Genomic DNA, 114,308 nt, shown 5'->3' with positions numbered 1-114,308 from the left:
TATGCTACAAGGAATCAATCAACAGCAGAAAACAGTGCTAGGATTAGTAATCGGAATAATTGTAAAGATAGTTTTAAATATTGTATTGCTACCGTATTTTGATTATGTGAGTTTTATCATTTCAACATATGCTGGCTATACGATTTCAGTCGGCTTTAACTTGTGGATGCTTTCTAAATATGTTATAAAGGCAACATAAGCTTTTTTAAAGGCAGAGAACACTCTGTCTTTTTCTATGTTTACAAGATTTTTCTTAAAAAAACGTTTTCAAAATAATTTTTCTATTGAAATTTAATCGTTTGTTCCATATGCTGAAAATAGCGGTTCAAAAACTGTTGTTTAAGTGAGGTAGATTCCTACATGTAAAAAGAATCGGGGTGATAGTATGTTAAATATTTATTTAACAGACCGAAACGGAAAACTACAAGAGATTGAGGAAATGCAAAAGGGCTGCTGGATTAATGTACTTCATCCAACAGAAGAAGAAATTCAGTATCTAGTACAAACTTTAAATGTAGACTTAGATTTCATTAAAGACCCTTTGGATGATGAAGAACGCTCTCGTATTGAAAAGGAAGACAATAATACTTTAATTATCGTGGATATTCCGACAGTCAGACATGATGAAGAAGGAAATTCCATTTATGACACGATTCCAATAGGTATGATTGTAATGCCAGATTGTTTTGTTACTATTTGCTTAGAAGAAAATCCAATTTTTGAAAGATTTATTAATCAACGTATTAAAGAATTTTATACGTTTAAAAAGACGCGCTTCGCACTTCAGCTCTTATATACAATTTCTACTTATTATTTAAGATACTTAAAGCAAATTAATCGAAAAACAATCGATTTAGAGCACCAATTAAATAAGTCGATGAAAAATAAAGAAATTTTCACATTGCTCGGTCTTGAAAAAAGTTTAGTTTACTTTACAACATCATTAAAGGCCAATAAGATTGTAATTCAAAAATTAATGCGAAACAGTACATTTTTGAAAATGTATGAAGATGATCAAGATTTATTAGAAGATGTATTAATTGAAAATAAGCAGGCTATTGAAATGGCAGAAATATATAGTCACATTTTAAGTGGGATGATGAATACATTTAGTTCGGTTATTTCTAACAATTTAAATAGTGTTATGAAACTGTTGACTTCAATTACAATCATTTTATCATTACCAACGATGGTTTCTAGTTTCTTTGGAATGAATGTAAAGGTTCCGTTTGAAGGGGAAGCACATGGTTTTGTAATTGTACTTATTATATGTGTAACATTATCTTTCACTTTAGCATTTGTTTTTTGGAAGAAACGTTACTTTTAATGATAGGAAAGCTGATCTAGCATAGTTATAAAACTGCGCTAGATCAGCTTTTTTTGCTATGAAATCTCAATTTTGGAACAGAATATATATTGTAAAATGTAATGTGTATGAAGGGTGTGAATTCTGTATAACCCTTGTTCAAATAATAAAATGGGGTTAAAATTACATATTGTTAATGAAAAGTTGGAGGAAATACATCATGGAATTGTTTCAATTACCGAAAGCATTCCTGCAAATGAATACAATCTTTATCTCAATATTAATCGAAGCACTTCCGTTTGTGCTAATTGGTGTATTTATTTCAGGATTCATTCAAATGTTTGTGACAGAAGATATGGTGGCAAAATGGATGCCAAAGAACCGATTTCTTTCTGTTTTATTAGCTACTTTTTTAGGCATGATGTTTCCTGGATGTGAATGTGGAATTGTTCCGATTGTAAGACGACTAATCGGAAAAGGCGTTCCACCATACGCAGGGATTGCATTTATGTTAACTGGACCGATTATTAATCCAGTTGTACTATTTGCTACATATGTTGCTTTTGGAAGTAGTATGCACATGGTATGGTATCGTTCTATTGTAGCGATTATCGTAGCAATTATTGTTGGAATTATATTATCATTTATGTTTAAAGAGCATCAATTAAGAGATGATCACTTCCCAGAAGTGAATCATAAGCGTCCATTACGTACAAAAATGTGGGATGTATGTACTCATGCTGTTGAGGAATTTTTCTCAATGGGAAAATATTTAGTGTTAGGAGCGTTAATTGCTGCTGCAGTTCAAACGTTTGTACAAACTTCAACATTGCTTGCTATTGGACAAGGTCCGTTTTCTTCATCAGCTGTAATGATGGGACTTGCTTTTATTTTATCACTTTGTTCAGAGGCAGATGCATTTATTGCTTCTTCGTTTCAAAGTACATTTTCAACAGCGTCACTTGTCGCGTTCCTCGTTTATGGACCGATGGTGGATATTAAAAATATGTTTATGATGCTTGCGACATTTAAAACAAAATTTGTAATTGTCGTGACGGTTACAGTTACACTTGTTGTTTATGCAAGCTCACTACTCATTTATGCGATGGGGTGGTAGGTTATGTTTCGAGCATATATATTATTAGGTTTTACAATATTAATTGGACAGCTTCATATTTCCGGTAATATTACGAAATATATAAATATGAAGTACGCCTATTTATCAAAAACTGCAGCTATTATTTTAGGTTTCTTAACGATTGTACAAATTATTATCGTTTTCCAGAAAGAGCACCAAAAGGAAAAAGAGAAACATGATTGTAGTTGTGATCATAGCCATTGTGGTCATGATCATTCGAAAGATGAAAATACATGGTGGAAACGAACGTTTTCTTATACTCTGTTCTGTTTTCCGATTATTTCAGGATTATTTTTTCCGATTGCAACATTAGATTCGGACATTGTTAAGGCGAAGGGGTTTCACTTTCCTGTTGCACAAGCGGAAAGCAAAGATCCATTTATGACAAGACAATTTTTAAGACCGGATACGAGTATTTATTACGGGAAAGAAGGATATCGTGGTGTAATGGAAAAAGGGAAGAAAGAGTTTGTTACAAAAGACAATATTGCATTAAAAGATGAGGATTTCCTCAAGGGTATGGAGACAATTTATAATTATCCTGGTGAGTTTACTGGTAAAACCCTGTCTTATAAAGGGTTTGTTTTTCGCGATGACTCTTCCAAGAAAGAACAATACTTCTTATTCCGTTTCGGTATTATACATTGCGTAGCGGATTCGGGTGTATATGGTATGTTAGTAAAAAAACCAGAAGGTGTAGAGTGGAAAAATGATGATTGGATTCAGGTGGAAGGAGAAATTTCAACTGAATTTTATCAGCCGTTTCATGCGAATATCCCTGTTCTAGAAGTAACGAAATGGAATAAAGTTGAACAGCCGAAAGAACAATATGTATTTAGAGGAGCCGATTGATAAAATCGGTTCTTTTTTATGGACTAAAAGTTCTAAAAATTGTTAATATTAAACGTGTAGTTCATGAGATGTAGAGTATATTGGGATATTTGGGATAAATAATTAAAGGGGTGATAACAATGACTGAAGTAAAGGGTAAAACAGCTAATGAATCAAGAGTGTTTAAAACGAGCCGAGTATTTCCAACAGATTTAAATGATCATAACACGCTATTTGGTGGAAAGATATTGGCGGAGATGGATATGGTTGCTTCAATTTCAGCAACGAGACACTCGAGAATGGAATGTGTCACAGCGTCTATGGATTGGGTAGATTTCTTACACCCAGTTCGTTCTTCAGATTGTGTTAGTTATGAATCTTTCGTAATTTGGACGGGAAGAACTTCTATGGAGATTTTTGTGAAAGTAGTAGCGGAAGATTTAATTTCAGGTGAAAAACGTGTAGCGGCAACTTCATTCGTTACTTTTGTTGCGCTTAGTAAGGAGAATAATCCAGTTCCTGTACCGCGTGTTATCCCTGAGACAGAAGAGGAGAAAGAATTGCATCGAATTGCTGTGTTACGTGCAGAACAACGCCATATTCGTAAGGCAGAGAGTAAGAAGGTAGCTACACTGTTAACTTTTTGATGAAACATACTTTTCCAGTGGTACTATTATTGGAATAGGCTAGGGGATTTTTGCAATGAAAAGCGGACACCTAAAAATAGGTGTCCGCTTTTATAGTTTTTTCATCCGCATATCGTATTACAATAACTGCTTAGCAGAAGCAAGCAGCACCGACGATAATTAAGAGGATAAATAATACGACTAGTAGCGCAAATCCATTACCATGTGCGAAGCCCATTGTTATTTCCTCCTTTTATTTTAAGATACAACATACAATATGCAGATGAGCTCCGGTTTGATATGGACGTATATCATGCAATGACATATTTTTTGAATGGTAATGTTAAAAAAAAGGAAAGATATAGGAATAACAGTGTTTAGAGAAAGGGACATATCCATGAAGCGCTTTTTAATTTTAATATTTTGTTTTATAGGTGTATTCATATGGATGAACGTCGATGTGGAAATGGGGAAGAAAATGGCTAGTGGATATGAATTAGAAAAAATTCGATTAGGGGATTTTCAATTATATACGAACGGTGATGAGTTATATAAAAGTTTATTTGAGGATATAAATCGTGCAGAAAAGAATGTGTATATTCATTTTTATATTGTAGGAAAAGATGAAGTCAGCCAAAAGTTCTTACAGTTATTAGAGAAAAAAGCATCTAGTGGAGTAGATGTGAAATTGTCAGTAGACCGTATTGGTGGATATAAACTTAAGAAAAAGATAATTAATCAATTAAAAGAAAAAGGCGTAAAGTTCACATTTAGTAAAAAACCTAAATTAAAAAACTTATTTTATTCTTTGCATCAACGTAATCATAGACGTATTGTTACGATAGACGGGAAAGTATCGTACATCGGTGGCTTTAATATTGGAAAGGAGTATCTTGGACAAGATCCTAAATTTGGTCCGTGGCGTGATTATCATGTACGCATCGAAGGGAATGGAGCTGCTGATATGGAACGGAAGTTTGCGGAAGATTGGCAAGAGGATACGGGAGAGAAATTCCCTATACATCAAGATTTACCTGAACAAGGAAATGTAAAATATCAATATATATTTTCGAATGGAAGAGGATTATGGAAGAAGTATGGAGCGCTATTAAAGAAGGCAAAACACTCTTTAATTATTGCTACACCATATTTTGTACCGAGTAAAGAGATGGTAAAAGGACTGAAAGATGCATTAAATCGTGGTGTCCGTGTGAAAATTCTCGTCCCATTTAAAAGTGATGCCGTATTGTTAAAACAAGCTGCATATCCTCATTTGAAAGATATGTTAGATGCTGGGGCGGAGATTTATCAATATCGGAATGGATTTTTTCATGGGAAAGTGACAATCATTGATGAGGAAATCGTCGATATTGGAACAGCGAATTTTGATAATAGAAGCTTTTATTTAAATAACGAATCAAATTGTGTCATATATGATAAGGCAGTCGTTGTTGACGTCTGGAATCGACTAAAAGAAGACTTTCATAAGTCAAAACGATTTTCAGAAGAAGATTTTGAAGAAATTAGTCGCTGGGATTGGTTTCTAGCAAGAATAGCGAATGTTATCGCATCATATTTATAGTATATAGGTGAAAAATAGGAAGGGAGGCGCTTTAATGGATTGTATGAAAGAATTGATGACATATAGTTACACACTTATATATAAAGTTGGAGAATACACGAGCAAGGTTCGAGATGAAGAATTAAAGGATATTTTGCAGCATCATTTGCCGTATATGTTACAAGCATATAATGAACAAGTGAATTTTCAAGAAGGAGAAAATATACAACATATAACTTGTAAACAAATGTGGCCAGAATTTACTGAAATGGATAGGGAAACAGATGATGAGTATACAGGGGATATTGGGATTGCTATTTGTTATATTACACATTTGAAACGATTAGCATTAAAGTTTGCTCAAGTGGCAGTAGAAGTTGCGAACCCGGAGTTTCGTTCTTTTCTGGAAAATTGTTTTGTGAAAATGAACCGTTACGCATATAATGTTTGGCAATATGTTATGAAGAAGGAATATAAGATTAAACATGTGTATGAAAATGAAAAATTCGCGTGAAAAGCTAAGGCGGAATGAAAGGCGCCTTAGTTTTTTTATGTTCAATTAGAGGGTAAAGATTAAAGAGTGAGTTTGTTATCGGGATATTTACAAAAATTTACTGTATCTTTACTATTTTTAAATCTTTCCTTTAAAAATAAAGAGTAATATGGGATTGTACATATTCTATCAAAGGGAGGAAACGCAAATGAACAAATGGGTTAAGTCATTAACTGCTATGGCACTTGCAAGTTCTTTATTAATGGTAGGTTGTAGTAAAGGTGAGGATAAAAAGAAAGAGGATGACACAACTTCGCAGCAAGATGAAAAGAAAGATAAAGAAACAAGTGGAACAGAAAAGTCTTCTGATTCAAAAGAAAAGAAATAAAGTGAAGCTTTAATCAGTGGGGGGTGTCCATCCCCGACTGATTATTAGCCCACACTAATCGGGCTTTTACAGACAGTTGATCCCGGTTCTACCTAACTCCCTCGTACTCGCCGAATTTTGAGGTGGGAGTCTTACTGACCGCAAATAGCGGGGAAAATGGATAATAGTGCTTCCTCACATATATGGGGAAGCTTTTTTGTTGTATATTTGTAAGTTTTGCGGAAAAATAGAGAGAAAGAATGGAAGAGGGGGATAGTATATGAAAGTATGTATATTAGGAGCGACAGGTAGAGTAGGTTCACACATTTTGAAGTTAGCATTACATGATTCATATGAAGTGACAGCATTAGTTCGTGATTTGAGTAAAGTGGAAATAGAGCATGAAAGGTTACATATTATAGAGGGAAATGTATTAAATGAAAATGAGATAAAAGAAGCAGTGAAAGGGTGCGATTTTGTAATTAGTACTCTTGGGACAGATGGGAATGGAACGTTAGCAAAGAGTTTACCAATTATTATAAAATGTATGGAAAAAGAGGGCATAAAGAAGATAGTTACAATAGGAACTGCTGGCATTTTACAAGCACGAACAAATCCAAGTATATATCGTTTCCAATCAAATGAATCGAAAAGAAAAACAACAACAGCAGCGGAAGATCATTTAGCTGCCTATGTAGCGCTGGAAAATAGTAAACTTTGCTGGACTGTTGTTTGTCCAACGCATTTAATAAATGGTGATGAAACTGGTTTATATCGAACGGAAAAAGATATGTTGCCGGCAGATGGATCCAAAATCACTGTTGGTGATACAGCTCATTTTACATGGGGATTATGTCATAAAAGTAAATATGAGAAAAGTAGAGTAGGTATTTCATATTAAAAAACCATCCCAAAATAGGGATGGCTAAAAAATGATATAGCATACAAAGAAAATAATCATAATGATTTGGAGAATTGCTTTTGCTACTGTACTACTTAAAAAACCAACTACAGTTGCAATTCCGACTAAAAAGGCGTCTTTTGGCGCCTTTTTATGCATTAATTCTGTTATAAATACCGATAAAAACGGTATTATAATAAGACCAAATGGTGGGAAGAAGAACGAGCCGACAATGATAGAAATCATGCCGACACGTTCACCCCACTTAGAACTTCCGTATTTTTTTAAGAAATATCCATTTGCAATAAAATCAGCACCGAAAATGAAAAGCGTAAAAATGACTTGAATGATCCAAAAAGATGTTGTTAACTCTCCGCCATTTATACCAAAATGATAAATGAAATAGCCAGCCCATACTGCAAGAATGCCAGGAATAATGGGGTAAATAAAGGCAAGAAATGAAACAATGAAACAAGCGATGATACTAATGGTTAATAATACAGTCACTTTATACCTCCTTAATAGAATCTAATTTATGTACAGCAATCTTTTTAATTTGATGTCCGTCTAGTTCTAATGCCTTAAATTGAAAACCATCATGTTCAACTGAATAGCCAGCTTCAATATTCAAGTCAATAGCTTGTGAGAGAAGCCATCCCCCAATTGTATCTAAATCGTTATCATCAATATGTAAACCAAACATATCATTTACTTCAGAAATAAGTACTTTTCCATCTAATACTGTAAGTTTAGGTGTGCGTTTTTCAATCATTGGTGATTCATCTGCATCAAATTCGTCTTGAATTTCACCAATAATTTCTTCAAGAATATCCTCCATCGTTAAAAGTCCAGCAGTGCCACCATATTCGTCCATTACAATCGCCATTTGAACACGGTTTTTTTGGAGATGTATTAACGTTTTACGAATAGGAACTGTTTCAAAAACAGTTAAAACTGGGTGTATGTACGATTCAAGTGGTTTATAAATTCTTTTTGTTTGATCGTGAAATACTTCTTTCGTATTTATCATCCCAATTATGTCGTCTTTGTCTTTTTCAATAATAGGATAACGTGTATACTTTTCGGTTGCGACGATATCCATATTTTCCTCTAACGTATTTTCAGTAGATAAGCAGATCATCTCAGTACGAGGAACCATGATTTCTTTCGCAACACGATCATCAAATTCAAAAATATTATTTACATACTTATATTCGGTTTGATTAATTTCGCCGCTTTTATAACTTTCCCCTAAAATAAGTCGCAGTTCTTCTTCAGAATGAGCAAGTTCATTTTCTTTCGCAGGCTCTAAACCGAGTAATTTTGTGAAAAATATAGCTGCACTATTGAGAAGCCAAATAAACGGATACATAATTTTATCAAATAAAATAAGTGGTTTTGCAAACTTTAAAGTGATTGCCTCTGCTTTTTGGATTGCAAAAGATTTAGGAACTAACTCTCCTAATACAACATGGAAAAAAGTAATCACACTAAAAGCAATAATAAATGATAGCGTGTTAGCCATTGTTCCAGTAATATTGATTCTTTCAAATAGTGGTCGTAATAAATGCTCTACAGTTGGTTCACCAAGCCAACCAAGACCTAAAGAAGTGATAGTAATCCCGAGCTGACAAGCGGATAAATAAACATCTAAGTTAGATAGGACGCTTCTTGCAGCTAATGCTTGCTTATTACCTTCATTGGCAAGTTGATCGATTCGACTTTTTCGTACTTTTACAACAGCGAATTCTGATGCAACGAAAAAACCAGAAATAAGGATAAGTATAAAGATGAGAAAAATATTTAATATGTCCAAGTGTGTTCCCTATTCCAAAGTTTGGAATAAAGATGTCACCTCCTGCAATTATGTTATACTTTTATAATAAATCCAAATGAAAAGATTAGTCAAAGGAAATGGGTAAATAATGGTAGGTTTTAATAGTAGTTTTTTAATTTGCTGTTATTTTGTCCTCTATATAATAGGAATAACCGTCTACATTTAATTTAAGTAGACGGTTATTCTATGTTATGGTTTCGAAATACTTCTAGTTAAAGTATACGTATTTTGTTTAGAGTAGTTTGTTGTCCATAAAGCTTGGAGAAACGATAAGATGCTATATGGAATATAAAGTAGTAATAAACCAATTGTAACAACTATAGGTGCTTTTCCGCCAAATTGAACGATAAATTGTAATAGTCCGTTTGTGTGAAAAATACATTCCATAAAAACGAATGAAAGAATAATGGAACTTAAAATAGATTTATGATTGGAAGTAAGTGCAATAAATAACGTATCAACAAGGAAAGATGAATTTTTTATTTCGTATTCATTAGTATTATTTAAGAACGGTAGCCATTTTTTAATTGCTTGCATAACGATAATCATGGAAGCGCTACATACGATGATAATAGAGGAGAAGAAAGGAAACTTTATGAATTTCGCGATATAGAGAAGTGATAATAGGACTGAACATTGTAATATCACAGTGCTAAAAGAATATGGTACCCAACGAAATAAAGAACTGCACTTTTTTAATGAATTGGGTGCTTTTAAAAATAGATGACCAATTCCTAGACTTATAAAGAAACCGATTACAAGAGTGAATGTGAAACGAACGATCGATAAAAAATAAATTTCCCATATGTAGGGGAACAGTGGTGACGAATGATTAGAGGTATGTATTATATTTTGTGCATGTATAAGCTGATTTGCTGAGAAAAGGATAGGTTCATGCATCCAATCAATTGTTGGAATTGAAATGGAAGAAGGATGTGCAAAATTATGAAAAATGCTTACAAATCCAGTTAAATAAGAGTAATTATGTGTAATGAATAATGTTGGAATAGGACTTATGACAAAAATAATCAAAACACCGATTATAAATTTACATATATGTGAGCGCAATAAGGACATACAATCACCTACTCTTTGAATATTCAGAAAATTCTTATTCTTATTTTAGCCTTTTTCGGATGAAGTTACAACATATTTTTCTCGAAGTAGGTTAGAGAGAATGTACTACGCTCAAGATTATCCCGCTTTAACGGGCAGTAGGAATCCACCACAAAATTCGGCGAATGTGAAGAAGTTAGGTGGGAGTCGGGCTGCCCGTAAAGGCCCGATTGGTGAGGGCTAATAATAAGTGGGTGGAAAAATCCCCACTTATTAAAGTTTCACTTGATACAAGTGTATGATTAATGAATAAATTATGACGGAAAAATGAATAATTTTCAGAAAAATAAAATAAATCATTTATTTTTTTCTGAAAATATAATATAGTTATGGCACAGAAAGTATTTTAGCATAAGGAGGCTATTTATGAGGATTAAAGGGAATTATGTGCCGAAAAGGGAAGTTTTATTTTGCTCCGGCTCAATTACAGTAGGGGAAGCGCTAGAGCACTTAAATAAAACAGGGTATCGTTGTGTACCAGTTTTAGATGAAAAAAAAGAGAAATTTTTAGGAAATGTATACAAAGTAGATATTTTAGAATATAAAGGTTCGCTTGAAGATAATGTATTACAATTATTGAACGATAAAGATGGGTACGTGAGAGAAGACTCTTCCTTCTTTAAAGTATTTTTTACAATTAAAAAGCTACCTTATTTATCAGTAGTTGATGAAAAAGGGGTCTTCCTTGGTATTTTAACTCATAAAAAAGTTTTTGAACTATTAGAAGATGCATGGGGAGTCCATTCTAGTAAATATTCTGTCATGATTGGAACACAAGATTATAATGGGGCTATTCAAAAATTATCGACAGTGCTAAAGAAATACACTGGTATTCAAAGTTTAATGACTTTTGATAATGATGCTTTATTAGTACGTAGAATTATGTTTACATTGGGAGAAGAGTTTGAAGATAGCGAATTAGAAACATTGCTAAAAGATTTAGAAGATCATGGATTTAGAGTTGTGTATGTTGAAGAGATGAAAAATCCACGTGAAGTTGAAACGATAGACTAACAAGTAAAGCCATCTTATTTTTGATGGCTTTTACTTTCTTTCACATAAAGATATCTAGATATAATAAAGTAAATGAATCTTAAATTTTTAAAAATATTTGTGTAATAGAATAAATAAAGGAAGTATATGTGGATAATTTCGATTTTCAAAAAATTCTATTTAAAAATATGTTTTTATTTTTCAACCAAATATGTTACTATATGTGTGATAAAAACAAAGAGGTCTGACAACCATATTCCAAGCAATACCACTCTAATGAGTTGAATATTCGAAAAAATCAAAAATTAATAATTAGAGTAAGAATAAGGGGAATGGAGAAATTATGGAGAAAGACATTGCTTTGTAAGGGGTATATTTTATCAGCTTGAGCAGAGAGGAGGATGCATAGCATATTGTGAAAATAGAGATAAACAATGAAAAAGTGCTATGCAAATGAAAAGCATGAAGGGACGTTTAAGGCCAGGTGATACATTAGCAATTGGTTTAATGTTATTTGCACTATTTTTAGGAGCAGGAAATTTAATTTTCCCACCAGTTTTAGGGCAACAAGCTGGAGAGAATGTTTGGGTTGCTACAATTGGATTCCTTGTAACAGGAGTCGGATTACCCCTATTAGCTGTAACAGCTGTCGCGTTTGTAGAGGGGGACTTGAAAGCGCTATCTTCTAGAGTTCACCCTATATTTGCGTTTATTTTCCCATTAATTAGTTATTTAGCGATTGGACCATTCTTCGCCATTCCGCGTACGGGAGCCGTTTCATTTGAAATGGGTATGAAGCCGTTTCTATCAGAGGCATTGGTTTCAGAGTGGTACATGCTATTTCTTTTCACTATAATTTTCTTCGGAATAACTTGGTATTTATCATTAAATCCATCTAAATTAGTGGATTGGTTCGGGAAATTTCTTACACCATTGTTAGTATTGATTGTTGCTGTAATAGTCGGAAAGGCAATTATTGATCCGATTGGAGAACCAGCTGCGCCGCTAGCGGCATACAAAGAGAATGCTTTCTTTGGTGGATTTATTCAAGGATATTTAACGATGGATGCAATTAGTGCGCTTGTATTTGGAATTGTCGTTGTACAAGTTATCCGCTCTAAAGGAATAAAAGAAAGTAGTCAAGTTGCAAAAATAACAGTAGTATCAGGTATTATTGCAGTACTTGGTTTAACGTTAATCTACTTATCACTTGCTTATCTTGGTTCAACAAGTACATCACTTGGGGTATCAGAGAATGGTGGGCTTATTTTAACGAATGTTGTAAATGAGTTATATGGAACAAGTGGTAAAATTTTATTAGGACTTGTTATTATACTTGCTTGTTTAACAACTTCAGTTGGATTAACATCAGCTTGTGCTGGCTTCTTTACAAACTTATTCCCGAAACTTTCGCATAAGACGATTGTAACAATGGTGTGTGTGTTTAGTTTAATTGTATCTAACTTAGGTTTAACACAATTAATCGCAGTTACTTTACCAGTGTTAATGATCATTTATCCAGTTGCAATCGTATTAATCGTACTTTCTTACTTCCATAAATGGATTGGAAAGCGTAATACCATTTATATAGGAGCTATTTTAGGCGCATTGTTAATTAGTTTCTTTAACGGTTTAGAAAGTGCGAATATTAAAATTGACGCGATTTCTAACGTGTTACAAATGTTACCATTATATAAAGAAGGAATAGGATGGTTAATCCCATCATGTATTGGCGGGATTCTCGGTTTCTTCTTCTATAAATCAAATGAATCAAGTGAGTTACAAAAGAAAGGTGCCTAGGCACCTTTCTTTTTTTGAAGGGGATTTTTATATTTTGTCTAAGTAGGTAAGTGGGAGGTTTGATAAAATGGCTAGTTTTGAAGATTTTTTAAATTTGGATTTGCGTATTGGGACGGTAAGGAAGGCGGAGGAATTTAAAGAAGCAAGGGTTCCTGCAATAAAGTTAGAAATTGATTTTGGAGAGCTAGGGGTTAAGCAGTCCAGTGCTCAAATTACGAAAAGGTACAGCCCAGAAGATTTAATCGGTCAACAAGTGGTTGCTGTTGTGAATTTCCCACCAAAGCGTGTGGCAGGATTTAAATCGGAAGTGCTCGTATTGGGTGGTGTTCCTAAAGCTGGCGATGTTGTTTTACTTCAGCCTAATATGGAACTACCGAATGGAACGAAAATTAGTTAGTGTGAAAGTGGGTGTTAATTTGGATATCGGACAAGAATATTTACAATGTGCAATTTCGAATTTCAAAGCAACACATAACCAAGGAGAACGAGTACTTTCTCAATTATCTTATGAACATATAATGTGGTCTTCTCATGAGGAGACGAATAGTATTGCGATTATTATTAAGCATTTACATGGTAATATGCGTTCAAGATGGACGGATTTTTTAACGTCTGATGGTGAAAAAACAGATCGTAATCGAGATGATGAATTTGAAGTCGACTACAATTCAAAACAAGAAGCTCTTGCTGCGTGGCAAGAAGGGTGGGAATATGTTTTTGAAGCTTTGGATAATTTAACGCCAGAGCAGGTTTCGCAGAAAGTGTACATTCGCGGAGAAGAACACACTGTAATGCAAGCGATCCAAAGGCAGATTTCTCATTATGCTTTACATATTGGACAGATTATTTACATTGGTAAAATGTTAAAAGAAAATGAATGGGAGTGTTTAAGCATTCCTAGAGGTCAGTCTACTAGTTATTTACAGAAAAAATGTTCAACGTAATAATATGAAAGAAATCGATATAAGATAGGAAGCAAAAAAATAAGCCAAACGATAGATGGCTCCATGAACATTAGAATGCTACCTACAATAAGTCCATATGTAATAAGAAAGAAACCAAAGAGTGTATTTATAGGAATAAAACGTGAGACAAATAATTGCTGATTTTTGAAACAAGTGTTGTGAAATAAATAAAAGCGGAAATACCGTGTAGAGGTAATAAGATCTTTCTTTTTCGTTATTCTTTTTTTACATGTATGACAGATGAATGGTGGCTGCATTTCGTTACACTCCATTTTTGGAATTCATTAGTTTCATAATAATTTGAGACAAAATTAAGTACAACGCGTATATACCTATATATGCTCCTGCGAGTAGAAAAAATGGATTTAGTAAAATTCCATGAATGCTTGTCATGAAAACTAAATTTTGTATTAAAACATCATATATAGTAATAGAAATTATAGTCCCAAGTACATACAATGCTAGGTACGCAGAAATATGGAGCACAATACGAATTTTAGGATGTAAAGCAAGTAAATAAAAAGTAATTGATAGAGCGATTGGTAATGCTCCTATTAATAGCTTCAATTCATTTCACCTCATTAACAATATAGCCGAAATTTAAGCGGTCTATTCTCTAGAGCTTGTACATAACTTGAAATAGAGAGGGTGATAGTATGAATCGAGGCTTTTTTTACGTGAAATTAACAAGTGTGCGCAAATTAATTTTATTTGTTATTACTACGGTATTAGCGACTTTTTTTCTTATTAGTGTAATGGTAACTTCCATGAAAGAGACGAAGTCAACGTATTTATATAACTGGTTGAATGAGTTATCAATGAATGGTTACATGTACGTTATTGGGAAAGAGAATCATTATTTTACACAGGAGTACAGGAATTTGAATCAAGACTTTTCTATTTCTTCATTCCTCTTTTCGATGGCTACGAATATTCGTTTTGACGATGTACGTAGTTTTGTCGGGAAAGAACTTCCGGGATTTGGGAAATATGATACAGAAATCGTTATAGCAGGTGAAGGAACAAATTACTCCAACTTACCGATAGAATCGAGTGTTCCGCTTGAAGAAGTAGTGAAGGAACGGACTGGAGAAGTTGGACATGTTCCTAAGCCTGATCCGAATAAAGAGAAGAAACAACCATCTCAAACGACGGGAAAAAGACAAGTTGCATTTATTTATCATTCACATAGCTGGGAATCTTATTTGCCGTTACTTAACTTAACGAATGATCCTAATCCAAATAAAGCAACGAGTTCTGTAACGAATATTTCAATAGTTGGCGATCGATTGCGAGAACAGTTAGAAGGTGAAGGGATCGGTGCTACTAACGATAAAACTGATGTTGGTCAAAAGTTAATAAGTAAAGGGTTAAACAGTAATAGTTCTTATAAACTGTCACGAGAAATTGTACAAGAAGCGATGGCTGGTAATAAAGAACTCCAATATTTTTTCGATCTGCACCGTGATAGTGCACGGAAAAATGTCACGACAAAAATAATTGGAGATAAATCATATGCGAAGCTTGCTTTTGTAATCGGGAAAGGTAACAAAAACTATGGAAAAAACTTACAATTAGCAACGGCTTTACATGAGACGATTAATAAGAAATATCCAGGAGTGAGCCGTGGTGTAATTCAAAAAGGATTCCAAACAGGAAATGGAGTCTATAATCAGGACTTATCAGGACAAGCCATATTAATTGAAGTTGGTGGCGTAGACAATACAGAGGAAGAATTAAATAGATCGATAGATGCTCTTGCTAAAGCATTTGGAGAATATTTTTGGCAAGCTGAAAAAGTGAATGGATAAAGTGAAACTTTAATCAGTGGGATTCTTACTGCCCGCAAATAGTGAGAAAAACGTAAGCGGAAAGCTTACGTTTTTTGTTTGGACATAAGTTATGGTTAGAAAGAAATGTCACATAATAGACATAATTAACTATTATTATAGTAATATCGAAATTTGTCTATTTATAGTAAGGAATTTAGAAAGGGTTTTTTCAGAATAGTAGAGAAAATCTTTTTATAAGGAAAATTTTTAACTAATGGAATGGGTAGGGTGATCAAGGTGATTCGGGAGATTAGAGTAGAAGATGCAGCATTATTTTTACAATTAAGTAAGCAATTAGACGAAGAAACGAAATTTATGTTATACGAACCAGGAGAACGAAAAACTACAGTAGAGCAACAAGAAAAGATGGTCCACCGTTTTATAGAAAATGAATATGCGACAATATTTGTAGCAGTTGAAGAAGAGAGAATAGTAGGATTTATTTTAGTTAATGGAAATAATATTCAAAGAAAGAGACATGTGGCAGGCATTGTAATTGGTATTTTGCAAGAGTATAGTGGCCGAGGTATTGGAACGAGTTTGTTTAAAAAAGTAGAGAAGTGGGCAAGATTACATGATGTATGGCGTTTAGAATTAACGGTAATGGCCCACAATACAAGAGCTCAGGCACTATATAGCAAAATTGGATTTGAACAAGAAGGTGTCAAAAAATCTGCTCTTATCATCGATGGAAAAGGTGTCGATGAGTATGAAATGGCCAAATTATTAAAATAAGAGGTCGTTATATGAAAAAAAGATGGGTACTACTTGGTATCGTAGCAATGATACTAATTGTTGGAGTAGCAGGAATAAATTATAAGATGTACAAGGATCAAGAGGCGCGGGAAGTAAATGTAAATAATATATTCCCAAAAGCAAAAGAAACGATTGCTAATATGGATGGGGATATCGCAGTCATTAGTAATCCAAATTCGATGCTTGTACTTGTGAATAAAAATAGGCGATTACCAGATGGGTATAGACCGCCAGATTTAGTTATTCCGAAAGTACGTTACTCTAGTGAAGGTGATCAAGAGAAGAAAAAGATGAGGAAAGAGGCAGCGTTGGCACTTGAAGAAATGTTTAAGCAAGCTAATAATGAGCGGATTTTCCTTTTTGCAGTCTCTGGATTTAGATCTTTTGATCGACAAAAAGCATTAAATACGATGTATAAAAGGCAAGATGGAGAAGCAAAGACAGCAATGTCTAGTGCAGTCCCTGGTACGAGTGAACATCAAACAGGACTAGCTATGGATATTACATCTCAATCAGCTAAGTTTCAGTTAGAAACTGTTTTTGGGGAGACGAAAGAAGGTAAGTGGCTTTCTGAAAATGCCCATAAGTTTGGTTTTGTTATTCGATATACGAAAGAGAAAGAAGGGATTACCGGTTATCGTTATGAACCGTGGCATGTACGCTATGTTGGGAATCCGCAAGCTACATATTTATATGAAAACCAACTGACGATTGAAGAAGTAACACAGTAATGAATTGAGGGGAGAAGGCTAAGATGACGATGTTATATAAGAAAAAGGTACATGCATATATTACGAGAGAAAAAGAAGGGGTTATGCAACTACTCGTTTTTAAACATCGTGATATACGAGAGGCTGGTATCCAAGTGCCAGGTGGGACAGTAGATGAAGGGGAAACGTTAGAGGCAGCAATTTTACGTGAAGTGCAAGAAGAGTCAGGACTACGCCATTTTTGTATCGAGCGCTTCCTTTCTGATTACATTATTTATATGAAAGAAAAAAAGGAATATCAAAAACGTCATTTTTTCCACATTTCATTATTAACAGATGTGAAAGATACGTGGGAACATAAAGTAAGTGCTGGTGAGGAAGACAAAGGTTTAGTATTTTGCTACGAATGGATTGATATTGCAAAATGCCCTGAATTAGCAGGAAAACAGGGAGAGTTTTTACATTTGTTAGATGAGGTATATGCACAGTAATAAAAAAGAGTTTGAAGCGAAGGATAATTCGTTTCAGACTCTTTTTATTTTTCGGGAAATTAAAGGTGTATTAAAAAGTAAGTTGAAACTTTTAAAGGGATATTAATTTGGAATAGGTTGAGGTGAAAAAATGAAAAAGTAAGAAGTATTCGTAAAAACTAAAAGGGGATATAAAGGAGAATATAAATGGAAATTCAGTTTAATACAGTATTAAAAAAAGAATTAACAATTCATGATATACAGACCGCAATGGAAGAAGGAACGTTATCTTCCAAAGAATTAGTTATGTATTATCTTCATAGAATTGCACAATATGATCAAGATGGACCGAAAATTAATTCTATTTTAGAAATAAACCCGGATGCTATTTTTATTGCAGAAGCGTTAGATTATGAAAGAAAGATAAAAGGTGTAAGGGGACGATTGCATGGTATACCTGTTTTGCTAAAGGACAATATTGGAACGAATGATTCCATGCATACAAGTGCAGGTACGATTGCCCTAGAACAAAATATAAGTAGTGAAGATGCATTTCTCGTTACAAAATTGCGAGAGGCAGGAGCGGTGATAATAGGTAAAACGAATATGACAGAGCTAGCAAATGCAATGTCTTTTGAAATGTGGGCCGGATATAGTGCAAGAGGTGGTCAAACAATTAATCCTTACGGTACAGGAGAGGATGATATGTTCGTTGGTGGCTCCAGTACAGGGTCTGCTATAGCAGTTGCCGCTAACTTTACTGTATTATCCGTTGGAACAGAGACAGATGCTTCTATTTTGAGCCCAGCTGTTCAAAACTCGGTTGTAGGTATTAAGCCAACTGTTGGGTTAATTAGTCGTAGTGGAATTATTCCTTTCACTTATTCACAAGATACAGCTGGGCCATTTGCTAGAACAGTAACAGATGCTGCTATTTTGCTAGGGAGTCTAACTGGGGTGGATGAGAAGGATGTAGCTACTCATAAAAGTGAAGGAATGGCATATCAAGATTATACAACTTACCTCGATGCTAACGGTTTAAAGGGGGCGAAGATTGGTGTGTTTAGCAATGCACCAAAGAATATTACGAATCTGGTGAGTACGATGAAAAATTGTTTAAGGAAACGATCCAAGTATTACGTAGTGAGGGAGCGACAGTAGTAGAAAATATTGATATTCCTTCTTTTCACAGAGAATGGAGCTGGGGAGTTCCGCTTTATGAACTGAAGCATAGCTTAGATAACTATCTTTCTAAATTACCTTTTACCACTCCAGTACATTCTATGTTGGAATTAATAGAGTTTAATGAAAATATAGCAGAAAGAGCTTTGAAATATGGACAAGCTAAATTAGAGAGAAGAATAGATTTTCCTAACACGTTAAGAAATCCTGAATATTTAAATGCAAGATTAGAAGATGTATATTTTTCTCAAGAACAGGGTATTGATTTTGCTTTGGAAAAATATAAACTTGATGCGATTCTGTTTCCATCCTATATAGGATCCACTATATGTGCGAAGGCAGGTTATCCATCTATAGCAATGCCTGCGGGATATATGGAAAGCGGGAGACCTTTTGGAATTACGATTGCAAGTACTGCTTTTAGTGAAGGAATATTAATTAAACTAGCATACGCGTTTGAACAAGCGACAAAACATAGAAAGATACCAAACTTATCATGAATAGAGAATACAAAAGGACAGGTGAACCCTGTCCTTTTTGCTTTATAGATTAAAATGAAATATCTTTCTTCTCTGTCTTCTGATATTTTAATAAGCTAAAAGATAAACAGGCAGAACATAAAATAAGAAAAGAAGCGATCATATAAATCGTACGAACACCGAACACATCAGTAATAATGCCGACGCTAAGCATAGAAAGGCCGGAAGCTGTCGAGAGAAGTGCACCATGGGCTGTATACATCTTTAATAATAATGAAGGAGAGACACTTGATTGAAGAACTGTTGTTTGAGAAATATCTCTAATTTGATAACATGGTCCCATTAGAATGCAAAGAAATATAGCGATAAATGCGTTGCTTGTAACACCATATAGAAACGTAAGGATACTAAACATAAGAGAGCCTAACGCCATGGAGCGTATTAAATTGTTTTGAATGTATGAACTCATTCTCCACGCTATTAGACCACCAATTAATGTACCGACATAGTAACTTGTATTAATATATCCCCACCATTCTTCACCTTTATGTAGAATAGTCGTTACATATGCCATCGTAATAGCGCCAATCCATATTGTTCCTGCGAAAGTTTCAATTAAGTCCATTAGTGTAACTGTGCGCAAAGAAGGGTGATGAAATAATAGTTTCCAGCCTTCTAATAAAGCGGTGCTTTTTGAAGAGGAAGGCTCTGTTACTCGTTCAGTATGTATGGAACGTAATGAAAAGTGTAATGCAACACATCCAAAAATCATCAAAATGTTATTAATCATGAGTGTAGAAGTAGCGCCAATGAGAAGAACTATAATACTTGTAAATGAATAAGCTGTCGCTTGTGCAATTTGTGTTGAAAAGGAAAAGATACTATTTATTTTTACCAATTTTTCTTTTGGTGTTAGGCGTGGAAGGATGCTGTATAGTAATGGAGCACTCCACCCACTACATAATGAAATGAAAAAAATGAAAGTTAATAGAGCTAAAATGTTTGTGGATAAGACCGGGAATAAAATCATTAATAATAGCAAAAGAGCTGTTTTCAGCCATTGCAGAGTATATAGCAACGTATAAGATGGAAGCCAATTCATTATAAGTGGTGCAGATATGTTAGCGATAAGATTTGTAATAACTTGTAATAATGGAAAGAGAGCGGTAATTGTAGCTGATTTAGTTGTGATATAGATGTGAGTTGTAATAATCATTACGTATACAATGTCAGCAAGGGTAATACATATTTTGGAACCTAAATAGTAAACCAGTGAACAATTCCCCAATAAAAATACCACCTTTCAAATCAATAATGCTTTTTAATTATAATTATTATAATCTGCTGGTTATATTTTTGAAAGAATTAAATTTTTTGTCATTTTTTGAAAGGAATTTTCATGTATAATGAAGAATATATTAATATAGTATTTTATTAATGCTTGTTGTAACAGCGAATATATATAATAGCTTGTAGCAAACGCCCCTCTATGAGAAAGGGCGGATAAACCATTCTTTTCTTCATATACATATAGAAAATGAGAAAGAAAGTGAGGGTTGCATATGGCCGGATGGGTGATTTGGTTCATAATAGCAGGTATTTTATTTATCGCAGAAATGTTGTCGATTACGTTTTACATGCTTTGGCTTGGGATTGGAGCTGTTGTCGGAGGTCTTATTGCTTTGTTTGCTCCTGATGCACTATTTTTACAAGTTGTTGCTGGTGCGATTGTCAGTTTAACATTGACCTTCTTTACGAAAAGAATTTCAAAAAACTTTCGAGAAGCAAAAGGTTTTATTGATACAGTAGATAAACTTGTTGGTAAAAAGGGAATTGTTATGCAAGCGATTACAAGTGAAGTGAACGGTATTGTGAAAGTGGATGGAGATACTTGGACAGCTATTTCGGATACTCCTATTGATGCTGGAGAAAAAGTCGTTGTTATAAAGAGGCATAGTACTATTTTACAAGTAAAAAAGGAGAGTGAATAAATATGGTAGTAGCAGTAACGTTAACGATTATTTTCGCATTGATTGTCGTTGTATTTGTTGCATTGACGATTAAAATTATCCCACAGCAAAAAGTTGGGGTTATTGAAAGGTTTGGTAAATTTCAGCGCATTATGCACCCAGGATTAAATATTTTAATCCCGATTGTAGATCGCGTTCGTGTATATCATGATCTACGTATTCAACAAACGAATGTACCACCGCAAAAGGTAATAACGAAAGATAATGTACAAGTAGAAATTGATACAATTATTTTCTATCAAATTGTTGAACCAGAACTTGCGACATACGGTATTTCTAATTATGAATATGGTGTTCGCAATATTACTTCTGCAACTATGCGTCAAATTATTGGTAAAATGGAGCTTGATGAAACATTATCAGGTCGTGAGAAAATTTCAACAGAAATTCGCTTAGCGCTTGACGAAGCAACAGAAAAATGGGGCGTTCGTATTGAACGTGTTGAAGTAGTAGATATTAACCCGCCAAAAGATGTGCAAGCATCGATGGAAAAACAAATGAAAGCAGAACGTAATAAACGTGCGATCATTTTAGAAGCGGAAGCTGCAAAACAAGATAAGGTTCTTCGTGCTGAAGGTGAAAAACAAAGTAAAATCTTGATGGCTGAAGGGGATAAAGAAGCACGTATTCGTGAAGCTGAAGGTATAAAAGAAGCAAAAGAATTAGAAGCGCAAGGGGAAGCAAGAGCGATTGATGAAATTGCAAAAGCAGAACAAAATCGAATTGAGTTACTTCGTGCAGCAGATTTAGATGAGCGCGTACTTGCTTATAAATCATTTGAATCATTGATTGAGGTTGCGAAAGGGCCAGCAAATAAAGTCTTTATTCCATCTAATGCAATTGAAACACTTGGTACTCTTGGTGCGATTGGGGAAATTTTTAAAGAAAAACAAGCAAAGAAATTACCTTCAAATGATACAGGTAAAGAACAATAAGAGTGAGAAGGAGAAATGGGATGCCATTTCTCTTTTTTTGTGCGTATATTACATAAAGCTTGTACATATTCATGTATAAAGAAGGTGATACAGTGAAAAAGTTTGCAACTCGTATACATGGAAAGAAACTAATTTCATTACTCTTTTTATATGCACTAGTAGTAATTATTATTGCGTCGATTGTGACGTCACTTTTACATACAATGAAATCTTATTATGCGAATCAGTGGTTTGGAAAAGTATCGATGCAAGGTTTTGTTCAAATGATAGAAAGTGAGAATCATTACTATGGATATGATTATTTTAAAAAATATAAACGGGACTCAGTTGGAAGTTTACTATTCTCTATCGCGACGGATTTAAAAATTAAAGATTTAAGAACGTTTGTTGGTAAAGAAGTACCCGGTATGTCAAAATATTATTCTAACATTATTGTAGCTGGGGAAGGGACAAACTATACGAATATTCCTAATGAATCTAGTGTACCAATTGAGGAAGTAACGAAAAATCGAGAAGTAGCAAAAGATAAAGTTACAGAAGCAGAAAAGAAAAATCCAGTGCAAAAAAAGAATGGAACGCAAAAAGGTGAAAGTGCAGTATATATTTACCATACACACAGCTGGGAATCCTTCTTTCCATTATTACCAGGGGCAACCGATCCATCTAGCCCAGATGTAAATGTATCTTTACTAGGGAAACGTATGAAAGAGCAACTTGAAGGACAAGGAATTCCAGTAATTCATGATAAAACGAATATGGGTGATTTACTAGCAAGCAAAAAATGGGTATGGTATCAGTCGTATAAAGCATCTCATGGATATGTAAAAGAAGCATTAGCACAGAATAGTAAAATTGCGTTTCCGATTGATATACATCGTGATGATCAGCGAAAGAAGGTAACAACAAAAGTCATTAACGGGAAATCGTATGCAAGATTATATTTTATTATTGGGATGGAAAACGAAGGGCGTGCTGAAAATGAAAAAATTGCAAGGGCGATCAATAGCTATTTAGATGAAAACTATTACGGAATAAGTAGAGGAATATTCCCTAAGGATAAAAAAGAAGGAAATGGTGTATATAATCAAGACTTATCTAAAAACGCAATGTTAATTGAAGTGGGTGGTGTGGATAATACGCTAGACGAACTATATAATACCATTGATGTGTTAACGGAAGCATTTAGTAAGTATTATTGGAATGATGCAGAGAAAGTGAATGGGTGAGGGACGGGAAACCGTTCCTTTTTTATGTTTTCTAAAAAAATAATAAAATTTCATAATATGAAATTAAGAGGAACTTGAACAAATTAAAATTGGTATAATAATTGAAAATTCAGTCATCTAATAGAATTTCTAAACTTTTTAGTATATTATTATGAGAAATTGGAGGGGAAAGAATGGCAATTAGAACAGGGGAACAATATATTGAAGGATTACGAAAAAGAAATCCTGAAATTTGGATTGGCGGGAGAAGAGTAACGGATGTAGTAAATGAAGATGTTTTTCGCGAACCTATTTTACAAATTGCTAACTTATATGATATGCAGCACAATCCAGAATATCAAGATAAGATTACTCATATATGCGAAGAGACGGGAGAAAGGGTATCAAATGCATTTTTAGTACCTAAAAATTATGAGGACTTAAAAGCACGCCGTGAATTATTTGAAGTGTGGGCAAAAGCTACCTTTGGTTTAATGGGAAGAACACCTGACTTTTTAAATGTAACAGTTACCTCAATGGCAAGTAATTCGTGGTTTTTTGAGAAGTTCAATTCAGATTGGGGAGCGAATATAAAAAATTATTATAAGCATATACGGGATAATGATTTGTTTTTAACACATGCGATTATTAATCCGCAAAATGATCGGAGTAAGGCTTCTCATCAACAAGAAGATGAAACGATGCATTTAGGTGTAGTAAGTGAAACAACGGAAGGGATGTATGTTAGTGGTGCTAAAATGTTAGCGACACTCGCTCCGATTACAGACGAAGTAATTATATATTCTTATCCGAGTTTTAAACCAGGTGATGAACGTCATGCAATCTCTTTTGCAGTCCCAATTGATGCACCAGGACTAAGAATTCTTTGTCGTGAGCCAATGCAAGATGGAAAACGCTCTTTATTTGATCATCCACTTGCATCAAGGTTTGAGGAAATGGATGCATTACTAGTATTTCATAATGTGTTTATCCCATGGGATAAAGTATTTATTTATCAAAATATAGAAGCTGGGAATCAATTGTATCCTAAAACGGGAATTGGTCATCAACCAGCGCATCAATCTGGAGTAAGAGGATTAGTTAAGCTTTCTTTCGCTGCTGAAGTAGCTATGAAATTAGCAGATTCGATAGGAGTAGACGGATTTTTGAATGTACAAAACCAGTTAGCAGAGCTTATGCAAGATGTAGAAACGATACGTGCACTCTTACAAGTAGCTGAGTATGAATATGAAACGAATCCATATGGAGAAGTTATTCCTGCAAGGTTGCCACTTGATACAATACGCAGTTTATTACCTAAAATGTATCCGCGTGCAATTGAGATTATTCAAACCATTGGTGCTGGTGGATTATTAATGTCACCGACAGGTGCAGATTTTATGAATCCCGAAATTCAAGACGATATGGAAAAATACTACATTGGGCGTGAAGGAGTATCTTCTGAGGAACGAGTTCGTTTATTTAAATTAGCATGGGATTTATGTGGAGAAGCTTTTGGACAACGGTTATTACAATATGAGCGTTATTATTCTGGAGATCCAGTGCGTAAAATGGGAATGTTTTATAATGCGTACAAAAAACAACAAACGTTTTCCTTAGTAAACAATGCGTTGCAATCGAGTTCATCAGAAGGTGCTTTGAGCTAAATAAAAATGTTCGCGCTTACATTTTTATTTAGAAAAGGAAGGAGCAACAGATGATAACAAGAATTTTACTGTTAGGATGTAAATCTTCTTATATTTTTAAGAACATCTAAAATTAGAGAACTGTAACTGGAATAGGGGAGGTAAATGATTTGATCGCTTCTATCAGTAAAATTTGTAAAATTCTAAATTGTTTTACAAGTGATGAGCCTGTACTAGGTAATTCTGAAATAGCGGAAAAACTAAATATGAATGCAAGTACGGTTCATCACCTTGTTCGTACGTTGTGTGCAGAAGGAATGCTCATTCAAGATGAGCAAAGAAAATATAGATTAGGTTGGAAATTGTTAGAGTGGGGAAATCAAGTCATGTTTCAGCAAGAGATTTATAGTGGTGCGATTCCGCTGGTTGAAGAACTGGTAAGAAATTTTAGTGGTACTGTACATATTGGTATGTTTGATCGAGGTGATGTTGTATTTATTTTGAAGGTTTCATCGAAGGAGTCCGTTCAAATTTCAACACATGTCGGATCAAGAGAACCTGCATATTGTACAAGTACAGGGAAAGTACTGCTTTCATTTAATTCATCTTCCTTAGAATATACTTCAGAAAAAGGGCTTTTACCGCGAGCGCCTAATACAATTACTTGCGAAAAACAATTCCAGACAGAGTTACAGAAGATTCGTAAGCAAGGCTATTCAATTAGTGATAATGAAAATGAGCATGGACTGTATGGGATTGCAGCTCCTATTCGATCTTATACCGGGAGAACTATCGCGGCGCTTAATATTGTTGGACCTATATCGTATATGCAGGGAAGTAATCGTGAAATCATAATTCATAGTGTGATGAATACGGCAAATTTGATTTCGAAGGAATTTGGCTATTTGGAAATTTAACACTAGAAGAAGAGAGATGAGAATTATTTATATACATGAGCAGTGTATACCTGAATTAACGAAATCCATTGTCTCAATAGGTGCTTTTGATGGTGTACATAAAGGACATCAATCTGTTGTTAAAAATGCGGTTGAGAAGGCAAAGGAATTAAAGATAACAAATGTTGTGTATACATTTGATCCACCACCACGCTCTTATTTTCAAGGAGCACAAATATTAACACCCGTTGAAGAGAAGGTGGAACGTCTTCAAAATCTCGGTGTTGAACATGTGGTTGTAATACGGTTTGATGAGTCATATATAACAAAAAGTGCGAGTTGTTTTGTTCAAGATTTAAAAAGGCTAAATCCTGTAGACATTTATATCGGTCAAGATTTTAGGTTCGGAAAAAATCGAGAAGGTAATATAGAGCTGCTAAGAGAACACTTCAATATTTCTATAGTGAAAGATGTTTGCTGTGAAGACGGTGAGCGAATATCTTCAACGAGAATTAGAAATTATGTATGTCATGGAGAGTTGCAAAAGTCTAGCTCTTTACTCGGTTGGTCTTTTAAAACGATATAAATAAAAGAAATAATGAGGAGGAAACAAAATGTCTAAAACATTACAATCTTTTAATTTACTAAAATGGATTGATGAAAATAAGGAGTTATTGAAGCCGCCAGTAAATAACAAAGTTATTTGGCAAGATTCGGAGTTTATCGCCATGATATTAGGTGGTCCAAATAGAAGACGTGATTTCCACGTAGATCCTTCAGATGAATTTTTCTATCAAATTAAAGGTGACTGTTATGTGGAGTGTATTACAGAGGAAGGTAAGCGAGAAGTTGTCACAGTAAAAGAAGGGGATGTATTTATGCTACCAGCTATGGTACCTCATTCACCACATCGCGTTGCTAATACGTATGGACTAGTAATTGAAAGGAAACGTAGCCAAGGAGAACTTGAGGATTTCGTTTGGTTCTGTGACGAGTGTAATCATGAAATGCATCGTGTACGTGTTCAATTAAATGATATTGAAAAACAAGTCAAAGAAGCAATTCATAGTTTTAATTCAAATAAGGAAATTCGTGCATGTAAAAACTGTGGTCACATTATGCCAGAAGAAGTGGAGGAATGGAAGTGCGAATAGATTTTCATACACATATTATTCCTGAAACTTTTCCGGATTTTGAAGAGAAGTTTGGTGGTGGTCGTTGGCCAATATTGAATCGGACTTGTACATGTGGTGCAAGTATTATGGTTGGAGGGAAAAATTTTCGTGATGTGACAGACCAAGTATGGTGCCCTAAGAAAAGAATTGAAGATATGGACCGTGAAGGTGTAGATATTCAGGTTTTATCGCCAATCCCTGTTACATTTTCGTATTGGGCAAAACCAGAGGAAGCCGAAAGTATGGCACGTATTCAAAATGATTTTATTGCAGAAACAGTTTCAGCACATCCAGATCGTTTTGTAGGGTTAGGAACGGTTCCGATGCAAGATGGAGAAACTGCAATTCGTGAAATGGAACGTTGCATAACGGAATTAAATTTACATGGTATTGAAATTGGCACAAACGTAAATGGTAAAAATTTAGATGATCCATCGTTTATTGAATTCTTTCGAATGGCTGAAAAGTGGCAAGTTCCGATTTTTATCCATCCGTGGGAAACGTTAGGACGCGATAGAATGCCACACCATAATTTTATGTATACAGTCGGTATGCCAAGTGAAACGGCGCTTGCAGCAGCTACACTTATATGTAGTGGAATAATGGAGAAGTTTCCACGGTTAAAAGTTTGTTTTGCGCATGGCGGCGGATCTTTTCCGTATATTTTGCCAAGATTGGATCAAGGCTGGAAAGTATGGCCTCATTTACGTTTGACTACACATCCTCCTAGTTATTATGCAAAGAAATTTTATTTTGATTCTTTAAATTATGATCCTATGAATTTGAAATACATGATTGAAAGATTTGGACATGAAAAGATTTTCATGGGTTCGGATTATCCGTTTTTATTGCGAGAAATTGATCCAGGTAGAGTGATTGATGAAACATCTGGTTTATCCGAGGAACAAAAAGCAGCAATGCTTGGAGGAAATGCAGCAGAATTTTTAAATATTGATATAAAAAAACGAGGTGTAGCATATGCAGAGAGTACAAACACCTGAGGATAAATTAAGAGAGTTGGGAATTACACTACCAGCTATTCGCCCAGCGGTTGGAAATTATGTTAGTTGTGTAAAAGTAGGTAACTTATTATTTACTGCTGGACAAGGTGTAGATGAGTATCACGGGAAATTAGGAAAGGATATATCGATTGATGATGGATATAAAGCAGCGAGACAATCCATGTTGAATTTATTAAGTGTTGTAAGAAATGAACTAGGTGATTTAAATAAGGTGAAACGAGTTGTAAAGCTGCTTGGCTTTGTAAATAGTACGGAGGATTTTATCAATCAGCCAAAAGTAATGAACGGGGCATCTGATGTATTAGTAGAGATTTTTGGAGAAAAGGGAAAACACGCTCGCTCTGCAGTCGGTATGGCTCAATTACCTAATAACACAACAATTGAAATTGAGATGGTTTTAGAAATTGAGGAGTAGGAGGTAAAGAAGGTGAACAAAGAATTATTAGCTGACAAAATGAAAGTAAAAGATGCGAAATTGTTTATTGATGGACAATATGTGGATTCCATATGTGGTGAAACGTTTGATACGTTCAATCCAGCGACGAATAGAAAGTTAGCTTCTGTAGCGAAGGCAAATGAAGAGGATACAAAAAGAGCAATTGATGTGGCAGAACGAACATTTAAAAGTGGGATTTGGAGTAAAATGCCTGTTGAAGAACGATCGGATATTTTATGCAAAATGTCGGATTTAATTATGGAGAGAGTGGATGAACTAGCGTATATAGAAACTCTTGATGTTGGAAAACCAATTAAGGAAAGTAAAGGATTCGATATACCACGTGCGGCTCATAACTTTCGCTTCTTTGCTGAAATGGCTAAATATTTGGTACATGAACATTATGACAAACATAATTTTATGTCATATGCAAAGTACGCTCCAGCGGGAGTGACTAGTTTAATCATTCCTTGGAATTTGCCATTTATGCAAATGACGTGGAAAGCATCAGCGGCACTTGCTTCTGGTAATACAGTTGTTGTTAAACCAGCCTCTTATACGCCTTTAAGTGCAGTTATGCTCGGCGAAATTGCAAATGATGCGGGATTACCTCCAGGTGTACTTAATATTATTACAGGTCCAGGGAGTACTGTTGGGACACAAATGACTACACATCCAGCTGTAAGAAGAATTTCATTTGTTGGAGAAAGTAATACAGGAAAAACAATTATGCGTAATGCAGCAGAGAATTTAATCCCTGTTTCATTAGAATTGGGAGGTAAATCAGCAAATATCGTATTTGAAGATGCGGATTTAGATGAAGCAGTACAAGGCTCGATTGAAGCTATATATCGGAACCAAGGAGAAATTTGTTTAGCTGGTTCGAGATTACTTGTGCAAGAAAGTGTATATGAACAGTTTTTAGAAAAATTTGTAGCAGCTGCACAAAGAATAAAAGTTGGAAACCCTCTTTCTGAAGAGACAGATATGGGAGCACTAGTATCAAAATCTCATTTAGAAACGGTTGATCGCTATGTAGAAATAGGAATTTCGGAAGGTGCAAAATTAGCCTATGGTGGAAAAAGAGTTAAGAGTTTAGTAGAAGGGAATTTTTATGAACCTACTATTCTATATGATGTTGATAATAGTATGCGTGTAGCACAAGAAGAGATATTTGGTCCAGTTCTAGTTGTTATTCCATTTAAAACGGAAGAGGATGCAATTCGCATTGCGAACGATTCCATTTATGGACTAGCTGGAGTTGTTTGGACCAATGATCTTAGAAGAGCGCAACGAGTGGTTTCACAAATTGATTCAGGCTTACTATGGATTAATTGTTGGTATGTTCGGGACTTACGTACTCCATTTGGAGGTTCGAAGGCAAGCGGGATTGGTCGAGAAGGTGGACGTCATAGTTTTGAATTTTATACGGAAGCTAAGACAGTAACGATGAAATTATAAAGGTGATGTTTAAACTTAAAGTACAAAGAACTCCCATCTAATATTTATGGAAATAAAGTAGATAGATGGGGGTTAGTTACAATGTGAATATTTAGGGATATATAAATTTAAAAATGAGGTGAGAGCAATTGTTAATTAAAGAATTAGCCGATGAACTAGTACAAGCTGAAAATTCACGTGTAGGGATACTTCCTTTTACTGAGAGATATGATAATTTATCTGTTGAGGATGCTTATAATATTCAACTTGAAGTTGTAGGGAGAAAGTTAGAGAGTGGACGTAGCATAATTGGCAAGAAAGTTGGTCTTACAAGTGTTGCAATGCAACAAATGCTTGGGGTAAATGAGCCGGATTATGGACATTTACTAGATGATATGAAGATAGAAAGTGGTAGTGAAGTTTCAATGAGTTCCTTTGTATCTCCGAAAATAGAAGCAGAAATAGGATTTGTGCTAGAGCAAGATTTAAATGGGCCTAATATTACATACATTGATGTACTGATGGCGACAAAGTATGTTGTACCTACACTTGAAATAATTGATAGTCGCATTGCTGATTGGAAAATTAAACTAGCTGATACAGTAGCGGATAATGGCTCGTCAGCGAAGGTTGTAATTGGTAATACATTCTCTAGCATCGATAAAGTAGATTTACGTACAACTGGAATGACGCTTTATAAAAATAATAGTTTAATTGCAACGGGTGCTGGCGCGGCTGCATTAGGCCATCCAGCACAAGCTATTGCTTGGTTAGCTAATAAGCTTTATGAATTTAATATTGGATTGAAAGCAGGGGAACTAATTTTACCTGGCGCATTATCTGGTGCTGTTTCAGTTCAAAGTGAAGACAACATTCGAGCTGATTTCGGTTTACTTGGATCGGTTTCTGTAACATTCATATAGATTAAAGCGTTGAAAAAAGGGGGGATAAATGTGGAGAAAGCAAAGGTGGCTATAATCGGATCGGGTAATATTGGCACGGATTTAATGTATAAATTAAGAAAAAGTGAAGTTATAGAGCTAAATGCCATGATTGGAATAGATTCAAAATCGGATGGTTTAAAGCGAGCAAAAGAAGCAGGATACGAGGTTTTTGATAATGGTATACAAGCAATAATTGATAATCCAAGTTTAGCTGATATTGTATTTGATGCAACTTCAGCTAAAGCACATAGTTATCATGCAAAAGTATTAGGAGAGCTTGGGAAAATAGTAATTGACTTAACTCCGGCTGCATGCGGACCGTTCGTTTGTCCTGCTATCCGAAATAATGATTTTGTAGATAAGCAAAACGTTAATATGATTACGTGCGGAGGACAAGCTACGATTCCGATTGTTCATGCGATTAATGAAGTGGCAAATGTTACATATGCAGAGATAGTTGCAACTATTTCAAGTTTAAGTGCAGGTCCAGGTACAAGGGCAAATATTGATGAATTTACAATTACGACGAGGCGTGGAATTGAAGAGATTGGCGGAGCAGATTATGGGAAAGCACTTATTATATTAAATCCTGCGGAGCCTCCTATTTTAATGAGAGATACAGTATATTGTGAAGTTAAGTATATGGATGAGGATTCTATTCGTGAAGCAATTCATAAGATGGTTGAAGTAGTTAGGGCATACGTTCCAGGTTATTCTCTAAAACAAGAGCCGATGTTTGATGGGAATCGTGTGACTGTATTTTTAGAGGTTGAAGGAGCTGGAGACTACTTTCCTCCTTATGCTGGCAATTTAGATATTATGACGGCAGCGGCATTAAAAGTAGGTGAAGAATTTGCAATGCGGATCATTTCAGAGAAGAAAAGAGGTGTAATGAATGAGGCGAAATAGTGAAATACCAGTGAAAATAACGGAAGTTTGTTTACGTGATGGAAGCCATGTAATGAAACATCAATTTACAGAAGAACAAGTTCGATCTGTAACTAGAGCATTAGATGAGGCCGGTATGCATTATATTGAAGTGAGTCATGGAGATGGTTTAGGAGGCTCCACATTACAATATGGAAAGTCATTAGTTAATGAAATGAAGTTGATTGAAGCAGCGGTAGATGAGTGTAAGCAAGCTAAAGTAGCTGTTTTGTTAATTCCTGGTATTGGAACGATCCATGAATTAAAGCAAGCTGCAAATATTGGTGCGAAACTTGTTCGTGTAGCGACGCATGTAACAGAAGCAGATGTTTCAGCACAGCATATTCAATTTGCGCGTGAGTTAGGTATGGAAGCGTGTGGCTTTTTAATGATGGCACACTCTGCACCGGTTGAAAAGTTAGTAGAACAAGCAAAGCTTATGGAGGACTATGGTGCTGAGGCGATTTATGTAACGGATTCAGCGGGTGCTTTATTGCCTCACGAAGTACGTGAACGTATTCAAGCATTACGTCAATCTTTAAATGTCGAAATTGGTTTCCATGGTCATAATAATCTTTCTGTTGCAGTAGCGAATACAGTGGTGGCAATTGAAGAAGGTGCGACACGTATTGATGGAAGCGTGCGGTGCCTTGGCGCTGGAGCTGGAAATGCCCAAACAGAGGTATTACTCGCTGTTTTAGATCGTATGGGATATAAGCTAGATATAGATTTATATAAGATGATGGACTTAGCTGAGGATGTTGTTGCACCTTTATTGCCAGCACCGCAAGAAATTCAAAAAGGAAGTCTTGTAATGGGATATGCTGGTGTATATTCTAGCTTTTTATTACATGCTGAAAGAGCGGCAAAGCGTTTTGGTGTAGACTCCCGTGATATTTTAATAGAACTTGGGAAAAGAAAAGTAGTTGGTGGACAAGAGGATATGATTTTAGATGTCGCAGCAGAATTAGCAAAGATAAAAATGGGGGTGTAAAAGATGGCTTTAGTAAAAGGAGCAGATATAGAAATTGTTGACTATTTACTTCAGGCTGAAAAAGATAGAAAAGAAGTAGTGAAAGTAACAGATAAGCATCCGGATTTAACGGTGGATGACGCATATAGATTGCAAAAATGTTTAATTGAACAAAAAATGAACGAAGGTTCTAAAAGAGTTGGGGTAAAACTTGGATTAACAAGTAAGGCAAAACAACAAATGATGGGTATTGATGAAGCGATATACGGATATTTGTTGGAAGATATGTTAGCGTTCGAATGGGAGCCATTACAATACGAAACATTGATTCATCCAAAAGTAGAACCAGAGATTGCCTTTTTAATGAGTGAGGATTTACAAGGGACGAATGTGACAGCTGAGGATGTATTAAAGGCAACAAAATATGTTGCGCCAGCTTTAGAGATTATTGATAGTAGGTATTTAAATTTCAAATTTACATTACCTGACGTAATAGCAGATAATTGTTCATCTTCAAAATTTTTGTTAGGAAGTAAGTGGATTGATGTTAAAGATATAGATTTAGCTAATGTAGGGATGGTTATGTCGAAAAATGGTAAGATTGCTACAACTGGAACGGGGGCAGCTGTACTGGGACATCCAGCAGAGGCGATTGCTTGGGCGGTAAACAAACTTGGTTTACAAAATGAAGGGTTAAAGAAAGGTGATATTGTATTAAGTGGAGCATTATCAGAAGCGATTGCTTTCAAAGCAGGAGATTCTATTATTGCACAATTTGATGATTTAGGAAGTATAGCGATGTTTTGTGAATAAAAAGTAAAGCGAGAGATAAAAATGCCCATTATACAAATTCAAATAATAGAAGGTAGAAAGAAGGAGCAAATTCAAAATCTAATATTTGATGTTACAGAGGCGGTTGCGAAAAACTTAGATGTAGATGTTGAAAGAGTGCGTGTTCTGGTGAATGAAATCCCGAGTTCGCATTGGGGAGTAGGAGGAAAGTCTAAAGCTAGTTTAAAAGAAAGTTAGTTAGTAATAAAAGCAATTTTCATTCTTTTATGAATGGGGATTGCTTTTACTATTTTGAAAATTTTTAATAATGTGTTAAGATTTAGTCTTGGTTTTAAGGAGATAAGGGGGAAGAAACATGCAAATACTACTAATACGACACGGAGAATCCGAAGCTGATATATTAAATGTACATGAAGGGCGAGCTGACTTTGAATTAACAGAAAAGGGAAGACAGCAAGTACAAAGACTTGTACAGAAAGTGAAAGCGGATTTCCCGCCAGATTTCATTTGGGCAAGCACATTAAAACGTGCTCGAGAAACGGCTGAAACATTAGCGGAAGAAATTGGATGCCCAATTCAACTAGAAGAAGAATTAATGGAGTTTAATAATGGAGTACAAGCCGGTTTATCCTTTGAAGAAGCGAAAAAATATCCAGAGCCAAAATTTCTCCATGATCGTTTTGAAAACGGGGAATCATTTATCGAATTTAGAATGAGAATAGAAGGAATCTTTTCTAAAATCGTGACAGAGAATACATATGACCGAATTGCAATTGTTGCACACGGTGGTGTAATAAATAGTATTTTACGAGCGTTTTTCCAAATGCCAATTAGCATGGACTATTATTTTAAAATGGGAGATACGGGAATTAGTTTGATTGAACTTACGGATAAACAGAAAACTATTCATTTTATAAATGATACAAATCATTTAGATGGAATGTAAGAGGATATGTACAAAGTTGTATTTTTTGATGTTGACGGTACTCTTTTAAGCGAGATTGATAGAAGTATGCATGAAAGCACAAAAGAAGCGATACAAAGGTTAATAGATAAAGGAATTCACGTAGTTGTTACAACAGGGAGACCATATAGTTTATGCTCACAATTTAAAGAGCTGGGCATAAATACGTTTATTTCTGCAAATGGTGCACATATAAAATGTGCTGATGAAGTTGTACATAAATCGGTACTTTCAAGTGAAATTGTTCATGATATTTCAAATTTTGCTGAATTACATGGTCATAGTGTTTCTTATTTTACAGAAGAATTTGTAATGAATGGTATTGCCTCAAAAGACGAACGTGTAATACGAGCATTAAATGAAACGTTAAATTTAGAACATTATCCTGACAAAGTTAGAAACTTATCAGAAGAGATTTATTGTGTATGTCTGTATGCTGATGAAACAGAAGCTCAAAAATTCTTTGAAAGATATCCAGCACTTACGTTTGAACGTTTTCATGGTTACGTTATGAATGTGTTGGAAGATAATAAAGTATCGAAGCTAACTGCAATTCAAAAGGTATTGGAACATCTAAAAATTTGTAAGTCAGAAGCAATTGCATTCGGAGATGGTGGGAATGATATTGAGATGTTACAGTATGTAGGATTAGGAATTGCGATGGGGAATGGCGGAGAAGAGTTAAAAACAAGAGCAGATTTCGTTACAAAGAAATCAAGTGAAGGTGGCATTTCTTTTGCTTTAAAAGAGTTTGGGATTATTTAGAGATATTAGTTAGTCAGTATGAAAAATCCTGTTTTAAAAACAGGATTTTTTTGTCTAACAATATTCTTGCAATAAAAGGAAGAAAATGAGTATAATAAAAAGTAGTTAGGTAAGCTAATTAAATGAAAGAAAGGAGAGTGAAAATGAATGGATTCAAAAAAAGATGCTCTTCCTTTAGGGATTGAGCCTTATGCAAAGTTAATAAAAAAGACAGCATCAGCGGATACGGATCCAATCGCAGCAAAACTTGGTTTGTTAATGTTATGGACGTCTGATAATGTTCTAGATGCTGTTGATGTAGATTTAGCTCCGCTTGGTATTTCAGAAAGTAAATTAGATTTTTTACTGTTGTTTATTTTGCGTGAAATGGAATCGAATGGGGGAGAGGTGAACATGAGTCCTTCGGATATTGCGAGCCGCTTAGGGATTACACGTGCTTCTGTCACTGGCTTATTAGATTGGATGGAGAAACGAGAGTTAATCGTAAGATTCAATCATTCTGAAGATCGAAGAAGATTAAAGGTGAAAATTACTCCGAAAGGAAAAGAACTAGTTACGCATTCTTTACCGACTTTTTGGTCATCTTGCGCTTCATTAATTGATGACTTTAGTCAAGAAGAGCGTCAAACTTTAGAGAAGCTATTAAATAAAATGCAAGTAACTATGCAGAAGAAATTAGGAGAAGGCAGATAAAGAAGTTGATTGTGTGAGTCAACTTTTTTATTTAAACATATAATTAGGTTGCCTTATTATATGTTTAGCTAATTTAATGAGGGGTGGTGATATGTCTTTTAACGTAAACAAATTAAGTAAGTGTTGAAGGAATGTCGTTTTGAGTAGTTTACTTTAGATGTTTTAAACCGATGGGGAAAATCATTGTAAGGGGGAGATTTTAGGATGGAAATATCAAAAGAAGTAAATAGTGAAAGGAATTACACAATAATGACAGCGGTGTTATGTTGGGCAGGGATGGTAGTTATGTCCAGCCTATATGTGACGATTCCTTTAACCTCTCTATTTTCAGACCTTTTTAAGGTATCATTAGCGCAATCTGCGGCTACAGGCAGTATATTTTCTGTAGGCTTTGCTATAGGTTGTTTGTTATTTGGGGCAATCTCTGATAAATATGGGCGAAAAAAAGTGATCTTTATTGGATTGCTTGCACTCTCGATTGTTTCTTTTTTCTTAGGGTTCGTGGATAGCTTATTCTGGCTTGTTATTCTTCGAGGATTACAGGGTATAGCAGCAGCTACATTTTCTCCAGTAGCGTTGGCTTACGTTGTAGAAATATTTCCAGTAGAGAAAAAGGTTACAACAATTGGGTTTGTCAGTACTGGCTTTTTAGTAGCTGGAATTGTAGGGCAAGTAATAAGTACGGCTGTTAGTCAGCATTTTGGATGGCATATGGTGTTCTTTCTTCTTAGTATTGTCTATATCATTACTGCTGTATGGGTTCATTATTCTCTTCCGAAAGGGGAAACGTCTCAATCCTATACTGATATTTTTGGACCAATTAAACAGATGGGTAAAGTTTTTACACATAAAAGCTTAGTATTGAGCTATATGATTGCATTTGTTTTATTAATGGCTTTTGTTAATATGTATACTGTTTTAGGAAATTATTTGAGCTCTCCTACTTACAATTTAACTCCAGAACAAATTATTTATTTTCGCTTAGCAGGGCTATTTGGTATGTTGCTGTCACCACTTGCGGGTCGTTTAACAAAGAGGTTCGGAGTAAGGCGAGTTCTTCAGGGCGGATTGTTGATCGCTATTTTTAGTCTAAGTTCAATGGGTTTTATTTCGAACCTGCCGCTACTTGTAATGATGAGCATCTGCTTTGTAATAGGTATTGCTATATCTGTTCCGTCTTTAGTTTCTCTTGTTGGCCAATTAGGAGGGGGAGCAAGGGGAATAGCAGTTTCTATTTATACTTTTATTTTATTTTTAGGAACTAGTATAGGACCTATTATTTCTATTTATCTTATGAAAATAGGAGACTACGCTCAGACGTTTGTTTTATTAGGATTGATACTCTTTATTGGTTTTGTTTCCGCTCTTTTTATTCGAATAAAGGAATGCAAGGATCTTTAATATGTTCAACTAATAAAATATGAATTTGTCCGCGATGATGATAAAAATGTGCAACGATTTCAAGCAACCATTCGAATCGAGAATAAGAAATTCCCCAATAAGCAGTCATAATTTCCGCTAACTCTTCATTGGAATAGGATAAGAAAGTTTTAGAAAGTAGTTCGTACCCTTTTATCATCATTTGTTGCATTTGAGTAATTGTTTTTGGTGTTTGTTCTATATAAAAGGTATGTAAATCTTTTTCCGTAATACCATTTAATATGAGGAAATCCGCATGGCAAATAAGTGAAAGATGTGTATACATTTCAAATAGGGAACGTTTAGCTTGAATCGGTCTTATGTTCAATTCGTTTTCAGTATAGTGGTTAAGCATATGAATAGAACTATCAATAGCAACTTTAAGTTGGTGCAACGCAGATTGTACAAACATTGTAATTCTCCTCATCTCCGTATATAATAGTTTCTTAAGGGTATTATATCATACTCAAAATTCCGAAAATTCTAGTAGTTTGACTAGCATATTGAAAAGTATTATATTGTAAAAGGTCATATGAAACGTGAAATAGAATGGAATGTAATTATTGAGTTAGGAGTTAGACCAATGAGCTTGAAATATGGAAGAGATACAATTGTTGAAGTTGACTTAAATGCTGTAAAACATAATGTAAAAGAATTTAAAAAACGCGTGAATGATGAAAATATTGCAATGATGGCTGCTGTAAAAGCAAATGGGTATGGCCACGGAGCAGTTGAAGTTGCCAAATCAGCTATCGAAGCAGGAATAAACCAACTTGCAGTTGCATTTGTAGATGAAGCAATAGAATTAAGAGAAGCTGGAATCACTGTACCGATTTTAATTTTAGGCTATACATCAGTAGCAGCTGTGGAAGAGGCAATTCAATATGACGTTATGATGACTGTTTATAGAATAGAAGATTTACAAAGTATAAATGAAATTGCAAACCGTCTTCAAAAGAAAGCACAAATTCAAGTGAAAATTGATACAGGAATGAGTCGTATCGGTTTACAAGAAGAAGAAGTGAAACCATTTTTAGAAGAATTAAACCGCATGGAGTATGTGGAAGTGGTAGGAATGTTTACACATTACTCTACCGCTGATGAAACTGATAAAGCATATACGAATATGCAAACAAGTCTATTCGAAAAAGCTGTAAATACAGCAAAAAAATTGGGAATTCATTTTCCATATATTCATAGTTCAAACAGTGCAGGATCAATGGAACTTAGCAACACATTTCAAAATATGGTTCGTGTCGGTATTGGAATCTATGGAATGTATCCTTCGAAAGAAGTTGATCATACTGTTGTAGCGTTAAAACCAGCGTTGTCTTTAAAATCAAAAGTAGCACATGTTAAACATGCGAAGAAAAATCGTGGTGTTAGTTATGGAAATACGTATGTAACAACGGGCGAAGAATGGATTGCAACTGTACCGATTGGTTATGCTGATGGTTATAATCGTCAGTTGTCTAATAAAGGGCATGCAATAATAAATGGAGTTCGAGTACCTGTTATTGGTCGTGTTTGTATGGATCAGCTCATGTTAGACGTTTCAAAAGCAATGCCAGTACAAATTGGGGACGAAGTAGTATTCTACGGTAAACAAGGTGAAGAAAACATCGCAGTAGAAGAAATAGCGGATATGTTAGGTACAATTAACTATGAAGTTACATGTATGTTAGACAGAAGAATTCCACGTGTTTATAAAGAAAATAATGAAACGACTGCTGTTGTAAATATATTAAGAAAAAACTGAATCGTTATGATTCAGTTTTTTTATTTTTGACAAATGAAAAAAGTTCTATTTGCACCATGTAATTGAATGTTTTTAAATCCTACAGATTCCAACGAAGAAATTATTTCTTCATTGGAGTAACAAGCTTCCTCAAAAGAAAAGTCACTTCTTTTCCAATTATCATTTATGTCATGCTTAAATAGTATAAAGTTCATCACTGCTTTTTTTCTTTCAATGTCATAAGTAGAGTTTATCGTACAGACATATTTTTGTTCTGAAATGTGAAAGGACGCACTCCAATTTTCAAGAAAACCTTTCTCCATATTCATATCAAATGCAAATGTACCTCCATCATATAATGCTAAATAAACATGATGAAAAGTGTTTTTTAGCTCATCTAATTTAAGTATATGATTTAAGCTATCACCGGCTGAAATGACAAAGTGGAATTGCTCATCCACTTTGAATGAGCGTGCATCATCGACGATGAAGGATGCACCTGGCGCGTTTTGACGTGCGTGTTCAATCATTTGAGCAGAACCATCTATACCAGTTACTATAAAATTATTATCAATTAGTTTCCTAGTAAGGTGCCCAGTCCCGCAGCAAAGGTCTAATATACGGGAGTGGGAAGCGGCATCTTGTAAAACGAATTTATGATAGGCTGGATAGGAGTGTTCTGCAAAATGTCCCCAATGTTTATTATAAATGTCTGCAAAAACATCATAATCAGAATAAATTAGTTCTTTAGACATATGTATTCTCTTCAAGATTCATTAAATTATAATAGTCATGCTTCGTTTTAATTTCAAAACCACATTGTGTATATAGTTTTAAAGCATTGTTATTTTTCGTTTCGACGTCTAATTCAATTGTTGAAACTCCATCTGTAATAAGTGTATGTACCATATAACTAAGAATATCTTTACCATATCCTTTACCTTGATAAGAAGGATGAACTGCGAATCCTGATAGTGTAGTAGATTGCCCTCGCTCAGAAACTGTAATCGTTCCTATCACTTTTTCATCGATAAGGGCACTGTAAACTTGATGGGAAGGTGAATTCATCATTTTCTGTAACCATGTAGCGGTATTTTCTACAGAATCTCCAAAGGCTTTACTGGAAATTTCAATAAGATTAAGAAGTGATTCTGAAGATGCAAGAGTGAGCTGTATAGTATTCTTTGTTGTTTTTTGCACTTCTTTTGCTTTGAACTCCATACTATATTCACTATATAAATAAGGTAACTTCATTTGTTTTGCAAATTCTTTCCCAGAAGCAGAATCCCCATTCATAATAAGAAGAGCTTCATCTGCCTCCCTTATTCGTATTTCTTTCATTGCGGTTTGTAAAAGAGTAGTGCCTATATGTTGTTTCCTATAGTTCGGATGGACAAACCCTATTAACTCCAGTTTTGTCGGTCTTTCAAAGTCATACATACTCAATGCACCGATTAATTGAGTATCATCATAAAATAGAAAATCATTTATCACATCTTTATTACGAGCAGTTAAAAAGTTGACATGCAACTCTGACGAGTAATCAATTTGATCGTGTTGCCCGCAAATATGAGCTAAATCTTTCATTTGCTGAATTTCGTTTGTTGTTAAAGATTTCTTTTTTTCAATATTCATTTCATAATCCCTCGCAATCGTTATTAAAAATAGGATGGATGACGTAACCACTTTTCTAACTCCACATTACCCTGAACAGATAATAAGCGATATAAATATCGATAGGGTTGTCTACATTCTTTAAAACTAGGAATGGGCATAATGGTTTCATAACCTTTTTTAAAAGTATGAGCCTTTTTTTCTGTAAATACATATTCTAAGCCGATAAAATCAAACTCTCGTGGAGCAATTGCAAAAGCCTCTGTATCTACTAAGCCGGTAATAGTTGTACCATCTGATAAAAATTGAGTAGGATCCATATCAATTAAAACGAGTGTAGCTTCCTTCGGTGCTGGCAAGGAAGAGAGTTGTGACTCAAAAGTATGAAATGCGTTATGGATGCTAACATTATCGGAATAGAACCTATTTACAAGATCTTTACTGACTTTTAATATGTGAGACTTAAATTCTTCTAGTGGAATGTGGAAAGTACTTGATGGGTTTCCTATAAACTCTGCTTGAAACGAATGAATTTCTGCTAGTCCTTTTCCAAGGCTGAATAAAATAGAATCAGGTTGTCCGATAAATGATTGCAGCGTACTTCCGGTTAGTTTTTCGACGATTACATACTCTCGCCCATTTAAAACATGTTTTTGCAAAATAGTAGGGATGGGTAAGGTAGTATGCTTTTTCAATAATGCGTGTATTGTTTCTAAATGATGTACGTTCCTTGGATTAATTCCAAAAAGGTTTTTACATCCCCACCAAAAATCATTGTTGGGCTCTTCAGTCATTTTTGAGGAACGAACAATAACTTCTTCAGCTTCTGTTTTAACAAGAAACACGTCGCTTGCATGGTCTACATAGCCTGGATGCAAAGCTTGAACAGATAAAATAGGTGAAGTGAACAATTGTTGTAGCATGAAAGAGCTCCTTTTTCTGTAAATTCTCTAAATTGATTATATAACATAATGTTATTAAGAGGTAAAAATTAGGGGGGTATTATTTTTGTATAAAGTGTATTAAATTTTGAGATTCTACATAAGAATCACCAAAAAGGTGAAAAATGTGTGTATATAAAGCAATTTCTTTGTATTTGCGAAAAAAATTAGTTATGATAATACTAAGAAAATATATAAGTTTTGGGGGTAATGAATGAAAAAATTATTTGAATACGTATTATTAACAATTGGCTCCATTATTGTAGCGGGTTCACTAGAGCTTATTTTAGCGCCTAATGGTTTAGTAGACGGTGGGGTAACCGCGATTGCTATTATGGCAAATAAAGTTGCTGGATTACCGCTTTACGGAGTGTTTTTAGGACTTAATATCCCGATTTTGCTATTTACTGCAAAAGTAATGGGGAAGAAGTTTTTCATCCGTACATCCTATGCAAATGTTGTTACAACACTCGGATTGATTTATTTAAAACCATTTCCAGCAATTACGACTTCTGAATTATTAATTGTACTTTATGGAGGGGTTCTATTTGGTGTTGGTGTTGGAATCGTTGTAAAAATGGGCGGGGCAATTGATGGATCAGAAATGTTAGCTGTTTGGATGAACAAGCATTTTAAAGTACCGATCAGTACATTTTTACTTGCTGTAAATGCGGTTATTTTTGTATTTGTTGCTATTTTATTTTCAATTGAGCAAGCGATGTTCTCATTAGCAATTTTCTATATTGTTACGAAAATGATAGATTTCATATTAGACGGTATTAATCAAGGGAAGAGCGTCATGATTATTTCGAATAAAAATAAAGAAATTGGCGAACTGCTTATGAAAGAATTACAACTGTCTGTTACGTATCTACATGGAGAAGGTGGTTTTTTAGGAGAGCACCAGAGAATTATTTATTGTATTACAAACCGTTTCATTTATCCGAAAATGAAAGATCTCGTTCTCTCTGTAGATCCAAGTGCTATAATTGAAGCTTCTTATTCAACAGAAACAACTGGTGTAAAGCGTCCAGGAAGGACAGCGAAATCAGGGCAAGTATCAGAAAAATAGTAACTAAAAAAACTCCACGTAAGTATAACTTACGTGGAGTTTTTTTTAGTTAGGGAACCAGACTATTTTCAGTAATTTGACAACCGTTTCGATACTATCTTCGGGAATACTGCCGAACCCGAGTAATACATACGATGCCTTCCTTAAATTATGAACAGAATCGTATGTGGAGAGAGGGTACAACTTAATGCGTTGTTTCGCAGCTGCATGAATAAGTTCTTGTTCGTTCATCCCATTATTAACGTGAAGTACGATATGCAGCCCGGACTGTTCACCAAGTATTTGAACACGAGATTCCATTTCATTTTTGATAGATTTAACTAGTAATGTATGCTTTCTTTTATATAACGTACGACTACGGTTTAAATGACGCTCCCAATCACCATTGTGAATAAAGGTGGCAAAAGCGAGTTGCTGTATTGTGGAAACAGTTTGTTTAAATTTACCTTCAAGTTCTTTATAGGTTTTTAAAAGATGAGGTGGTAAAACGATATATCCCATTCGTAAAGAAGGTAAAAAGGATTTTGAAAAGGTTCCCATATAAATAACACGTTCATTTGAATCCAGTCCTTGTAAAGAAGGAATAGGTTTCCCTACATAGCGGAATTCCCCGTCGTAATCATCTTCAATAATATATCCCCCGCAATCATTCGCCCATTTTAATAGTTCGAGTCTTCTAGATAAAGGCATAATTATTCCAAGTGGAAATTGGTGAGATGGAGTGACGTATGCTACATTAGCACCTGATTCACGTAAAGCTGAAATATGAATCCCTTTATCATCTAGAGGTATAGGGTGAACAGGAAGAACAGAGCTTTGAATCATAGCAGTTATACGATGAAATCCAGGGTTTTCGATTCCGTATTCTTTTTTTGAACCAAGCAGTTGAAGTAGTAACCAAAGAAGAGGTTGCGTACCGGCTCCGATAATAATTTGATCAGATGTAGAATGTACCCCGCGAGCATGATATAAATACTTTGAAATATGTTCTCGTAGAACGAATTCACCTTGTGGATCTTCTTTAGCAAATAATTCATTTTCATATTGGAATAAAGTTTCGTGTAATGCTCTTTTCCAGTTTGTAATTGGAAAAGCTTTTTGATCAATAAGCCCTTGGCTACAATCATAGTCATATTGTTCTTTTTTTATATTGTTAGCGCTGTTTGGCACAAATTTTTGTTTATTTTGAATGACATCAATATCAACTTCTGCAACAAAAATCCCACGTTTCGGTTCACTTTCTACATAACCCTCAGCTAGTAATTGTTGATAAGCAGATTCAACAGTAATACGGCTAACATTAAGTTGCATAGCTAAATTTCTGTGAGAAGGAAGGCGTGTACCGGCAGGCAGTAATCCCTGAGAGATTTCCCGTTTCATATATTCGTAAATTTGTAAGTAAATTGGTGTTTTACTTTCTAATTGCAATGGGATAGTAAGATCCATTTTATAAATTCTCCTTTAAAAACTGGCCATATAAAAAATAATCGAACTGTCACTTAAGTTAGGGGCAGTTACTTTTTATAATGATGATATAACATTTAGAAAACTTTTGAAATAGTAAGGAGAGAATCATAATGAATATTAGAGAAGTAGTAACAGAAGCTGATTTACATGATGTATTCCCTGTATTACAGCAATTACGAACAAAACTTTCAAGAGAAGAAGCAAGTTCTTTATTTCAAAAAATGAAAGACGAAAATTATAAACTACTCTCGTTACAGAATGAAGATGACGAAGTTGTTAGTCTCGCTGGTGTAGCAATTTGTACGAATTTCTATAATGAGAAACATGTTTTCGTATATGATCTTGTAACTGCAGAAGCTCACAGATCAAAAGGATATGGTAAGGTTCTGCTGTCATATGTAGAAAAATGGGGGGAAGAAAAAGGGTGCAGTTCTATCGTCCTTACATCAGCGTTTCCAAGGATTGATGCACATCGTTTTTATGAAAGAGAAGGCTATGATAAGGTAAGCTATTCTTTTTATAAAGAATTATAATATTAAGGGGGTACTATGTGTGAGAACATATGGAACCCCTTTTAATTTAGAATTGAAGAATGAGGAGGGTTAATTACTTATTTTGTCGAATAGTCTCTTTATAATTGAGACGATAATATTGAATTAGAAGAAGGTTAGGGGAGTTTATACTTGGAAAAAATTCAGAAACTATTAATCCCAAAAGGTGTAAGAGTTATCGTAATATCTGATATTCATGGCGAATTAAATCTTTTAAAGGAATTATTACATAAAGTTAATTTTAAAGATGATGATTATTTAATTATAAATGGAGACCTTTGTGAGAAGGGGAACGATAGCATTGGCGTCGTAAACTATGTGATGGATTTAGTAGTTAGCAAGCCAAATGTTTATGTAACTGAAGGGAATTGTGAAGTTGTAATTGAAGCGCTTGTAAATGAACATCCTGCGTTAATTAATTATTTATGTACGCGAAAAAATACAATTTTTAACGAATGGCTAGGGAAATTGGGCGATACAGTTCATGAAGAAAGTAATATTCGTGAAGTGAAAAATATATTGATGAGCCATTTCTCAAAAGAAATAAAGTGGCTAACAGAATTGCCAACTGCTATTGAAACTGAGGATTATATCTTTGTACATGCTGGCCTTGAAGATAGAGAAGATTGGAAAGAAACAGAACGAAAAAATGCGATAGCAATGCCGGAATTTTATAATAAATCACATAAAGCAAATAAGTATGTAATAGTTGGGCATTGGCCTGTTGTGAACTATTCTGATGAAGCCCCGTCCAACAATCCAGTTATTGATAAGGAGAAAAAGATTATTGCGATTGATGGTGGTAATGCGATTAAAGAAGCAGGGCAATTAAATGCATTTATTATTCATCGAGATATTTTAAATGATACATTTTCCTATACATATGTAGATCATTTTTCACAGTATGAAGTATTGGCCGATTTTAATGCGAATTCGGTAATGCAGGGCGGGGTTACATATCCGCATTATTACATAGAGCCTGTGGAGAGAATGAAAGAATTTACCCTATGTAAACAACTCGGAACAAATGAACTACTTCATGTGAAAAACGAGTATATAAAGCAACTTGAATCAGGTGAGTATACAGTGAAAACGGATATTTCTTGTGCGCAATTAAGCGTTAGAAACGGGGATATTGTTTCTCTCATTGATGGTAGTTGTACAGGATATGATTTAATTAAAAAAGATGGGGTAGAAGGCTGGATAGAGAAAGGGATTCTTTTTGAAAAAAATGAAAAGGAGTGAAAAATATATAGCTGAAAATAGGAGGGATTTATCCTCCTATTTTTTATTGCGGTAGGCGTTGAAATCGTATTTCTTCTAATTTGTTATATAGTTTATCTTCGGAAACGCCATTTTGCTTTAGTTTTATAAAAGTATGAATGAAATTCCTCGGCGTAATAGTATTATTAAATGATTGAAGGTTTATGTTTTGATTTTTCTGAAAAAATATTATAATAATATATAGTAAATAGTGGTGGATGTAGGAGGGAATTATGCAAAACGTTATATTAAAGGGAAACAAAGTTACAATTCGTACAATTGAAGAATCAGATATAAAAACATTATGGAATCTCATATTTAAAGAAGAAAATCCAGAATGGAAAAAATGGGATGCGCCGTATTTTCCGTTTTCAATGCAAGGATACTCGTCCTATAAAGAGAAGATGCAAACTCGTTTACGAGAAGAACCGCTGTCAAATTTAATTATAGAAAATAACGATCAAATTATAGGGACAGTCGGATTTTATTGGGAGCATAAACCGACGCGTTGGTTGGAGATGGGAATTGTTATTTATGATCCAACATACTGGAATGGTGGCTACGGTACAGAAGCATTAACATTATATAGGGACTTACTATTTGAAAATATGGAGATTGGTAGAGTGGGGCTTACAACTTGGTCTGGCAATGAAAGAATGATGAAAGTAGCAGAGAAAATAGGAATGAGCTTAGAAGGTAGAATGCGAAAATGCCGATACTATAACGGAACATACTATGATTCTATTCGAATGGGAATGATTCGTGAAGAGTGGGAAGTGTTATGTGTAACGAAGGAGTGAGGAAGCGTGTATGCTATTATTGCTACATTTGATTGTGTGTTTATTAATAAAGTTAGAGAATTGCAAAATGAATTAACGAATATAATTGGAACAAATGAACTAGCCGGAGTAGAACCGCATATAACATTGGCTGATTATAAGGAGTTAGATTTTAATTTATATACGAAGAAATTAGAGGAGTTTGTAGCTTTTCAAGAGAACATTGCTGCTGTAACTTTTTCTTCTGTTGGAACTTTTCCTACTAACGGAACGATCTTTCTAGCACCAAGCATTAATGATGAATTATTAAGACTTCATCATTCTTATCATGAGAATTTCAAAACTTTTCATGGTAATCCACAGTCCTATTACGTTCCGGGAAAATGGATTCCGCATTGCACGATTGCAAATGGGTTAAATTCAAATCAATTTGTAAATGTAATGGAATATATATATGAAAAATTTGATGTTACAATAGCTTCGATTGAGAAGTTAAAATTAATTAAGGTAAATTATGAAGATGGTTTTGCCATTTCTTCTAGTATATTAGCAGAATATAATTTAAAGAGAATGGAGACATCGAGATGACATATGTAATTAGAGAAATGAAGCAAGAAGATATTCATGCTGTACAAAACGTAGCAAAAATAGCTTGGCATGATACTTACGAAGGAATTATTCCGAGAGAGATTCAAGATAGTTTTTTAGATGAAGCCTATTCTGATGAAAAAATGAAATATCGTCTTAAAAATACACATTTATTCGTTGCAGAAGAAGAGGGAGAAGTAATTGGATTTGCGAATTTTTCACCTGTTAGACTGCAAAACGAAGCAGAATTAGGTGCGATTTATTTGTTGCCAGGTCAGCAAGGGAAAGGGATAGGAAGTGCTTTATTACAAAGAGGGGTTAAGGCATTAAAAGGGATCCGAAAACTGTACATACATGTAGAAGCAGCAAATGAAAAAGGAAAGCGCTTTTATGAAGCGAAAGGTTTTGCGGAATTAGAGCAATTTGAAGAGGATTTTGAAGGACATATGATGCAGACAGTAAGGATGGTTTTATACATATAGGGGGGAGCTGAAATGAAAATATTTGACTTTAGCGAAAAAGTGGGAAAGCACATATCAGTATTTCAATCTAATTTCATAATGTCGAAAATATTAAACCATCAAGGGAATATACATATCCGTGCCATGCATTTACAAGATAATGGAATTATCGGATATCATGAAGCAGTTGTATCTCAACTGCTTCTTATTGTGGACGGCGAAGGTTATGTATGCGGGGTAGATAAAGAAAAAGTGAAGGTGGAAGCTGGACAAGCTGTGTTTTGGGAGAAGGGTGAGTTTCATGAGACGAGTACGGAAAAGGGCTTGATGGCAATTGTAATTGAGTCGGAGGAACTTGAGAAAGGAGTTTTAATGAAAGAAGTGGGAAAGTTTGATGATTAAGGTGTGTAAGGAGGAGATTACTATGCGCAAAGTTACGCAAATAGTAATATGTGCAGCGGCAGCGCTATTAATCACACTCGCTATGATAAATGGAGAAACGTGGAAAGGAAAAATTGTTATTTCACTAGCCGTTCTTATATTTACTGGATTTTCTCTAGTATGGAACTCATTTGTTATAAATCTTATAGAGAAATTCAATAGAAAAAGGAGTAAATAAATGCGACATTTCAAGCAAATGAGAACTATATATTTAATAACAGTACCTATTATTGCATTACTTTCATTATTTTTTCCGCAGTCATTAGGAGATCGTATACTTACTTTCTTTTTTGTACTTGTTTTTGGCGGATTAGCAATTGGATTTACCTATTTAATGGACTTTATTGGAAAAACAAAAGATAAAAGGGAATGACTATGAAGCTTTTATAAGTGGGAACAGTAGTAAAGCTTAAGAGTGTAGATTTGTAAAATTTGAGAAGACGGGTAAGGAGTAGTTAGGTGATGAAGATTCCAAAAATTGTAATGATTATAGGAGTTGTAATTGCAATCATTGTTGGATTAATGGGTCCATATTCAACTAAGAAAAAGGCAATATATACAATTAGTGTGGCTTTTTGGGGGGCAATGGGGGTCGGAGCTATTACTTTAATGGAGTATATTAGCAGGAGGATAAATAAATAAATAAATAAATGAATGAAACTTGGATTGATGAGTATTTCTATAGAAGTAGAGTTACAGGAGCATTTCTTTTCTATAAATTGAAATGAAGTAAAATGGATATTTTTGACATTGTTCTAAATATAGATGAATACAAATTCTGTTAATATGGCTATAAAGGTAGTTTGGACAAAGAAAAAAGGAGTAATTGAATGTTAAAGCAAGGAAGAATTATAATTATTATTGGCACAATAGTAACACTCATCGCAAGTTTTATGGTGCCTGCAGACAACAAAACAAGATTAATAAATGTACTTGTAGTATTTTTATTTGGTGTAATAGCTGTGGGGTCTTCAGTTCTATTTGAACGAGTTTATCAAAAGATACATAAAAAGTGGAATAAATGAAACTTTTTCCGATTGGAGCAGTATTGAAACTAAACGAAATAAAACAATCTTTATAATTATTGGTAGAATGCTTGAATCGGCAGATAAATGTAATTTTGATTATGTAGAGAGCCAAACTAGCAATAGAAGTTCTGGTTAATAAGTAAGAAGTTGAATGAAATCTTTTCTTATATTAGATTTCACGCTAGTTTTAGGAGACCATGATCTGATAGCAAAAGGAGAAGTTTGACTAGGTACATCTGGCTTAAGAGTGTAATTAGATGCTGAGACAGGCAAGGTACTTTGGAGAGATTTATAAAAGTTGAAAAAACAAAGGAAGGAAGCTGAGATGGATCCAATTAAGATGGGGAAATATATTACATATGTTGCAGTCGCGATACTTCTTATATTTTCTATGTTATTGCCATATAGCCTACCTAAAAAGATTGCTCTTATTATTTTTGTTTTAATTTTAGGAGCTATTTCATTGGGAGCGAATAAAGTGGTAGGACGAATCCATAACAAATTTAAACAATAATAAAGTTTGAAAAAGGATAGGGATAATCCGATATTAATTAGGAAAAGAAACGGGAGTATACGTTAGAGATGGTTATGGGATAGGTAGTACCATTAAATTTGAGGATTAAGAGAGGAACATATTAATATGCAATCATTTAAGGCCGGAAAATATATTACATATGTTGCAATTGCTATATTTCTTGTAGTCGCTATTATGTCTCCTTATGAATTACCTAAAAAGATTGGCTTTATTATAGGTGTTCTTATTTTAGGAGCATGTGCACTTGGTACTAATAAGCTTTACGAACGGATGTATAGTAAATTTAATAATAAATAAGACTAATACAATAGAGGAAAATTATCACGATAATTTCTCCCATTAAGAGCGATTTCAGGAAGAGTAGCCCACACAGGTTGCTCTGTTCTTTGTGTACATATAATCTAGGAAAAGAATAATATGAATTGCCTCCGTCTCGTTATCAGCTATCTGTGCGTTTATTAGTATGGATTAAAATTGTATTTCTTGAGGAGTTGTATTTTTCGGATTTTTAAGAGTATAAAAAATATTATTCTGTAAAATTAATTTTCTATGGTGAAATATTTAAAGGGGAATGGCTATGGGGGATATAAAAGTTACTCCTGAACAGTTGCAAAAAGTGGCATGGACTATTAGATCAACTATCACGAATGCAACTCCAACACAGGACCGACTAAAACGAGATATTGATATGATTTCTAGTAATTGGTTGGGCTCAACCTATATGAAATTTAATACGGATTTCCGTGATTCATCATTTAAAATGGCACAATTTATAACCATATTAGAGCCGCTTGAGAAGTTTCTACTTGCAACCGCAAAAAAATTTGAAGAAACTGATAATATGGAGGTTGCTAGTTTTGTGGGTTCATTGTATCTACAAGACCGCGTAAATGGTCAAACTGAGTTTTTTATAGGTTCAGCTGAATGGAAAGAAGATGGCCGCCTTGGTGGGAAAGCAGAGGGGGATTTAGTAACAGGGAAGTTTGATATTTCGGAAAACACTAAATTCATGTTTAAGACAGGACATGGTGAGATTGATGTAAATGCTCCTTATTCCTTTGATACCATAAAGGAAGACTTGTTTACAGGCAACATTATTGGAGGAAAAGCAGGTGTTACAGGTCTAGAGAATACCATTACAACTAGTGCTATATTCGATCAGGAGATGAAGGCAACGCAAAAATTCCTAGATGGTTCTGTAGCTTTTGGAATTGAGGATTACACCTTAAAAGATGATGTAGAGTTAACGGTTCAAAAATATGAATTATCAACAAAAATTGATATCCCAGACTTTATCCCAATAATAGGTGAATATGATTTTGAAGTACGTGGAGAATTAGGATTAGGAACATTTGGTTATAAGCTTCATGTTGGCCAAGAAACTGGTGCGTATGTTGGTGGTGGTTTGTTTGGTAAATTTGTTAAGGAAGGACAAGAGTAATTATGTTTAAACAAGCAAGAGTTATAAAAATTTTTGGTTTTTCAGCTTTACTTATATTTAGTTTATTTGCTCCTTATGGGTGGGGAAAAAATTAGCGTTAATTGCTTTTATAATATTGCTAGCTCTTTTGTCTTTTGGTACAACGAACTTATTAGAATACATAACTAATAAATTTAAAAAAAATAGAGATAAGTAGTTTATTTAAACAAGGAAGAATTCAATTATTGTAAGTATGCTCTGTGTATTATGATAGGGGATACCTATGGTCACAAATACAGAGGAATTATTTGTGATTTTGAGGGTACTTTAACTTGTAGATTTTAATAATATTTGATTGGTTTTTATAACAATAAAAAGGAGAACATATATGAAACTTTTACCAATAGGAACAGTAGTAAAACTAGAAGAAGTAGAACCGATTATTATGATCATTGGAAGAATGGTTGTATCAGCAGATAAACGTGATTTTGATTATGTGGGCGTCCCTTACCCAGTGGGCTATTTAGGTGATGAAAAAGTACTGTGCTTTAATCACGATAAGATTGTGGAAGAACTGCATAGAGGGTATATGACTGAGAGTGAATTAGATTTACGTGAGAAATTAGTAGAATTGTAGATTAGTTAAAAAATACATATAGATTTTAAAAACACGATAGGGGAAACAAAATGGGTAAGATAATGAGAACTCTTGTAATCATAGGTATACTTATCCCTCCGGTACTACTGTGGAGTGCGCCTGATATTCCTCTAAATGATAAACTGCTGTTTACAGGTTTACAACTAACTGTAGGATTCACCACAGTAGTAGTGTTAGAGGTTATATTTAGAAATCGAAAAAAGAAGAGGGCAAAATAGAAATAGATTGTATGGAATAACAGTTGAAAATATGTAACATGTATGACTAATAGTTTTACTTGGGAGGTGACCTACTGGTTGCCTCTTTTAACGTTATAGTTATAGTTTTATCTGAAAAAGAAAAAAAGAGCAAAGATATGCTTAAACAAGGCAGATTTATGATTATTATTGGCACAATGGTACTTGTTATTGCAGGGTGTTTTTTCCCATTTAATTTATGGCAGAAACTATTTTTCAGTATTGGTATGATTGGTATTGGGATGTTGGCATATGGACGTTCAGTATTATTTAATCGTTTAGCTAATAAAATTACAAATAGAGGTGAATAAACACCTAGGAATTTTTTATTGATTGGGAAATGATAATAATAAATTTTCCATAAGAGTTGGAGAGAGCTTTACTTTAATTAGTAAGTAGCGAACATCATCTTATGGTTTTGAAATTGAAGGATATTTTTTGAAAGTGAAGTGTACTATATTACGGTTAATGATACGAATGTGAATGTGTGTTAATTTAATGAAAAAAGCCGCCTATTACAGGCGATCTTTTGTACTATATGTAACATTATTTAATTATTATTTTTTTCGCTTATTAATTTTGTATGCTCATTTAACCAAATATCTATTAGTTTTCGTAATGTAATAGTTTCTATTTCAAGAGGGATTCCATCTTCATCATACTTATTAAATATAAAAGTTTTATCTTTTCGAACATCTGCTCCGAAAATATTCGCACTTATTTTTTCATGATCACTTTTTTCGTTTAAAACTTTACCTACAGTTTCTGCTATCCAATCACCGAATGGGGATACCTCCACATTTAAAAAAGCTTCTAAAATATCGAATTCTTTTTGTAATCTAATAACTAAGCTACCTGTACTAAGTAATTCGAATTTGTAATCCATATTATTTTCTCCTTCCAAAAATTAATTTATCGACCTTGTCTTGGAAATGCAGAAATAATTTTACCATTAATAAGATGTAGGGTGAAATATGGATAACGATAAACATCATTAAGAGTGAAAGGTATCAACGAACGGATTGAACAAAAACATTTCTCATTATACGTCTCAAACCTCTAAAGTATTGTAATTAAGCGAACAAAGCTTTTTATTATCGATACATCTTCCGCATCCTAATATCTTTAAATCCTAATCGTTTATAAATTCGTTCAGCAGCTGGGCTGTTATAAAATAAGTAAAGCGTACGGCTTTCATTCGTAAAGTCTTGAATCATTTTCTATAATATGAGCGAAGCATATCCTCTTCCTCGATAATTTTGGTGTGTACATACGCCAACGACCATAGCGGATAATGAATTTTCAGCAGAAGTGGAGGCGGAGGTTAAGCCTGATGAGGTGTTATCAATGAGTGACCGCTCTTTTAGATATTCATTTAGGAAAATTATAGAGTTTACAAGCTTGTGAGTCAATAACTATCCAGTTAGAACTTGTGAGGTAGAGCTCTCTGGTTTAATGCTATCTAGTGAACTGAGTAGGTTACCTTGGTTAATATTTATACGAGAAGGAGATATCGTTTATTGAGTTATGGCCTGTTATAGTATAATAGTGGGATATTTTGATGAAAGGGGGAATTAAAGATAGATAATAGACTAATAGATGCTGGTTTTAAAGCAGGAGATTTTACGATTCATGAACAAGGACTTAAAGCTTAATTTGATGGAGACATAGATGGAGAGGCTAAATTTCTATTGAAAAATGAATTAAGTGTTGGTCTTGGTATTGGTTTGGGAATAAAGTTTGGTGTAGAGAAAGGTTAAATTGTTGTATTCATCAAGGAGGAATAGTTTTTGCTTTCATTACAGGTATAAATGTATTTTTTAATCATAACCAGATTGTTCATTTATTATTTAAGGGTTTTGAGACAGAGGATGATGAATTAGAATTAAGAAAAAAATTATCTGAACTTTAATGAGAATGGAGAATATATTACATGATTTTAGGGATTTCATATTTTGATATTTTTTGTATTGTAGTGATTGTCTCGTTTTTCTTCATTTTTTGGAGATTGAATGTATGGTATAACAAAAAACACAATGTTCCCAAGGTTTTTCAATGGTTTCCTAGAAAATGGGGTAAAAGAAAAGTTTCAGAGCATTTATCACAATTAAATGAAAAGCTAGCGGCTGAAGGTAAAGGTATTTGGGTTACAATCTATGCTATAGATTTATACATTGTAACTATTCCTTGTACAGTTAAAAAATATAAATCTTAATACATATAGTAAAAAAAGACCTTAAAAATAACTAAAAAAGTCGATTTTTTGAGATGGAAATTGGCTGTTTTACTAAGTGACATTTCCTTAGCATTGTAAATTTGCATTTTGTTTACGCTTATACATGGCCTGTTAACATAACGTCCTATTATTGTTGGCAAGGACAAGGGGAAATCCTACCCTCAAAAGGAATCTACCTTTTTCTTTTTATATAATTCTATGCAACTTTATATGTATTCCTATCCTAGCGTAGGTTTTAGTGTTCTCATTTGTTACTGAATTAGCCAAAAAACTGTATGAAATCTTGCATGCTCTTAACGTGGCTTTTTCAAAAATACTGGCGATTCCCTAATAGTGTGTGCTCCCCATCAGTTTAATCTTGTAGGAAATTCAACGATGTTACTACGCAATTGCATAATTCGCTCTACATCATCTATTGTGGCAAGTTTAATTGTTTCTTGGACAGGCGTACTAGGTAAGTTGGTATTATTTAGACATTTGCAAAAATACATTTCATTTTTGTCACCTAGTTGTATACGTGGAGCGGTTTCAAATCGTTCTACAATAGTTGACTTACTAGAGAGTTTCAGTGGCTTATATGCGGAAAGAAGTGCCTCATTGTCAGCGACCATAAACTCTCCTTTACTATACGGTATAAATGCATCATGGAAGCGGAATAAAATCGATTTTAATGCTCCACGCTCATTAAATACTCCCCATAATTCTTGAAAGTCTGTTTCATAACCGAAAGCTTCTATATCTCCAATAATAAACAAGTTAAGGACTGCTTCTTCTTTTAGAAATGCGAGTACTTGTTCATGATCTTTCTTTGTTAATTTTCGCATCATAACGAATCGACCTTTTTTCTGAATATTACAACTTATTTTTTTGAAATCAATATAAAAATTTATGTTTAGTTCACAAACTTTCGGAAAAACTAGGAAAGATATGACAAAGGAGGTTATGAACGGTGGATCATCCAATTCAAGGATTAATGAAAGCAGCAATGGAAAATTTGAAGGAAATGGTCGATGTAAATACGATTGTTGGAGAGCCTGTTCAAACGGCTGACGGTGGTGTAGTGTTAACGGTTTCTAAAGTAGCGTTCGGTTTTGGAGCAGGAGGTTCTGATTTCCAGACGAATGAGGGACAAAGAGCGAATGGTAACCCTGCATTTGGTGGCGGTAGCGCGGGTGGAGTTTCAATTACACCGGTAGCATTTCTAGTTGTGAATAAAGACGGGGTAAATATTCTTCATTTACAAAATGCGACACATTTAGCGGAAAAAATGATTGAATTAGCTCCACAAACAATTGATAAAATCCAATCGATGTTCCAAAAAGAAGAAAAGAAAGAGGAAAATCATCACCCTCAAAACCCAGATGATATCCTTTAAAAACGCCTGCTTATGAGCAGGCGTTTTTTCTTGTAATCAGTATGTAATAAAACACATGAAATTGTAAATAGTTTTTGAAGTTTTTTCTATGTTTCTAAAATTTTTCATGTTAAAATATGCTATAGAATTGAAACATATAAAACGAAGGTGGCTGGGTGCTTTGTCTGGAGGATCTGACCAAGTAAACAATATGATATATATTAATGGTAATCGTCGGGGTCATTGTTTTATTACATCTGGAATTACGTTTAAAGAGTTTGCAAGTAACATCCCTTCACCGCTTCATCAAGTATTACTTTTAAAGCATAATTTTGAGTGGACAGATTTTCATTATCATACTTTATTTGAATATGTCGAGGAAGAAAACATACATAAACTCATTCAAGCAGAGATTGATGAATTTGATGAATTTTGTTGGGTAGATTTTGATGATGCAAGCGATTTAGATGAGTTAGAGCCAAAAGAAATTGCAGAATTATTATATTTGGCTCACAAAAAAGAACCACTGGGAAGAACGTTCTTCCCGTTACTGAAAAATAGATTCGTTTATTTTTCACATGATGACGGTTGGTACAACAAAGTGTACTACCGTAGAATCGGTGATTTTGTAGGAATGCTAAGTAAAGTAATTCCATATAAACTCGGTTCGTTTGGAAAGAAACGTTTTACTTTCTTCCAAAAATCAAAAATTTTCCCAGCAATTTCAAAGGAAGTTATCCTTGGGCTTGTTCCGTTAATGGAAGATGGGTTATACATTGATTTAGCGGGGAAAATTGAGTCAAGAAGAGGTCTTGAAATTCCAGTATATGTAGTAGGATCATTCGAAAGTACGGATGAGGTACTAGATAATATCGATGAATTGAAAGCGGACGCAACAGAAACAGGTTGGCTCATTTTTGATAAGAAAGAACAAGAGTGGCAATGGGTAGTAGACTAAGAAAACTTGGCGCATGAAGTCAAGTTTTCTTGTCTTTTGAAAGGAGAACAAATGAAGAAATATTATACAATTGTGGGTATGGTAAGTATTATTCTCGTGGCGATATTACTTATAACTTGTCCGAAAGAATCAGATTTCAAGTTGTATTTAGAGGATAAGTATGCATTGAAATGTGACGAGAGTAGCTTTGAATGCACGCAAAATGTAGATGAAAAAAAAGAGAAATTACAGTTTGAAAGTATTGATGCACGAAATGGTGTTTTCTTTATGACTGTAAAGCAAACGTATAAAACAGAAGCTGGTGTTACAAAAGAATATAGCGGAGTAGGGATGTTTGGTACATTTCTTTTTGTTTCAGAGAAGACTTTCTAGTAATAGAAGGTCTTTTTTTTATGCTTATGTTCATATAGATGAAGTAAGACAAGCATAGGAGGGGTATTAATGAAGAAGGAATGTATTGTTTGTGGTGGTGAGGAGTTTTTTTCTTCAACGTTATATGCACGTACGAAACAAGATTGGGCATATGCACCAAACATGTACCGATTTGAAAAGGTGTTTATTGAACAAAGGGACGAAGAAAATTATCCAGTCTTTCAAGAAATTACAGCCAAGCATTGTTGTGGATGCGGTCATATCATGTTGTATCATGAATGAACACACCAAGTATAACTTGGTGTGTTTTTTTTAAAACGCTGATAAAGCAAGCGGATATAGTAAAGTGAATAAAACAGAAAAACTGCCAAAACCAATTGCGGTATATCCAAGTGTTCTCGCTCCGAAGTTGACAGCTAATAAGCCAACTAAAATCGCAAGGGAGCCGAGTGTAACAGGATAAAAAGCAATGGAGAATAATGAAAGAAATAATGCGACATAGCCTATCATTGCCCCGGTATTTGTACCTTCTATTTCATTTGCAATTTCTTTGCGCTCATGTCTAATCGGAATACCAGCTGGTGATATTTCAGCTGCATACTCTTCGTTTTTTTCACCACTTTTAAAATGATGATTTCTCTTTCTTCGCATGTACATCCCTCTCTTTCAATTGGGTGTATCTATAGTATCTTTCATAAGGAAAAGAACATGAGTATGAGTTAAACCCAAGTAAAGCAAAAATTGGAGAAAATAGATTCCATTGTTATCCTGTACATCTCGCTATTTGCCGTGCAGTAAGGCTCTCACCTCAAAATTCGGGTGGAGCAAAGAGAGCCGGGTTACCCGTAAAAGCCCGATTGGTGAGGGCTAATAATCAGTGGGGACGAACAAAATCCCCCACTGATTAAAGTTTCACTTTATCTCCTTATGAAGATAAAACAGGAATTTTGGAAAATGATGTAGAATGAAATGAATGATAATAACTGAAGGTAGGGGAATGTATGGCGAAGTTTAATTGGCATGAATCGGCGGAGAAAAAATGGGATAACAATGCAGAGTTTTGGAATCAAAATAGTCAAGAAATGTGGGATAGCGGGAGCAGGAGCACAATCATTCCATTTTTTGAGCAGTACGTGGAAAAGGAAGCACTAGTGTTAGATGTTGGCTGTGGTGATGGATATGGTACATATAAATTAAGTCTTACTGGGTACAAAGCAGTTGGGGTGGACTTATCGGAAGTGATGATTCAAAAGGGTAAGGAACGCGGAGAGGGCTCAAATTTATCTTTTATAAAAGGTGATCTTTCTGCATTACCATTTGAAAATGAGCAATTTGAAGCAATAATGGCAATTAATTCTTTAGAATGGACTGAGGAGCCATTACAAGCATTAAATGAAATAAAGCGTGTTTTAAAGAAAGATGGTCATGCATGTATTGCGATTTTAGGACCGACAGCAAAGCCTCGTGAAAACAGTTATCCCCGTTTATACGGCAAAGACGTTGTTTGTAATACGATGATGCCTTGGGAATTTGAACAGTTAGCGAAAGAACAAGGTTTTGAAGTTGTAGATGGCATCGGTGTGTATAAGCGCGGAGTAAATGAGAAGATGTTAGGTCAACTACCTACAGAGTTACAACAATCATTAACATTCTTATGGGTATTTATGTTAAAAAACGTATAAAGAAAAGAAAGAATTTTTAGGAGGTAAATAAGTGCAGAAAATACAAAAAACTGATACAATATCATCAGAACCAATTAAAGGGGGACTAGGGTATATGACAACTACTACAACAGTTAAATCCGATATTGAAATCGCACAAGAAGCGAGTATGAAGAAGATTCAAGAAATTGCAGCTGATTTAAATATTTTAGAAGATGAATTAGAGCCATACGGGCATTATAAAGGTAAGTTATCTCTTGAAATTTTTAAGCGCTTACAGGATGAAAAAGACGGTAAAGTTGTTTTAGTAACAGCGATTAACCCAACTCCAGCTGGAGAAGGTAAATCAACAGTAACAGTTGGTTTAGGTCAAGCTTTTAATAAAATTGGTAAGAAAACAGTAATTGCACTTCGTGAACCATCTCTTGGACCAACGATGGGACTAAAAGGCGGAGCCGCAGGTGGTGGTTTTTCACAGGTTGTACCAATGGAAGACATTAACCTTCACTTTACTGGAGATATCCATGCGATCACAACTGCCAATAACGCGTTAGCGGCGTTTATTGATAATCATATCCAACAAGGAAACACACTTGGAATTGATACGCGTAAAATCGTTTGGAAACGCTGTGTTGACTTAAATGATCGTGCCCTTCGTAACGTAGTAATTGGTCTTGGTGGACCAGTTCAAGGTGTACCACGTGAAGACGGTTTTGATATTACTGTAGCATCTGAAATTATGGCCGTATTCTGCCTTGCAACAGATATTCAAGATTTAAAAGCACGTTTATCTCGCATTGTAGTTGCTTACAACTTTGCAAATCAACCTGTAACGGTTAAAGATTTAGGTGTAGAAGGCGCGTTAACATTACTATTAAAAGACGCATTAAAACCGAACTTAGTACAAACTTTAGAAAATACACCAGCTATCATTCATGGCGGACCATTTGCGAACATCGCTCACGGTTGTAACAGTGTTATCGCTACGACAATGGCAGCAAAATTAGGTGATTATGTTATTACAGAAGCTGGATTCGGTGCAGATTTAGGCGCAGAGAAGTTTTTAGATATTAAAGCTCGTGCAGCTGGTATTAAACCAGAAGCAGTTGTTATTGTTGCGACTATTCGTGCGCTTAAAATGCATGGTGGCGTAGCGAAAGATCAATTAAAAGAAGAAAATGTAGATGCATTAGCAAAAGGTATGGAAAACTTACAGAAGCATGTTGAAACAATTCAAAGCTTCGGTGTTCCTTTCGTAATTGCTATTAACAAATTTATTACTGATACAGATGCAGAAGTTATATACTTACAAGAATGGTGCAATGAGCGTGGCTATGCAGTATCCTTAACAGAAGTTTGGGAGAAGGGTGGCCAAGGCGGAGTTGACCTTGCTGAAAAAGTACTAAAAGAAATCGAAAAAGGTGAGAACAACTACGCGCCACTTTACGAATTAGAATTACCATTGGAAGAAAAAATTCGTACAATTGCTCAAAAAGTTTATGGTGCAAAAGATATCGAATTTGCTCCGAAAGCACGTAAGCAATTAGCTCAATATGAAGGAGAAGGTTGGAGTAACCTACCAGTTTGTATGGCGAAAACACAATACTCTCTTTCTGATGATGCAACGAAATTAGGTCGCCCATCTGACTTTATCGTTACAATTCGCGAATTAAAACCATCTATCGGTGCAGGGTTTATTGTTGCGTTAACAGGAACAATGTTAACAATGCCAGGTCTTCCGAAACAGCCAGCTGCGCTGCAAATGGATGTAAATGAAGATGGAAAAGCAGTAGGTTTATTCTAAAAGGTTGTAATTCATCTCGTTTATCTGTAAACTATATATACATCAAGTGGCGCCTTTCCATCGAAAGGCGCCTGTTTTTTGGAGGAAATTATGTTTGATCCAACTGCTTTTGAAAATTTAAAGGTAATTGTGGAAGGAGCTGTCTATGATTTCGATTTACACGGTGATATTCTCGTAACAGATCGAAAAGATGTGATGGACCTTGCTTCATTAAGTCGTATGTATAGTATTTCATTTCAACTAACAGAACCATTTAAAACAATGGTAGAGGCGACATTTTCACTATCTGTTGATGCAAAGAATTTATCAGGTGAAATATTAGAAGTACCTCAGTTTATACCAGGTTGTGAAATGAAGCTGGAATTCTCGTTCGAAATGGAACAACCAGAGGTAGGATGCGAAGAAATTGAAACTTTATTGTATTCTATATGGGGAAAAGAGCGAATGATTACGCAGAAAATTTCATACGAATATAATAAGCAAGCGATTTCATATCATAATAAGGTAGAGGTTCTATTTCAAAAAGCAATTACAGAAGACCATGTTGATGATTTAATAGCTGTTATTTCACACATGATAGAAACGGTGCGAACAATACAACATTTTCTTCAAAAATAGAGATAAAGGAGAAAAACAAATGATAAAAGATATGCAACCATTTTTACAACAAGCTTGGGAGAAGGCTGGTTTTAAAGAATTAACTGAAATTCAAAAACAAGCGATTCCAACTATTTTAGAAGGACAAGACGTTATTGCTGAATCTCCAACTGGAACAGGAAAAACATTAGCGTACTTATTACCACTTTTACATAAAATTAATCCTGAAATTAAACAACCTCAAGTTGTAATTTTAGCGCCAACTCGTGAACTTGTAATGCAAATTCATGAAGAGGTTCAAAAATTTACAGCAGGAACTGATATTTCAGGTGCATCTTTAATTGGTGGTGCAGATATTAAGCGCCAAGTTGAAAAATTAAAGAAACACCCGAGAGTAATTGTCGGTTCACCAGGCCGTATTTTAGAACTAATTCGTATGAAAAAGCTAAAAATGCATGAAGTGAAAACAATTGTATTTGATGAGTTTGATCAAATTGTAAAGCAAAAAATGATGGGTGCTGCACAGGATGTAATTAAATCAACGATGCGCGATCGTCAATTAGTATTCTTCTCAGCGACAATGACAAAAGCGGCAGAAGATGCAGCACGTGATTTAGCAGTTGAACCACAATTAGTACGTGTAACACGTGCAGAGTCAAAAAGCTTAGTTGAGCATACGTATATCATTTGTGAGCGACGCGAAAAAAATGATTACGTAAGAAGAATTATGCATATGGGCGATGTAAAAGCAGTTGCTTTCTTAAATGACCCATTCCGTTTAGATGAAATTACTCAGAAATTGAAATTCCGTAAAATGAAAGCAGCAGCTCTTCATGCAGAGGCAAGTAAGCAAGAGCGTGAAGCAACGATGCGTGCATTCCGCGGTGGGAAATTAGAAATTCTACTTGCTACTGATATTGCAGCACGTGGAATAGATATTGATGATTTAACACATGTAATTCACTTAGAGTTACCTGACACTGTAGACCAATATATTCACCGTTCAGGACGTACTGGACGTATGGGTAAAGAAGGAACAGTAGTTTCTCTTGTAACACAACAAGAAGAACGTAAATTACTGCAATTTGCGAAAAAATTAGGTATCGTGTTTACGAAACAAGAAATGTTCAAAGGAACATTTGTAGAATCGAAACCACAAGAACCAAAGAAAAAGAAACCAGCTTTTACTGGTAAGAAAAAACCTAGATAAATAATGAAGAAGGCGTAACTATTTGTAGTTACGCTTTTTTGTTTGAGTTAATATGCTCATTTTAGGTAACTAAATATTTCCTCTTAAAAATATATAAAAAGATTATTTACTAACTTGAATTTTTTTAAGTCAATTCAAGGATTTATTAGTATAATTAATGGTGTATTCCATTTTATGGATTAACTTATTGATATAGGATCTATGTTTTAGGGTATTTGCTTTTCTTAGCTTGATGGGTATGTGAAGGGACCCCTTATTGAACTAACGGGTGTTTTAGTTGAACAACATTTAAACAACTTTATTATCACTTTACATTCTGATGGATATTCTTGAAAAGGGAGTAATGTTGTATGAAATCAATAAATGTAAATGGGACTATATATCATATTGAATCTGTTCCTTTTGAAGATAAGAGTGAGCAGGATGAAGAGGGATACTACGAATATTTTTACAAAGGAGTCAATTTATCGTTTCACTCTGACAAAGAAGTAATTAAAGCCCGAATTTATGAGGAGGAAGAGATAATATATTTCTTAAAAAATCCAATTCTTGCTTTTGGTAAAGATTTTGAAGCGATAAAGGTATATATAATTAAAGAATATGATGTAAATAAATTTAAGATTCCAGGTGGGGAAAAGCCTATATAGAGTTATAGCCATAATTGATCTTTATCTTTACCATAATATATTAAATGCAAAAGGTAGATAGTTATATGATTCGTGAAGCTGAACCAAAGGACGGTAATATAAATGAAAATCTATTTTTAAAAATTGGTTGTTCCACAAAACGACAAAAATGAGCTGAATGATCATAAATAATTGTAAAGAGATAAAAATTTTGTTTAGGGGGGACTTCATAACCGTAGCTTGATAGCGGTGGGCTACAGCCACATTATTGCTACTAAGCAAAGGTTCTTAAGTTCCCTATAGCAAAAAGATAACTTTTTAATGACTAGCGATTTATAAGCATTCAACTGAATGAAAAAGGAATAATAATAGTACCTGTAGAAAGCTACATAGAATATAAAAACCATTAGGGGGAAAACAAATGATTCATAAAGTTGGACAAATTATGTTATACGTAAATAATCAAGATGAGGCAGTAAATTTTTGGACTGAAAAAGTAGGATTTCATGTAGTTGCAGAGGAAGATAACAAGCAAGGGATGAGATGGATTGAAATTGCTCCAACAAACGATGCGGAAACAGGTATTATACTACATAATAAAGAAGTTATTTCTAAAATGAGTCCAGAATTGAATCTTGGTACACCGTCTTTAATGTTCTTCTCGGAAAATCTTGACCAACTATATAAAGATTTAACAAATAAAAATGTTACAGTTGGCGAAATGGTAACTATGCCTTCTGGTAAAGTATTTAACTTTGCTGATAGTGAAGGGAATTATTTTGCAGTAATGGAAAAGAAAAAATAATTATATTGTTATGTGAAAATCCCCCTCGTAAATAATGAGGGGGATTAAATATTTGAAGTGAATTTTTTATTAGCGAGTTGTTCTATAAAAAATGTTCCTTTTTCAATTGCAGTCTCAATATAACCAACGATTTGATCAAATGAAAACACTTGTAACTCTTCATGCAAATGTTGCTCAGGATATAGCATATCTTCAAAAATATATTGCCGAAAAGCTAAAACATTCTCTCTAGAAACCTCATCGATATTCACAATGTTAGTCTCTTGATTAAGAAGGGAGAAGAGTTGTTGTTCTTTATCGTAATGACGCAACAACTTTGCGTTCAATAATTTAAAATCGTTATAGTACATAGGTGCAATAGTTTCGTCGTTTTCCATTCTGTTTTTAAGCCATGGTAGAAAAAAGCCGCTTAGCCAATTATCATCGGCAATGAGGTGGGTATAATAACCTAAAATATAAGGGGAATCCATATGATCTTCGTATTTATGAATAAATGAATCAAAATCTATTCTTCTCGTATAGTTCTTCGTGGTACCAGCGTAAAAATGTGAAGTTCCTTTTTTTTCTTTTGAATGAACAGCATCAGGAGCTACACCACCAAGTAAGAAAGAAGTTTTGTCTGGAATAGATAGTTTTTCGGCAATCCCGCTCGCGATAATGATATGCATAATTCGTGATCCCATGAATAACACCTCTATTTCATGTATTCATTTTAGGGAGCTGTCTGAACGTTTAGTATTACTTTCCCTGTACTTTGTCTACTTTCGACCCATTCATGTGCTTTCCCTGCGTCTTGAAGAGGAAAAGATTTCGTAGTATTAATTTGTAAACTTCCATCGCGTAAATAACGGAAAACTTGCTTCGCAGTTTCTTGGAGTGATTCAGGACGTTTTTTTCGTGTAGTGCCAAAGCTAAAACCGAGTATAGAACGGCAACTTGCGTGTAAATCTTTCGTTTGAAAATGACCAACTTCTCCGCTAGCATTGCCGAAATGGACGAGACGACCGTAATAAGCAAGGCATTTTAAACTACTTTCGGACATAGTACCAGAAATAGAGTCTAAAATTACATTAACTCCTTCTCCGTTTGTAAGCTTATTAACTTTCTCTACAAAATCTTCATCTTGATGACAAATAACATAATCAGCACCAGCATCTAAAGCAATTTTTCTTTTTGCTTCACTTCCGACAGTCCCGATTACTTTTTTAGCCCCTAATAATTTTGCGAGTTGAATCGCGGTAGTACCAATTCCTCCAGCAGCTGCATGAACTAGAACAGATTCACCTTGTTGAAGTCTTGCAACATTTACAAGTAAATTGTAGCTTGTAAAAGATACGATAGGGCAAGCGGCTGCAGTTTGGAAATCAACTTCATCCGGTAATACGAAAGTAAGATTTTCATTTGCAACAACATATTCAGAGTAAGAACCATTTTGAGGAAAAGCAATGACTCGTTGGCCAGGATAAATGTTTTTCACATGAGAACCTACGCGTTCTACAATACCAGCTGCATCTATCCCTGGGATAAAAGGTAAGGCTTTGTTTCCTTTTTTGCCATAACGTGATTTAATATCGGCGAAATTAACACTAGTAGCAACAACGTGAATTAAAACTTGGTTATCTGAAAGTGTAGGAATATCCATGTCTGTATATTTCAACACTTCAGGACCACCGAATGAAGTTACAACGATAGCTTTCATATACATCCTCCTAAATTTGACTATATATATTATTTTAAATCTTCATTAGGAATTGGAAAATTATATAATTGTTATGCAAGGTTATAAGTGAAGCTTATGAAGTCATTAAATCATTATATTAATGTATATAAAAAACTTTTTGAAAAATCGAACGAAATATCGTTTTCTTGCCAATATATAGTGTAAGACAAAGGAGGGATGGTACATGAAGGATGAAACAGTGTATACAGATTTAATCCAATTAACTTTATCAGGCAATAAAGAAGCGTATAGCGAATTGTATGATAAAACGATTCAAGAAATATATAAGATAGCACATTTTTTAATAGAAGACAAAGCAGATGTAGATGATGTCGTTCAAGAAATATACATACAGCTATATGAATCGCTTCGTAAATATGATAGCAAGAAGCCATTTAGACCTTGGCTCATTGGACTTGCGATTAAACAAATTCATTCTTATAGAAGAAAGAGGTGGATGCGACTGCGAATTGTAAAAAAAGCAGAAGAGCAAAGAAAGCCAGTGCAAATTGATTTTTCTAGCGATGTTGTAAGTAAAATATCAAATCAAAAATTAATCGAACTCATTCATAAGTTACCGTATAAATTGAAACAAGTTATTATCTTAAGATACTTACACGATTACTCTCAAGAAGAAGTAGCACAAATATTACATATTCCAATCGGTACAGTGAAGTCTAGAATTCATGCGGCATTAAAGAAACTACGCCAAAAAGAACAAGTAGAAGAAATCTTTTTAGGAGAGGTAGGGAATGTGAAATGAGCTTAGATTGTAGAGTTAGAGAATCTATACAAGAAGAAGCGAAGGGGATTGTAGCACCGCCGGAGTTAAAAGAAAAAGTAATCATTCAAATAAAAAAGAAGCGCAGTGGAAGTAAAAGGAAGAAGCGCCTTATCGCAGGAGTGCTTGCAGCAGCATTTTTAATTCCGACAACGGGTTTTGCTTATCAATCTATTATGGCAGATGGTATATACGGGTCTTTTGAAAATTTAAAGAAGCATGCCGGAGCTATAACATTAGAAGGATACATGCGTTTTAATGCAAAGTTATCACAAGCGAAAGATGAAATGGGTGCGAAGGAATATGAAGAGTTTACAAAAGAACTAAAGAAATTAACAAATGCAAAGCTTGAGTACGGGGATTCGAACGGTAATATTGATTATGATCAATTATCACCAGCTAAAAAAGAAGAAATGAAAAAGGTAGAAATGGAACTTCAGCCGTATTTTGATAAATTAAATGGCCATAAATCTAGTAAAGAAGTATTAACTTCAGAAGAGTATGAACAATATATGGAAGCGTTAATGTCATATCAAACTGTATTAGTAAAAGCGAAATCGAGTGGTGGGATAACAGTAGAAGAAGTACCTGAAGCGTATAAAGAAAGATTTATTAAAGCAGAACAGTTTATGGAGTATGTAGATGAAAAGGTGAGATAAGTAAAAAAGCTCATAGCTTAAGCTGTGAGCTTTTCTTATTGAAAAGTAAATATATTAACCACCTATTCCTTTTGCTAGCAATAGGAAATATACAAATACTAATATTACGCCATTTAATGCAGTACCAACTATTCCGAATAACCAATTTTTTGATGCTATCGCAAAAATAATACCGAGTAATGAAAGTATGCCTAGAATCGCAATAATCAAAGTTAAATTTGCATTAGGTCCTCTTAAAATAAAGAAAGAACATATACTTGCGAGAAACATTAGACACGAAAATCCAAAAAATCTATACATAATAATTCTCCCTTGATTGAAATGTATTTTGACTTAGTGCACGATTTTCTATAGTTTAACATAAATTTCCTAGTACATATTGAATATATAAACAATAAAAAACGAGTATAAAATCTACGTGATTTCATACTCGTTTTATTATTACTTAAAGTTCCTTACCGCATGAATAGCTACTCTTACAAGGAGTATTGCACTTATAAATAAACCACCATAACCAACGACATTTGAAAAATTGAACATTAGGTTCTTTTGCATACAAGTCAGGGGCAGAATTATCTTGATTTGCTTAATAAAGTGAAAGTGGAAATTGCTTAGTTATATTCCTTACTATTCTCCTTGTCTTTTTGTATCAAACAATCTAAAAGTGAGTAACCAGCTATTAAACTAATAATGGTAACGAAAGTCGTATTCACAAGAATAATATTAGCTAAATAAGGTAGGTATGAACCAACTGGTGAAAAGAGTAGAGCTGGGGAAAAGGAAATGAATAGCGTAGGCAATGTAATAGCGATAAATTTATCCGGCTGAAAGCTCCAGTTTTGTTTACTCGTTTCACGATTAATGGATTGAAGGAATCGTAATAAAATGCCAACTACAAGAGGGAAGAGTGTAAAGTAAAATAATCTTGGATAAACGTTAAAATTCACCTGCGCGTCTGTATCTAAATAAAATTGAATTTTCACTCCGACAAATAATAATAAGACGATAAATAATGTAAAGCAGAGGTATAGCATCACTTTTTGCATTGCATTCCACCATCCTTTACTCAAAATATATTCAAAAAAAGAAGAGATATACAATAACTACTGTTGTATATCTCTTCTTTTACTGTTAGTTAATAGTGGAATTTGTTTTTTCTAGCTTCGTGAAATAATCAATTATGCCCATCGCGCTAATTTCTATATCCAGATGTAAAATGTTATAAACGGAATGATCTGATGGGACGTTTAACTTTGTAAGATGAGAAGAGATTTTATCCATTAATACAGTTTGTAAAGCCTTAGTCGCTTCATCGAAGTCATTATACTGTTCAAAGACCTCTTTACCAGTATGGACGAAAATAGGTAACCAATGTTCAAGCTGGTTATATACTTCTGTAACATTTGATGAAGCGCCGTAATGACCGAAATAAATAGTGTCTACATTCATACTTTGAATGTGATTTTTAGAAGCAATCATCGCATCTGGCTGAAATTGTGAAGGAGACGTTGACGGTAGATATAACTCTACATTAAGATCTGCAAGTTCTCTATAATAAATTCCAATTGTATCGCCAGTAAAAATGCCGTTTGTTAATGAATCGTGAATGCTAATATGGTGCTTCGCATGTCCCGGTGTATCATAAAATGTAAGGATGCGGTCTTCTGAAATCTGTAATGTATCACCATTTTGTACAATATGAACACGTTCTTCTTCAATTGGCAGAATTGGATCAAAGAGTTTATCGAAATCTTCTTTGTACACAGCTTTTGCACCTAAAATAAGTTTTGTTGGATCAATCATATGACGAGCGCCGCGCGAATGTACATATAAAGTAGCATTTGGGCACTTCTCCATCATTAAACCAGCTGCCCCTGCGTGATCTAAATGAACATGTGTAATAATGATATTTTTTACATCTTTTAAATCAATATGTAGTTGTTGTAAGCCATCTAAAATGTAAGGAAGAGAAGGGGCTGCACAAGTTTCAATTAAAGTAATTTCATCACCTAATAAAACGTACGTACCTGTTCGTTCATTATGTTGTAAATCGTAATCATCAATAAGATATAGGTGAGAAGATAATTGTTCTACTTTTTTCATATTTACCACTCCTTATATACGGTATGTATCTATTATACGCTAACAATAGAAAAAGACAGAAAACGAAAGCTCGTCTTCTGCCTTTTTCTATCGTTGTTATTTCGTTTGTTCTTTATTAATAGACATAACGAACAGTCCAACAATACCTCCAACTATTGGAAGCATAATTTCTCCTGCTAAATTAAAGTAGGAGCTTAAGAATAAACCATTTACATCGATTACCCAACCAGTAACATACAATAACATCATATATAGTACGAAATAAAACTCGCGATTTGAAATCGTTTCATATTGTGCAGTTTTCATAATGAACACCATCCTTTTCTTTTATAATGGAAATACAAACTGTCACATTTTGTTCACAATTCAATTGTAAAACTTTCCATCATAAAAGTCTAGTATATTGTGTCGAATTTTTGAATGAAAATAAAGCGCTATCATTTCGGTGTATAAGTACGTAATAAGAGCTGTATATTCACGAATGTAGTATAGTATAAACATAGAATGATAGTGAAGAGAGGAGTAGGAACAATGACAGTTTATGATTTTTCAGCTAAAACAATAACAGGAGAAGATAAATCGTTAAAAGATTACGAAGGAAAAGCACTTCTTATTGTAAATGTAGCTAGCAAATGTGGTTTTACACCGCAATACAAAGGATTACAAGAAGTATATGATAAATATAAAGATCAAGGATTAGAAATACTCGGTTTCCCTTGCAACCAATTCGGAGGGCAAGAACCAGGAACAGAAGCAGATATTACTAGTTTTTGTGAATTAAACTACGGTGTAAACTTCCCGATGTTTGCTAAGATTGATGTAAAAGGTGATAAAGCTCACCCTCTATATACATACATGACAGAACAAGCACCAGGTTTACTTGGTATGAAAGCAGTAAAATGGAACTTTACTAAGTTTCTAATTGGAAAAGACGGGAAAGTAGTAGGGCGTTTTGCACCGCAAACGAAGCCAGTGGATTTAGAGGTGGAGATTGAGAAGGTACTTGGAGAATAACTAGGAGTTTCACTTTATTAAAAACGCCTCAAAGAACAATGCAGTTCTTTGAGGCGTTTTCTTTAAACTCACATTATCAAGATTAAATTACTGCATCGAAGTCATTTGATTTAGGCAAAGAAGTTGCTTTTTTCATAAGCACTTCCCATAAGTGTACGGATTTCTTCCATTCGGCTGCGACCTGTTCCTTTTGATACATAGCGTTCTCATAACTAAAAGTAAGTTGTTGCATATCAGCCGAGTTGTAAAGCGTATCGATGTGGAGTGCATATTCTCGGAATGTTTGACTTTCACCTCGTGGTATACCGATTCGCGCAAATTGTTTTAAAAGTGCACCGTAAGCTTTGCTATAAACAGCATCATCTTTTCGATATTTATAGAAAAGAATAATAAAAAATGTAATCCACTTCATTCTAGTGGTGAAGAGAATGTATCCTATAATACTAAGCGGTATCGTAGAGAGGAATACGTACCACCAAGAAAATCCATTTTTAGAATTTGTGATCTTTTTAGTAGAGGATTCTTCTGTATTTTCTATTAAACTTTTGAGCTTTGCTTCATTGTTCCGCTCTTGCATTTGTACGTTTTGAGAATTATTTTCTTCGTTATTTTGTGAAGTAGAAGCAGAAGGATTATTTATAAAGTTATAGGGATTGGTAAACCCTTTTGTTGGTTCGAATGGAATCCATCCGTATCCTGGAAAATATACTTCAACCCAAGAGTGTGCGTTATTGTTTTCGATTTTATAAACATTCTCACCTTCTGCATCAGCAATTGTATTCTCAAGAGTTCCTTCTGTAAAGCCTTTTACCCAGCGAGCAGGAATCCCGGCAGAACGAAGTAACACGATCATAGACGTCGAAAAATTATTACAGTAGCCGCTTTTTGTATCGAAAAGGAATTGATCTACATAATCTTGGTTTTTTGCAGGGAATAAGACATTCATTGTTTCGTATACAAAAGAATGGTCTGTGAAGTAATTTTCAATAGCCAATACTTTATCATATCGGTTGTCTTTATCATTTGTAAGATTGACAGCCAAGTCTTTTACTCGCTGCGGTAATGATTCAGGAAGTTGTGTGTACTTTGTCATGAAATAAGAACTTGTTTCATGACCTTCATTCGTTTTTACAACTTTCAAATTTTCTATGGAGAACTCCGGGATTTCATATGTTACTTTATACGAATTTAAAGTAGTAGAAGAATCTCCGTGCATCGTATAGATTTTTTCTGAAAATGGGTCAACGCTGTATGATACATCGGGAGAAGCCTCAACCGATACTAATCCTGCTGGATAGGTAAGGTGAGGATAACTTTTTTGCATGGTGATTGTTGCTTCGGTTGTCTCCGTTTTTGTATTTTGTTCGTACCAACTCACGACGTCGTTTTTATTTTTAAAAGAAACCTTTTTCGGATTTTCAGAAACCTCCCAGCCTTTTCCTGTATAAAAATCTTTTGTTTCTACTCTCCAATATTGTTTGTTTTGCGTTTGTGCTGTAAAAACAATTGTATTATCCGCCTTAAAAGGACCACCTAATTGCGAGTCATCTAAACCATACCCAATTTTAGAAATTTCTTGTTCTTTACTTGCTTCGGATGTGTTGAATTTTAAAAAATTCATTGGGTTTGGCCATTGAGGGCCAAATTTTGGAGCGAAGTATGCGATGGTTGCTGACAATACAATAAATATTGTAAGAGGTCTAAGTAATTTTGAGATTGCTCTAGCATAATTTTGTAAGTGTTCAATCTCTTTTATTCGTTCCATTTGAAGAAGACTAAGCATAAAAAAGCCAATGACAACAGTACGAATAATAGCGTAGTTTGCATTGTATAAATGTAAGTTATGAAAAGTTGTGATATAAATAATAGTCAATACAAGAAATAACAGCCCACGTTTTTTATGAATCATCCAAAACGAGATGAAAGAACTCAAAAACCAAAATGATAAAAAAAATAAAAGTGTTGGAAAAACTGGAGAAATATCTAACAAATTCCCTTGGGAAAACAGGGAGGAATTTCGAGAAATATCAGAAAAAAAATTCGTTAGCCAAGATGGATTTATAAAAGCATTTTTATAATACAGGAAATGAATGATGAATAAGATCGTGACGATTTTTATAGGAATCTGCCATCTTGTTTGAAAAAAAGAGAGAGTGAAGCAAATTCCTATAAATATTACAAAAATATCTAATCTACCTACATTTGTAATACCTATAAGAGGTCTTAGCCATTCTAGTAAAAGTAGAAGTGCACATACATGCATGAAGAATCTATTCATATCCCACTGTTTTTTTATTTGTAATGTTATCATTTGCTCACCTCAAAAAATACGTTTGTATACCGGTTTTCATAAACCGCATTTACAAATATTTTTCGTTTTTGTAGAGTTTCTAGTATACTTAGTTCCCGCTGTGAAAGTTGATTTGCTTTTTCTTTCACGACAAACACCATTAATTTTCTATTTTTAATAGCTGCATAGTCAGCTGCCTTTTGAATATCGGGAGAAAGAACGCTTGTCACGAGTATAATCGTTACGGGCTCATAAATTTTTCTTAATTCCATTTCTACACTCTGGGAGAGCGGGAATACACTGTCTGCTTGTACTTTCGCTAAATGACAAAAGATTTGTTGTAACTGCGTATCTCCATTGTCTAAAGGGAAAAAAGTTCGTTCTTTTCCGACAGACACGAATGACGCTGGTGAATTTTGCTTCAAGACAGCCCTTACAATAGAGGCAGTAAACGTTACGACTGATTCGAATAAAGGAGATGGGGTTCTGTCCATGAATATCATAATATTATGGCTGCGCTGTTGTTCAAACTCTTTCGTCATAATATTGTTTGTTCGTGCAGTTGCTTTCCAATCAATCCATGAAAAGCGGTCACCAGGTTTATATTCTCTGACACCGACAGAGACTGTAGAGTCTTTTGCTAAATTTATATTTGCTGAAAGTGCCCCTTGTTCGAAATGATTTTCCAATTGTCGATACGTTATATCTACATACTGGGGATAGACTAAAAATGTATCTGGAACTGAAAAAGTTACTTCTTTCTCTATCACACCGAATAGATCGCCAGTTTTGACACGTACGCTTGAAAAAGTGTGCTCTCCTCTAGGGATTGTGTCAATAACATATTGAAACGAAATATTTCGTTTTAATCCTGGAAAGAGTATTATCTTATTCGCCTTCGTTTGTTTACAATTTGTAAATTGTGATGGCAGTTCATCTTCTATAACTAAATAAAGTAAGGGAAAAGGAAATTTTCTTTTTATTGTAAGAGTGCTTAAAAATTGTTCTCCTGCTGCATATTCGTTTTGGTTTGTTATTCGTTTTACTTCAGCGTCTCGTAAAGCGTAGAAGGGAAGTAGTAGTGAATAAAGGCAAATAGGAATCGTACTGTAAAACAAAAACCAACTTACAAATCCTCCTTGAAGCATAGCGTATACAAATGTTAAGACTAGGCATAAAGGTATTAGCAATAACTTCGTAACGTGATATAGCGCCCGTAGTAGTCGTTTCATCAAAGGTTCATCTTCCTTTGAGTCGGAACGGTAGTTCGTGCAACGATTTTGGCGATAACTTGTTCTCCTGTTATTCCTTCAAATCTTGCTTCCATTTTTAGAATGAGTCTGTGAGCTAACACGTAAGGAGCTAAAAATTTAACATCGTCTGGAATAACATAATTTCTGCTATGGATGAATGCATAAGCTTGTGAAGCTTTCATTAAAGCAATTGAGCCGCGTGGACTTGCACCTAGCTGTATAGAACTATAAGAACGAGTCTGACTAACAAGCTTTACAATGTAATGCTTGATTGCTTTGTCCATGTTTATATCCCGTACGCTTTGTTGTAAATAAAGTAATTCTTTTATTGTAGTAATAGCTTGTAAATGAGAGAGTGGATTTGTTTTTTCCATCCGGTTTAAAATTTCAAATTCTTCTTCTGGTGTAGGATATCCCATTCTTAGCTTCAACAAGAAACGATCGAGCTGAGCTTCTGGTAAAGGGTATGTTCCCTCATATTCGACCGGATTTTGTGTAGCCATTACAAAGAATGGTTTTGGTAACGGTCTTGTAATGCCATCTATTGTGATAGTACCTTCTTCCATACTTTCAAGTAAGGCAGATTGTGTCTTTGGAGATGTACGATTAATTTCATCAGCAAGTATAAAATTCCCCATAATTGGTCCAGGCTTGAACTCAAATTGGAGTTCTTTTGGATTATAAATAGAAACACCTGTTACATCTGAAGGCAGTAAATCAGGTGTGAATTGAATTCGCTTGTAATCGGCATCAATTGATTTAGAAAGAGCGCGTACTAACATTGTTTTCCCGACACCGGGAACATCTTCTAATAGTACATGACCTTCAGCTAAGAGAGCTGTTAAGGCTAAGATCGTTTCTTTTCGTTTCCCGACCATTAATTTTTCAATATTGTTGATTATTTTTTCTACAATAGGATGTAATGAATCAAGCTGGGGCATTGTAATCCTCCTAATTTTATTATCGTTTTCTAATCTATTTAGTGGATAATAGAATTTATCCCTCTATTTGCGGGTAGTAAAACTCTCATCTTAAATTCTGAGAATATTCAGATTATTTATTCCGATTACAACTAGTATAATTGTTTCCATAACTAAGGGCAATACAGTAAATAATGATTTGTAGTTTTATATAAAATATGTCTTGATATAAAATAGTAGCGTTGAAGAAAAATAAATTCCTTACGTACAATAAAACAATAGGATAATCCGTGTCAGAAGGTGACGAATATTTATTATTTATATATAATCATGGGTTATCGAGAGTATTGTCGGTAAAGAAGAGGAGGGAGGGAAGGAAAGGATAACCTTGGTGACCAAAATAAATAGCGTAGAAATCCCTACGCGTAAAGGTTAGATACATATATCATATGTCTTGTGATTAAAATTTATATGAAATAATAAATAAAGCCGACTGCATGTAGAGGCCAGCCACTTAAATTATTACAATTCTTTATTTTTCTCTTTTTTTAATTCTTTTCGTTTAGCTAACCAAATATGAATTAATTCTACCAATTCCATTGTTTCTATCTCACAATATTCACCTTTACCATCTTCTGCTAAATTGTCTAGCACAGTAGTTGTGTCGTTCCGAATTTCTAAACCGCAAATGTTGCCATTTACTACTCCGTAATTTTTTTCTCCGTTTAAAACACTATGTATTTCTTCTAAAATCCAATCTCCAAAAGCAGAAACTTCAACTCCTAAAAAAGTTTCAACAAGTTTAATTTCTTGAGGAAGTCTCATAACTAAATCTCTATTGTTAAGTACTTCAAAATTATATGGATATTTCATTACTATTCTACTCCTTTATACTAGCATCACTCTTGTCCTATTTAAATTATAGAAAAAGTAGATTATTATGAAACTCATCTACCCAATAATTCTCTGATTCAGGTATTAATTCAGTGAAACCTTCATATTTACCTATCCAATCTTTTGGTACATATTCTTCATATGATGCTGGTTCCGGAAACATCGAATATAGTATTGTATCATCAAAGTTAATTAATAACACTGGACTGAAATCTAATAGATCTTCTCCTGCATTTTTACTTTTAATATTTTCAAGTAATAAATAATTTAATTCCTCTTTAGTTACGTTATATTTATTAATCCTTTGTAAAAACACCTCTATATTTTCATTATCTAATACTTTTATTCCATTTCTTTCTTCCGTTTCGTAATTATCTTCAGTGCTTACACTTAAATTTTTATATGCATTATCTAATTTATTATAATCTAAAAACCATAGTTCTTTATCTGTTACATACCATCTAAATTCATTATTATATATGACGGCTACTACAATGTTTTCTGCATAAAGTGGTTCTAATATCATAATATCCTCCTTTTATTATTACTTTATAATCTTGCCATTCTTGGCGTTGTTGGGTCAACTATTTTCAGGACAGTTGCCCTTGGTTTAGTGGATATAAAGTATTGCATTTTCATTTATAAACACATCTAACGATTTAAGTATATCAAATTTAACAGTCAGTGAAGGATGTGAACCCCACAATGATTAGATTTTCATTTTTTCATATTTTCACTGGAATTTTTGACAATCTCTTGAACTGTGCGAAATGTCACATCTGTATTTCACAACCTCTCTTATAGTAAGGGTATGTAAGAGAGACGTATTAAAGGAGTGAACAGTATGAAGAAGAAACCTTCAGCACTAATGAGACGTTTAAAATATTTTTCACCAATAGATCGTTATAACGATAATCATACACAAGAAACATATGAAGATCGCGAATGGGAGAATGTGTACAGAAAGCGTTGGCAGCATGATAAAGTAATCCGTTCTACACACGGTGTGAACTGCACTGGTTCATGCAGTTGGAACATTTATGTGAAAGATGGAATTGTAACATGGGAAGGACAGGAGCTTAACTACCCAACAACAGGTCCTGATATGCCTGATTTTGAACCACGAGGTTGTCCGCGTGGAGCGAGTTTTTCTTGGTACATTTATAGTCCACTTCGTGTGAAATATCCGTATGTACGTGGTGTTCTTTGGAGTATGTGGCAAGAGGAATTACAAAATAATGAGTCACCACTAGATGCTTGGAAAAGTATTGTGGAAAACCCTGAAAAAGCACGTAAGTATAAGCAGGCGCGTGGTAAAGGGGGATTTATTCGTGCGAATTGGGATGAAGTATTACAACTCGTTTCTGCTTCGTTACTTTACACAATAATTAAATACGGCCCAGACCGAAATGTTGGTTTTTCACCAATTCCAGCTATGTCGATGTTAAGTCATGCAGCAGGTAGCCGCTTTATGCAACTTATGGGTGGGCCGATGCTTAGCTTCTATGATTGGTACGCTGATTTACCACCAGCTTCTCCGCAAATTTGGGGTGATCAAACAGATGTACCAGAAAGTAGTGATTGGTATAACTCCGGATACATTATGACGTGGGGTTCAAATGTACCGATGACGAGAACACCAGATGCTCACTTTTTAGCAGAGGTTCGATATAAAGGAACGAAAGTTGTTTCTGTAAGTCCTGACTTCGCTGAATCTACAAAGTTTGCGGATGATTGGATTAGTGTGAAACAAGGTACAGACGGTGCACTTGCGATGGCAATGGGGCACGTAATCTTACAAGAATTTTACGTAGATAATCAAGTGGAATACTTCACAAAGTATGCGAAGCAATATACTGATTTTCCTTTCTTTGTCACATTGAAACAAAAAGGAGATCAATTCGTTGCGGATCGTTTCTTAAATGCTTCTGATATTGGACGTGAAACAAAATTAGGAGAATGGAAGCCTGTACTTTGGAACGAGAACACGAACGATTTTGCAACACCTCACGGCACAATGGGATCACGTTGGGATAATGAAAAGAAATGGAACTTACGTTTAGAAGATGAACAAACAGGTGAAAAGATTGATCCACGTCTTTCTTTACTTGGAATGGAAGATGCGGTTGGTACGGTACAAATTCCATACTTCTCTGATGATGGAAACAAAGTATTAGAACGTACAATTCCAGTGAAAAAAGTTATGACAGAAGAAGGCGAAGTGTTCGTTACAACTGTGTATGACTTAACGTTAGCAAATTACGGCGTGAACCGAGGGCTCGGGGGACAAGAACCGAAAGATTTCAATGATGACGTACCGTTTACACCTGCATGGCAAGAGAAAATGACGGGAGTGAAACGAGAGCTTATTATTCAAATTGCTCGTGAGTTCGCACAAAATGCTGTTGATACGAATGGTCGCTCGATGATTATTGTAGGGGCCGGTATTAACCATTGGTTTAACTCTGATACGATTTATCGCGCCGTTTTAAATCTTGTTCTTCTCGTTGGCGCGCAAGGTGTAAACGGCGGTGGTTGGGCACATTATGTTGGGCAAGAAAAGTTACGACCAGCAGAAGGATGGCAAACAATCGCGATGGCAAAAGATTGGCAAGGGCCACCGAAATTACAAAACGGTACATCTTTCTTCTATTTCGTAACAGATCAATGGCGTTATGAAGATACACCGGTTGGACATTTAGCATCACCAATTGAGGGCAACTCTCGTTATCAACATCACGGTGATTACAATGTATTAGCAGCACGACTTGGCTGGTTACCTTCCTATCCAGCATTCGAGAAAAATGGAATTGAATTATATAAAGAAGCTGTTGCTTCTGGTGCAACAACGCAAGAAGAAATCGGAAAATACGTTGCGAAAAAATTAAAAGAAAAAGAACTGAAATTTGCGATTGAAGATCCAGATAATAAAAATAACTTCCCGCGCAACTTATTCGTATGGCGTGCCAACTTAATTTCAAGTTCTGGTAAAGGACACGAATATTTCTTAAAACATTTATTAGGTACAACAAACGGATTAATGAATGATGATAGTGATTCATTACGACCAGAAGAAATTAAGTGGCATGAAGAAGCACCAGAAGGGAAGTTAGATTTACTCATTAATTTAGATTTCCGTATGGCTGGAACAGCGCTTTATTCTGATATCGTCTTACCTGCTTCAACTTGGTATGAAAAGCACGATTTAAGTAGTACAGATATGCATCCATTTGTGCATCCGTTTAATCCAGCAATCGGTTCACCGTGGGAAGCACGCTCTGACTGGGATATTTTCACCGCTCTTTCTAAAGCTGTGTCAGATTTAGCGAAGAAAATCGATCTTGAGCCAATGAAAGAAGTCGTTGCCACACCACTTCTTCACGATACACCGCAAGAATTAGCGCAACCACTTGGCAAGATTAAAGATTGGAGCAAAGGCGAGTGTGAACCAATCCCAGGTAAAACGATGCCACAAATTCATGTTGTCGAAAGGGATTATAAAACGATTTATGACAAAATGACAGCGCTTGGACCAAATGCTGGAAAGCAACCGATTGGTACGAAAGGGATTTCTTGGTCTGCAGAAAAAGAATATGAGCAATTAAAGAGTCGATTAGGAGTTGTGCGAACGGATTCTATTGCGAAAGGGTGCCCAGATATAAAAGAAGCAATTAATGCTGCTGAGGCGGTATTAACACTTTCTTCTACAACAAACGGTCACATGGCTGTAAAAGCATGGGAAGCACTTGAAAAACAAACCGATTTAAAACTGCGTGATTTAGCAGAAGAACGTGAAGAAGAATGCTTCACATTTGAACAAATTACAGCGCAGCCGAAAACAGTAATTACTTCTCCAGCCTTTACAGGTTCTGAAAAAGGTGGACGCCGTTACTCACCATTTACAACAAATGTTGAACGTCTTATCCCTTGGAGAACGATAACTGGTCGACAATCTTTCTACTTAGATCATGACATGATGAAAGAATTTGGTGAAACGATGGCAACATTTAAACCAATTCTGCAACATAAACCGTTCCGTAAATCACGGCCCGAAGTAGAAGGAAAAGAGATTACACTAAACTATTTAACACCGCATAATAAGTGGTCGATTCATAGTATGTATTTCGATTCATTACCGATGTTAACGCTGTTTAGAGGTGGGCCAACTGTTTGGATGAATAAAGAGGATGCTGCTGAAGCTGGCGTTGCTGATAATGATTGGATCGAGTGCTTTAACCGTAACGGTGTTGTTGTAGCGCGTGCTGTTGTAACGCACCGTATACCGAGAGGAATGGCATTTATGCACCATGCGCAAGATCGCCACATTAACGTACCTGGTTCGAAATTAACAAGTAACCGCGGAGGAACGCATAATAGTCCAACTCGAATTCATGTTAAACCAACACATATGATTGGTGGATATGGTCAATTAAGTTATGGATTTAACTATTATGGTCCGACTGGAAACCAGCGCGACTTAAACGTTGTAATTCGCAAACTGAAGGAGGTAGATTGGCTTGAAGATTAAAGCGCAAGTCGGAATGGTAATGAACCTAGATAAATGCATCGGCTGCCATACTTGTAGCGTAACATGCAAAAACACCTGGACAAATCGTCCAGGTGCTGAATATATGTACTTCAATAACGTAGAAACGAAACCTGGAATTGGTTATCCGAAACAATGGGAAGATCAGGAGAAATATAAAGGCGGCTGGGAATTGAAAAATGGTGAAATTCAGCTGAAATCCGGTTCGAAAATGAAGCGCCTTATGAATATTTTCCACAATCCAGATCAACCAACAATTGATGATTACTTTGAACCTTGGAACTATGATTATGAAACATTAACAAATAGCCCGCAGCGTAAGCATCAACCAGTTGCTCGTCCGAAATCAGCAATTACAGGTGAATTTATTGATAAAATTGAATGGGGTCCAAACTGGGAAGATGATTTAGCAGGCGGACATATAACAGGATTACAAGATCCAAACGTAAAGAAAATGGAAGAAGAAATTAAAACGGATTTTGAAAATGTCTTTATGATGTATTTACCACGTATATGCGAACATTGTATGAATCCATCTTGCGTATCGTCTTGTCCATCTGGTGCGATGTATAAACGTGAAGAAGATGGGATTGTACTTGTGGATCAAAATGCATGTCGTGCCTGGAGATTTTGTGTATCGTCTTGTCCGTATAAAAAAGTGTATTTTAACTGGCAAACAAATAAAGCTGAAAAATGCACAATGTGTTTCCCACGTATTGAAGCTGGTATGCCAACAATTTGTTCTGAAACATGTGTAGGACGTATTCGATATATTGGGGTAATGCTATATGACGCTGACAAAGTAAAAGAAGCGGCTTCTGTTGAAAATGAAAAAGATTTATATGAATCTCAGCTTACAGTTTTTCTAGATCCAAATGATCCAGAAGTAGCAGCGGAAGCGAAAAAACAAGGGATTCCTGAAGAATGGATTAAAGCGGCACAAGAGTCGCCAATCTATAAAATGATTATCAATTGGAAAATCGCTCTACCTCTTCATCCAGAGTATCGCACAATGCCAATGGTTTGGTATATCCCGCCGCTTAGCCCAATTATGAATATGGTGGAAGGGAAAGGAAGTAACTGGCAAGCAGAAGAGATTTTCCCTGCTATCGATAATATGCGTATTCCAATTCAATATTTAGCGAATTTACTCACTGCAGGAGATGAATCACATATTCGTCTTACATTGAAAAAAATGGCTGTCATGCGAACGCATATGAGAGCACTGCAAATTAATAAAGAACCAAATGAAGCAGTATTAAAAGAACTTGATTTAACGAAACAGGATGTAGAAGATATGTATCGTCTTCTTGCTATCGCAAAATATAAAGATCGCTTCGTCATCCCGACTTCACACCGCGAACAAGTTGCAGATTTATATAGCGAACAAGGAAGCTGTGGCCTTTCCTTCACAGGTGGCCCAGGCTCTTGTATGACAATTTCTTAAATAAAGGGGGCAGAAAATCATGAAACAAAGTTTACAAACTGCTTTTTCTTGTTCTTCTTTTCTTCTCTCCTATCCGGAACTTGGGTGGGGAGAAGCTTTAACTGAATTACAAGAAGAGATTGAAGCGATTGAAGCGATTGAACAGAAAGACGTTAAAGCAGCACTTACAGCATTTATTAAACAAGCACTAGATAAAACGAATGATCAATTAATTGATTGTTACGTATATACATTCGATTTTGGTAAAAAGACAAATATGTATCTTACTTATATGAACACCGGTGAACAAAGAGAAAGAGGGATTGAATTATTAGAGCTAAAACAGCATTATAAAAAATCTGGTTTTGAAGTAACAGATAAAGAACTACCTGATTATTTACCGCTATTACTTGAGTTTTTTGCAAATGCAGATGAACAAGATAGTGAACCGATTATGAGTAAATACAAGGAGAATATACAAGCATTGCACGTTCAGTTAAAAGAAGCAGACAGTATGTATGAACCAATTCTTGCAGCTATTCTCCTCGCTATCGATACATGGGGTGTACAGACAAATTAGAAAGGAGAGTTGTCAAAATGATGGATCAATTTTTATGGGTGTTGTTTCCCTATATCATTTTTGCAATCTTTATCGGTGGACATATTTTCAGATACAACTATGATCAATTTGGATGGACATCAAAATCTAGTGAACTATTAGAGAAGAAAATGCTCCGGGTCGGAAGTCTATTATTCCACTTTGGGATCATGTTCGTAATTGGTGGTCATATTATGGGGATTTTAATTCCAGAGTCCGTATACCGTTCAATAGGTATTTCTGAACATATGTATCATGTAGTGGCAATTAGTTTCGGACTTCCGGCAGGTGTTGCTTCTATCATCGGTTTAATTATATTAACGTATCGCCGTGTAACAGTAAAACGCATCATTGCAACGAGTACAACGGGAGATTATATTGCGCTTATTTTATTACTTATCGTTATGCTAGCAGGACTTTCTTCAACGTTTTTAAATATCGACTCAAAAGGATTTGATTATCGTACAACGATTGGCCCTTGGTTCCGAAGTCTCTTCATTTTCCAACCGAAAGTTGAATATATGATGGAAGTACCTGTTTGGTTTAAATTTCATATTATTGCAGCGATGGGTCTATTCGCAGTATGGCCATTTACTAGACTTGTCCATGTATTTAGTGCCCCAATTAAATACTTAAGCCGTAGTTATGTGATTTACAGAAGACGTATTCCTAATGAATTGAAAAAATAATACCGCTGTAAACGGATAGGAGCCAACAGCTAACATGAAACGAGGTCTAATGGAAGGCCTCGTCTTTTTATATAGGAGATAATTGTGTCTATGAAAAAAGAGTAGCATCTATATTAGATGCTACTCAATGCTACAAATAGAGGCAGAGCAATCTTCACAAGCAATTTCACATTTTAAAAATTGTAAATCGTGAATTGTAATTTTTCCTTTATGAATAGAAATTGTATCTTGCTTTTTTAATTCATTTAACATTCGATTTACACTTTCACGTGAAGTTGCACAGAAATTCGCAAGTTCTTGATTCGTTAATGGTAAATCGATGAGAATCCCATTTTCTTTTAACACACCGTAACTATTGGTCATTCGAATGAGAGTAGAATATAGGGCACCCTTTTTGCCGTGTAATACTAAATCTCGGAACTTTGTTTGCATTCTTCTTAAATGTTCACTAATCCATTTCATAAATTCAAATACAAGAGCTGGTTTTTGGAGTAATGCTTTTTCTAAGGCTTCACGCTTTATAACTCCTACTTCAACATCTTCAAGGCATTTTGAATTTAATAAATACTTCGCATTGTCAGTGAACAATGTTAATTCTCCAATAATGTCATATTCCGAACAAATACGAAGTGTTAATTCTTGCCCGTCAGCACTTAGTTTACTAATTTGTACTTTTCCTGAGTGAATGATATAGAGGTCTGTTGCTTCCATACCTTCTTGAAAAATAAAACTTCCTTTTTTTATTTGCATTTTATATTCAACAGATGCAAGTAATTCTTTTAAATCTTGAGATAATGTCATACTGTTTGCCACAGCGATCACCTTTCTTCTCATAAACAATATATTTCTTATTTTGAATGTAAGTATGGTGAAAATGCAAGAGATATTTTTGAAAATAAAGTGAAATTTCAATGACCGTAAGGATAGATGATCTTACATTTCGACAAAGATACTTGTAGTAAGGAATTATATGACTCTAAGATATTGTTTTAAGAAAAGATAAATAATAAAAAAATTCGATGTGTATAGAGAATAAGAGTGGAGATGTGAACAAAATTCGAACGAATTCGTGAAGAATTTTTGAATGGGGAAAGTAATGTGAGAAAAGTCACATTGAATATGTAGCTTCTTTTTTATAATGAAAGCAAATACAAAATATGAAACTTACTAAGGATTTGAGTAGAAAAGAAGGGATATAGATGTACGAGAAGATGAGAGATTCGTTAGAGCGGCCACTTCAAGATTTACGTATTTCAGTTATTGACCGTTGTAATTTTAGGTGCACATACTGTATGCCGGCTGAAGTGTTCGGACCAGATTACGCTTTTTTACAGGAAGAGTTTTTATTAACGTTCGATGAAATAGAAAGATTGGCGAGATTATTTATAAGTATGGGAGTTGAAAAAATTAGGCTTACTGGCGGTGAACCTTTATTGCGTAAAGATTTACCGAAGTTAATTGCAAGGCTTGCAAAGCTAGAAGGCTTAAAGGATATCGGACTCACAACAAACGGTATTCATTTAGCAAAACAAGCAAAGCTATTAAAAGAAGCTGGATTAAAACGTGTAAATATTAGTTTAGATGCGATAGAAGATCATGTCTTCCAAAAAATTAATGGACGAAACGTAAGTACAAAACCTGTCTTGAAAGGAATTGAAGCAGCAAAGGAAGCTGGATTAGAAGTAAAGGTAAATATGGTTGTAAAAAAAGGAATGAATGATAACCAAATTCTTCTTATGGCTCGTTATTTTAAAGAACAAGAAATTCAGCTCCGTTTTATCGAGTTTATGGATGTGGGGAGTACGAATGGCTGGAACTTTGGACAAGTCATTACGAAGGAACAAGTAATAGAGGAAATTAATCGTGTATATCCGCTTAAGCCTGTTACACCTCGTTACTTTGGAGAAGTTGCAAAATTATATCGATATGTAGGGAGCAACGCAGAAGTTGGATTTATTACTTCAGTCTCCGAATCTTTTTGTTCTTCTTGTACGAGGGCTCGTATTTCGGCAGACGGCAAGTTTTTTACATGCTTATTTGGAACGAAAGGAACAGACTTGCGAACGCTTCTTCAAGAGAATATTTCTGATGCCTCGCTACTAAAAATTTTAAAACATACATGGGAATTTAGAAAAGATCGGTATTCAGATGAAAGAACAGCTGAAAGTACAAAAAAACGTCCAAAAATTGAAATGTCCTACATTGGTGGATAATGAAAGGAGGATTCCGTATGCAGGAGCGTTATTCAAGGCAAGTATTATTTTCTGGAATTGGTGAAATGGGACAAAAGAAAATAAGAGAAAAGCATGTGCTTCTAATCGGTGCGGGTGCACTAGGGGCTGCAAATGCGGAAGCGCTCGTTAGGATGGGAATTGGGAAATTGACAATTGCTGACCGTGACTACGTTGAATGGAGTAATTTACAAAGGCAACAGTTATACACAGAAGAAGATGCACAGCAGTGTAAACCAAAAGCAATTGCAGCGGCAGAACATTTAAGAAGGATTAATTCTGAAGTGGAAATTGTACCAATTGTAACGGATGTCACAATGCAGGAAATGGAAGAGTTAACAAAAGAAGTGGATCTTATTTTAGATGCGACTGATAATTTCGATACGCGCCTACTTATCAATGACATTTCACAAAAAGAAAATATACCTTGGATATATGGTGGGTGCATCGGAAGTTACGGTGTAACGTATACAATTCTTCCAGGGGAAACACCATGTTTTCGCTGCCTAATGGATCATCCAATGGGCGGAGCAACGTGCGATACAGCAGGAATCATTCAACCAGCTGTACAAATGGTTGTTGCTCACCAAGTAACAGAAGCGATGAAAATATTGGTGGACGATTATAAGGCGCTAAGGGGAACAATGTTATCATTTGATATTTGGAACAATCAATATCTCTCATTAAAGGTAAATAGACAGAAGAAAAGCACATGTCCATCTTGTGGCAATGTACGCAAGTATCCAAGTTTAACATTTGACGCACAGTTGAAAACTGAAGTGTTATGCGGGCGGAATACAGTTCAAATCCGTCCAGGGATAAAGCGAGTTCTTCATTTAGAAGAAATTCAAAAGCGCTTACAAAAAAGTGTGAATGTCAAAAAAACACCATATTTACTATCGTTTCTTGTTGATGAATATCGTTTTGTTTTATTTACAGACGGTAGGGCATTTATTCATGGGACTAATGATGTGAAAATGGCAAAACGATTATACGCAAAATATATAGGGTGAATAGAAAGAGCGTTTCTCCTTATCAAAACGAGGTGAAAAAGGAATGTTAGAAAAACGTATACCGATTCCAGTGGCAGAAGCAGTTGCACGTGTAATGGAGTACGCCTATCAAGGTGAAACGGAAAAAGTTTCTCTTATAGACAGTTACGGAAGAATTCTTGGAGAAGATGTTGTTGCAGATCATGATGTTCCGCATTTTGATCGCTCTCCATACGACGGGTTTGCAATTCGAGCGGAAGATACGAAAGAAGCAAGTAGCAGTAACCCCATTAAGTTTGAAGTGATTGGTGAAATTGGAGCAGGTTATGTTTTTACAGGAGAAGTAAAGACATTTCAAGCTGTACGTATTATGACAGGAGCCGCAATTCCAGCGGGGTGTAATGCCGTTATTATGTTAGAGCTAACGGAATCGTTTGAAGAAAACGAAAAGACTTATATAAAATTAAAACGCTCTTTTGCGTCTGGTGATAACATTTCTTTTAAAGGAGAAGACGTAAAGAAAAATGCCATACTTGTGAAAAAAGGAACTTCTATTAATCCTGGAGTAGCGGCGCTCCTTGCTACGTTTGGTTATAGTTCCGTATATGTTGTAAGACAGCCAGTTATTGGAATTATAACGACGGGGAGTGAACTGCTCGAAGTACATGAACAACTGAAACCAGGGAAGATTCGAAATAGTAACTCCTATATGATAGCTGCTCAAATTGAACGAGCGGGCGGAGTTGTACAGTATTATGGACAATTCGCCGACAATTTAGAGACGTGTTATAACACTGTGAAAAAGTCGATGAAAGAAGTCGATATTTTAATTACAACTGGTGGTGTTTCAGTAGGAGACTACGATTATTTACCTGCTATTTATGAAAGGTTACAGGCTAATGTACTTTTCAATAAAATAGCGATGCGACCAGGAAGCGTGACAACTGTAGCTGAGGTAGAAGGAAAACTATTATTTGGTCTATCTGGTAACCCCTCTGCTTGTTATGTTGGTTGTGAATTATTTGTTCGACCGGTCATTGGGACATATTTGCATAGGGAAGATCCGCACGTACATCGTGTAGAAGCGATTTTACAGAAAGATTTTCCGAAAGCAAACCCATTTACTCGTTTTGTAAGAGGTAGAGTGGAAATTGTAGATGGTCAATTACAAGTTACACCAGTTGGTTTAGATAAATCTAGTGCAATTTCTTCACTTGCAGAGGCGAATGCATGTATCATCCTGCCGGGAGGAACGAGAGGATTTGAAGCGGGAGTAACTGTTTCGGTACTGTTATTAGAATTAAACGTCGGATGTGAATGGCCGTGGGAAGAACCATTTCGATCATATAAATAATAGAAAAATAGATTGGTGGCTTCTCCGTGGATTATGATTTATCCCGCTATTTGTGGGCAGTAAAACTCCCACCTCCAAATTCGGCTGGAGCAAAGAAGTTAGGTGCCCGTAAACGCCCGATTGGTGAGGGCTGATTAAAGTTTCACTTTATACAAAGATAAGAGGTGCAAGATGACACATACGTATTATGAAGTAATTGATACTCCTATTTCAATTGAAGATGTTACAAGTAAAGTAATTCGCCGTGAGTGCGGTGCGGTTACTACTTTTATTGGTACTGTCAGAGAATTTACGAAAGGACGTTGCACGCTTTATTTAGAGTATGTAGCTTATAAGACGATGGCGGAAAAACAGCTTGAGAAGATTGGGACCGAAGTAGAAGAGAAATGGCCGGGGACATATGTGGCAATTACACATCGCATTGGTACATTGCAAATTTCTGATCTTGCTGTTGTTGTCGCTGTTGCTACACCACATCGGAAAGCGGCCTATGAGGCGAATGAATATATTATGGAGCGTATAAAACAAATTGTTCCGATTTGGAAGAAAGAGTTTTGAGAAGATGGTGAGTCATGGATAGGGGATCAGTTAGGGAAAATAGCATATGTAAATGGTGAGCCTGAAAAGGAGATGAGAACATGATTGAAGTACTATTATTTGCACATTTGCAAGAAGAAGCAAGTAAGCCGGTCTTGCCAATAGAGTGTGAAAAGATTACGGTTGCTGAGCTAAAGGATGTTCTTATAAAGAAATACAACGTAGCAATTTCAAACGAGATTATGGTCGCTATAAATGAAGAATACGCAAATGAGGACGACATAGTTCAAACTGGCGATGTCGTAGCAATGATTCCGCCAGTAAGTGGTGGTTGATTCTTTTCAGCCTAATCATGTAAGGACGTGATTAGGCTGGAGGGAATGAATATTATGCATACATAGGAGGGAACAGGATGAAAAGTCCTAATTTTCAATTAAGTTTACAAACTTCCAATCTAGTTATCGGTTTTATGGTATGGGTCATTTTATCATCATTAATGCCTTATATTAAAGCAGATATTCCATTAACTGCGGGACAAATTTCTATGGTCACAGCAGTACCTGTTATTTTAGGTTCTATTCTTCGTATTCCAATTGGTTACTGGACTAATCGTTTCGGAGCAAGAAAATTATTCTTTATTAGTTTTATTCTATTATTATTTCCTGTCTTTTATATTAGTGTTGCCAATTCTATGATGGATTTAATTATTGGTGGATTATTCGTCGGAATCGGTGGGGCGGTATTCTCCGTAGGTGTAACTTCTTTACCGAAATACTTTCCGAAAGAGAGTCACGGTTTTGTAAATGGTATTTATGGTGTGGGTAACGCCGGAACAGCAATTACCTCATTCTTAGCACCTGTCATTGCAACTTCGGTTGGCTGGAGAACAACGGTACAGTGTTATTTAATTCTACTTGCAGCATTTGCACTTATGAACTTTTTATTAGGTGATCGTAAGGAAAAAAAGGTAAATACACCATTAATGGAACAAATAAAAGGTGTATACAAAAATGAAAAACTTTGGTTTTTATGTATCTTTTACTTTTTAACATTTGGATCATTTGTTGCATTCACAGTATATTTACCAAACTTTTTAGTATCTCACTTTGGATTAGAAAAAGTAGATGCAGGTATGCGTACAGCTGGATTCATCGTATTAGCAACAATGATGCGCCCAATTGGTGGTTGGCTCGGTGATAAATTTAATCCATTTAAAATATTAATCTTTGTATTTATCGGTTTAACACTATCGGGTATTGTTTTATCATTTATGCCTAGTATGAACGTGTATACGTTTGGTTGCCTACTAGTTGCATTCTGTGCAGGTATTGGAAATGGTACAATCTTTAAACTCGTTCCAATGTACTTCTCTGAACAAGCTGGGATTGTAAATGGATTAGTTTCAGCTTTAGGCGGACTAGGAGGGTTCTTCCCACCATTAATTTTAACATTACTATTCCAACTGACAGGTCATTATGCAATTGGATTTATGGCGTTATCAGAAGTCGCACTTGCTTGTTTAATCATTACAGTGTGGATGTATAGCCAAGAGAAGCTGTTAGTGATGTTAAAGAATAATTAATAGAGAAAAAGGATGCCTCTACTAGGCATCCTTTTTCTACTTAAATAAAAAAGAATGAATTGTCTTATGAATAACAAGGCTCTTTTCGTAAATAATGTTGCTTTATTACTTAAGAATTTTATCCTTATTGATTTTATGAAAATTTTACGCATAATTGTAACTAAGGGAGATGATTCCAAGTTGAGTAAACAGAATATCAGCACAACAGTTTCAGGAGATTTAATTGTTACCCATCTAATTGGCAAGATAAAAACAGATGATGTTTATGAATGGTTTAATGGCTTTGAGCAAGTTTGTCAGCAGTTCATCTCCGAGGGTCGGAAATACAAATTGTTGGTGAATAGAAAAGGATACACGCCAAATCATTTTTCTGTTCAAAAAGCATGGAAAGATAAGTTCTTCAATGAAACCATTTTGAATCACAGTAAGGCAATTGCGTTTCTCCTTGAAGAAGGGGAGATAATGAATTATTTACAACAATCCAATACAAAAGAATCTGTAAAATTTTTTGATGATTATGAACAAGCAATAATATGGTTGAATGAATATCAAATATAAAACCTTTATTGAACCCAATGATCTCAAGCAACTGTTTTTTTGCTCGTAATGTTGCAGTTGTCATAAAATTCACTTGCTTACAAGTTTTCAATACTATTATTTTTCTTAACAGATTCTTGTCTAATCGCCTGGGCGATTCTGAAAAATGAAACCAAAACAAAAAGAACAAACGTCTCTAAAAACGTTTGTCCAAAGTAAATTCATATGTTAGCTAAGAGATAGATTACGATTTATGTTTACGGGAAAGCTTTTTTATAAGTTTAGGAAGTATAGATGTTAGTTCCTGCTTCATACGCTTTGTAAACGATGGATCTTTACCTGAAGTTGAAATAGTGACAACATATTCATCATTTCGGATGACACCAGGTGTGTGAAATGATGATTCTGTACCATCACTTACAACGTTAACCCATTGGAAATCATGGGTGGCCTGTTTGACCATCATATTTACAGCATGATGATTAGTAGCTGCATAAATAAGATGAGCATCTTTAATATCATCATTCGTAAAAGCTTTTTGCTTCCAAGTAATATGTGGAAGTTCTTTCATTTCCTCGCAAATCTCTGGGCTGACAACAGTGACAAAAGCGCCTGTATTCTTTAATCCAGACGCTTTCCGATATGCAATTTTACCTCCGCCAATTATAACGACCACTTTTTTATTTAGATTAAACATAAGAGGGTACATGCTGTACATACACACATTCCTCCATTCGTTCTAATAATGCCAACTTCATGTATGTATCAAATTGAAGACAATTGCAAGTCGTAACGTGATCATATTTTTTTGTATGTAATTTAATTTTCTGAAGCAACAATCCGGTAAAGAGAAGGTACGGCATAACATATACACTGGAAGCAGCCGATGTTATATTTTTGAGCTCAGTAGTAAAAGAGGGCGTTCCTTTTGTTAAAAAGGAACAACATACTGGCATACCGAGTTTCCGTTCGACAGCTGCTCCGATTTGTTGTAACTCATATATAGGCTGAGGGTCACTGCTACCTCGTCCTACGAGTAAAACTCTACTATCTTGCATTGGCATCGTTTCACGTATTCTTTTCACTACAAGTTCAACCATATGTGGATGCGTACTAAAAGGTGGTGCAACTGAAAATGTTATGTTTGGATATTTCATTTGCATTTGCTCTATCTCAAAAGGGATATCACGTTTATAGTGAGCTGCCGCAAATAATAAAACAGGTACAATCATTATTTCAGTTGCTCCTTCTAGTATTGTTTCTGTAACAGCATCTGAAATGGTAGGTGTTGTTAGTTCAAGAAAAGCAATTTTTTGAATCCGTTCGTTACGTTCTTTCATAACAGATTGAATAAAGTGAATGAATTGTTCATTACCTTCTTGTAGTCGGCTCCCATGTCCAACATATACGATTCCTTTCATTGTCTCACCATGTCCTTCTTCATAAGAGTTTCTTGTAATTGATGATCTACGTTATGAAACCCGACTTTATTTGCATAGTGTAAAGTTGGAACATCGGTATACGAGAATGGGAGAGTAAGGATATCGATAAAGCCAAGGCGTTTTATTTCTGCTAGAAACGTATCAATAGAAGCACGTCCTTCAAATACAATGCTATCCCATGAGAATTCAGAAAGCATACGGGAATGAATTTCATCGAAGCGGTGATCAATTGTATATTCATGAGTCATCATATAAGAACCAGCACCAATTTTTTCTTGAATGAAAGCAATGCGATTAATATTTCGGCCTAAATAAACAGTTGTATCGGAAGAGAACGTTGCTTGTTGGCTTAATAGTCCATATTGCATCAGTTTTTCTTGAGTGGTACCATTCATATGCTGCAGTTCTGCCTGTAAGGAACGAATATCTTTATGATATTTACTACATGATCGCATTAAGATTTCTACACTTTCAGCTGAACAAAATACAAGACGATCAACGCTAAAAATCTCATTGATTTGTTCAGAGGTTAATGTGTATTCTTCCTTTTTGAAAGTTGGAATTTGATATATTTCTGCACCGTATTCTTGTAACATTTGTTTTATTGTACTTTCTTTATTTGTAGCAGCTGAAAATAATACTTTTTTACCGTGCAATGGTTTACGTTCTTTCCAAGCGATTTGCTTCCGCAAAGTAACGACATCACCAACAATCGTCATGGAAGGATTAGAAATATTTTCGTTTTTGACGATAGGAACGATGGTTGAAAGTGTCCCTGTGACAACGCGCTGTTTGCCAGTTGTCCCCCATTCAATGACTGCTACTGGCGTATCTTCTTTCTTTCCGGATTGTAGTAAGCTTTCACAAATTGTAGGTAAGTTTTTTATACCCATGTAGTAGGCGATTGTGTCACTATTGTGGGATGAATTATATTTTCCATGATCGGTTAAAGGACCTTTTGCATGTCCAGTTAGTAAAGTGACGCTATTACTGTAGTCACGGTGGGTGAGGGGGATGCCTGCATAGCTACTAGCGGCGATGCTGGATGTAATACCTGGTACAATTTCATATGGAATGTTCGCAGATGCTAAAGTTTCTGCTTCTTCACCAACACGGCCAAAAATAGATGGATCCCCGCCTTTTAAGCGGACAACGATTTTCCCTTCTTTCGCAAATTGAAGGAGGTGTGCGTTAATCATTTCTTGTCGCATAGTATGATTTTTGGGCATTTTGCCGCAATAAATAAGTTCGCATGTTCCTTTCGTATAACTAAGAAAGGCAGGATTTAATAAGCGGTCATATAAGACAATATCTGCACGCTTTAAGCAATCTATCGCTTTTTTTGTAATAAGCCCTTCATCACCTGGTCCTGCACCAACTAAATATACATATCCGTTCATATTCGCACCTCATCTATTTTTATGTAAAGGAAGCCAAGGGAGGCTTCCTTTTGTAAATTACATGTATATATAAATATCTCCATCAATAACTTCTACTTCGTACGTTTGAATACAACCGTCATCAGGTTTTTGAACTTCACCTGTTAGTAATGAAATTTTCCAATCATGTAGTGGGCAAAAGACGAATTCCCCAGATACAATTCCTTCTGCTAATGGACCGTTTTTATGAGGACAACGATTTTCTACAGCTCGAACATCGCCATTTGAGAGACGAAATAAGGCGATAGACATACCCTTCATTTGCACCTCTTTACCAATTTGAATAGGAAGGTCTTCTGCACGCATAATTTTTATTTTTTCTTTCGTTTGTAACATATAGTGCACGCTCCTTATTTTACAGTTTCTACTTCATACATTGCTTTTAATGACTTCGATCCTAGCGCTTGTCCCCATGCTTCTGTATATGTGCTACGAGCTGTTTGGAAACGCTCATTTAACATCGTGATCATGTTTGTATCTTGTAGTATTTCTTTTATATGATCGGAGCCTAATCGTTCTGTCCAGTAGGCAGTGCGTTCTCCGTAAATACCAGTTTCACGATAATATTGCATGTAAGCTGTAGCGATGCGAAGAACATCATCTTCAGTAGGGACAATCATTACAAAATCAGCTTCACGTACTTCCGTACCACCATTTCCGCCGATATAAAGTTGATATCCATTTTCGACACAAACAACGCCAAAATCTTTCGTAAGTACTTCAGCACAGTTACGTGGACAACCCGTTACACCCATTTTCATTTTATGAGGTGTATCTACCATTTCTAATGATTGTTCAAGTAGCATACCAAGTCCTAATGAATCTTTCGTACCGAAACGACAGAAACGAGAACCAACACACGATTTTACATTACGAAGGGATTTTGAATACGCATATCCAGAAGTCATATTTAAGTCAGCCCAAACGTTAGGTAAATCTTGTTTCATAACACCATATAAACCGATTCGACTTGCGCCTGTAATTTTTACAAGGGGAACATCATACTTTTTCGCAACTTCAGCAATTTTCATTAAATCATCTGCGGTTGTAACGCCTCCGTACATACGTGGAATAACAGAAAATGTACCATCATGCTGGATGTTACCATTCATTCTTTCATTAACGTAACGGGATGATTTATCATCTGCATATTCTTCTGGAATCGCCATACGTAAATAGTAATTTAAAGCAGGACGACATTTCGAACATCCGTCTTCATGTGCAAAACCAAGAACATTTCGTACTTCTTTTGGGGATTTTAAACCTTTCTCATGAATCGCCGTTACGACTTCATCACGTGATAAAGTTGTACATCCACACATACCGGCAGATTGTGCAGTTGCATCAAATGCATCTCCAAGTGTATGAGATAAAATTTGTTCAACAAGCGGACGACATTTACCACAAGACCCTGCGGCTTTTGTGCATCCTTTTACTTCTTCAAAAGTAGTTAACTCTTGTTCTAAAATGGCATGTACGATTGTGCCTTTCGTAACGCCATTACATCCACAAACAGTGTCATCGGCACTCATAGTAGCAACGTTAAGTTCACTTTCTTCACCAGCTTTGTGAAGAAGGGAAGCTGCTGTATATTCTTGTATATCTTCTTCTGTCTTTAACATACTGAAGAGGCGTGTACCATCAGCAGTATCACCGTATAAAACGATACCAACGACTTTATTGTCGCAAATTAATACTTTTTTATAGGAACGTTTACATTCATCAAAGATTGATATTGCTTTCGTTTGATCATCTTCATAAATTTGGCCAGCAGAGAATAAATCACAACCTGCAACTTTTAATTGCGTACCGACGATGCTGCCTGTATATCCATCAGTTTGTAAATTCGTTATATGTTTTGCTAATATTGCACCTTGTTCATATAAAGGAGCAACAAGGCCATAGGCGATACCGTCATGTTCCGCACATTCTCCAACTGCATAAATAGATTCATCATTTGTTTGCATAAAGTCATTGACTACAATACCGCGATTTACAATTAAACTAGCATCTTTTGCTATTTGAGTATTCGGGCGTATGCCGACAGCCATTACAATTAAATCACAATCTACAACTTCACCATCTTCAAATTGAATGCCCTCAACGTGGTCTGTACCAAGAATTTTTACCGTTTTCTTTTCCATGAGAAATTTCATGCCTTGTGCTTCTAAATCTTCACGAAGGAGAGAAGCCGCTTTGGTATCTAGTTGTTGCTCCATTAAGCTCGGCATTAAATGAACGACATGTACGTCCATTCCTAAGTCAATGAGGCCTCTTGCGGCTTCTAAACCAAGTAATCCACCACCGATGACAACGGCTTTTTTCTTATCTTTAGCAGTATTTATCATAAATTGTGTATCTTCAATTGTTCGAAATCCTGTCACACCAGGAAGGGTAGAACCTTCAACAGGCAAAATAAAAGCACTAGAACCTGTTGCGATAATGAGTTTGTCGTATGTAAGAGTACGATTCTTTTCTGTAATAATGATTTTTTCTTCTCGGTTAATACTTTGAACGCTTTCGTTTGTATATAAAGTTATTTCATTATTCTCATACCAACTATATTCATTTATAATGATATCTTGCATACTTGTTTTGCCTTGTAGAACATGAGAGAGCATAATGCGATTGTAATTTGGATGTGGTTCATCTCCAAAAATATTAATCTCATATGAATCACTATCATGTTTTAATATTTCTTCCATACAGCGTATTCCAGCCATACCATTTCCGATCATAACTAAACGTTTTTTCATATTCATTTCCCCTTTTATGTGAAATTCTGAACAAAGTATTATATTCTCATTATAGAAAATCAAAAAAGGGGAAGATGTGATATTTATCACACTTTTATAATGATTCACAAATTGTTAAAATTCGGATTTATGTGAAGGGAGAAGCGAAAGAGAATTTGGTGATATGGGTAGAGGGGGAGGGGAAGTATAAATATTTTTCACACAATGAAAAAGCAGGACATGAGCATTTATACTCATGTCCTGCACTTTATTTATGCTTTTGTAATTGCACGCGGAAATAAAATATTATTTTCTAAATGAATATGCTCAAATAAATCAGATTCAATGGCTTCAAGGCGCTGGTAAACAAGGCGATAAGTGCCACAAGCCCCTTCTGGTGGAGTAAAGTCATTTGTCACCTTACGAAGTTCTTTAATAATATTGCCAGCGTGGTTATGTTCATTCTCCAACTCATCTACTACTTTACGTAACTTTGCATAGTTTTCATCAGTTGGATTTTGTTCGAATTCTAAAATTAATGGGAAATCTTCCGTTTCTTCTTTAATTAAATGTTGTTCTAATTCCATTTTAAGTTCATGAAATAGCTTATGAATTTGAGCTAAATGAGGCTGATTCGCTCCATGAACGCGTAATACTTTCGTTACATACGGGCTTAACTGCGGCAACTCCTCATTTAAATAGCGATGATGCTTATTAATTACATAATCAATCAATTCGAGATAAGAAGCATTTTTCCAATCAATTTCAGATTCGTTTAATAGTTTCGTATTATGATAAAGTGTATTTAACTCTGTAATTACTTCAGAAGCTGATAAATTTCTTTCATTAATTGCATCAATCAGTGGTCTATTACCACCACAGCAAAAATCTATTCTATATGACTTAAAAAGGTCGCTAGCTTTCGGGAATTGCGTAACAATCTCACCAACAATTGAAGTTTCAGTAAATGTATGTTCCATATGAATGCCTCCATAAAGTTTAAATGTAATATCTAAATTAAGAATAGCGATAAGTGAAAAATAATGTGGTGATTGAAATCACTTATAATGTGTCAGTTTTGAGAATTCTAAAATGAGTTTTATAAAAGTGAGAGGGAGGGTAATTGGTCGCAATAGTTTCTGATAATAAAAAAAGAAGCTTACTAGAAGCTTCTTTTTTTATTACTATTTTTCACATGCAACTCCATCGCCATCACGATCAAGTTTAGAGCTATAACCTGGTTGATCTCTATATAATGGAGCTTTTCCAGCATTCTTAACTTCAGTACAATTTTTGTAAATTACATTACTATTGTTACTTGTAGCTGGTTTTGTTTGAGCTTGCTGTGCTTTTTGTTGTTCCTGTTGTACGCGAGCTTGTTCAGCAGCTTGACGTTGTTGCTCTTCTTGTTGTTTGCGGGCTTGCTCAGCGGCTTGACGTTGTTGCTCTTCTTGTTGTTTACGAGCTTGCTCAGCAGCTTGGCGTTGTTGTTCTTCTTGTTGTTTACGGGCCTGTTCTTCAGCTTGACGCTGTTGCTCTTCTTGTTGTTTACGAGCTTGTTCTTCAGCTTGGCGTTTCTCATCCTCTTGCTTACGAGCTAGTTCCTCAGCTTGACGTTTCTCATCTTCTTGCTTACGAGCTAGTTCCTCAGCTTGACGTTTCTCATCTTCTTGCTTACGAGTTTTTTCGTCCGCTTCTTTCTTTTCTAATTCCTTTTTCTTTTCGGCATCTTTTTTCTCTTCACTATTAGAAGCAACTTGTTTATTCGTTGCTGTCGTTTTTTCAGAAGAAGGACCTGAAATACCTAATAGCGCAACAAAAATGACAAATAAAATAGCTGTAATAATAAATTGTTTTTTTGCTACACCGGTTTTCTTAATTACAGATAAGATTGCTAGAACAAGGAAGAAAATAAATAAAACAAAGCTTAAAATAGAAAAGAATTCAACAATTGGGTGATTAGAAGTCTCTGCGCCAGTTATTATTAAGACGATTGAAATCATAAAAAGAATAACGGTAGAACGACCATATTGTTTTACTTTACCATTTTTCTTAAAGAACGAGATGATGCAAAGAATTAAAAGGATAAAAGCAATAAAAAATAAAGCCGCACCAATATTACTCAATACTGTCATTTGAATACCTCCATTTGTAAGATTTTCTCTATTGATTATATAAAAATCTATTGGGAATTACAGGGTTTTTAATAAAATAAAAAGATTTATATTATTTTTAATAGATAGATAAACAATTATTTTATATATAAAGAAAAATGGATTTGATTACTATTACTTTTTGAAAAAAATTTCATAGATTATAGTATCTCATTTGAAAGGAGGAGATTTGAATGGAATTTCAATTATTAGTGAATTGCGTGTTACAAGAAGGGAATGCTTACTTTTTAGTAACAAAAGTAGATGATGTTATTACGTTGAAAGTGCCAATTACAGCAGGAGTAGCAGGTTTATTTTTAGCTTTAGGTGTACCAAGATGTTCTTAATTTAGATTTTTATAGTAAAAGGATGAGGGACAAGCCTTACCTTTTACTATTACATAATTTTTTTATGTAAACTAAATGAGTGTTTTCAGTTTTTTAATATTATTTTTGCAATAGCACGTTTAAAACAGACATGCATATACTATAATGTTTCATTGGCCTTTGATGATAAACGATAGTTTAAAAAAGTGTATCGAAAGTAGAAGTAGTACTTTTTTAAATAATGAAAATATATGAGGTGCTAGTATATATGAAAAGACGGACGTATGATATTCCAGTCGCGTTGCGAAGAGAATGGTTTTTAATAGAGTTAGCGCATTTAACGAAGAAATATGGAATTGAAATTGCAACCAGTAAAATAGAAGATGCACCATTTCTAAGAGATAAAGTTACAGAATTGAAAATAGGAGCTGGTTTGCAATACGATAAATATGATGATGAGTACATCATCGAGTTTTAAACAAAGAAGCTGCGTATAAAAGGTTATTAAAGAGACCTTTTATACGCAGCTTTTTTTGTAAAGAAAAAGCTTTATTGAGAAATATATAAAACGCTTATTGCAAAAAGGAATGAAGGAATGTTGAGAGAATAACGTTTGATAAGAAAGGAATGTGGCTATTAATTTCTTATCAAATGTATTGTAAAAGTAATCGATTAAATGGAATAAAAACAATTGGTGTTCAACGTTATGGTAGCGCTTTCTTTCAAGGGGAAAAGGGGGATTTTAATGGGGATTATGAAAAGGTGTATCGTATTACTTATTTTACTTTGTTTTATGAGTCCGATGGTTGTCAGTACAAATGTACACGCAGAGGTTGTAACAGAGCTTAAGACTGGCTTTCCAAATCAAGAAGTATTTACTCCTGGAGAATGGTTTTTAGGTCAGAAACCTGCTAATTATGATGAGAATAAACCACCAATTCTCTTTGTACAAGGAAGAAATGGTAATGCGGATAGTTGGTATGGAAAGACAGTATATCATGATATGAATGATATGTACGATTATGCTTTGAAAGCAGGCTATCAAACTGTATTTATTCAATTATATGATGCCGCAGGGAAAGGATCTGCTAGCCAATGGGACAATGGAAAATTGTTAGCACAAAAGCTTGAAGAGATTTATAATCATTTTGGTAAAAAAGTAAATGTTGTAGCTCACAGTAAAGGTGGTATCGATACACAAGCTGCGTTAGTTGGATATGGAGCGAATCGATTTGTTGGAAATGTTATTACGCTTGCCACTCCACATTACGGATCAAATTTAGCGGATTTATCATATAGTTGGTGGGCAGGGTGGCTTGCCTCTATATTAGGTCAAAAAGATGATGGGACATATTCATTACAAATAGGTGAAATGGCAAAGTTTCGTTCTACAATAGATAATAATCCAGCAGCTAAATTAAACCGTTACTATACGGCTACTGGGACAAGCTGGGGACCTGTTTTTTCAGCATTATCTATGGGCGGGTTGTATTTGTCATCATATGGTTCTAATGATGGGTTAGTGAACGAATGGAGTGCTAAGTTACCATATGGAACACATTTATTTACAGATTCACGGTTTGATCATGATAATATACGAAAAGGTTCAGCTGTTTTCGCACGAATTGAACCATATTTACGGACGGCGAATGTACCAGTACCGGTTTTATTAGCCCCAAGTAATAGTTCAGAGGAAAAGGTAGAACAATTAAACACAACCTCTAATCAAGCTATTTTAGGAGGAGAGTTGTCACAAAATCAGTGGGTAGGGCAAACTGTCGCAGTTGATAAAAAGGCAGAAGGGGTAGTTTCTGTTTTAACAGCTTCTTCGGATGTAGAAATACAACTAATATCTCCAAAAGGAAAAGTTTATACAAATAAAGATAGTGCTGTATCTACTGGTGAAGGTGAATCTTTCTTTAAAGGAGCGACTATAAGAACATTTAAATTTGATAAAATGGAAGCAGGAGAATGGCAAGTTAAAATGATGGCGAAGCAGCCGAAAGATGCATATGTAATCGTAACCGATTACAAAAAAGATGCTCCGTTCGTCCTTCAAATGCCGGCAAAAGTTAAAGTAAATAAAGCAGAGTATAAACTCAAAAAATCACCTGTAGCTCCAGAAATGAAAGGCGATCTTTCAGTAACAGTAAGAGTAATTAATAAAGATGGAAAGTTAGTTTCAGAATCAAATGAATCGCAAAATATTAATACAAATACATTTACAGGTGCTTTGAAAAATATAGAACAGCCAGGTGTATATAACGTTACAATTGATATAAAAGGGATGAATAAGGAAGGACAACCTTATAATCGTACGATAGTTAAGTCGGTTTATGTGGAGAAGTAGGAAAGAATGAATAGGTTTTAATAAAAAAAGTGCCGAATTCTTGTGGTAGAAGGATTTCGGCACTTTTTCATATTTAGTAAATGAATAAAAAAGTGAAATGGGAGTTTATGTTGTATAAGAGGACGATAGGAATCAAAAAACGTTATGTAATAAAAAAAGATGCTGAATTAGCATCTGAATGTGAGGGAATGGTATTAATTTAGTTTTGTAACTGTTAATTCAACTGAATTTATACCATTATCACAAGTTACAATACTTTGATGATTGAAACCACTATTATTTCTAAGTTGAAGAGTTGAATTAGCTGGAACCGTAACAATAGTTTCGCCAACTAGTTGAAGGCATTTGTTATTTGATGAAGTATTCATTTGAAAAGCGAAATCACCTTGACTATTAGCAAGTGGATTGTTATTTAAAAATATAATTATGACTGGAAGATGGGGAAATACAGGATTTAACGTAGTGTTAATACTTGAAATGAAAGAAATTCTATAATCACCAGCTTTACTAAATTGTATAGTAGTCGGATTTAGTAAGGAAACTCCTCCTGCCAAAGGGCCAACGTGATTAAACGGAAAAGAACCGCCAAAAGGAACAGTTATAAACTCAGTTTGCCAAAAAGTGCCGTAAGCAGGCTTAGATGATTTATGTGAATGGTCGCATGAACATTTTTTATACGAACTGGAAGATTGATGGCACGAACATTTTTTATATGAACTAGAAGAAGAGTGGCATGAACATTTTTTATATGAACTTGAAGAATGATAGTATGAACCCAAAATATTACCTCATATTAATATTAAATGTATAACACATAGTAGTTTATGCAATCGAAAAGCAAGTGGCGTGTATACTTGCCCATATATAAGGTAATAGATTTGGGATAAAAAGCTGGCATAATATAAAGTGCTCTAATGAGGAGGTATAGTTTTCAAAAGAATAGAATTAGAATTATATATGTAATGACTTTTGAAGACGAAAAAACTAAAAATTTAGCAGATAACTCTATCCAAGGTTTTAAAATGTTGAATTATTTAAACTTTAAGATAGTATATCGCCAAAGTAAAGATGAGAAGCATTTTAAGGACAGCATTTTAGTGAAACAGAGAAATGGATAAAGCGATGATTAAGTTTCTAACTTAGTCGTTGTTTTTTATTTATGTAGTTGGGCAGGAAGAAGGCAAAAAATATCGAATGAATGTAATTATACAGAATTGTTTGTATTCGATATGGGTAGTAGTTAAAGATACGTTAGTTATATTTCAAACAGTAAGAAAAGAGAGATTAAATAATAGAGGGAGCAACTTACATGGAAAATATATTAAAGGTATCCTCAAAATCAAGTCCGAATTCAGTAGCAGGTGCAATAGCGGGCGTACTGAGAGCAAGTGGTAATGTAGAAATCCAAGTAATTGGAGCTGGTTCTTTAAATCAAGCGATTAAAGCGATTGCGATTGCAAGAGGTTTTGTCGCTCCAAGTGGAATTGACTTGGTTCTTGTTCCAGCGTTTCAAGAGGTTACTATCGATAATCAAGAAAGAACAGCAATCAAATTAATTGTAGGTCCTAGAAGAAAAAGGTCTTAATAGCGAGCACTAATAAAAGGGGATTTGAAAAGGTCAATAGACTCCAAAAAGTTAGACACGTTATTTCATTTGACAGTTCCTTGAGCTTGGACACAGTAGTGTACCGGATTCATGTCTTTTAATTTCCACTTATATTTATCGGATTTTTCTAGAAACTTAAAAATGCCAAATCCTTTGTGACATAAGGGATTTGGCATTTTTGAAGTTTTTATGTTTTTTAAATAAATACCAAAACTGCTCATTCTTCTCCCAAGATTCAACGATATAGGCTTATAAACCTTGTTATATCAAGGTTTATAAGTTTTGTTTTTTATCGATGCTCACATTTTGCTCACATTAGAATTTCTTCGGTTTTTATTTGATATTTTCATAAGGTTTTATTACATTCTCAAAATTTTCTGCGGCTTGTTGCTGCATGTTCTGTGTGATGTGACTATACTTGTCTAAAGTCATTTGAATAGATGAATGCCCTAAGCGATCTTGTACGATTTTAGGGTGTTCCCCAGCCTGAAGCATGAGTGTAGCGTGAGTATGTCGTAAGTCGTGTATACGAATCCGAGGAACACCAGCTTTTTTATAGTGATCATTCAAAAAGCGATGAGGAGCATCTATATGTAAGGGCGAATGTATCGTATTGCCGGTGAAAATAAAGGCTTCTTCATTCAAGTGTATACCCCAGCGGAAAAATTCTTTCTTTTTATAGGAGTAGTAGGATTGTAACTTCTCTATAACAAAAGAAGAGATACTAATGCTTCTATTTGAAGACTTAGTTTTTGTAGCAGCTTTAAATAGTCCTGTTTCTGTTTTTACCAGCGATTTATTAACCAAAATACGTTTATTATCAAAGTCAATATCTTTCCATGTTAGTGCAAGTAATTCTCCGCGTCTCATACCTGTATAGATTGCAAGTAAGAAGAACATATAGTACTTAATATTTTTTTCTTTTAGATACTGGAGAAATCGATTACATTCCTCGCTAGACCATGTTTTCATCTCACCTTGCTCTTCACGTGGTTTTTTAACCTTATTCATTATATTGTCATGTATAATTTCCCATTCTACAGCGTGTTTGAAAATACATCTTAGGCAGCGGTGGATATTGCTGATTGTACCATTTGATAGTCCCTTTTCCTTAAGTTCAGCATAGTAGCTTTGAATCATTACGGGTTTAATACTTTTAATTTTTTTATAACTAAATGGAGGAAGGATATAGAGCCTAACTAAGCTCATGTCTTTTTCATAAGATGTAATTTTTAATTCAGCTTTACGAAGAGGCTTTAACTTTTCCCATACATCTAAAACAGTTAATTGTTTGTCATCAAAATATATTCCTTTCTCTATCTCTGTAATCATCGTTGCAGCAACATTTTGGGCTTCTTTTTTTGTTCTAAAACCACCTTTGCTTTTTTGTTTCCTTCTTCCTGTAGTTGGGTCGATACCTATATCGATTGTAAATGACCATTTTTCTCCCCGTTTATGAAAGTATCCTTGCATAAATAAGCCCTCCTTATTGTTATTTGGAACAATTATAGTATTGAGATATTTCTTTTTGTAATTTACTAGCTAGTAATTGATTTTCATAATGTAAAAGCCTTTTTTCGGCAAACTGTGGTGTTACATTGAATTTTTCTGCAATTATATATGCTTTTAACTGTAGGGGAGGAATGTTTCTTAACATAAAAGTAGGTACACAAAATTGTTGTGCGAAGTTTTTAGCCTTTGCTTCTTGATAATCTAGAAACATTTGGTGCATTAATAATTGATTACCAGAATGAAATAGAATGTGACAGGTCTCATGGCCAAAATCCTCCCATTGTTCTTGCTGAGAGATACGATTATCAATAACTAAGTTAGCCATTTGATTTCTTTCCATTGCATGACTTCCAAATGGAGCAAAATACAGCCAAATGTTTAACTTTTTCGCAATCTCCATCATATCAATTTGTTCAGGAACAATAATAGATAAGGATTGGTACAAGTGCTGGATATAGTCTTCAAGTTGTGTAGTGTAGTAGGGTTGCGATTGATACATATTTTCACTCCATTCCAATTGAATAAGAACGTTTGTTCTTTTTTTAATATAATATAATAAATAATACAAAGTTAAAAGATGTGATTCGAAAGTTATAATTCAACCTTTTAATAGAAAGTAAGTGTTAAGATATGGTTATAGATGAATGAAATTTATGGTAAAATATAATAGTAGAAATAAGAAACGAAAAAAGATGAAAAATTAAAAAACTTATATACTTTTAAGGATTTGAGGAGGAATAGAGATTTGTAATTTGCAACGAGAAATAAGAGAGAAAGTATATATACTAAAGTTAATTTTATAATTGTTATTATGAGACAGAAAAACTAATAGCTAGATTGGTATATAAATAAAAAGATAAAAACATTAAAAATTAGTAGTTATTGTATGATAAATAAAAGATTTAAGACATTATAGCAGCTGAAGTTAATTATTTTAATATAAGAATGGGGAGTTTTCGAGATGTCAAATAATATTCAAATAATTGTTATACCCGGAATCATGGGTAGTACTTTAAAGAATAAATATATCCAAATTTGGCCATGGTCAGATTATGCCTTTGATCAATATAAAACTTTAAAGAATATCAATAAAGCCAGCATTTATGCATCTAAACTTGAACCATATACGTACAAAAAATTAGTTGAAGAATTAAAAGCAATATCCAATAATGTTACTCCATTTCCGTATGATTGGAGACAGAATAACTTAAATCATTTTAAAGAATTGGAAAAAAAACTTGACCCAAGTGCAGAAGAAATTGTTATTGTGGCCCATAGTATGGGGGGGATATTAGCAAAATTATTCCTTAATGAACATAGAGGCTCTGATTTAATTAATAGAGTATCTAAACTAATTACAATAGGAACTCCATGGAATGGTGCAATGGATGCATATAAAACATTGAAATACGGTAAAGCTATACCGGAAAAAAATCTTTTTAGAGGGCTCTTTTTATCTGAAAAAACATGTAAGGAGATATCGCCGTACTTCCCAAGTATATACCAGCTACTTCCTTCAAATAGGTATTGCGAGCTTGCTAGACAAGTTGAAACAAAAGAATTAGTCTCATATAAAATAAATGATGTATGTTATCAAGATCATGATGAATTTTTTGATAAACATATAAAGGAAGATTTTTTAAATTGTGAATTAGAATATTCCAAGGTAATTGAAGATTTCAGAGAATTGTTATCTGAAGAACTGCCTGAACATGTTAATCATTATGAGATTGTAGGAATAAACAGTGGTACTATTTCTGGAATTAATGTGAATTCCTTGAAAGAGGCGGAAGGCGATTTTAGAAGCGGTGATGGGACAGTCCCTCTATTTAGTGCTATATCTCATCAAGAGAGATCGTTTTTTGTACATAAAGTGGAACATAGTGATTTGCCGAAGAGTCCAATCGTTAGGAATTTAGTAAAAGATATGATTACTAAAGAAGAGGATACTCTTATGGGGGAATTAATAGAATCAGAATTGCTTTTCACAAGATTGGATAGTTCACATAATAAGGGGTATAACGGGACAATTATTAAAGTTGCGTGTCCAGTTGCGATTTCATTGGTGGATAAAAATGGTAATATTGTGTATGGTGCAATAGAGACAATTGATGAAGAGGGATTAAAAGAAATAACGAAGGAAGAATATAATGTAAAAACTATAGGGACCACTACCTATGTATTATTTGATGGAGAAGCTGATAAAATAGATGATTTTGAAAGTTTAGTTATTCGTGCATATGATCAAGGTCCAACAACAGTAACTGTGGATGAATATGTTAATGGTGAGAACGTTAAAAGAAATGCTTTTAAAACGTTTACGATTAATACTGATATGCAAGCTGAACTAGTACTTTCAGATGATATTGAAGAGAACAAATTATATGTTGAGGTTGAGGGCAAAGAACCAATCGAGATTGATTCAAGTATTGAAGAAGTTATTAGTGAGATTACATGTCCAGAGACTTCTGGAGAAATTGTTGGAGCAAATACTTATATTGTTAATGAAAATGAAGCAGTTATAGTTAGAGGCAATACTTATTTTCGTATTAATAATATTGAACAAGGAACATATGAAATAGATAGTACTTTTGTAACGATTAATGGTGAAATAGTTTGTATGAATGAAGCAGGTGAAATGCTTCTAGAACTTAACGAAGGATTAAACAATATAGAATATTTTACTAAAGATATCTTTGGAAATATGGAGGATGCTAAAAAAATTGATGTGATTCTTTTACCATTAAATAGTATTCAAGTGGAAATTGAATTTTTACCTACTCAATATACACTAGATATAAAATATAAGGATATATATGAAGAGGTAATGGCAAAGTATAATTTAGGTATTGGACAGATTCATTGGAAATTCGATAATGAAACAGACGTTTATGGAAATGATGTATTTTATAGGGTGGCGCATAGAAAGTTGTCGATTTCTTTTGTGGATATCTTTGGTGAAGAACAAAAGTACAATACAACAATAGCAGAAGATGCAATCGCTTCGATATTTGAAGGTACTGCTAGTAAAGAGTCACTGGAACAATTTATAGAGTTTCTGCAGTTGGGTAATTATAAAACTAGGTTTATTATGCCAGAAGAATTCCAAGGAAAAGGTACTCGTTACACAAAAATTAACAAAGAAAACATTGCTAACTGTTCAGAGATAAGAATAGAGGATGATTTGTATAAAGTTCGAATAATGAGAAATAAAAAATATCAAGTAGCTTTTCAAAACCTTGCAGAAGATATAGTATTAAATAAGTTTCCTTTGTATTCTTTAGAGTTTAAACTAATTGATAATGAATGGAATAGATATATAAATTCTAAGGAATTAAAATTCTTTATAAAAATTCATGGTTTTAAAGATGACGTCTTTACAGAAATTGAAGATGTGAGATTTGATTTAAAGAAAAATGTTTACATTGCCGATATAAATTTGGATATGATAAATAAGAAGTTAAATAAAGATTATTGGTTAAGTAATGCAGCTCCAACATTAGAAATTAATATTATTGAAAATAGTAATGGGAATGAGAATAGTTTAAGATCTCAAAACATATCAATAAGAACAACTGAATAAAAATCAAGGAGGGGAATATAGTGGAAATATTAGTTGTTAATTTAACGCTATTCATTTTGTTAACATGGTCTTATGTATTAGTTAAAAAACAACTTCAAAAAAGTATAATGTTTGATGTATCCATTTTATATTTATTAAAATACACTATATTCCCAGTGATAGTAGCAGTAGTAAACAGTATTGTTTTATATATATTTTTTATAAAATGGATTACACTAGCTATCATACCACTTGCTATCCCTTTAATTAGAGGCGTAATTAAAGGGATAAAAATAATTTATGATAAAAACGAGTATAAAACTTTAGAAGATATAGTTGTTCCCATAGTGTTAAGTGAATTTAAACAAAAAGGCTTTATTATTGATATAGCACAAATAAGCATAAGGCCTAAACAAGCTAAAGAACTTGATATTGTAGTAAATATTAAAGAGGAAAATAAGTGGGTAGATAGTATTGAAAAGTCGATTGAAAATAAAATAAGGCTAAATTTACAATCAAAGGGATATTTAGTTCAGGTAATATTAAAATCACCTTATAAAAAAAAAGAAAATAAACCATTTATCCCTTCAATAGTATAAAAAATAAACATGCAAAATGCATGTTTATTTTTTATCAATCTACATTTTTCTATTATTTTCATTATACATAATAAACTCCCAAAAACGTTTTAATTCCCCCCGTTTTTCAGGTGAGGCGTCTTTAATATCTTTAAACCAGAGACCTAAATCTGAATCATTAATTATATCTGTTTCTTCCTCTATACCTTCTCTTTTAATGAATCCAATCTCTTCTAAGAGAGTTTCTGTTTTCTTATTCATGGCTTTTGATATTTTTTCAATTACCAACAGTGTCGGCTCTACAGGTTTGCCAGTTCTAGAGTCGAGGCCTTTTTCTAGTTTATCTATATATGTATGACTTACATCACATTTTTGAGCAAAATCTCGCAAGGAGAGCTTATTTTTAAAACGATAATCTTTAATAATTTCACCAAGAGTCTTTTTCATTTTTCAACCTCCTATCATAATTGTAAACAATAATTTACAAAAAGAAACGAAAATAGACAAAAAAACAAGTAAAACATTGTTGACAGTTAAGTAAACTATAGTTTACAATTAATTTTGTAATCATATGAATACAAAGGAAGGAAGGATAAGTATATGAATAAATTAGCTGTATTCCGAAAAGAAAAATCAATATCTCAAGAAAAATTAGCGATTTGTGTTGGCTCATCTCGTACTTATATTTCTGAAATTGAAAACAATAAAAAGCAACCAAATGTTAAACTAGCCATAAAAATTGCAAAAACTCTAGGGACGAATGTGGAAAGGATATTTTAGGGTCTTTTTGTAAACTATGGTTTACTAAAAATACAATTAGAAAGGTGTGTAAATAATGATTAACTTCGATATTGAATCATTCCGTCAAATCATCCGAGAAGAAGTGCAAAAAGCAACCGAGCATCTTCAACCTATGAACGAACTACCACCATTTTTAACTATTTCGGAATTAATGGAACTGTTACATATCAAACGTACCAAAGCATCTGAGTTATTAAATCGTCCTGATTTCCCAGTATGTCGTGAAGCAGGGGTTCTTATTCCTACACATCTTCTTTTTAAGTGGATGGAAAATCATACTGACTGGGTAGAAAACAATACAGAGTATTACAATCCATTTAAAGAATCCGTCTAATACTAAGTTACCATGTTGGGTTGTCACAAATAAATAATACGTTAGGTACGAATGGGGGAAGTAAACGATGTCTATAGGAAAAGAAGTTGCTATGGCACGTAAACGAAAGGGAATCACTCAAGAACAACTCTCCTTAGAAATCCCTGTGAGTCGTGAGTCACTAGCAAAATATGAAACTGAAAAACGACGAATACCGAAAGACCTACGAAAATGTATTACTGAAGGAATAGATGACCCACAATTGTTTTTTAAAATGTGGAGTGAGGCAACAGGTCATGTAAGTATTCCATTCTTTAATGGGGAATACATAGACCCTCATCCCACAAGTATGAGGTACATGGTTCAGCAAGAAACAAATGAAGCTTTGAAACAGCTTGATACATTATGTTGGTTTAAACCTTCACAAGTATGGTCTGAACATGAGAAAGAATCTATGAAAAAGGCTATGCATGAAATTTTAGATGCTACAGGTTCGATGATGAGTCTAGTAGCGGTCTTATGTGATCAGTACGGTTTTTCAATGACAGATATATTTAAGTATTGGAAGGTTTCATTAAGAGCAAGGAAATATACAGATGGTTAATTTGATTATTACTAGGGAGGTTAAAGTAATGACAATTGATTATGTGAGTCCAACTTTAAAGCAATATAAAGAACTGGTAAGAAAAGAAGCAAATTTATATGGTGATATCCGAATCGCATCAATTTGTGGAGATTTTATAAAGGCAAAAAGTTTAAAGCAAGAGAAGAAATTAACGGAGATAAGAATTCGAATTATAGAAGCTGCATTTGTTTTGAAAAATAAAAAGAAAAAAGAAATGGCTACCGCATAGCCCGCGATAACCAATAATATCAACAAATAAATTATAACATATTCCGATTTAATGCGACAAGCAACTGCGCTTGTCGTTATGGCCAGAAAGAATTGTTCTCCTATTGTTAATAGTTTATAAGATTGTGCTTTCTGGTCATAACGATACGTACAGTATCAAATTATTTGAAGTGTGAGGGATGAAACATGCAAGTAGAAAGTAATCGTCTGTTTGATTTAGTTCTACCAGGAGACTTTGCTTTTGCAAGTGAATTACATAACTGCATGGTGACATGTATTCATAACATGTTTAATGCTGGTTCGCTTGATGAAGCAGATCACTGGGAGAAAGAGTTAAATAGGTGCGCTAAAGAATTCAAGAGTATTCGTAACGCAAGAGAAGAACATGATGTATCAAAAAGTTATCGAGTAGTTGTTAAAAATCTTCAAGGGAAAGGAATCGATGCATCATTAGTTAGTCGTAGAAAATAAAAAATCTATCACTTGGCAGAGTGATAGATTTTAGACTCTTATAGAGAGTCTTTATAAAAATAAAAGTAGATTAAGTATATCAAAGTAAACCAAGTAAAACAATGGAGGATGAATATTATGGCAGTTTATAGACCTGTTCAGGTTTCATATTGGCAAGATGCATTTGTTTTAGATCTTACACCAGAGGAGAAATACTTTTACTTGTATTTAATGACTAACAGTAAAACTTCTCAGAGTGGAATTTATGAGCTTCCATTACGTGTTATAGAAATGGATACAGGATATAACCGTGAAACAGTTGAGAAACTATTAGAGCGGTTTAGTGATTACGGAAAAATTAATTACAACAAGAAGACTAAAGAAATCATGTTGCTTAATTGGCTTAAATTTAATGCTATTACAAATATGAACATTGAAAAGTGTGTGCTGAAAGAAATACAGAGCATTAAAGACGAGGAGTTTTTAGTTGATTTTTATGAAACCTGTTTAGAGCAAGAGAAACAGCAGGATTTTAAAATTCCTCGTATTAAGGAGTACTTCCAAGCTCGTTTTGAGTGGCTTGCAAGGGGCTTCGATGACCCTATGAAGGAAAAAGAAGAAACAAAAACAGAAACAAAAGAAAAAGAAGAAACAAAAACAGAAACAAAAGAAGCAGCGAGCTGCTCCGAAATGCAAAAAGTAGCAGAAGAAAATCCAATAGCATTTTATGAACAAAATTTTGGAGTTCTTAAACCTTTTGTAGCTGAAGGTATTAACGCTTGGATTGATGATTTAAATACACAACTTGTAATTAAGGCAATGAAAATCGCTTTAGAAAAAAATGCACCTAATATGTCTTATGTGCAAGGAATTTTAAGAGATTGGCATGCTAAAGGGTATAAAAGCATTAATGATGTTGAAGCTGCACAAGCTCAATTCCGTAAGAAATATCAGTCACGTGGTGGAAGAAATAATGCTCGAAAAGAAATTGTTCCTGATTGGTTACATACTCAAGATACGGAAACACATTCTCAGTCAGTAGAGCGTAGTGAAACCGAATTAGAAGCTGAACGTAAACGTTTAGAACAAGTGTTATCTAAATATAAAAAAGAGGCTTAGGAGGATTGTAATGCCAAAGCAGCTAACAATCTTTGATGTTGAACCAGTTGTGTCATTTGATCCTAAGAAGGCTCATGTTCATCGGTTAAATTCTAAACTACGTTTTGCTGACGTTGTTGTACAAATACCACGCCAAGCAAAGGCGATTGACGAATTAAAACCAACGACAGCACCTGATGAGCGTTATGAGTTGTTTGAAGATTACGTGATTGGTATTTGGCGCTATAAGCGATCGGAGGATAAAGAATTTGTATGGGAAGAAGCAGAAAAAATGTGTAAGCAAGCACGGGATGAAAAAAAGCCGATTCCAATACGGCTCCATTTATCACTTGAACAATCATTTGTTCCAGAAAATGTTGTGCGATATTTGTAGACAAACAAAAAAGCCGAGATTGCTCCCGACTTACTTCGACAAAGTAATTATAACATATGGGAGTGATTATGGTGGGAATTAGAAAAGAAAACCTTGTAGAAATGACAGCTGAAATAGATTTGAAAATAAACGGAATATATATTGTTAAAAATGGTCAGGTCCAAATAATAGAACCACCTCAAGGCGGATTTGGTGAACAATCATTTGTATATCAAAGTGGAAAAGTAATTCGTATGGAAGAGCGAAAAACACAGTTATTATAATAAAATTTGAATTTTATAAAAATTAATTGAGGATAATCCTTATAAATAAAAGCTCCATTCTCAAAAGGGTGAGAGTGGAGCCTGTGGATGAAATTACTGAGTTCTTGGGATGGTGAACATCAGCACATAAATAATATCATGAGTATTCAGAAAAAAACATTGAGTAAATATTTCCGATTCTTCAAATTATAGTTAATTAGTTTTCAATAAACAAAAGCGTTATTTGAGACAAAAAAGAGCGCCCTGTATAGGCGCCTTAATAAGTCTCACTTAATGATCAAGATAATTACTTACCTATTGTTATTTATATGATTCAAATAAAAAAGCAGAACAAAATCCTTATTTAAAGATAAAGAGCGCTTTCCAGGGCGCTCTTAGATCAAAACTTATATTGAATATGAATACACACGATATTGTATGCATGCTGTTTTAGGTATGTGTAGTTGTACAATAAAATCTTTATTATGTATTGAAATAAAAAACATGTACAAAAATTGTACATGTCTATATAAAATCTATGTCTTGTCTATGTAAATATATGCGTGTTATATGAAAATGGTGAGTACCTTTGAAAAAATAAAGAGCACCTTAAAAGGTGCTCAATAGCTAAAACTGAGATGATTATGATTATTGTATGTATGTTTCTAATGTATGTGCAGTTTTTATATAAAATCGTTATTTGAATAGAAAAGGACAGCTGAAATGTTCAGTAGATATATTTATCATTTCAGCTGGTATTCAATGTTTTAGAAACCAATTTTTTTAAACATCTTAGTATATGTAATTACAAGTACAGCTTGTGCAATTACGAATAGTGAACCTGTCAATATTTTTAGGTTATGATCTAATGCACTGAATATTGCCATAGATATTCCAATTAAGATAAAGAGTACACTTAGGAAAGGCGTAATTTTCATTAACACATTAAGTCTTTTATTCATATACGGACCTCCTGTTCTCTATAGATTTAAGTATTAAACGAGCTTATAAATATATTTTACTATATTTTTGTTTTTGGATATATAGGCACGTATATAAGTACCGTAGAAATTTGAACAAAAACGCTATTTTGTACTTAGGAAATGGTGATGTTTATATAAATGATAAAGCAGCTAGCTCAATGAACTAACTGCTTTATCGTCCAACAAGAACAATACCCACAATACACTGTAACTAAAGGTTACAACTATAGTATGAGCAGAAGTGAAAATGTTATGCAAAAAAGAAAGCTAAACAAAAACTTCATTTTATAAAATATTCCCATGCAACAAAGGACACTTTCATTAGTGCCCTTTGTTGCATGGGAATAGCGTAAGTGGCCAGCTCACGTTATAAAGAAAGGTAGACTTTAATGTATTCAAAACCTGCTTAAATGTTGAAAACAAAAGAGCAGCTAGCCAAAGCTAACTGCTCCATTGCAACTTGTTAACAAAAGAAAAAGGTTGCTATTCAGGAATTGAACGGCTCGTAGATATTATGTGGAAGTTTTGGAATTTTATTCAGATAAATTTAAAAAAGCAGCTAGCAAAAGCTAACTGCTTAGCCTCAATGAAGAGAGATGGGTGCTTTATTAGGTCTAAGGCTTAAATAAGGGTTTTAGATGTTAAGACCTAAGACCTAAGACCTAAGACCTAAATATAGTATGGATCTCACTTCAGAAATTATGCATATAAATTGTATTCCTACAAAAATGGTTAAAAAACAAAGCAGCTAGCTCAATTAGCTAACTGCTCGGTATCTCCAAGGGAGAACAAGGAGAAAATCTAATGTCATATACAGTATTGACGGGATGTTTATTAAATAATCATTCACTTATGGTTGGTTCCAAAAAAGTGACATACCAACAAAATATAAAATTATTAAAAGGACAATCGCTATGAGGATAACCAGAGAAAAAATTTTCCATGATTTTTTCATCAATAGGCCTCCTTTATGAAGAATTTTAACATCTATCTAAAATTCGAACAAAATAGTTATTTTATAGAAAAAGGGGACTGATAGAGAAATATAATTTTAATATTTTTATTTCATAAGTTTTACAGGTATGTGGGTATTATATGAAAAGATGCAATGGCCATAATTAAACATCTTCATTATGTCTGATTGATTTGTCTGTTCATATAATAAAACTAATTGTATAAAAAACAAATAAAAGATTAGAGGGATATATATGCAACAAAATAAAAAGGCTAAATCCCGTCTGCATGAACTTCAGAGGCAATGTAGGATTGCTTTTCCTTGTCCTGTTCCTGTTCCTGGCCCTCAAG

At 34.5% G+C, this 114,308-nt stretch carries 131 protein-coding genes and 6 pseudogenes (1 of these 137 running past the window's edge); 96 read left to right on the top strand and 41 right to left on the bottom strand.

Annotation, left to right across the window (positions count from 1 at the left end; genetic code table 11):
* The 5 genes from BAQ49_RS12150 to BAQ49_RS12130 form a co-directional block, all read left to right on the top strand.
* A protein-coding gene (locus BAQ49_RS12150; RefSeq protein WP_071745516.1) for a putative polysaccharide biosynthesis protein crosses the window boundary here: on the top strand, positions 1-199 show its end. The gene continues 1,181 nt to the left of window position 1, outside the view; the window shows 199 of its 1,380 coding nt (coding positions 1,182-1,380); its start codon lies off the left edge, out of view; its stop codon occupies positions 197-199.
* A gap of 186 nt (positions 200-385) precedes the next feature.
* Positions 386-1,327, top strand: coding sequence for a magnesium transporter CorA family protein (locus BAQ49_RS12145; protein WP_000932386.1), 942 nt, complete (start codon positions 386-388; stop codon positions 1,325-1,327).
* Between the two features lie 199 nt (positions 1,328-1,526).
* A complete protein-coding gene (locus BAQ49_RS12140; protein ID WP_000418719.1) occupies positions 1,527-2,423 on the top strand; it encodes a permease in 897 nt (298 codons plus the stop codon).
* A 3-nt stretch (positions 2,424-2,426) separates the two neighbouring features.
* Positions 2,427-3,296 (top strand): TIGR03943 family putative permease subunit, encoded by an 870-nt coding sequence (locus tag BAQ49_RS12135; RefSeq protein ID WP_071745515.1) that lies wholly within the window; start codon positions 2,427-2,429, stop codon positions 3,294-3,296.
* 119 nt (positions 3,297-3,415) lie between these two features.
* Positions 3,416-3,922 (top strand): acyl-CoA thioesterase, encoded by a 507-nt coding sequence (locus BAQ49_RS12130; protein WP_000141174.1) that lies wholly within the window; start codon positions 3,416-3,418, stop codon positions 3,920-3,922.
* Positions 3,923-4,052: 130 nt separating this feature from the next.
* Here BAQ49_RS12130 and BAQ49_RS12125 read toward each other — a convergent pair whose 3' ends face one another.
* Positions 4,053-4,139, bottom strand: a complete 87-nt coding sequence (locus BAQ49_RS12125) for a YjcZ family sporulation protein (RefSeq protein WP_000505094.1) — start codon at positions 4,137-4,139, stop codon at positions 4,053-4,055.
* A 159-nt stretch (positions 4,140-4,298) separates the two neighbouring features.
* Here BAQ49_RS12125 and cls point away from each other — a divergent pair, with 159 nt between their 5' ends.
* The 4 genes from cls to BAQ49_RS12105 all read left to right on the top strand — a co-directional run bounded on the left by cls (position 4,299) and on the right by BAQ49_RS12105 (position 7,223).
* Positions 4,299-5,483 (top strand): cardiolipin synthase, encoded by a 1,185-nt coding sequence (gene cls, locus BAQ49_RS12120; protein WP_071745514.1) that lies wholly within the window; start codon positions 4,299-4,301, stop codon positions 5,481-5,483.
* Between the two features lie 34 nt (positions 5,484-5,517).
* Entirely contained in the window at positions 5,518-5,976 is a 459-nt protein-coding gene (locus BAQ49_RS12115; protein ID WP_071745513.1) for a spore coat protein, read from the top strand.
* A gap of 187 nt (positions 5,977-6,163) precedes the next feature.
* Entirely contained in the window at positions 6,164-6,343 is a 180-nt protein-coding gene (locus tag BAQ49_RS12110) for a hypothetical protein (protein WP_001045959.1), read from the top strand.
* A gap of 259 nt (positions 6,344-6,602) precedes the next feature.
* Positions 6,603-7,223, top strand: coding sequence for an NAD(P)-dependent oxidoreductase (locus BAQ49_RS12105; protein WP_071745512.1), 621 nt, complete (start codon positions 6,603-6,605; stop codon positions 7,221-7,223).
* A gap of 24 nt (positions 7,224-7,247) precedes the next feature.
* Here the strand turns inward: BAQ49_RS12105 and BAQ49_RS12100 are convergent, their stop codons facing one another.
* From BAQ49_RS12100 to BAQ49_RS12090, 3 genes are all read right to left on the bottom strand, one after another.
* Positions 7,248-7,730, bottom strand: a complete 483-nt coding sequence (locus BAQ49_RS12100; protein WP_071745511.1) for a DUF456 domain-containing protein — start codon at positions 7,728-7,730, stop codon at positions 7,248-7,250.
* Position 7,731: 1 nt separating this feature from the next.
* The gene (locus BAQ49_RS12095) at positions 7,732-9,039 is read right to left on the bottom strand and encodes a hemolysin family protein (RefSeq protein ID WP_071745510.1); all 1,308 of its coding nucleotides are present in this window, start codon (positions 9,037-9,039) and stop codon (positions 7,732-7,734) included.
* Between the two features lie 210 nt (positions 9,040-9,249).
* Entirely contained in the window at positions 9,250-10,137 is an 888-nt protein-coding gene (locus BAQ49_RS12090; RefSeq protein ID WP_071745509.1) for a hypothetical protein, read from the bottom strand.
* Positions 10,138-10,542: 405 nt separating this feature from the next.
* Here BAQ49_RS12090 and cbpA point away from each other — a divergent pair, with 405 nt between their 5' ends.
* The 4 genes from cbpA (at position 10,543) to BAQ49_RS12065 (ending at position 13,913) form a co-directional block, all read left to right on the top strand.
* A complete protein-coding gene (cbpA, locus tag BAQ49_RS12080; protein WP_071745508.1) occupies positions 10,543-11,190 on the top strand; it encodes a cyclic di-AMP binding protein CbpA in 648 nt (215 codons plus the stop codon).
* Between the two features lie 441 nt (positions 11,191-11,631).
* Positions 11,632-12,969, top strand: coding sequence for a branched-chain amino acid transport system II carrier protein BrnQ4 (gene brnQ4, locus BAQ49_RS12075; protein ID WP_412676979.1), 1,338 nt, complete (start codon positions 11,632-11,634; stop codon positions 12,967-12,969).
* A 67-nt stretch (positions 12,970-13,036) separates the two neighbouring features.
* Positions 13,037-13,366, top strand: a complete 330-nt coding sequence (gene csaA / locus BAQ49_RS12070) for a chaperone CsaA (protein WP_071745506.1) — start codon at positions 13,037-13,039, stop codon at positions 13,364-13,366.
* On the top strand, positions 13,347-13,913 hold the full coding sequence (locus BAQ49_RS12065; RefSeq protein ID WP_071745505.1) for a DUF1572 domain-containing protein: 567 nt from the start codon (positions 13,347-13,349) through the stop codon (positions 13,911-13,913). Before csaA ends, BAQ49_RS12065 begins: the two co-directional genes overlap by 20 nt.
* Here the strand turns inward: BAQ49_RS12065 and BAQ49_RS33515 are convergent.
* On the bottom strand, positions 13,886-14,191 hold the full coding sequence (locus BAQ49_RS33515) for a permease (RefSeq protein ID WP_071745504.1): 306 nt from the start codon (positions 14,189-14,191) through the stop codon (positions 13,886-13,888). The two genes, BAQ49_RS12065 and BAQ49_RS33515, sit on opposite strands and share 28 nt — an antisense overlap.
* A 4-nt stretch (positions 14,192-14,195) precedes the next feature.
* A complete protein-coding gene (locus BAQ49_RS12055; RefSeq protein WP_071745503.1) occupies positions 14,196-14,501 on the bottom strand; it encodes a hypothetical protein in 306 nt (101 codons plus the stop codon).
* Positions 14,502-14,590: 89 nt separating this feature from the next.
* Between BAQ49_RS12055 and spoIIP (BAQ49_RS12050) the strand changes: the two genes are divergently transcribed.
* The 5 genes and pseudogenes from spoIIP (BAQ49_RS12050) to BAQ49_RS12030 all read left to right on the top strand — a co-directional run bounded on the left by spoIIP (BAQ49_RS12050) (position 14,591) and on the right by BAQ49_RS12030 (position 19,384).
* Positions 14,591-15,745, top strand: a complete 1,155-nt coding sequence (spoIIP, locus tag BAQ49_RS12050; RefSeq protein WP_071745502.1) for a stage II sporulation protein SpoIIP — start codon at positions 14,591-14,593, stop codon at positions 15,743-15,745.
* Between the two features lie 258 nt (positions 15,746-16,003).
* The gene (locus tag BAQ49_RS12045; RefSeq protein WP_071745501.1) at positions 16,004-16,501 is read left to right on the top strand and encodes a GNAT family N-acetyltransferase; all 498 of its coding nucleotides are present in this window, start codon (positions 16,004-16,006) and stop codon (positions 16,499-16,501) included.
* Between the two features lie 11 nt (positions 16,502-16,512).
* Positions 16,513-17,253: a M15 family metallopeptidase gene (locus BAQ49_RS12040; RefSeq protein ID WP_071745500.1), complete on the top strand. Its 741-nt coding sequence runs from the start codon at positions 16,513-16,515 to the stop codon at positions 17,251-17,253.
* A 23-nt stretch (positions 17,254-17,276) separates the two neighbouring features.
* Positions 17,277-17,723: an NUDIX hydrolase gene (locus tag BAQ49_RS12035; RefSeq protein ID WP_071745499.1), complete on the top strand. Its 447-nt coding sequence runs from the start codon at positions 17,277-17,279 to the stop codon at positions 17,721-17,723.
* A gap of 186 nt (positions 17,724-17,909) precedes the next feature.
* Positions 17,910-19,384, top strand: a pseudogene (locus BAQ49_RS12030) (amidase family protein).
* A gap of 49 nt (positions 19,385-19,433) precedes the next feature.
* On the opposite strand, the gene BAQ49_RS12025 reads toward BAQ49_RS12030, so the two are convergent.
* Positions 19,434-20,651 carry an MFS transporter gene (locus BAQ49_RS12025; RefSeq protein ID WP_071745498.1) on the bottom strand — a complete coding sequence of 406 codons (1,218 nt, stop codon included), beginning with the start codon at positions 20,649-20,651 and terminating at the stop codon, positions 19,434-19,436.
* A 274-nt stretch (positions 20,652-20,925) separates the two neighbouring features.
* On the opposite strand from BAQ49_RS12025, the gene BAQ49_RS12020 reads away from it, so the two are divergent.
* The 19 genes from BAQ49_RS12020 to BAQ49_RS11930 all read left to right on the top strand — a co-directional run bounded on the left by BAQ49_RS12020 (position 20,926) and on the right by BAQ49_RS11930 (position 37,607).
* Positions 20,926-21,354 carry an NfeD family protein gene (locus BAQ49_RS12020; RefSeq protein ID WP_071745497.1) on the top strand — a complete coding sequence of 143 codons (429 nt, stop codon included), beginning with the start codon at positions 20,926-20,928 and terminating at the stop codon, positions 21,352-21,354.
* Positions 21,355-21,356: 2 nt separating this feature from the next.
* Positions 21,357-22,328 carry an SPFH domain-containing protein gene (locus BAQ49_RS12015; protein ID WP_071745496.1) on the top strand — a complete coding sequence of 324 codons (972 nt, stop codon included), beginning with the start codon at positions 21,357-21,359 and terminating at the stop codon, positions 22,326-22,328.
* Positions 22,329-22,399: 71 nt separating this feature from the next.
* On the top strand, positions 22,400-23,554 hold the full coding sequence (gene spoIIP / locus BAQ49_RS12010) for a stage II sporulation protein P (RefSeq protein WP_071745495.1): 1,155 nt from the start codon (positions 22,400-22,402) through the stop codon (positions 23,552-23,554).
* Between the two features lie 173 nt (positions 23,555-23,727).
* Complete coding sequence (locus BAQ49_RS12005) at positions 23,728-25,200, top strand: 4-hydroxyphenylacetate 3-hydroxylase family protein (RefSeq protein WP_071745494.1); 1,473 nt, start codon at positions 23,728-23,730, stop codon at positions 25,198-25,200.
* A 149-nt stretch (positions 25,201-25,349) separates the two neighbouring features.
* Complete coding sequence (locus BAQ49_RS12000; RefSeq protein WP_071745493.1) at positions 25,350-26,096, top strand: IclR family transcriptional regulator; 747 nt, start codon at positions 25,350-25,352, stop codon at positions 26,094-26,096.
* Positions 26,097-26,112: 16 nt separating this feature from the next.
* Positions 26,113-26,661, top strand: coding sequence for an FAD synthetase family protein (locus tag BAQ49_RS11995; protein ID WP_071745492.1), 549 nt, complete (start codon positions 26,113-26,115; stop codon positions 26,659-26,661).
* A 28-nt stretch (positions 26,662-26,689) separates the two neighbouring features.
* Positions 26,690-27,229, top strand: coding sequence for a 3-hydroxyanthranilate 3,4-dioxygenase (nbaC, locus tag BAQ49_RS11990; RefSeq protein WP_071745491.1), 540 nt, complete (start codon positions 26,690-26,692; stop codon positions 27,227-27,229).
* Positions 27,214-28,251, top strand: a complete 1,038-nt coding sequence (locus BAQ49_RS11985) for an amidohydrolase family protein (protein WP_033711790.1) — start codon at positions 27,214-27,216, stop codon at positions 28,249-28,251. Before nbaC ends, BAQ49_RS11985 begins: the two co-directional genes overlap by 16 nt.
* Positions 28,229-28,687: a RidA family protein gene (locus BAQ49_RS11980; RefSeq protein WP_071745490.1), complete on the top strand. Its 459-nt coding sequence runs from the start codon at positions 28,229-28,231 to the stop codon at positions 28,685-28,687. Before BAQ49_RS11985 ends, BAQ49_RS11980 begins: the two co-directional genes overlap by 23 nt.
* A 12-nt stretch (positions 28,688-28,699) precedes the next feature.
* Positions 28,700-30,169, top strand: coding sequence for an aldehyde dehydrogenase (locus tag BAQ49_RS11975; RefSeq protein ID WP_071745489.1), 1,470 nt, complete (start codon positions 28,700-28,702; stop codon positions 30,167-30,169).
* A 128-nt stretch (positions 30,170-30,297) separates the two neighbouring features.
* On the top strand, positions 30,298-31,071 hold the full coding sequence (locus BAQ49_RS11970; protein ID WP_071745488.1) for a 2-keto-4-pentenoate hydratase: 774 nt from the start codon (positions 30,298-30,300) through the stop codon (positions 31,069-31,071).
* A gap of 30 nt (positions 31,072-31,101) precedes the next feature.
* Positions 31,102-32,001, top strand: coding sequence for an acetaldehyde dehydrogenase (acetylating) (locus BAQ49_RS11965; protein ID WP_071745487.1), 900 nt, complete (start codon positions 31,102-31,104; stop codon positions 31,999-32,001).
* Positions 31,988-33,013 carry a 4-hydroxy-2-oxovalerate aldolase gene (gene dmpG, locus BAQ49_RS11960; protein WP_071745486.1) on the top strand — a complete coding sequence of 342 codons (1,026 nt, stop codon included), beginning with the start codon at positions 31,988-31,990 and terminating at the stop codon, positions 33,011-33,013. The genes BAQ49_RS11965 and dmpG overlap by 14 nt, the downstream gene beginning before the upstream one ends.
* 3 nt (positions 33,014-33,016) lie before the next feature.
* Positions 33,017-33,805: a 2-keto-4-pentenoate hydratase gene (locus BAQ49_RS11955; RefSeq protein ID WP_071745485.1), complete on the top strand. Its 789-nt coding sequence runs from the start codon at positions 33,017-33,019 to the stop codon at positions 33,803-33,805.
* Between the two features lie 15 nt (positions 33,806-33,820).
* Positions 33,821-34,021, top strand: a complete 201-nt coding sequence (locus tag BAQ49_RS11950) for a 4-oxalocrotonate tautomerase (RefSeq protein ID WP_255287971.1) — start codon at positions 33,821-33,823, stop codon at positions 34,019-34,021.
* 118 nt (positions 34,022-34,139) lie between these two features.
* Positions 34,140-34,730, top strand: coding sequence for a histidine phosphatase family protein (locus BAQ49_RS11945; protein ID WP_071745484.1), 591 nt, complete (start codon positions 34,140-34,142; stop codon positions 34,728-34,730).
* A gap of 6 nt (positions 34,731-34,736) precedes the next feature.
* Entirely contained in the window at positions 34,737-35,513 is a 777-nt protein-coding gene (locus BAQ49_RS11940) for a Cof-type HAD-IIB family hydrolase (RefSeq protein ID WP_071745483.1), read from the top strand.
* Positions 35,514-35,660: 147 nt separating this feature from the next.
* Positions 35,661-36,206, top strand: a complete 546-nt coding sequence (locus BAQ49_RS11935) for a MarR family winged helix-turn-helix transcriptional regulator (protein WP_071745482.1) — start codon at positions 35,661-35,663, stop codon at positions 36,204-36,206.
* Between the two features lie 204 nt (positions 36,207-36,410).
* Positions 36,411-37,607, top strand: a complete 1,197-nt coding sequence (locus tag BAQ49_RS11930) for an MFS transporter (RefSeq protein WP_071745481.1) — start codon at positions 36,411-36,413, stop codon at positions 37,605-37,607.
* On the opposite strand, the gene BAQ49_RS11925 is transcribed toward BAQ49_RS11930, so the two are convergent.
* Entirely contained in the window at positions 37,576-38,037 is a 462-nt protein-coding gene (locus BAQ49_RS11925) for a DinB family protein (protein WP_071745480.1), read from the bottom strand. The genes BAQ49_RS11930 and BAQ49_RS11925 overlap by 32 nt on opposite strands.
* Before the next feature lie 171 nt (positions 38,038-38,208).
* Here BAQ49_RS11925 and alr point away from each other — a divergent pair, with 171 nt between their 5' ends.
* Entirely contained in the window at positions 38,209-39,384 is a 1,176-nt protein-coding gene (gene alr / locus BAQ49_RS11920) for an alanine racemase (protein ID WP_071745479.1), read from the top strand.
* A 20-nt stretch (positions 39,385-39,404) separates the two neighbouring features.
* On the opposite strand, the gene BAQ49_RS11915 is transcribed toward alr, so the two are convergent.
* Genes BAQ49_RS11915 through BAQ49_RS11905 form a run of 3 tightly spaced genes read right to left on the bottom strand, consistent with a single transcriptional unit; the run spans position 39,405 to position 41,900 of the window.
* On the bottom strand, positions 39,405-40,118 hold the full coding sequence (locus BAQ49_RS11915; RefSeq protein ID WP_071745478.1) for a class I SAM-dependent methyltransferase: 714 nt from the start codon (positions 40,116-40,118) through the stop codon (positions 39,405-39,407).
* Positions 40,111-40,998 (bottom strand): GNAT family N-acetyltransferase, encoded by an 888-nt coding sequence (locus BAQ49_RS11910; protein ID WP_071745522.1) that lies wholly within the window; start codon positions 40,996-40,998, stop codon positions 40,111-40,113. The genes BAQ49_RS11915 and BAQ49_RS11910 overlap by 8 nt, the downstream gene beginning before the upstream one ends.
* 23 nt (positions 40,999-41,021) lie before the next feature.
* On the bottom strand, positions 41,022-41,900 hold the full coding sequence (locus BAQ49_RS11905; RefSeq protein WP_071745477.1) for a phosphotransferase: 879 nt from the start codon (positions 41,898-41,900) through the stop codon (positions 41,022-41,024).
* A 232-nt stretch (positions 41,901-42,132) separates the two neighbouring features.
* Between BAQ49_RS11905 and BAQ49_RS11900 the strand changes: the two genes are divergently transcribed.
* Positions 42,133-42,990, top strand: a complete 858-nt coding sequence (locus tag BAQ49_RS11900; RefSeq protein WP_070139185.1) for a YitT family protein — start codon at positions 42,133-42,135, stop codon at positions 42,988-42,990.
* Between the two features lie 45 nt (positions 42,991-43,035).
* On the opposite strand, the gene pdxR is transcribed toward BAQ49_RS11900, so the two are convergent.
* Positions 43,036-44,436 carry a MocR-like pyridoxine biosynthesis transcription factor PdxR gene (pdxR, locus tag BAQ49_RS11895; protein WP_071745476.1) on the bottom strand — a complete coding sequence of 467 codons (1,401 nt, stop codon included), beginning with the start codon at positions 44,434-44,436 and terminating at the stop codon, positions 43,036-43,038.
* A gap of 131 nt (positions 44,437-44,567) precedes the next feature.
* Here pdxR and BAQ49_RS11890 point away from each other — a divergent pair, with 131 nt between their 5' ends.
* From BAQ49_RS11890 to BAQ49_RS11810, 16 genes are all read left to right on the top strand, one after another.
* Positions 44,568-44,990: a GNAT family N-acetyltransferase gene (locus tag BAQ49_RS11890; protein WP_071745475.1), complete on the top strand. Its 423-nt coding sequence runs from the start codon at positions 44,568-44,570 to the stop codon at positions 44,988-44,990.
* Between the two features lie 150 nt (positions 44,991-45,140).
* Positions 45,141-46,253 carry a metallophosphoesterase gene (locus BAQ49_RS11885; protein ID WP_071745474.1) on the top strand — a complete coding sequence of 371 codons (1,113 nt, stop codon included), beginning with the start codon at positions 45,141-45,143 and terminating at the stop codon, positions 46,251-46,253.
* A gap of 251 nt (positions 46,254-46,504) precedes the next feature.
* The gene (locus BAQ49_RS11880; RefSeq protein ID WP_071745473.1) at positions 46,505-47,071 is read left to right on the top strand and encodes a GNAT family N-acetyltransferase; all 567 of its coding nucleotides are present in this window, start codon (positions 46,505-46,507) and stop codon (positions 47,069-47,071) included.
* Between the two features lie 6 nt (positions 47,072-47,077).
* Complete coding sequence (locus tag BAQ49_RS11875; RefSeq protein ID WP_071745472.1) at positions 47,078-47,638, top strand: 2'-5' RNA ligase family protein; 561 nt, start codon at positions 47,078-47,080, stop codon at positions 47,636-47,638.
* Positions 47,635-48,120: a GNAT family N-acetyltransferase gene (locus tag BAQ49_RS11870; protein ID WP_071745471.1), complete on the top strand. Its 486-nt coding sequence runs from the start codon at positions 47,635-47,637 to the stop codon at positions 48,118-48,120. Before BAQ49_RS11875 ends, BAQ49_RS11870 begins: the two co-directional genes overlap by 4 nt.
* A 12-nt stretch (positions 48,121-48,132) precedes the next feature.
* Entirely contained in the window at positions 48,133-48,501 is a 369-nt protein-coding gene (locus BAQ49_RS11865; RefSeq protein ID WP_071745470.1) for a cupin domain-containing protein, read from the top strand.
* Positions 48,502-48,523: 22 nt separating this feature from the next.
* Complete coding sequence (locus tag BAQ49_RS11860) at positions 48,524-48,718, top strand: hypothetical protein (RefSeq protein ID WP_071745469.1); 195 nt, start codon at positions 48,524-48,526, stop codon at positions 48,716-48,718.
* Entirely contained in the window at positions 48,719-48,913 is a 195-nt protein-coding gene (locus tag BAQ49_RS11855) for a hypothetical protein (RefSeq protein ID WP_071745468.1), read from the top strand. It begins immediately after the preceding gene.
* A gap of 89 nt (positions 48,914-49,002) precedes the next feature.
* On the top strand, positions 49,003-49,182 hold the full coding sequence (locus BAQ49_RS11850) for a hypothetical protein (protein ID WP_071745467.1): 180 nt from the start codon (positions 49,003-49,005) through the stop codon (positions 49,180-49,182).
* Between the two features lie 188 nt (positions 49,183-49,370).
* Positions 49,371-49,565 carry a hypothetical protein gene (locus BAQ49_RS11845; RefSeq protein ID WP_071745466.1) on the top strand — a complete coding sequence of 65 codons (195 nt, stop codon included), beginning with the start codon at positions 49,371-49,373 and terminating at the stop codon, positions 49,563-49,565.
* Between the two features lie 328 nt (positions 49,566-49,893).
* A complete protein-coding gene (locus tag BAQ49_RS11840; RefSeq protein ID WP_071745521.1) occupies positions 49,894-50,082 on the top strand; it encodes a hypothetical protein in 189 nt (62 codons plus the stop codon).
* 126 nt (positions 50,083-50,208) lie between these two features.
* Positions 50,209-50,400, top strand: coding sequence for a hypothetical protein (locus BAQ49_RS11835; RefSeq protein WP_071745465.1), 192 nt, complete (start codon positions 50,209-50,211; stop codon positions 50,398-50,400).
* A gap of 280 nt (positions 50,401-50,680) precedes the next feature.
* A complete protein-coding gene (locus BAQ49_RS11830) occupies positions 50,681-51,544 on the top strand; it encodes a WXG100 family type VII secretion target (protein ID WP_071745464.1) in 864 nt (287 codons plus the stop codon).
* 367 nt (positions 51,545-51,911) lie between these two features.
* A complete protein-coding gene (locus BAQ49_RS11820; RefSeq protein WP_071745463.1) occupies positions 51,912-52,160 on the top strand; it encodes a DUF4176 domain-containing protein in 249 nt (82 codons plus the stop codon).
* A 50-nt stretch (positions 52,161-52,210) separates the two neighbouring features.
* On the top strand, positions 52,211-52,399 hold the full coding sequence (locus BAQ49_RS11815) for a hypothetical protein (protein ID WP_000516419.1): 189 nt from the start codon (positions 52,211-52,213) through the stop codon (positions 52,397-52,399).
* A 137-nt stretch (positions 52,400-52,536) separates the two neighbouring features.
* Positions 52,537-52,728: a hypothetical protein gene (locus BAQ49_RS11810; RefSeq protein ID WP_071745462.1), complete on the top strand. Its 192-nt coding sequence runs from the start codon at positions 52,537-52,539 to the stop codon at positions 52,726-52,728.
* 239 nt (positions 52,729-52,967) lie between these two features.
* Here BAQ49_RS11810 and BAQ49_RS11805 read toward each other — a convergent pair whose 3' ends face one another.
* Both BAQ49_RS11805 and BAQ49_RS11800 read right to left on the bottom strand, forming a co-directional pair.
* On the bottom strand, positions 52,968-53,303 hold the full coding sequence (locus BAQ49_RS11805; RefSeq protein WP_071745461.1) for a hypothetical protein: 336 nt from the start codon (positions 53,301-53,303) through the stop codon (positions 52,968-52,970).
* A gap of 208 nt (positions 53,304-53,511) precedes the next feature.
* A pseudogene (locus BAQ49_RS11800) lies at positions 53,512-53,745 on the bottom strand (GNAT family N-acetyltransferase); the annotation flags it as partial.
* A gap of 482 nt (positions 53,746-54,227) precedes the next feature.
* Here BAQ49_RS11800 and BAQ49_RS33510 point away from each other — a divergent pair.
* Positions 54,228-54,329 (top strand): annotated as a pseudogene (locus tag BAQ49_RS33510) (DUF4176 domain-containing protein); the annotation flags it as partial.
* A gap of 21 nt (positions 54,330-54,350) precedes the next feature.
* Positions 54,351-54,632, top strand: coding sequence for a hypothetical protein (locus BAQ49_RS11790; protein WP_000600374.1), 282 nt, complete (start codon positions 54,351-54,353; stop codon positions 54,630-54,632).
* A gap of 380 nt (positions 54,633-55,012) precedes the next feature.
* Here BAQ49_RS11790 and BAQ49_RS11785 read toward each other — a convergent pair.
* A pseudogene (locus BAQ49_RS11785) lies at positions 55,013-55,480 on the bottom strand (GNAT family N-acetyltransferase); the annotation flags it as partial.
* Positions 55,481-55,602: 122 nt separating this feature from the next.
* Here BAQ49_RS11785 and ytfJ point away from each other — a divergent pair.
* The 4 genes from ytfJ to BAQ49_RS11765 all read left to right on the top strand — a co-directional run bounded on the left by ytfJ (position 55,603) and on the right by BAQ49_RS11765 (position 57,619).
* Positions 55,603-56,028, top strand: a complete 426-nt coding sequence (ytfJ, locus tag BAQ49_RS11780) for a GerW family sporulation protein (RefSeq protein WP_071745460.1) — start codon at positions 55,603-55,605, stop codon at positions 56,026-56,028.
* A 160-nt stretch (positions 56,029-56,188) separates the two neighbouring features.
* Positions 56,189-56,965, top strand: a complete 777-nt coding sequence (locus tag BAQ49_RS11775; protein ID WP_000014098.1) for a hypothetical protein — start codon at positions 56,189-56,191, stop codon at positions 56,963-56,965.
* A 51-nt stretch (positions 56,966-57,016) separates the two neighbouring features.
* A complete protein-coding gene (locus tag BAQ49_RS11770) occupies positions 57,017-57,337 on the top strand; it encodes a hypothetical protein (RefSeq protein WP_000761190.1) in 321 nt (106 codons plus the stop codon).
* A gap of 69 nt (positions 57,338-57,406) precedes the next feature.
* Positions 57,407-57,619: a hypothetical protein gene (locus tag BAQ49_RS11765; RefSeq protein WP_000711203.1), complete on the top strand. Its 213-nt coding sequence runs from the start codon at positions 57,407-57,409 to the stop codon at positions 57,617-57,619.
* Between the two features lie 30 nt (positions 57,620-57,649).
* Here the strand turns inward: BAQ49_RS11765 and BAQ49_RS11760 are convergent, their stop codons facing one another.
* Positions 57,650-57,988 carry a hypothetical protein gene (locus BAQ49_RS11760; protein WP_001253195.1) on the bottom strand — a complete coding sequence of 113 codons (339 nt, stop codon included), beginning with the start codon at positions 57,986-57,988 and terminating at the stop codon, positions 57,650-57,652.
* A 350-nt stretch (positions 57,989-58,338) separates the two neighbouring features.
* Between BAQ49_RS11760 and BAQ49_RS11755 the strand changes: the two genes are divergently transcribed.
* From BAQ49_RS11755 to BAQ49_RS11730, 6 genes are all read left to right on the top strand, one after another.
* A complete protein-coding gene (locus BAQ49_RS11755) occupies positions 58,339-59,019 on the top strand; it encodes a class I SAM-dependent methyltransferase (RefSeq protein WP_071745459.1) in 681 nt (226 codons plus the stop codon).
* Positions 59,020-59,113: 94 nt separating this feature from the next.
* On the top strand, positions 59,114-60,802 hold the full coding sequence (locus BAQ49_RS11750; protein ID WP_071745519.1) for a formate--tetrahydrofolate ligase: 1,689 nt from the start codon (positions 59,114-59,116) through the stop codon (positions 60,800-60,802).
* Between the two features lie 90 nt (positions 60,803-60,892).
* Entirely contained in the window at positions 60,893-61,420 is a 528-nt protein-coding gene (locus tag BAQ49_RS11745; RefSeq protein ID WP_071745458.1) for a hypothetical protein, read from the top strand.
* 19 nt (positions 61,421-61,439) lie between these two features.
* Positions 61,440-62,609, top strand: a complete 1,170-nt coding sequence (locus tag BAQ49_RS11740; RefSeq protein ID WP_071745457.1) for a DEAD/DEAH box helicase — start codon at positions 61,440-61,442, stop codon at positions 62,607-62,609.
* A 350-nt stretch (positions 62,610-62,959) separates the two neighbouring features.
* The gene (locus BAQ49_RS11735; RefSeq protein ID WP_084667401.1) at positions 62,960-63,256 is read left to right on the top strand and encodes a hypothetical protein; all 297 of its coding nucleotides are present in this window, start codon (positions 62,960-62,962) and stop codon (positions 63,254-63,256) included.
* Positions 63,257-63,656: 400 nt separating this feature from the next.
* On the top strand, positions 63,657-64,040 hold the full coding sequence (locus tag BAQ49_RS11730; protein WP_071745456.1) for a VOC family protein: 384 nt from the start codon (positions 63,657-63,659) through the stop codon (positions 64,038-64,040).
* A 44-nt stretch (positions 64,041-64,084) separates the two neighbouring features.
* On the opposite strand, the gene BAQ49_RS11725 is transcribed toward BAQ49_RS11730, so the two are convergent.
* Positions 64,085-64,723 carry a zinc dependent phospholipase C family protein gene (locus BAQ49_RS11725; RefSeq protein ID WP_071745455.1) on the bottom strand — a complete coding sequence of 213 codons (639 nt, stop codon included), beginning with the start codon at positions 64,721-64,723 and terminating at the stop codon, positions 64,085-64,087.
* A gap of 29 nt (positions 64,724-64,752) precedes the next feature.
* Positions 64,753-65,739, bottom strand: coding sequence for a quinone oxidoreductase family protein (locus BAQ49_RS11720; protein WP_071745454.1), 987 nt, complete (start codon positions 65,737-65,739; stop codon positions 64,753-64,755).
* A gap of 205 nt (positions 65,740-65,944) precedes the next feature.
* Here BAQ49_RS11720 and BAQ49_RS11715 point away from each other — a divergent pair, with 205 nt between their 5' ends.
* Positions 65,945-66,523 (top strand): sigma-70 family RNA polymerase sigma factor, encoded by a 579-nt coding sequence (locus BAQ49_RS11715; protein ID WP_071745453.1) that lies wholly within the window; start codon positions 65,945-65,947, stop codon positions 66,521-66,523.
* Complete coding sequence (locus tag BAQ49_RS11710; RefSeq protein ID WP_071745452.1) at positions 66,520-67,200, top strand: DUF3600 domain-containing protein; 681 nt, start codon at positions 66,520-66,522, stop codon at positions 67,198-67,200. The genes BAQ49_RS11715 and BAQ49_RS11710 overlap by 4 nt, the downstream gene beginning before the upstream one ends.
* A gap of 54 nt (positions 67,201-67,254) precedes the next feature.
* Here the strand turns inward: BAQ49_RS11710 and BAQ49_RS11705 are convergent, their stop codons facing one another.
* From BAQ49_RS11705 to BAQ49_RS11685, 5 genes are all read right to left on the bottom strand, one after another.
* The gene (locus tag BAQ49_RS11705; RefSeq protein ID WP_002118769.1) at positions 67,255-67,500 is read right to left on the bottom strand and encodes a hypothetical protein; all 246 of its coding nucleotides are present in this window, start codon (positions 67,498-67,500) and stop codon (positions 67,255-67,257) included.
* A 141-nt stretch (positions 67,501-67,641) separates the two neighbouring features.
* Entirely contained in the window at positions 67,642-67,755 is a 114-nt protein-coding gene (locus BAQ49_RS33290) for an ABC transporter (RefSeq protein WP_244159092.1), read from the bottom strand.
* 56 nt (positions 67,756-67,811) lie between these two features.
* On the bottom strand, positions 67,812-68,246 hold the full coding sequence (locus tag BAQ49_RS11695) for a hypothetical protein (protein WP_071745451.1): 435 nt from the start codon (positions 68,244-68,246) through the stop codon (positions 67,812-67,814).
* An 85-nt stretch (positions 68,247-68,331) separates the two neighbouring features.
* Positions 68,332-69,303, bottom strand: coding sequence for an MBL fold metallo-hydrolase (locus BAQ49_RS11690; protein ID WP_071745450.1), 972 nt, complete (start codon positions 69,301-69,303; stop codon positions 68,332-68,334).
* A 96-nt stretch (positions 69,304-69,399) separates the two neighbouring features.
* The gene (locus BAQ49_RS11685; RefSeq protein ID WP_071745449.1) at positions 69,400-69,609 is read right to left on the bottom strand and encodes a DUF3925 family protein; all 210 of its coding nucleotides are present in this window, start codon (positions 69,607-69,609) and stop codon (positions 69,400-69,402) included.
* A gap of 225 nt (positions 69,610-69,834) precedes the next feature.
* Between BAQ49_RS11685 and bsaA the strand changes: the two genes are divergently transcribed.
* A complete protein-coding gene (bsaA, locus tag BAQ49_RS11680) occupies positions 69,835-70,317 on the top strand; it encodes a glutathione peroxidase (RefSeq protein WP_000219424.1) in 483 nt (160 codons plus the stop codon).
* A gap of 82 nt (positions 70,318-70,399) precedes the next feature.
* On the opposite strand, the gene BAQ49_RS11675 is transcribed toward bsaA, so the two are convergent.
* The 5 genes from BAQ49_RS11675 to BAQ49_RS11655 form a co-directional block, all read right to left on the bottom strand.
* A complete protein-coding gene (locus BAQ49_RS11675; protein ID WP_071745448.1) occupies positions 70,400-72,628 on the bottom strand; it encodes a transglutaminase TgpA family protein in 2,229 nt (742 codons plus the stop codon).
* Complete coding sequence (locus BAQ49_RS11670; protein WP_071745447.1) at positions 72,625-73,839, bottom strand: DUF58 domain-containing protein; 1,215 nt, start codon at positions 73,837-73,839, stop codon at positions 72,625-72,627. Before BAQ49_RS11670 ends, BAQ49_RS11675 begins: the two co-directional genes overlap by 4 nt.
* Entirely contained in the window at positions 73,839-74,801 is a 963-nt protein-coding gene (locus tag BAQ49_RS11665) for an AAA family ATPase (protein WP_071745446.1), read from the bottom strand. The genes BAQ49_RS11670 and BAQ49_RS11665 overlap by 1 nt, the downstream gene beginning before the upstream one ends.
* Before the next feature lie 501 nt (positions 74,802-75,302).
* Complete coding sequence (locus BAQ49_RS11660; protein WP_071745445.1) at positions 75,303-75,653, bottom strand: hypothetical protein; 351 nt, start codon at positions 75,651-75,653, stop codon at positions 75,303-75,305.
* 46 nt (positions 75,654-75,699) lie between these two features.
* A complete protein-coding gene (locus BAQ49_RS11655) occupies positions 75,700-76,200 on the bottom strand; it encodes a hypothetical protein (protein ID WP_071745444.1) in 501 nt (166 codons plus the stop codon).
* A gap of 318 nt (positions 76,201-76,518) precedes the next feature.
* Here BAQ49_RS11655 and BAQ49_RS11650 point away from each other — a divergent pair, with 318 nt between their 5' ends.
* Genes BAQ49_RS11650 through narI form a run of 4 tightly spaced genes read left to right on the top strand, consistent with a single transcriptional unit; the run spans position 76,519 to position 82,933 of the window.
* The gene (locus BAQ49_RS11650) at positions 76,519-80,202 is read left to right on the top strand and encodes a nitrate reductase subunit alpha (RefSeq protein WP_071745443.1); all 3,684 of its coding nucleotides are present in this window, start codon (positions 76,519-76,521) and stop codon (positions 80,200-80,202) included.
* Positions 80,192-81,667 (top strand): nitrate reductase subunit beta, encoded by a 1,476-nt coding sequence (gene narH / locus BAQ49_RS11645; RefSeq protein WP_071745442.1) that lies wholly within the window; start codon positions 80,192-80,194, stop codon positions 81,665-81,667. The genes BAQ49_RS11650 and narH overlap by 11 nt, the downstream gene beginning before the upstream one ends.
* A 19-nt stretch (positions 81,668-81,686) precedes the next feature.
* Positions 81,687-82,226: a nitrate reductase molybdenum cofactor assembly chaperone gene (gene narJ / locus BAQ49_RS11640; RefSeq protein ID WP_071745441.1), complete on the top strand. Its 540-nt coding sequence runs from the start codon at positions 81,687-81,689 to the stop codon at positions 82,224-82,226.
* Positions 82,227-82,243: 17 nt separating this feature from the next.
* Positions 82,244-82,933, top strand: a complete 690-nt coding sequence (gene narI / locus BAQ49_RS11635; RefSeq protein ID WP_071745440.1) for a respiratory nitrate reductase subunit gamma — start codon at positions 82,244-82,246, stop codon at positions 82,931-82,933.
* 120 nt (positions 82,934-83,053) lie between these two features.
* On the opposite strand, the gene BAQ49_RS11630 is transcribed toward narI, so the two are convergent.
* The gene (locus BAQ49_RS11630) at positions 83,054-83,746 is read right to left on the bottom strand and encodes a Crp/Fnr family transcriptional regulator (RefSeq protein ID WP_071745439.1); all 693 of its coding nucleotides are present in this window, start codon (positions 83,744-83,746) and stop codon (positions 83,054-83,056) included.
* Positions 83,747-84,132: 386 nt separating this feature from the next.
* Here BAQ49_RS11630 and moaA point away from each other — a divergent pair, with 386 nt between their 5' ends.
* The 7 genes and pseudogenes from moaA (at position 84,133) to BAQ49_RS11595 (ending at position 90,187) form a co-directional block, all read left to right on the top strand.
* On the top strand, positions 84,133-85,146 hold the full coding sequence (moaA, locus tag BAQ49_RS11625) for a GTP 3',8-cyclase MoaA (RefSeq protein WP_071745438.1): 1,014 nt from the start codon (positions 84,133-84,135) through the stop codon (positions 85,144-85,146).
* Between the two features lie 17 nt (positions 85,147-85,163).
* Positions 85,164-86,177 carry a molybdopterin-synthase adenylyltransferase MoeB gene (locus BAQ49_RS11620; protein WP_071745437.1) on the top strand — a complete coding sequence of 338 codons (1,014 nt, stop codon included), beginning with the start codon at positions 85,164-85,166 and terminating at the stop codon, positions 86,175-86,177.
* Between the two features lie 43 nt (positions 86,178-86,220).
* A complete protein-coding gene (locus tag BAQ49_RS11615) occupies positions 86,221-87,510 on the top strand; it encodes a molybdopterin molybdotransferase MoeA (RefSeq protein ID WP_071745436.1) in 1,290 nt (429 codons plus the stop codon).
* A gap of 171 nt (positions 87,511-87,681) precedes the next feature.
* Positions 87,682-88,152 (top strand): annotated as a pseudogene (locus tag BAQ49_RS11610) (molybdenum cofactor biosynthesis protein MoaE).
* Entirely contained in the window at positions 88,149-88,382 is a 234-nt protein-coding gene (moaD, locus tag BAQ49_RS11605) for a molybdopterin converting factor subunit 1 (protein WP_071745434.1), read from the top strand. The pseudogene BAQ49_RS11610 and the gene moaD overlap by 4 nt, the downstream one beginning before the upstream one ends.
* A 77-nt stretch (positions 88,383-88,459) precedes the next feature.
* Positions 88,460-89,629: a nitrate transporter NarK gene (gene narK, locus BAQ49_RS11600; protein ID WP_071745433.1), complete on the top strand. Its 1,170-nt coding sequence runs from the start codon at positions 88,460-88,462 to the stop codon at positions 89,627-89,629.
* Between the two features lie 66 nt (positions 89,630-89,695).
* Positions 89,696-90,187 (top strand): SpoIIAA family protein, encoded by a 492-nt coding sequence (locus tag BAQ49_RS11595; RefSeq protein WP_116733450.1) that lies wholly within the window; start codon positions 89,696-89,698, stop codon positions 90,185-90,187.
* Between the two features lie 223 nt (positions 90,188-90,410).
* On the opposite strand, the gene BAQ49_RS11590 is transcribed toward BAQ49_RS11595, so the two are convergent.
* The 7 genes from BAQ49_RS11590 to BAQ49_RS11560 form a co-directional block, all read right to left on the bottom strand.
* The gene (locus BAQ49_RS11590) at positions 90,411-90,884 is read right to left on the bottom strand and encodes a precorrin-2 dehydrogenase (RefSeq protein ID WP_071745431.1); all 474 of its coding nucleotides are present in this window, start codon (positions 90,882-90,884) and stop codon (positions 90,411-90,413) included.
* A complete protein-coding gene (locus BAQ49_RS11585) occupies positions 90,856-91,587 on the bottom strand; it encodes a sirohydrochlorin chelatase (RefSeq protein ID WP_071745430.1) in 732 nt (243 codons plus the stop codon). Before BAQ49_RS11585 ends, BAQ49_RS11590 begins: the two co-directional genes overlap by 29 nt.
* Positions 91,584-93,008: a uroporphyrin-III C-methyltransferase gene (locus BAQ49_RS11580; protein WP_071745429.1), complete on the bottom strand. Its 1,425-nt coding sequence runs from the start codon at positions 93,006-93,008 to the stop codon at positions 91,584-91,586. Before BAQ49_RS11580 ends, BAQ49_RS11585 begins: the two co-directional genes overlap by 4 nt.
* Before the next feature lie 57 nt (positions 93,009-93,065).
* A complete protein-coding gene (nirD, locus tag BAQ49_RS11575; protein ID WP_071745428.1) occupies positions 93,066-93,383 on the bottom strand; it encodes a nitrite reductase small subunit NirD in 318 nt (105 codons plus the stop codon).
* A gap of 14 nt (positions 93,384-93,397) precedes the next feature.
* Positions 93,398-95,803 carry an NADPH-nitrite reductase large subunit gene (nirB, locus tag BAQ49_RS11570; protein ID WP_071745427.1) on the bottom strand — a complete coding sequence of 802 codons (2,406 nt, stop codon included), beginning with the start codon at positions 95,801-95,803 and terminating at the stop codon, positions 93,398-93,400.
* A 251-nt stretch (positions 95,804-96,054) separates the two neighbouring features.
* On the bottom strand, positions 96,055-96,762 hold the full coding sequence (gene ric / locus BAQ49_RS11565; RefSeq protein WP_071745426.1) for an iron-sulfur cluster repair di-iron protein: 708 nt from the start codon (positions 96,760-96,762) through the stop codon (positions 96,055-96,057).
* Positions 96,763-96,966: 204 nt separating this feature from the next.
* A complete protein-coding gene (locus BAQ49_RS11560) occupies positions 96,967-97,917 on the bottom strand; it encodes an excalibur calcium-binding domain-containing protein (RefSeq protein ID WP_071745425.1) in 951 nt (316 codons plus the stop codon).
* A gap of 212 nt (positions 97,918-98,129) precedes the next feature.
* Here BAQ49_RS11560 and exsG point away from each other — a divergent pair, with 212 nt between their 5' ends.
* The 3 genes from exsG to BAQ49_RS11545 all read left to right on the top strand — a co-directional run bounded on the left by exsG (position 98,130) and on the right by BAQ49_RS11545 (position 100,611).
* Positions 98,130-98,282: an exosporium protein ExsG gene (exsG, locus tag BAQ49_RS11555; RefSeq protein WP_000395676.1), complete on the top strand. Its 153-nt coding sequence runs from the start codon at positions 98,130-98,132 to the stop codon at positions 98,280-98,282.
* A gap of 247 nt (positions 98,283-98,529) precedes the next feature.
* The gene (locus BAQ49_RS11550; protein WP_000830289.1) at positions 98,530-98,739 is read left to right on the top strand and encodes a hypothetical protein; all 210 of its coding nucleotides are present in this window, start codon (positions 98,530-98,532) and stop codon (positions 98,737-98,739) included.
* Positions 98,740-99,006: 267 nt separating this feature from the next.
* Complete coding sequence (locus tag BAQ49_RS11545; protein WP_071745424.1) at positions 99,007-100,611, top strand: lipase family alpha/beta hydrolase; 1,605 nt, start codon at positions 99,007-99,009, stop codon at positions 100,609-100,611.
* A gap of 194 nt (positions 100,612-100,805) precedes the next feature.
* Here BAQ49_RS11545 and BAQ49_RS11540 read toward each other — a convergent pair whose 3' ends face one another.
* The gene (locus BAQ49_RS11540) at positions 100,806-101,390 is read right to left on the bottom strand and encodes a preprotein translocase (protein WP_071745423.1); all 585 of its coding nucleotides are present in this window, start codon (positions 101,388-101,390) and stop codon (positions 100,806-100,808) included.
* Positions 101,391-101,573: 183 nt separating this feature from the next.
* Here BAQ49_RS11540 and BAQ49_RS32900 point away from each other — a divergent pair, with 183 nt between their 5' ends.
* Both BAQ49_RS32900 and BAQ49_RS11530 read left to right on the top strand, forming a co-directional pair.
* Entirely contained in the window at positions 101,574-101,729 is a 156-nt protein-coding gene (locus tag BAQ49_RS32900) for a hypothetical protein (RefSeq protein ID WP_165616041.1), read from the top strand.
* Between the two features lie 191 nt (positions 101,730-101,920).
* A complete protein-coding gene (locus tag BAQ49_RS11530) occupies positions 101,921-102,196 on the top strand; it encodes a stage V sporulation protein S (protein WP_000427797.1) in 276 nt (91 codons plus the stop codon).
* Positions 102,197-102,550: 354 nt separating this feature from the next.
* On the opposite strand, the gene BAQ49_RS11525 is transcribed toward BAQ49_RS11530, so the two are convergent.
* Both BAQ49_RS11525 and BAQ49_RS11520 read right to left on the bottom strand, forming a co-directional pair.
* Positions 102,551-103,690, bottom strand: coding sequence for a site-specific integrase (locus BAQ49_RS11525; protein ID WP_071745421.1), 1,140 nt, complete (start codon positions 103,688-103,690; stop codon positions 102,551-102,553).
* Between the two features lie 19 nt (positions 103,691-103,709).
* A complete protein-coding gene (locus BAQ49_RS11520; protein ID WP_071745420.1) occupies positions 103,710-104,228 on the bottom strand; it encodes an ImmA/IrrE family metallo-endopeptidase in 519 nt (172 codons plus the stop codon).
* A 462-nt stretch (positions 104,229-104,690) separates the two neighbouring features.
* Between BAQ49_RS11520 and BAQ49_RS11515 the strand changes: the two genes are divergently transcribed.
* Positions 104,691-107,312, top strand: a complete 2,622-nt coding sequence (locus tag BAQ49_RS11515; RefSeq protein ID WP_071745419.1) for a lipase/acyltransferase domain-containing protein — start codon at positions 104,691-104,693, stop codon at positions 107,310-107,312.
* 20 nt (positions 107,313-107,332) lie between these two features.
* Positions 107,333-107,890 carry a hypothetical protein gene (locus BAQ49_RS11510; RefSeq protein WP_071745418.1) on the top strand — a complete coding sequence of 186 codons (558 nt, stop codon included), beginning with the start codon at positions 107,333-107,335 and terminating at the stop codon, positions 107,888-107,890.
* A 39-nt stretch (positions 107,891-107,929) separates the two neighbouring features.
* Here the strand turns inward: BAQ49_RS11510 and BAQ49_RS11505 are convergent, their stop codons facing one another.
* A complete protein-coding gene (locus BAQ49_RS11505) occupies positions 107,930-108,316 on the bottom strand; it encodes a helix-turn-helix domain-containing protein (protein WP_071745417.1) in 387 nt (128 codons plus the stop codon).
* A gap of 153 nt (positions 108,317-108,469) precedes the next feature.
* On the opposite strand from BAQ49_RS11505, the pseudogene BAQ49_RS11500 reads away from it, so the two are divergent.
* The 8 genes and pseudogenes from BAQ49_RS11500 to BAQ49_RS11465 all read left to right on the top strand — a co-directional run bounded on the left by BAQ49_RS11500 (position 108,470) and on the right by BAQ49_RS11465 (position 112,041).
* Positions 108,470-108,705 (top strand): annotated as a pseudogene (locus BAQ49_RS11500) (helix-turn-helix transcriptional regulator).
* Positions 108,705-109,004 (top strand): helix-turn-helix domain-containing protein, encoded by a 300-nt coding sequence (locus BAQ49_RS11495; RefSeq protein ID WP_071745415.1) that lies wholly within the window; start codon positions 108,705-108,707, stop codon positions 109,002-109,004. The pseudogene BAQ49_RS11500 and the gene BAQ49_RS11495 overlap by 1 nt, the downstream one beginning before the upstream one ends.
* 67 nt (positions 109,005-109,071) lie before the next feature.
* On the top strand, positions 109,072-109,587 hold the full coding sequence (locus BAQ49_RS11490) for a helix-turn-helix domain-containing protein (RefSeq protein ID WP_071745414.1): 516 nt from the start codon (positions 109,072-109,074) through the stop codon (positions 109,585-109,587).
* A gap of 28 nt (positions 109,588-109,615) precedes the next feature.
* Entirely contained in the window at positions 109,616-109,837 is a 222-nt protein-coding gene (locus BAQ49_RS11485; protein WP_000151171.1) for a hypothetical protein, read from the top strand.
* A gap of 185 nt (positions 109,838-110,022) precedes the next feature.
* A complete protein-coding gene (locus BAQ49_RS11480) occupies positions 110,023-110,307 on the top strand; it encodes a hypothetical protein (RefSeq protein ID WP_071745413.1) in 285 nt (94 codons plus the stop codon).
* 117 nt (positions 110,308-110,424) lie between these two features.
* Positions 110,425-111,405, top strand: coding sequence for a DnaD domain-containing protein (locus BAQ49_RS11475; protein WP_071745412.1), 981 nt, complete (start codon positions 110,425-110,427; stop codon positions 111,403-111,405).
* A 10-nt stretch (positions 111,406-111,415) separates the two neighbouring features.
* A complete protein-coding gene (locus tag BAQ49_RS11470; protein ID WP_001126003.1) occupies positions 111,416-111,778 on the top strand; it encodes a hypothetical protein in 363 nt (120 codons plus the stop codon).
* A gap of 71 nt (positions 111,779-111,849) precedes the next feature.
* A complete protein-coding gene (locus tag BAQ49_RS11465; RefSeq protein WP_071745411.1) occupies positions 111,850-112,041 on the top strand; it encodes a DUF3954 domain-containing protein in 192 nt (63 codons plus the stop codon).
* A 746-nt stretch (positions 112,042-112,787) separates the two neighbouring features.
* Here BAQ49_RS11465 and BAQ49_RS11460 read toward each other — a convergent pair.
* A complete protein-coding gene (locus BAQ49_RS11460) occupies positions 112,788-112,982 on the bottom strand; it encodes a hypothetical protein (protein WP_071745410.1) in 195 nt (64 codons plus the stop codon).
* Positions 112,983-114,308: the final 1,326 nt, after the last annotated feature.

The sequence above is a fragment of the Bacillus proteolyticus genome (genome assembly GCF_001884065.1).
GTDB classification, from domain to species: Bacteria; Bacillota; Bacilli; order Bacillales; family Bacillaceae_G; genus Bacillus_A; species Bacillus_A proteolyticus.
This window is presented reverse-complemented; position numbering and strand designations above follow the sequence as displayed.

Coding starts and splice junctions, on each gene's coding strand:
- narJ (WP_071745441.1), top strand. CDS start 81,687: ATGAAACAAAGTTTACAAACTGCTTTTTCTTGTTCTTCTTTTCTTCTC.
- BAQ49_RS11880 (WP_071745473.1), top strand. CDS start 46,505: ATGCAAAACGTTATATTAAAGGGAAACAAAGTTACAATTCGTACAATT.
- BAQ49_RS11490 (WP_071745414.1), top strand. CDS start 109,072: ATGTCTATAGGAAAAGAAGTTGCTATGGCACGTAAACGAAAGGGAATC.
- BAQ49_RS11485 (WP_000151171.1), top strand. CDS start 109,616: ATGACAATTGATTATGTGAGTCCAACTTTAAAGCAATATAAAGAACTG.
- BAQ49_RS11515 (WP_071745419.1), top strand. CDS start 104,691: ATGTCAAATAATATTCAAATAATTGTTATACCCGGAATCATGGGTAGT.
- BAQ49_RS11855 (WP_071745468.1), top strand. CDS start 48,719: ATGCGACATTTCAAGCAAATGAGAACTATATATTTAATAACAGTACCT.
- BAQ49_RS11475 (WP_071745412.1), top strand. CDS start 110,425: ATGGCAGTTTATAGACCTGTTCAGGTTTCATATTGGCAAGATGCATTT.
- BAQ49_RS11765 (WP_000711203.1), top strand. CDS start 57,407: ATGAAGAAGGAATGTATTGTTTGTGGTGGTGAGGAGTTTTTTTCTTCA.
- BAQ49_RS11695 (WP_071745451.1), bottom strand. CDS start 68,246: ATGCAAAAAGTGATGCTATACCTCTGCTTTACATTATTTATCGTCTTA.
- BAQ49_RS11790 (WP_000600374.1), top strand. CDS start 54,351: ATGATTTTAGGGATTTCATATTTTGATATTTTTTGTATTGTAGTGATT.
- BAQ49_RS11930 (WP_071745481.1), top strand. CDS start 36,411: ATGGAAATATCAAAAGAAGTAAATAGTGAAAGGAATTACACAATAATG.
- BAQ49_RS12090 (WP_071745509.1), bottom strand. CDS start 10,137: ATGTCCTTATTGCGCTCACATATATGTAAATTTATAATCGGTGTTTTG.
- BAQ49_RS11945 (WP_071745484.1), top strand. CDS start 34,140: ATGCAAATACTACTAATACGACACGGAGAATCCGAAGCTGATATATTA.
- BAQ49_RS12140 (WP_000418719.1), top strand. CDS start 1,527: ATGGAATTGTTTCAATTACCGAAAGCATTCCTGCAAATGAATACAATC.
- BAQ49_RS12065 (WP_071745505.1), top strand. CDS start 13,347: ATGGAACGAAAATTAGTTAGTGTGAAAGTGGGTGTTAATTTGGATATC.
- narI (WP_071745440.1), top strand. CDS start 82,244: ATGATGGATCAATTTTTATGGGTGTTGTTTCCCTATATCATTTTTGCA.
- BAQ49_RS11940 (WP_071745483.1), top strand. CDS start 34,737: ATGTACAAAGTTGTATTTTTTGATGTTGACGGTACTCTTTTAAGCGAG.
- pdxR (WP_071745476.1), bottom strand. CDS start 44,436: ATGGATCTTACTATCCCATTGCAATTAGAAAGTAAAACACCAATTTAC.
- BAQ49_RS12105 (WP_071745512.1), top strand. CDS start 6,603: ATGAAAGTATGTATATTAGGAGCGACAGGTAGAGTAGGTTCACACATT.
- BAQ49_RS11705 (WP_002118769.1), bottom strand. CDS start 67,500: ATGTATAGATTTTTTGGATTTTCGTGTCTAATGTTTCTCGCAAGTATA.
- BAQ49_RS11770 (WP_000761190.1), top strand. CDS start 57,017: ATGAAGAAATATTATACAATTGTGGGTATGGTAAGTATTATTCTCGTG.
- BAQ49_RS11805 (WP_071745461.1), bottom strand. CDS start 53,303: ATGGATTACAAATTCGAATTACTTAGTACAGGTAGCTTAGTTATTAGA.
- BAQ49_RS12115 (WP_071745513.1), top strand. CDS start 5,518: ATGGATTGTATGAAAGAATTGATGACATATAGTTACACACTTATATAT.
- nirD (WP_071745428.1), bottom strand. CDS start 93,383: ATGTTACAAACGAAAGAAAAAATAAAAATTATGCGTGCAGAAGACCTT.
- BAQ49_RS11980 (WP_071745490.1), top strand. CDS start 28,229: ATGCAGAGAGTACAAACACCTGAGGATAAATTAAGAGAGTTGGGAATT.
- BAQ49_RS11910 (WP_071745522.1), bottom strand. CDS start 40,998: ATGAATATTGAAAAAAAGAAATCTTTAACAACAAACGAAATTCAGCAA.
- BAQ49_RS11650 (WP_071745443.1), top strand. CDS start 76,519: ATGAAGAAGAAACCTTCAGCACTAATGAGACGTTTAAAATATTTTTCA.
- BAQ49_RS11890 (WP_071745475.1), top strand. CDS start 44,568: ATGAATATTAGAGAAGTAGTAACAGAAGCTGATTTACATGATGTATTC.
- BAQ49_RS12135 (WP_071745515.1), top strand. CDS start 2,427: ATGTTTCGAGCATATATATTATTAGGTTTTACAATATTAATTGGACAG.
- brnQ4 (WP_412676979.1), top strand. CDS start 11,632: ATGAAGGGACGTTTAAGGCCAGGTGATACATTAGCAATTGGTTTAATG.
- BAQ49_RS11585 (WP_071745430.1), bottom strand. CDS start 91,587: ATGAAAGGAATCGTATATGTTGGACATGGGAGCCGACTACAAGAAGGT.
- BAQ49_RS11615 (WP_071745436.1), top strand. CDS start 86,221: ATGTTAGAAAAACGTATACCGATTCCAGTGGCAGAAGCAGTTGCACGT.
- BAQ49_RS12145 (WP_000932386.1), top strand. CDS start 386: ATGTTAAATATTTATTTAACAGACCGAAACGGAAAACTACAAGAGATT.
- ric (WP_071745426.1), bottom strand. CDS start 96,762: ATGGAACATACATTTACTGAAACTTCAATTGTTGGTGAGATTGTTACG.
- BAQ49_RS11675 (WP_071745448.1), bottom strand. CDS start 72,628: ATGATAACATTACAAATAAAAAAACAGTGGGATATGAATAGATTCTTC.
- BAQ49_RS11865 (WP_071745470.1), top strand. CDS start 48,133: ATGAAAATATTTGACTTTAGCGAAAAAGTGGGAAAGCACATATCAGTA.
- BAQ49_RS33515 (WP_071745504.1), bottom strand. CDS start 14,191: ATGCAGCCACCATTCATCTGTCATACATGTAAAAAAAGAATAACGAAA.
- BAQ49_RS12125 (WP_000505094.1), bottom strand. CDS start 4,139: ATGGGCTTCGCACATGGTAATGGATTTGCGCTACTAGTCGTATTATTT.
- BAQ49_RS11730 (WP_071745456.1), top strand. CDS start 63,657: ATGATTCATAAAGTTGGACAAATTATGTTATACGTAAATAATCAAGAT.
- BAQ49_RS11755 (WP_071745459.1), top strand. CDS start 58,339: ATGGCGAAGTTTAATTGGCATGAATCGGCGGAGAAAAAATGGGATAAC.
- BAQ49_RS11905 (WP_071745477.1), bottom strand. CDS start 41,900: ATGCTACAACAATTGTTCACTTCACCTATTTTATCTGTTCAAGCTTTG.
- BAQ49_RS12130 (WP_000141174.1), top strand. CDS start 3,416: ATGACTGAAGTAAAGGGTAAAACAGCTAATGAATCAAGAGTGTTTAAA.
- BAQ49_RS11530 (WP_000427797.1), top strand. CDS start 101,921: ATGGAAAATATATTAAAGGTATCCTCAAAATCAAGTCCGAATTCAGTA.
- BAQ49_RS11835 (WP_071745465.1), top strand. CDS start 50,209: ATGCAATCATTTAAGGCCGGAAAATATATTACATATGTTGCAATTGCT.
- BAQ49_RS11480 (WP_071745413.1), top strand. CDS start 110,023: ATGCAAGTAGAAAGTAATCGTCTGTTTGATTTAGTTCTACCAGGAGAC.
- BAQ49_RS11685 (WP_071745449.1), bottom strand. CDS start 69,609: ATGAAAACTGCACAATATGAAACGATTTCAAATCGCGAGTTTTATTTC.
- BAQ49_RS11810 (WP_071745462.1), top strand. CDS start 52,537: ATGCTTAAACAAGGCAGATTTATGATTATTATTGGCACAATGGTACTT.
- BAQ49_RS12040 (WP_071745500.1), top strand. CDS start 16,513: ATGAAAAAAAGATGGGTACTACTTGGTATCGTAGCAATGATACTAATT.
- BAQ49_RS12015 (WP_071745496.1), top strand. CDS start 21,357: ATGGTAGTAGCAGTAACGTTAACGATTATTTTCGCATTGATTGTCGTT.
- BAQ49_RS11665 (WP_071745446.1), bottom strand. CDS start 74,801: ATGCCCCAGCTTGATTCATTACATCCTATTGTAGAAAAAATAATCAAC.
- BAQ49_RS11985 (WP_033711790.1), top strand. CDS start 27,214: ATGGAAGTGCGAATAGATTTTCATACACATATTATTCCTGAAACTTTT.
- BAQ49_RS11830 (WP_071745464.1), top strand. CDS start 50,681: ATGGGGGATATAAAAGTTACTCCTGAACAGTTGCAAAAAGTGGCATGG.
- BAQ49_RS11745 (WP_071745458.1), top strand. CDS start 60,893: ATGTTTGATCCAACTGCTTTTGAAAATTTAAAGGTAATTGTGGAAGGA.
- cls (WP_071745514.1), top strand. CDS start 4,299: ATGAAGCGCTTTTTAATTTTAATATTTTGTTTTATAGGTGTATTCATA.
- BAQ49_RS11550 (WP_000830289.1), top strand. CDS start 98,530: ATGAAAAGACGGACGTATGATATTCCAGTCGCGTTGCGAAGAGAATGG.
- dmpG (WP_071745486.1), top strand. CDS start 31,988: ATGAGGCGAAATAGTGAAATACCAGTGAAAATAACGGAAGTTTGTTTA.
- BAQ49_RS11815 (WP_000516419.1), top strand. CDS start 52,211: ATGGGTAAGATAATGAGAACTCTTGTAATCATAGGTATACTTATCCCT.
- alr (WP_071745479.1), top strand. CDS start 38,209: ATGAGCTTGAAATATGGAAGAGATACAATTGTTGAAGTTGACTTAAAT.
- BAQ49_RS12020 (WP_071745497.1), top strand. CDS start 20,926: ATGGCCGGATGGGTGATTTGGTTCATAATAGCAGGTATTTTATTTATC.
- narK (WP_071745433.1), top strand. CDS start 88,460: ATGAAAAGTCCTAATTTTCAATTAAGTTTACAAACTTCCAATCTAGTT.
- BAQ49_RS11860 (WP_071745469.1), top strand. CDS start 48,524: ATGCGCAAAGTTACGCAAATAGTAATATGTGCAGCGGCAGCGCTATTA.
- BAQ49_RS11925 (WP_071745480.1), bottom strand. CDS start 38,037: ATGTTTGTACAATCTGCGTTGCACCAACTTAAAGTTGCTATTGATAGT.
- BAQ49_RS11740 (WP_071745457.1), top strand. CDS start 61,440: ATGATAAAAGATATGCAACCATTTTTACAACAAGCTTGGGAGAAGGCT.
- spoIIP (WP_071745495.1), top strand. CDS start 22,400: ATGTATAAAGAAGGTGATACAGTGAAAAAGTTTGCAACTCGTATACAT.
- BAQ49_RS11820 (WP_071745463.1), top strand. CDS start 51,912: ATGAAACTTTTACCAATAGGAACAGTAGTAAAACTAGAAGAAGTAGAA.
- BAQ49_RS11995 (WP_071745492.1), top strand. CDS start 26,113: ATGAGAATTATTTATATACATGAGCAGTGTATACCTGAATTAACGAAA.
- BAQ49_RS11725 (WP_071745455.1), bottom strand. CDS start 64,723: ATGGGATCACGAATTATGCATATCATTATCGCGAGCGGGATTGCCGAA.
- BAQ49_RS11460 (WP_071745410.1), bottom strand. CDS start 112,982: ATGAATAAAAGACTTAATGTGTTAATGAAAATTACGCCTTTCCTAAGT.
- bsaA (WP_000219424.1), top strand. CDS start 69,835: ATGACAGTTTATGATTTTTCAGCTAAAACAATAACAGGAGAAGATAAA.
- BAQ49_RS11590 (WP_071745431.1), bottom strand. CDS start 90,884: ATGTACAGCATGTACCCTCTTATGTTTAATCTAAATAAAAAAGTGGTC.
- BAQ49_RS11720 (WP_071745454.1), bottom strand. CDS start 65,739: ATGAAAGCTATCGTTGTAACTTCATTCGGTGGTCCTGAAGTGTTGAAA.
- BAQ49_RS11870 (WP_071745471.1), top strand. CDS start 47,635: ATGACATATGTAATTAGAGAAATGAAGCAAGAAGATATTCATGCTGTA.
- BAQ49_RS11850 (WP_071745467.1), top strand. CDS start 49,003: ATGAAGATTCCAAAAATTGTAATGATTATAGGAGTTGTAATTGCAATC.
- BAQ49_RS12005 (WP_071745494.1), top strand. CDS start 23,728: ATGGCAATTAGAACAGGGGAACAATATATTGAAGGATTACGAAAAAGA.
- BAQ49_RS11620 (WP_071745437.1), top strand. CDS start 85,164: ATGCAGGAGCGTTATTCAAGGCAAGTATTATTTTCTGGAATTGGTGAA.
- BAQ49_RS11655 (WP_071745444.1), bottom strand. CDS start 76,200: ATGATATTAGAACCACTTTATGCAGAAAACATTGTAGTAGCCGTCATA.
- BAQ49_RS11845 (WP_071745466.1), top strand. CDS start 49,371: ATGTTAAAGCAAGGAAGAATTATAATTATTATTGGCACAATAGTAACA.
- BAQ49_RS11670 (WP_071745447.1), bottom strand. CDS start 73,839: ATGAAACGACTACTACGGGCGCTATATCACGTTACGAAGTTATTGCTA.
- nbaC (WP_071745491.1), top strand. CDS start 26,690: ATGTCTAAAACATTACAATCTTTTAATTTACTAAAATGGATTGATGAA.
- moaA (WP_071745438.1), top strand. CDS start 84,133: ATGTACGAGAAGATGAGAGATTCGTTAGAGCGGCCACTTCAAGATTTA.
- BAQ49_RS11595 (WP_116733450.1), top strand. CDS start 89,696: ATGAATAACAAGGCTCTTTTCGTAAATAATGTTGCTTTATTACTTAAG.
- BAQ49_RS11470 (WP_001126003.1), top strand. CDS start 111,416: ATGCCAAAGCAGCTAACAATCTTTGATGTTGAACCAGTTGTGTCATTT.
- spoIIP (WP_071745502.1), top strand. CDS start 14,591: ATGAATCGAGGCTTTTTTTACGTGAAATTAACAAGTGTGCGCAAATTA.
- BAQ49_RS11900 (WP_070139185.1), top strand. CDS start 42,133: ATGAAAAAATTATTTGAATACGTATTATTAACAATTGGCTCCATTATT.
- csaA (WP_071745506.1), top strand. CDS start 13,037: ATGGCTAGTTTTGAAGATTTTTTAAATTTGGATTTGCGTATTGGGACG.
- BAQ49_RS11690 (WP_071745450.1), bottom strand. CDS start 69,303: ATGAAAAAAGTAGAACAATTATCTTCTCACCTATATCTTATTGATGAT.
- BAQ49_RS12110 (WP_001045959.1), top strand. CDS start 6,164: ATGAACAAATGGGTTAAGTCATTAACTGCTATGGCACTTGCAAGTTCT.
- BAQ49_RS33290 (WP_244159092.1), bottom strand. CDS start 67,755: ATGCAAAAGAACCTAATGTTCAATTTTTCAAATGTCGTTGGTTATGGT.
- BAQ49_RS12035 (WP_071745499.1), top strand. CDS start 17,277: ATGACGATGTTATATAAGAAAAAGGTACATGCATATATTACGAGAGAA.
- BAQ49_RS11560 (WP_071745425.1), bottom strand. CDS start 97,917: ATGACAGTATTGAGTAATATTGGTGCGGCTTTATTTTTTATTGCTTTT.
- BAQ49_RS32900 (WP_165616041.1), top strand. CDS start 101,574: ATGACTTTTGAAGACGAAAAAACTAAAAATTTAGCAGATAACTCTATC.
- BAQ49_RS11840 (WP_071745521.1), top strand. CDS start 49,894: ATGGATCCAATTAAGATGGGGAAATATATTACATATGTTGCAGTCGCG.
- BAQ49_RS11750 (WP_071745519.1), top strand. CDS start 59,114: ATGACAACTACTACAACAGTTAAATCCGATATTGAAATCGCACAAGAA.
- BAQ49_RS11520 (WP_071745420.1), bottom strand. CDS start 104,228: ATGTATCAATCGCAACCCTACTACACTACACAACTTGAAGACTATATC.
- BAQ49_RS11715 (WP_071745453.1), top strand. CDS start 65,945: ATGAAGGATGAAACAGTGTATACAGATTTAATCCAATTAACTTTATCA.
- BAQ49_RS11760 (WP_001253195.1), bottom strand. CDS start 57,988: ATGCGAAGAAAGAGAAATCATCATTTTAAAAGTGGTGAAAAAAACGAA.
- BAQ49_RS11580 (WP_071745429.1), bottom strand. CDS start 93,008: ATGAACGGATATGTATATTTAGTTGGTGCAGGACCAGGTGATGAAGGG.
- BAQ49_RS11545 (WP_071745424.1), top strand. CDS start 99,007: ATGGGGATTATGAAAAGGTGTATCGTATTACTTATTTTACTTTGTTTT.
- BAQ49_RS11660 (WP_071745445.1), bottom strand. CDS start 75,653: ATGAAATATCCATATAATTTTGAAGTACTTAACAATAGAGATTTAGTT.
- exsG (WP_000395676.1), top strand. CDS start 98,130: ATGGAATTTCAATTATTAGTGAATTGCGTGTTACAAGAAGGGAATGCT.
- moaD (WP_071745434.1), top strand. CDS start 88,149: ATGATTGAAGTACTATTATTTGCACATTTGCAAGAAGAAGCAAGTAAG.
- cbpA (WP_071745508.1), top strand. CDS start 10,543: ATGAGGATTAAAGGGAATTATGTGCCGAAAAGGGAAGTTTTATTTTGC.
- nirB (WP_071745427.1), bottom strand. CDS start 95,803: ATGAAAAAACGTTTAGTTATGATCGGAAATGGTATGGCTGGAATACGC.
- BAQ49_RS11935 (WP_071745482.1), top strand. CDS start 35,661: ATGGATTCAAAAAAAGATGCTCTTCCTTTAGGGATTGAGCCTTATGCA.
- BAQ49_RS11710 (WP_071745452.1), top strand. CDS start 66,520: ATGAGCTTAGATTGTAGAGTTAGAGAATCTATACAAGAAGAAGCGAAG.
- BAQ49_RS11525 (WP_071745421.1), bottom strand. CDS start 103,690: ATGCAAGGATACTTTCATAAACGGGGAGAAAAATGGTCATTTACAATC.
- BAQ49_RS11915 (WP_071745478.1), bottom strand. CDS start 40,118: ATGTCTAAAGAACTAATTTATTCTGATTATGATGTTTTTGCAGACATT.
- BAQ49_RS11505 (WP_071745417.1), bottom strand. CDS start 108,316: ATGAAAAAGACTCTTGGTGAAATTATTAAAGATTATCGTTTTAAAAAT.
- BAQ49_RS11735 (WP_084667401.1), top strand. CDS start 62,960: ATGAAATCAATAAATGTAAATGGGACTATATATCATATTGAATCTGTT.
- BAQ49_RS11495 (WP_071745415.1), top strand. CDS start 108,705: ATGATTAACTTCGATATTGAATCATTCCGTCAAATCATCCGAGAAGAA.
- BAQ49_RS11955 (WP_071745485.1), top strand. CDS start 33,017: ATGGCTTTAGTAAAAGGAGCAGATATAGAAATTGTTGACTATTTACTT.